Annotated in this window: 103 protein-coding genes, 5 tRNA genes, 3 rRNA genes and 13 pseudogenes (1 of these 124 running past the window's edge); 47 read left to right on the top strand and 77 right to left on the bottom strand. The window is 61.7% G+C overall.

Features of this window, described 5'->3' with window-relative positions:
- Positions 1 to 96, bottom strand: a pseudogene (locus V5B44_RS08950) (IS1634 family transposase); it reaches 1520 nt to the left of the window's first position.
- Between the two features lie 163 nt (positions 97 to 259).
- On the opposite strand from V5B44_RS08950, the gene V5B44_RS08945 reads away from it, so the two are divergent.
- Positions 260 to 1297, top strand: coding sequence for an IS701 family transposase (locus tag V5B44_RS08945; protein ID WP_332358720.1), 1038 nt, complete (start codon positions 260 to 262; stop codon positions 1295 to 1297).
- A gap of 100 nt (positions 1298 to 1397) precedes the next feature.
- On the opposite strand, the pseudogene V5B44_RS08940 reads toward V5B44_RS08945, so the two are convergent.
- Positions 1398 to 1619, bottom strand: a pseudogene (locus V5B44_RS08940) (transposase); the annotation flags it as partial.
- 95 nt (positions 1620 to 1714) lie between these two features.
- On the opposite strand from V5B44_RS08940, the pseudogene V5B44_RS26615 reads away from it, so the two are divergent.
- A pseudogene (locus tag V5B44_RS26615) lies at positions 1715 to 1945 on the top strand (hypothetical protein); the annotation flags it as partial.
- Between the two features lie 43 nt (positions 1946 to 1988).
- Here the strand turns inward: V5B44_RS26615 and V5B44_RS08935 are convergent.
- The gene (locus V5B44_RS08935; protein ID WP_332358719.1) at positions 1989 to 2138 is read right to left on the bottom strand and encodes a hypothetical protein; all 150 of its coding nucleotides are present in this window, start codon (positions 2136 to 2138) and stop codon (positions 1989 to 1991) included.
- A gap of 5 nt (positions 2139 to 2143) precedes the next feature.
- On the opposite strand from V5B44_RS08935, the gene tnpB reads away from it, so the two are divergent.
- From tnpB to V5B44_RS08920, 3 genes and pseudogenes are all read left to right on the top strand, one after another.
- Complete coding sequence (gene tnpB, locus V5B44_RS08930) at positions 2144 to 2557, top strand: IS66 family insertion sequence element accessory protein TnpB (protein ID WP_332358718.1); 414 nt, start codon at positions 2144 to 2146, stop codon at positions 2555 to 2557.
- A pseudogene (tnpC, locus tag V5B44_RS08925) lies at positions 2554 to 4036 on the top strand (IS66 family transposase); the annotation flags it as partial. The gene tnpB and the pseudogene tnpC, both read left to right, overlap by 4 nt.
- Before the next feature lie 122 nt (positions 4037 to 4158).
- Positions 4159 to 5612, top strand: a pseudogene (locus V5B44_RS08920) (IS5 family transposase).
- 5 nt (positions 5613 to 5617) lie between these two features.
- On the opposite strand, the gene V5B44_RS08915 reads toward V5B44_RS08920, so the two are convergent.
- From V5B44_RS08915 to V5B44_RS08880, 8 genes and pseudogenes are all read right to left on the bottom strand, one after another.
- A complete protein-coding gene (locus V5B44_RS08915) occupies positions 5618 to 6703 on the bottom strand; it encodes an IS630 family transposase (protein ID WP_332358717.1) in 1086 nt (361 codons plus the stop codon).
- A 268-nt stretch (positions 6704 to 6971) separates the two neighbouring features.
- A pseudogene (locus tag V5B44_RS08910) lies at positions 6972 to 7222 on the bottom strand (IS1634 family transposase); the annotation flags it as partial.
- Between the two features lie 60 nt (positions 7223 to 7282).
- Positions 7283 to 7396, bottom strand: a 5S ribosomal RNA gene (rrf, locus tag V5B44_RS08905).
- Positions 7397 to 7485: 89 nt separating this feature from the next.
- Positions 7486 to 10372 (bottom strand): 23S ribosomal RNA (locus tag V5B44_RS08900).
- Positions 10373 to 10594: 222 nt separating this feature from the next.
- A tRNA-Ala gene (locus V5B44_RS08895) sits at positions 10595 to 10670 on the bottom strand.
- A gap of 83 nt (positions 10671 to 10753) precedes the next feature.
- Positions 10754 to 10830, bottom strand: a tRNA-Ile gene (locus V5B44_RS08890).
- A gap of 61 nt (positions 10831 to 10891) precedes the next feature.
- Positions 10892 to 12429: ribosomal RNA gene (locus V5B44_RS08885) — 16S ribosomal RNA — on the bottom strand.
- The 16S, 23S and 5S rRNA genes sit together here with 3 tRNA genes alongside, the layout of an rRNA operon.
- 162 nt (positions 12430 to 12591) lie before the next feature.
- Positions 12592 to 12668 (bottom strand) — tRNA-Met (locus V5B44_RS08880).
- Between the two features lie 597 nt (positions 12669 to 13265).
- On the opposite strand from V5B44_RS08880, the gene V5B44_RS08875 reads away from it, so the two are divergent.
- From V5B44_RS08875 to groL, 5 genes and pseudogenes are all read left to right on the top strand, one after another.
- Entirely contained in the window at positions 13266 to 14480 is a 1215-nt protein-coding gene (locus V5B44_RS08875) for an IS4 family transposase (RefSeq protein ID WP_332357585.1), read from the top strand.
- Between the two features lie 55 nt (positions 14481 to 14535).
- The gene (locus tag V5B44_RS08870; protein WP_332358716.1) at positions 14536 to 15516 is read left to right on the top strand and encodes an IS5 family transposase; all 981 of its coding nucleotides are present in this window, start codon (positions 14536 to 14538) and stop codon (positions 15514 to 15516) included.
- 292 nt (positions 15517 to 15808) lie between these two features.
- A pseudogene (locus V5B44_RS08865) lies at positions 15809 to 16030 on the top strand (transposase); the annotation flags it as partial.
- Positions 16031 to 16422: 392 nt separating this feature from the next.
- Positions 16423 to 16713, top strand: coding sequence for a co-chaperone GroES (gene groES / locus V5B44_RS08860; protein WP_034910163.1), 291 nt, complete (start codon positions 16423 to 16425; stop codon positions 16711 to 16713).
- 93 nt (positions 16714 to 16806) lie between these two features.
- Positions 16807 to 18459: a chaperonin GroEL gene (groL, locus tag V5B44_RS08855; protein ID WP_332358715.1), complete on the top strand. Its 1653-nt coding sequence runs from the start codon at positions 16807 to 16809 to the stop codon at positions 18457 to 18459.
- 77 nt (positions 18460 to 18536) lie between these two features.
- Here the strand turns inward: groL and V5B44_RS08850 are convergent, their stop codons facing one another.
- The 7 genes from V5B44_RS08850 to tig form a co-directional block, all read right to left on the bottom strand.
- The gene (locus V5B44_RS08850; protein ID WP_332358714.1) at positions 18537 to 20444 is read right to left on the bottom strand and encodes a SurA N-terminal domain-containing protein; all 1908 of its coding nucleotides are present in this window, start codon (positions 20442 to 20444) and stop codon (positions 18537 to 18539) included.
- A 70-nt stretch (positions 20445 to 20514) separates the two neighbouring features.
- A tRNA-Asp gene (locus V5B44_RS08845) sits at positions 20515 to 20591 on the bottom strand.
- Between the two features lie 32 nt (positions 20592 to 20623).
- Positions 20624 to 20699: transfer RNA gene (locus V5B44_RS08840), tRNA-Val, on the bottom strand.
- A gap of 140 nt (positions 20700 to 20839) precedes the next feature.
- Entirely contained in the window at positions 20840 to 23254 is a 2415-nt protein-coding gene (gene lon, locus V5B44_RS08835; protein ID WP_332358713.1) for an endopeptidase La, read from the bottom strand.
- Positions 23255 to 23339: 85 nt separating this feature from the next.
- The gene (clpX, locus tag V5B44_RS08830; RefSeq protein ID WP_332358712.1) at positions 23340 to 24611 is read right to left on the bottom strand and encodes an ATP-dependent Clp protease ATP-binding subunit ClpX; all 1272 of its coding nucleotides are present in this window, start codon (positions 24609 to 24611) and stop codon (positions 23340 to 23342) included.
- Positions 24612 to 24660: 49 nt separating this feature from the next.
- Positions 24661 to 25290 carry an ATP-dependent Clp endopeptidase proteolytic subunit ClpP gene (gene clpP / locus V5B44_RS08825; protein WP_332358711.1) on the bottom strand — a complete coding sequence of 210 codons (630 nt, stop codon included), beginning with the start codon at positions 25288 to 25290 and terminating at the stop codon, positions 24661 to 24663.
- 32 nt (positions 25291 to 25322) lie between these two features.
- Positions 25323 to 26642 carry a trigger factor gene (gene tig / locus V5B44_RS08820; protein WP_434735429.1) on the bottom strand — a complete coding sequence of 440 codons (1320 nt, stop codon included), beginning with the start codon at positions 26640 to 26642 and terminating at the stop codon, positions 25323 to 25325.
- Positions 26643 to 27306: 664 nt separating this feature from the next.
- On the opposite strand from tig, the gene arsS reads away from it, so the two are divergent.
- Both arsS and V5B44_RS08810 read left to right on the top strand, forming a co-directional pair.
- On the top strand, positions 27307 to 28317 hold the full coding sequence (gene arsS / locus V5B44_RS08815; RefSeq protein WP_332358709.1) for an arsenosugar biosynthesis radical SAM (seleno)protein ArsS: 1011 nt from the start codon (positions 27307 to 27309) through the stop codon (positions 28315 to 28317).
- Between the two features lie 72 nt (positions 28318 to 28389).
- Entirely contained in the window at positions 28390 to 29088 is a 699-nt protein-coding gene (locus V5B44_RS08810; protein WP_332358708.1) for a haloacid dehalogenase type II, read from the top strand.
- Between the two features lie 190 nt (positions 29089 to 29278).
- Here V5B44_RS08810 and V5B44_RS08805 read toward each other — a convergent pair whose 3' ends face one another.
- The 4 genes from V5B44_RS08805 to V5B44_RS08790 form a co-directional block, all read right to left on the bottom strand.
- Positions 29279 to 30607, bottom strand: a complete 1329-nt coding sequence (locus V5B44_RS08805; RefSeq protein ID WP_332358707.1) for a TolC family outer membrane protein — start codon at positions 30605 to 30607, stop codon at positions 29279 to 29281.
- Positions 30608 to 30609: 2 nt separating this feature from the next.
- Positions 30610 to 31995: an HlyD family type I secretion periplasmic adaptor subunit gene (locus tag V5B44_RS08800; RefSeq protein WP_332358706.1), complete on the bottom strand. Its 1386-nt coding sequence runs from the start codon at positions 31993 to 31995 to the stop codon at positions 30610 to 30612.
- A gap of 16 nt (positions 31996 to 32011) precedes the next feature.
- Complete coding sequence (locus V5B44_RS08795) at positions 32012 to 33793, bottom strand: type I secretion system permease/ATPase (RefSeq protein WP_332358705.1); 1782 nt, start codon at positions 33791 to 33793, stop codon at positions 32012 to 32014.
- Positions 33794 to 34313: 520 nt separating this feature from the next.
- Positions 34314 to 34541 (bottom strand): hypothetical protein, encoded by a 228-nt coding sequence (locus V5B44_RS08790; protein ID WP_332358704.1) that lies wholly within the window; start codon positions 34539 to 34541, stop codon positions 34314 to 34316.
- A 367-nt stretch (positions 34542 to 34908) separates the two neighbouring features.
- Here V5B44_RS08790 and V5B44_RS08785 point away from each other — a divergent pair, with 367 nt between their 5' ends.
- A complete protein-coding gene (locus tag V5B44_RS08785) occupies positions 34909 to 35718 on the top strand; it encodes a DUF2189 domain-containing protein (RefSeq protein WP_332358703.1) in 810 nt (269 codons plus the stop codon).
- A 14-nt stretch (positions 35719 to 35732) separates the two neighbouring features.
- Here the strand turns inward: V5B44_RS08785 and V5B44_RS08780 are convergent, their stop codons facing one another.
- Positions 35733 to 36593, bottom strand: a complete 861-nt coding sequence (locus V5B44_RS08780) for an amino acid ABC transporter substrate-binding protein (protein ID WP_332358701.1) — start codon at positions 36591 to 36593, stop codon at positions 35733 to 35735.
- A 236-nt stretch (positions 36594 to 36829) separates the two neighbouring features.
- Between V5B44_RS08780 and V5B44_RS08775 the strand changes: the two genes are divergently transcribed.
- Positions 36830 to 37837 carry a DUF3616 domain-containing protein gene (locus tag V5B44_RS08775; RefSeq protein ID WP_332358700.1) on the top strand — a complete coding sequence of 336 codons (1008 nt, stop codon included), beginning with the start codon at positions 36830 to 36832 and terminating at the stop codon, positions 37835 to 37837.
- 43 nt (positions 37838 to 37880) lie between these two features.
- Here the strand turns inward: V5B44_RS08775 and V5B44_RS08770 are convergent, their stop codons facing one another.
- The 17 genes from V5B44_RS08770 to V5B44_RS08690 form a co-directional block, all read right to left on the bottom strand.
- The gene (locus V5B44_RS08770) at positions 37881 to 38675 is read right to left on the bottom strand and encodes a 3'-5' exonuclease (RefSeq protein WP_332358699.1); all 795 of its coding nucleotides are present in this window, start codon (positions 38673 to 38675) and stop codon (positions 37881 to 37883) included.
- A gap of 9 nt (positions 38676 to 38684) precedes the next feature.
- Complete coding sequence (cysM, locus tag V5B44_RS08765) at positions 38685 to 39584, bottom strand: cysteine synthase CysM (RefSeq protein WP_332358698.1); 900 nt, start codon at positions 39582 to 39584, stop codon at positions 38685 to 38687.
- The gene (gene rfaD / locus V5B44_RS08760; protein WP_332358697.1) at positions 39577 to 40587 is read right to left on the bottom strand and encodes an ADP-glyceromanno-heptose 6-epimerase; all 1011 of its coding nucleotides are present in this window, start codon (positions 40585 to 40587) and stop codon (positions 39577 to 39579) included. The genes cysM and rfaD overlap by 8 nt, the downstream gene beginning before the upstream one ends.
- 9 nt (positions 40588 to 40596) lie before the next feature.
- On the bottom strand, positions 40597 to 41529 hold the full coding sequence (rfaE1, locus tag V5B44_RS08755) for a D-glycero-beta-D-manno-heptose-7-phosphate kinase (protein ID WP_332358696.1): 933 nt from the start codon (positions 41527 to 41529) through the stop codon (positions 40597 to 40599).
- 83 nt (positions 41530 to 41612) lie between these two features.
- Positions 41613 to 42782, bottom strand: a complete 1170-nt coding sequence (lapB, locus tag V5B44_RS08750) for a lipopolysaccharide assembly protein LapB (RefSeq protein WP_332358695.1) — start codon at positions 42780 to 42782, stop codon at positions 41613 to 41615.
- 104 nt (positions 42783 to 42886) lie between these two features.
- The gene (locus V5B44_RS08745; protein WP_332358694.1) at positions 42887 to 43177 is read right to left on the bottom strand and encodes a LapA family protein; all 291 of its coding nucleotides are present in this window, start codon (positions 43175 to 43177) and stop codon (positions 42887 to 42889) included.
- Positions 43178 to 43236: 59 nt separating this feature from the next.
- On the bottom strand, positions 43237 to 43530 hold the full coding sequence (locus V5B44_RS08740; RefSeq protein WP_332358693.1) for an integration host factor subunit beta: 294 nt from the start codon (positions 43528 to 43530) through the stop codon (positions 43237 to 43239).
- Between the two features lie 9 nt (positions 43531 to 43539).
- A complete protein-coding gene (rpsA, locus tag V5B44_RS08735; protein ID WP_332358692.1) occupies positions 43540 to 45237 on the bottom strand; it encodes a 30S ribosomal protein S1 in 1698 nt (565 codons plus the stop codon).
- A 190-nt stretch (positions 45238 to 45427) separates the two neighbouring features.
- A complete protein-coding gene (locus tag V5B44_RS08730) occupies positions 45428 to 47398 on the bottom strand; it encodes a bifunctional 3-phosphoshikimate 1-carboxyvinyltransferase/cytidylate kinase (RefSeq protein ID WP_332358691.1) in 1971 nt (656 codons plus the stop codon).
- Positions 47395 to 48282 (bottom strand): prephenate dehydrogenase, encoded by an 888-nt coding sequence (locus tag V5B44_RS08725; RefSeq protein ID WP_332358690.1) that lies wholly within the window; start codon positions 48280 to 48282, stop codon positions 47395 to 47397. The genes V5B44_RS08730 and V5B44_RS08725 overlap by 4 nt, the downstream gene beginning before the upstream one ends.
- Before the next feature lie 25 nt (positions 48283 to 48307).
- The gene (gene hisC / locus V5B44_RS08720) at positions 48308 to 49396 is read right to left on the bottom strand and encodes a histidinol-phosphate transaminase (protein WP_332358689.1); all 1089 of its coding nucleotides are present in this window, start codon (positions 49394 to 49396) and stop codon (positions 48308 to 48310) included.
- Between the two features lie 50 nt (positions 49397 to 49446).
- Positions 49447 to 50538 (bottom strand): prephenate dehydratase, encoded by a 1092-nt coding sequence (gene pheA / locus V5B44_RS08715; protein WP_332358688.1) that lies wholly within the window; start codon positions 50536 to 50538, stop codon positions 49447 to 49449.
- Positions 50539 to 50665: 127 nt separating this feature from the next.
- Complete coding sequence (gyrA, locus tag V5B44_RS08710) at positions 50666 to 53290, bottom strand: DNA gyrase subunit A (RefSeq protein ID WP_332358687.1); 2625 nt, start codon at positions 53288 to 53290, stop codon at positions 50666 to 50668.
- A 176-nt stretch (positions 53291 to 53466) separates the two neighbouring features.
- Complete coding sequence (locus V5B44_RS08705) at positions 53467 to 54135, bottom strand: hypothetical protein (protein WP_332358686.1); 669 nt, start codon at positions 54133 to 54135, stop codon at positions 53467 to 53469.
- Positions 54132 to 55157 (bottom strand): MlaD family protein, encoded by a 1026-nt coding sequence (locus tag V5B44_RS08700; RefSeq protein WP_332358685.1) that lies wholly within the window; start codon positions 55155 to 55157, stop codon positions 54132 to 54134. The genes V5B44_RS08705 and V5B44_RS08700 overlap by 4 nt, the downstream gene beginning before the upstream one ends.
- 10 nt (positions 55158 to 55167) lie before the next feature.
- Entirely contained in the window at positions 55168 to 55980 is an 813-nt protein-coding gene (locus V5B44_RS08695) for an MlaE family ABC transporter permease (protein WP_332358684.1), read from the bottom strand.
- Positions 55981 to 56049: 69 nt separating this feature from the next.
- Positions 56050 to 56325, bottom strand: a complete 276-nt coding sequence (locus tag V5B44_RS08690; protein WP_332358683.1) for a hypothetical protein — start codon at positions 56323 to 56325, stop codon at positions 56050 to 56052.
- Positions 56326 to 56521: 196 nt separating this feature from the next.
- Here V5B44_RS08690 and V5B44_RS08685 point away from each other — a divergent pair, with 196 nt between their 5' ends.
- Entirely contained in the window at positions 56522 to 57649 is a 1128-nt protein-coding gene (locus V5B44_RS08685; protein ID WP_332358682.1) for a VanZ family protein, read from the top strand.
- Positions 57650 to 57656: 7 nt separating this feature from the next.
- Here V5B44_RS08685 and V5B44_RS08680 read toward each other — a convergent pair whose 3' ends face one another.
- Positions 57657 to 58691 (bottom strand): J domain-containing protein, encoded by a 1035-nt coding sequence (locus tag V5B44_RS08680; RefSeq protein WP_332358681.1) that lies wholly within the window; start codon positions 58689 to 58691, stop codon positions 57657 to 57659.
- Positions 58692 to 58832: 141 nt separating this feature from the next.
- Between V5B44_RS08680 and V5B44_RS08675 the strand changes: the two genes are divergently transcribed.
- The 3 genes from V5B44_RS08675 (at position 58833) to V5B44_RS08665 (ending at position 60673) form a co-directional block, all read left to right on the top strand.
- A complete protein-coding gene (locus tag V5B44_RS08675; protein WP_332358680.1) occupies positions 58833 to 58967 on the top strand; it encodes a hypothetical protein in 135 nt (44 codons plus the stop codon).
- An 8-nt stretch (positions 58968 to 58975) separates the two neighbouring features.
- A complete protein-coding gene (locus V5B44_RS08670) occupies positions 58976 to 59560 on the top strand; it encodes a hypothetical protein (protein ID WP_332358679.1) in 585 nt (194 codons plus the stop codon).
- A gap of 171 nt (positions 59561 to 59731) precedes the next feature.
- On the top strand, positions 59732 to 60673 hold the full coding sequence (locus V5B44_RS08665) for a cation diffusion facilitator family transporter (protein WP_332358678.1): 942 nt from the start codon (positions 59732 to 59734) through the stop codon (positions 60671 to 60673).
- A 193-nt stretch (positions 60674 to 60866) separates the two neighbouring features.
- Here V5B44_RS08665 and V5B44_RS08660 read toward each other — a convergent pair whose 3' ends face one another.
- On the bottom strand, positions 60867 to 61598 hold the full coding sequence (locus tag V5B44_RS08660; protein WP_332359098.1) for an SAM hydrolase/SAM-dependent halogenase family protein: 732 nt from the start codon (positions 61596 to 61598) through the stop codon (positions 60867 to 60869).
- A gap of 148 nt (positions 61599 to 61746) precedes the next feature.
- Here V5B44_RS08660 and V5B44_RS08655 point away from each other — a divergent pair, with 148 nt between their 5' ends.
- From V5B44_RS08655 to V5B44_RS08640, 4 genes are read left to right on the top strand one after another with little or no spacing between them, the layout of a single operon-like run.
- Positions 61747 to 62055, top strand: a complete 309-nt coding sequence (locus tag V5B44_RS08655) for a (2Fe-2S) ferredoxin domain-containing protein (RefSeq protein ID WP_332358677.1) — start codon at positions 61747 to 61749, stop codon at positions 62053 to 62055.
- Between the two features lie 22 nt (positions 62056 to 62077).
- On the top strand, positions 62078 to 62716 hold the full coding sequence (locus V5B44_RS08650) for an alpha/beta hydrolase (protein WP_332358676.1): 639 nt from the start codon (positions 62078 to 62080) through the stop codon (positions 62714 to 62716).
- On the top strand, positions 62704 to 63669 hold the full coding sequence (locus tag V5B44_RS08645) for an ATP-binding cassette domain-containing protein (protein WP_332358675.1): 966 nt from the start codon (positions 62704 to 62706) through the stop codon (positions 63667 to 63669). Before V5B44_RS08650 ends, V5B44_RS08645 begins: the two co-directional genes overlap by 13 nt.
- Positions 63670 to 63673: 4 nt before the next feature.
- Positions 63674 to 64459 carry an ABC transporter permease gene (locus tag V5B44_RS08640; protein ID WP_332358674.1) on the top strand — a complete coding sequence of 262 codons (786 nt, stop codon included), beginning with the start codon at positions 63674 to 63676 and terminating at the stop codon, positions 64457 to 64459.
- Positions 64460 to 64532: 73 nt separating this feature from the next.
- Here V5B44_RS08640 and V5B44_RS08635 read toward each other — a convergent pair whose 3' ends face one another.
- The 11 genes from V5B44_RS08635 to V5B44_RS08585 all read right to left on the bottom strand — a co-directional run bounded on the left by V5B44_RS08635 (position 64533) and on the right by V5B44_RS08585 (position 76340).
- Positions 64533 to 65285 (bottom strand): hypothetical protein, encoded by a 753-nt coding sequence (locus V5B44_RS08635; RefSeq protein WP_332358673.1) that lies wholly within the window; start codon positions 65283 to 65285, stop codon positions 64533 to 64535.
- 168 nt (positions 65286 to 65453) lie between these two features.
- On the bottom strand, positions 65454 to 66278 hold the full coding sequence (locus tag V5B44_RS08630) for a lipopolysaccharide kinase InaA family protein (protein ID WP_332358672.1): 825 nt from the start codon (positions 66276 to 66278) through the stop codon (positions 65454 to 65456).
- Positions 66279 to 66288: 10 nt separating this feature from the next.
- Positions 66289 to 66987, bottom strand: a complete 699-nt coding sequence (locus V5B44_RS08625; RefSeq protein ID WP_332358671.1) for a class I SAM-dependent methyltransferase — start codon at positions 66985 to 66987, stop codon at positions 66289 to 66291.
- Positions 66988 to 67210: 223 nt separating this feature from the next.
- On the bottom strand, positions 67211 to 67648 hold the full coding sequence (locus tag V5B44_RS08620; protein WP_332358670.1) for a hypothetical protein: 438 nt from the start codon (positions 67646 to 67648) through the stop codon (positions 67211 to 67213).
- 6 nt (positions 67649 to 67654) lie between these two features.
- Complete coding sequence (locus V5B44_RS08615; protein ID WP_332358669.1) at positions 67655 to 68050, bottom strand: CBS domain-containing protein; 396 nt, start codon at positions 68048 to 68050, stop codon at positions 67655 to 67657.
- A 71-nt stretch (positions 68051 to 68121) separates the two neighbouring features.
- Positions 68122 to 68358 carry a hypothetical protein gene (locus V5B44_RS08610; protein WP_332358668.1) on the bottom strand — a complete coding sequence of 79 codons (237 nt, stop codon included), beginning with the start codon at positions 68356 to 68358 and terminating at the stop codon, positions 68122 to 68124.
- 108 nt (positions 68359 to 68466) lie between these two features.
- Positions 68467 to 69969, bottom strand: a complete 1503-nt coding sequence (locus V5B44_RS08605) for a DUF1538 domain-containing protein (protein ID WP_332358667.1) — start codon at positions 69967 to 69969, stop codon at positions 68467 to 68469.
- 431 nt (positions 69970 to 70400) lie between these two features.
- A complete protein-coding gene (locus V5B44_RS08600) occupies positions 70401 to 71648 on the bottom strand; it encodes a hemolysin family protein (RefSeq protein ID WP_332358666.1) in 1248 nt (415 codons plus the stop codon).
- Complete coding sequence (locus tag V5B44_RS08595; RefSeq protein ID WP_332358665.1) at positions 71649 to 73076, bottom strand: hemolysin family protein; 1428 nt, start codon at positions 73074 to 73076, stop codon at positions 71649 to 71651.
- 601 nt (positions 73077 to 73677) lie between these two features.
- Positions 73678 to 75171: an aminoacyl-histidine dipeptidase gene (locus V5B44_RS08590; protein WP_332358664.1), complete on the bottom strand. Its 1494-nt coding sequence runs from the start codon at positions 75169 to 75171 to the stop codon at positions 73678 to 73680.
- Between the two features lie 131 nt (positions 75172 to 75302).
- A complete protein-coding gene (locus tag V5B44_RS08585) occupies positions 75303 to 76340 on the bottom strand; it encodes a metal-dependent hydrolase (protein ID WP_332358663.1) in 1038 nt (345 codons plus the stop codon).
- A 376-nt stretch (positions 76341 to 76716) separates the two neighbouring features.
- On the opposite strand from V5B44_RS08585, the gene V5B44_RS08580 reads away from it, so the two are divergent.
- Positions 76717 to 77685, top strand: a complete 969-nt coding sequence (locus tag V5B44_RS08580; RefSeq protein ID WP_332358662.1) for an N-acetylmuramoyl-L-alanine amidase — start codon at positions 76717 to 76719, stop codon at positions 77683 to 77685.
- 230 nt (positions 77686 to 77915) lie between these two features.
- Positions 77916 to 78953, top strand: a complete 1038-nt coding sequence (locus V5B44_RS08575; protein ID WP_332358661.1) for a TIR domain-containing protein — start codon at positions 77916 to 77918, stop codon at positions 78951 to 78953.
- 12 nt (positions 78954 to 78965) lie between these two features.
- Here V5B44_RS08575 and ispF read toward each other — a convergent pair.
- Positions 78966 to 79446: pseudogene (ispF, locus tag V5B44_RS08570) on the bottom strand (2-C-methyl-D-erythritol 2,4-cyclodiphosphate synthase).
- Positions 79443 to 80140: pseudogene (gene ispD / locus V5B44_RS08565) on the bottom strand (2-C-methyl-D-erythritol 4-phosphate cytidylyltransferase). Before ispD ends, ispF begins: the two co-directional pseudogenes overlap by 4 nt.
- A 36-nt stretch (positions 80141 to 80176) precedes the next feature.
- Here ispD and amrB point away from each other — a divergent pair.
- The 4 genes and pseudogenes from amrB (at position 80177) to amrS (ending at position 82627) form a co-directional block, all read left to right on the top strand.
- Positions 80177 to 80998, top strand: coding sequence for an AmmeMemoRadiSam system protein B (gene amrB, locus V5B44_RS08560; RefSeq protein WP_332358660.1), 822 nt, complete (start codon positions 80177 to 80179; stop codon positions 80996 to 80998).
- Positions 80988 to 81224, top strand: coding sequence for an AMMECR1 domain-containing protein (locus V5B44_RS08555; protein WP_332358659.1), 237 nt, complete (start codon positions 80988 to 80990; stop codon positions 81222 to 81224). Before amrB ends, V5B44_RS08555 begins: the two co-directional genes overlap by 11 nt.
- The gene (gene amrA, locus V5B44_RS08550; protein WP_332358658.1) at positions 81160 to 81630 is read left to right on the top strand and encodes an AmmeMemoRadiSam system protein A; all 471 of its coding nucleotides are present in this window, start codon (positions 81160 to 81162) and stop codon (positions 81628 to 81630) included. The genes V5B44_RS08555 and amrA overlap by 65 nt, the downstream gene beginning before the upstream one ends.
- Positions 81521 to 82627 (top strand): annotated as a pseudogene (amrS, locus tag V5B44_RS08545) (AmmeMemoRadiSam system radical SAM enzyme). Before amrA ends, amrS begins: the two are co-directional and overlap by 110 nt.
- On the opposite strand, the gene V5B44_RS08540 reads toward amrS, so the two are convergent.
- Positions 82608 to 82919, bottom strand: coding sequence for a hypothetical protein (locus tag V5B44_RS08540; protein WP_332358657.1), 312 nt, complete (start codon positions 82917 to 82919; stop codon positions 82608 to 82610). The pseudogene amrS and the gene V5B44_RS08540 sit on opposite strands and share 20 nt — an antisense overlap.
- A 3-nt stretch (positions 82920 to 82922) precedes the next feature.
- On the opposite strand from V5B44_RS08540, the gene V5B44_RS08535 reads away from it, so the two are divergent.
- Entirely contained in the window at positions 82923 to 83288 is a 366-nt protein-coding gene (locus V5B44_RS08535; protein WP_332358656.1) for a hypothetical protein, read from the top strand.
- Here the strand turns inward: V5B44_RS08535 and V5B44_RS08530 are convergent.
- Positions 83285 to 83617, bottom strand: coding sequence for a hypothetical protein (locus V5B44_RS08530; protein WP_332358655.1), 333 nt, complete (start codon positions 83615 to 83617; stop codon positions 83285 to 83287). The two genes, V5B44_RS08535 and V5B44_RS08530, sit on opposite strands and share 4 nt — an antisense overlap.
- A gap of 143 nt (positions 83618 to 83760) precedes the next feature.
- Between V5B44_RS08530 and V5B44_RS08525 the strand changes: the two genes are divergently transcribed.
- From V5B44_RS08525 to V5B44_RS08490, 8 genes and pseudogenes are all read left to right on the top strand, one after another.
- Positions 83761 to 84006 carry a hypothetical protein gene (locus V5B44_RS08525; RefSeq protein WP_332358654.1) on the top strand — a complete coding sequence of 82 codons (246 nt, stop codon included), beginning with the start codon at positions 83761 to 83763 and terminating at the stop codon, positions 84004 to 84006.
- Entirely contained in the window at positions 84003 to 84644 is a 642-nt protein-coding gene (locus V5B44_RS08520) for a DUF2760 domain-containing protein (RefSeq protein WP_332358653.1), read from the top strand. Before V5B44_RS08525 ends, V5B44_RS08520 begins: the two co-directional genes overlap by 4 nt.
- Positions 84562 to 86408: pseudogene (locus V5B44_RS08515) on the top strand (Hsp70 family protein). Before V5B44_RS08520 ends, V5B44_RS08515 begins: the two are co-directional and overlap by 83 nt.
- Positions 86409 to 87196: 788 nt before the next feature.
- Complete coding sequence (locus V5B44_RS08510; protein ID WP_332358652.1) at positions 87197 to 88045, top strand: tyrosine-type recombinase/integrase; 849 nt, start codon at positions 87197 to 87199, stop codon at positions 88043 to 88045.
- Between the two features lie 10 nt (positions 88046 to 88055).
- Positions 88056 to 88253 (top strand): annotated as a pseudogene (locus V5B44_RS08505) (transposase zinc-binding domain-containing protein); the annotation flags it as partial.
- Positions 88254 to 88632: 379 nt separating this feature from the next.
- On the top strand, positions 88633 to 88833 hold the full coding sequence (locus V5B44_RS08500) for a hypothetical protein (RefSeq protein WP_332358650.1): 201 nt from the start codon (positions 88633 to 88635) through the stop codon (positions 88831 to 88833).
- Complete coding sequence (locus V5B44_RS08495) at positions 88826 to 89032, top strand: hypothetical protein (RefSeq protein WP_332358649.1); 207 nt, start codon at positions 88826 to 88828, stop codon at positions 89030 to 89032. The genes V5B44_RS08500 and V5B44_RS08495 overlap by 8 nt, the downstream gene beginning before the upstream one ends.
- Before the next feature lie 343 nt (positions 89033 to 89375).
- Complete coding sequence (locus V5B44_RS08490) at positions 89376 to 89735, top strand: type II toxin-antitoxin system HicB family antitoxin (protein WP_332358648.1); 360 nt, start codon at positions 89376 to 89378, stop codon at positions 89733 to 89735.
- Positions 89736 to 89820: 85 nt separating this feature from the next.
- Here V5B44_RS08490 and V5B44_RS08485 read toward each other — a convergent pair whose 3' ends face one another.
- Positions 89821 to 90198 carry a group II intron maturase-specific domain-containing protein gene (locus V5B44_RS08485; RefSeq protein WP_434735428.1) on the bottom strand — a complete coding sequence of 126 codons (378 nt, stop codon included), beginning with the start codon at positions 90196 to 90198 and terminating at the stop codon, positions 89821 to 89823.
- Between the two features lie 238 nt (positions 90199 to 90436).
- On the opposite strand from V5B44_RS08485, the gene V5B44_RS08480 reads away from it, so the two are divergent.
- Both V5B44_RS08480 and V5B44_RS08475 read left to right on the top strand, forming a co-directional pair.
- Positions 90437 to 90712, top strand: a complete 276-nt coding sequence (locus V5B44_RS08480; RefSeq protein ID WP_332358646.1) for a BrnT family toxin — start codon at positions 90437 to 90439, stop codon at positions 90710 to 90712.
- Positions 90678 to 90953, top strand: a complete 276-nt coding sequence (locus V5B44_RS08475) for a BrnA antitoxin family protein (protein ID WP_332358645.1) — start codon at positions 90678 to 90680, stop codon at positions 90951 to 90953. Before V5B44_RS08480 ends, V5B44_RS08475 begins: the two co-directional genes overlap by 35 nt.
- A gap of 86 nt (positions 90954 to 91039) precedes the next feature.
- Here the strand turns inward: V5B44_RS08475 and V5B44_RS08470 are convergent, their stop codons facing one another.
- On the bottom strand, positions 91040 to 91300 hold the full coding sequence (locus V5B44_RS08470) for a hypothetical protein (protein ID WP_332358644.1): 261 nt from the start codon (positions 91298 to 91300) through the stop codon (positions 91040 to 91042).
- 283 nt (positions 91301 to 91583) lie between these two features.
- On the opposite strand from V5B44_RS08470, the pseudogene V5B44_RS08465 reads away from it, so the two are divergent.
- Positions 91584 to 91706 (top strand): annotated as a pseudogene (locus tag V5B44_RS08465) (integrase); the annotation flags it as partial.
- A 51-nt stretch (positions 91707 to 91757) separates the two neighbouring features.
- On the opposite strand, the gene V5B44_RS08460 reads toward V5B44_RS08465, so the two are convergent.
- The gene (locus V5B44_RS08460; RefSeq protein ID WP_332358643.1) at positions 91758 to 92654 is read right to left on the bottom strand and encodes a LysR family transcriptional regulator; all 897 of its coding nucleotides are present in this window, start codon (positions 92652 to 92654) and stop codon (positions 91758 to 91760) included.
- Positions 92655 to 92791: 137 nt separating this feature from the next.
- Here V5B44_RS08460 and V5B44_RS08455 point away from each other — a divergent pair, with 137 nt between their 5' ends.
- The gene (locus V5B44_RS08455; RefSeq protein WP_332358642.1) at positions 92792 to 94315 is read left to right on the top strand and encodes an MFS transporter; all 1524 of its coding nucleotides are present in this window, start codon (positions 92792 to 92794) and stop codon (positions 94313 to 94315) included.
- Here V5B44_RS08455 and V5B44_RS08450 read toward each other — a convergent pair.
- On the bottom strand, positions 94252 to 95244 hold the full coding sequence (locus V5B44_RS08450) for a 1-phosphofructokinase family hexose kinase (RefSeq protein WP_332358641.1): 993 nt from the start codon (positions 95242 to 95244) through the stop codon (positions 94252 to 94254). The genes V5B44_RS08455 and V5B44_RS08450 overlap by 64 nt on opposite strands.
- Positions 95245 to 95376: 132 nt before the next feature.
- Between V5B44_RS08450 and V5B44_RS08445 the strand changes: the two genes are divergently transcribed.
- The 5 genes from V5B44_RS08445 to V5B44_RS08425 all read left to right on the top strand — a co-directional run bounded on the left by V5B44_RS08445 (position 95377) and on the right by V5B44_RS08425 (position 99150).
- Positions 95377 to 96231: an ABC transporter substrate-binding protein gene (locus V5B44_RS08445; protein ID WP_332359097.1), complete on the top strand. Its 855-nt coding sequence runs from the start codon at positions 95377 to 95379 to the stop codon at positions 96229 to 96231.
- Positions 96232 to 96317: 86 nt separating this feature from the next.
- Positions 96318 to 96521 carry a hypothetical protein gene (locus V5B44_RS08440; protein ID WP_332358640.1) on the top strand — a complete coding sequence of 68 codons (204 nt, stop codon included), beginning with the start codon at positions 96318 to 96320 and terminating at the stop codon, positions 96519 to 96521.
- Positions 96522 to 96561: 40 nt separating this feature from the next.
- Positions 96562 to 97980 (top strand): alpha/beta hydrolase, encoded by a 1419-nt coding sequence (locus tag V5B44_RS08435; RefSeq protein WP_332358639.1) that lies wholly within the window; start codon positions 96562 to 96564, stop codon positions 97978 to 97980.
- A 22-nt stretch (positions 97981 to 98002) separates the two neighbouring features.
- Positions 98003 to 98188, top strand: coding sequence for a hypothetical protein (locus V5B44_RS08430; protein ID WP_332358638.1), 186 nt, complete (start codon positions 98003 to 98005; stop codon positions 98186 to 98188).
- Positions 98185 to 99150: a phosphatidate cytidylyltransferase gene (locus V5B44_RS08425; RefSeq protein ID WP_332358637.1), complete on the top strand. Its 966-nt coding sequence runs from the start codon at positions 98185 to 98187 to the stop codon at positions 99148 to 99150. Before V5B44_RS08430 ends, V5B44_RS08425 begins: the two co-directional genes overlap by 4 nt.
- 10 nt (positions 99151 to 99160) lie before the next feature.
- On the opposite strand, the gene V5B44_RS08420 is transcribed toward V5B44_RS08425, so the two are convergent.
- The 6 genes from V5B44_RS08420 to fabZ form a co-directional block, all read right to left on the bottom strand.
- Entirely contained in the window at positions 99161 to 99757 is a 597-nt protein-coding gene (locus V5B44_RS08420; protein WP_332358636.1) for a nuclear transport factor 2 family protein, read from the bottom strand.
- A 190-nt stretch (positions 99758 to 99947) separates the two neighbouring features.
- Positions 99948 to 100760: a TrmH family RNA methyltransferase gene (locus tag V5B44_RS08415; RefSeq protein ID WP_332358635.1), complete on the bottom strand. Its 813-nt coding sequence runs from the start codon at positions 100758 to 100760 to the stop codon at positions 99948 to 99950.
- Positions 100757 to 101356 carry a ribonuclease HII gene (rnhB, locus tag V5B44_RS08410; RefSeq protein ID WP_332358634.1) on the bottom strand — a complete coding sequence of 200 codons (600 nt, stop codon included), beginning with the start codon at positions 101354 to 101356 and terminating at the stop codon, positions 100757 to 100759. The genes V5B44_RS08415 and rnhB overlap by 4 nt, the downstream gene beginning before the upstream one ends.
- Complete coding sequence (gene lpxB / locus V5B44_RS08405) at positions 101334 to 102521, bottom strand: lipid-A-disaccharide synthase (RefSeq protein ID WP_332358633.1); 1188 nt, start codon at positions 102519 to 102521, stop codon at positions 101334 to 101336. Before lpxB ends, rnhB begins: the two co-directional genes overlap by 23 nt.
- On the bottom strand, positions 102518 to 103288 hold the full coding sequence (gene lpxA, locus V5B44_RS08400) for an acyl-ACP--UDP-N-acetylglucosamine O-acyltransferase (protein ID WP_332358632.1): 771 nt from the start codon (positions 103286 to 103288) through the stop codon (positions 102518 to 102520). The genes lpxB and lpxA overlap by 4 nt, the downstream gene beginning before the upstream one ends.
- Before the next feature lie 19 nt (positions 103289 to 103307).
- Entirely contained in the window at positions 103308 to 103745 is a 438-nt protein-coding gene (fabZ, locus tag V5B44_RS08395) for a 3-hydroxyacyl-ACP dehydratase FabZ (RefSeq protein ID WP_332359096.1), read from the bottom strand.
- Positions 103746 to 103912: 167 nt separating this feature from the next.
- Between fabZ and V5B44_RS08390 the strand changes: the two genes are divergently transcribed.
- Positions 103913 to 104128, top strand: a complete 216-nt coding sequence (locus tag V5B44_RS08390; RefSeq protein WP_332358631.1) for a hypothetical protein — start codon at positions 103913 to 103915, stop codon at positions 104126 to 104128.
- A 42-nt stretch (positions 104129 to 104170) separates the two neighbouring features.
- Here V5B44_RS08390 and V5B44_RS08385 read toward each other — a convergent pair whose 3' ends face one another.
- The 10 genes from V5B44_RS08385 to rpsB form a co-directional block, all read right to left on the bottom strand.
- On the bottom strand, positions 104171 to 104689 hold the full coding sequence (locus V5B44_RS08385; protein ID WP_434735427.1) for an OmpH family outer membrane protein: 519 nt from the start codon (positions 104687 to 104689) through the stop codon (positions 104171 to 104173).
- Positions 104690 to 104704: 15 nt separating this feature from the next.
- Positions 104705 to 106990 (bottom strand): outer membrane protein assembly factor BamA, encoded by a 2286-nt coding sequence (gene bamA / locus V5B44_RS08380; RefSeq protein ID WP_332358630.1) that lies wholly within the window; start codon positions 106988 to 106990, stop codon positions 104705 to 104707.
- A 4-nt stretch (positions 106991 to 106994) separates the two neighbouring features.
- Positions 106995 to 108362, bottom strand: a complete 1368-nt coding sequence (rseP, locus tag V5B44_RS08375; RefSeq protein ID WP_332358629.1) for an RIP metalloprotease RseP — start codon at positions 108360 to 108362, stop codon at positions 106995 to 106997.
- Positions 108359 to 109564 carry a 1-deoxy-D-xylulose-5-phosphate reductoisomerase gene (gene ispC / locus V5B44_RS08370; protein WP_332358628.1) on the bottom strand — a complete coding sequence of 402 codons (1206 nt, stop codon included), beginning with the start codon at positions 109562 to 109564 and terminating at the stop codon, positions 108359 to 108361. Before ispC ends, rseP begins: the two co-directional genes overlap by 4 nt.
- Complete coding sequence (locus tag V5B44_RS08365; RefSeq protein WP_332358627.1) at positions 109564 to 110400, bottom strand: phosphatidate cytidylyltransferase; 837 nt, start codon at positions 110398 to 110400, stop codon at positions 109564 to 109566. The genes ispC and V5B44_RS08365 overlap by 1 nt, the downstream gene beginning before the upstream one ends.
- Positions 110393 to 111187, bottom strand: coding sequence for a polyprenyl diphosphate synthase (gene uppS / locus V5B44_RS08360; protein WP_332358626.1), 795 nt, complete (start codon positions 111185 to 111187; stop codon positions 110393 to 110395). The genes V5B44_RS08365 and uppS overlap by 8 nt, the downstream gene beginning before the upstream one ends.
- A gap of 24 nt (positions 111188 to 111211) precedes the next feature.
- Positions 111212 to 111772, bottom strand: a complete 561-nt coding sequence (gene frr / locus V5B44_RS08355) for a ribosome recycling factor (RefSeq protein WP_332358625.1) — start codon at positions 111770 to 111772, stop codon at positions 111212 to 111214.
- A gap of 12 nt (positions 111773 to 111784) precedes the next feature.
- Complete coding sequence (gene pyrH / locus V5B44_RS08350; RefSeq protein WP_332358624.1) at positions 111785 to 112507, bottom strand: UMP kinase; 723 nt, start codon at positions 112505 to 112507, stop codon at positions 111785 to 111787.
- Positions 112508 to 112554: 47 nt separating this feature from the next.
- Positions 112555 to 113448, bottom strand: a complete 894-nt coding sequence (tsf, locus tag V5B44_RS08345; protein WP_332358623.1) for a translation elongation factor Ts — start codon at positions 113446 to 113448, stop codon at positions 112555 to 112557.
- 137 nt (positions 113449 to 113585) lie between these two features.
- Entirely contained in the window at positions 113586 to 114329 is a 744-nt protein-coding gene (rpsB, locus tag V5B44_RS08340) for a 30S ribosomal protein S2 (protein ID WP_332358622.1), read from the bottom strand.
- Between the last annotated feature and the right edge of the window lie 18 nt (positions 114330 to 114347).

Below are 114347 nucleotides of genomic sequence, written 5' to 3'. Positions count from 1 at the left end.
AATCGTCCGCGTGCAGACTTTGCCGCCCTCACGATAGGACTCGCGGAGCAGGATGGCGGGCCTGGATTTTCGGTTGGGGACGCGGGCGATGTACATGCCGACAATAAAAGCACATATCGCATTGTTTGTGAAGACACTATTATCCATGTACATGCCTACATATTTGCCGACTTTCTGATTTCTTACAAGTAACCATCCCCCGGCAAAGCCGGGGGCTTTCATTATGTGAGCCGCTCAAAGCGGCTAAAAGAAGGGAAACATGTCCGCGGGCGTGGCGCGGCAGTGGAACGGTCGCTTGGGGAAGGTCGATAACTGTCAGGTGGGCGTCTTCGCGGCGGTGACGCGCGATGGCGTAGCAAGCGTGGTGGATGCCGACTTGTATCTGCCGGAGAAGTGGGCCAAAGATACGACACGTTGCGAGGCGGTGGGGGTGCCTGAGGAGGCGCAGACGTTCCGCACCAAGGGCGAGATCGCTCTGGACATGGTAATTCGCCTGAGGCGGGAAGGCTTGCACTTCTCTTTCGTCGCCTTTGATGGCGGCTACGGGCACTTGCCCTGGCTGCTCGGGGAACTGGATGTCGAGGGAGAGATCTTCTTCGCTGAGGTGCATTCGGATCAGGCGATCTATCTCCAGGATCCCGCACCCGCGGTGGCGGCTCGTCGTTCGTCGAAGGGTCGAGCGCCCCGTCGGCTGCGGACCACGGCGGTGCCCATGACGGTGGCCGCGTGGGCAGCCACGCAGTCGGCATCCGCCTGGGGGCGTCTGTCGATCCGTGACGGCGAGAAGGGCGAGGTGATGGCCGACTATCTCACCCAGCGGGTGTGGGTCTGGGACGGCGAGGCGCCGTTGGCGAGCCGTTGGCATCTCCTGGTACGACGGGAACTCGATGGGACGAAACTCAAATTCGGCCTGTCCAATGCCAAGCCCAGGGCGTCTTTGCGCCGCTTGGCGGAAATGCAGGGAGCGCGCCATTTCGTCGAGCAGTCCTTCCGAGAGGCCAAGAGCGCCTGCGGCATGGCCGAGTATCAGGTCCGCCGCTGGCAGGCGTGGCACCATCACATGGCCCTGGTCATGATCGCCACCATGTTCCTGGCCAAGGAGCGCCTGGCCCATCGCGAGACGGCTGAACTGCTCTCCTGCCGTGACTTGATAGAGATCATGCGCCATCGGCTGCCTACCAAGATCGTCACCGACGAAGACCTCGCGGCATCCATCATCGATAGGCATCGACGGCGGCACAAAGCCATGGAATCCGCCTACAGAAAGCAAGCCGCCATGCTCTCAGCATTAGATTGAAAGACAATCTGACAAAGTAGAATTATGTGAGCCGCTCAAAGCGGCTAAACAGAGTCGCTAACGCGACCCTGACCATTTTGCGCCACCTAAAGGTGGCAAATCAGCGCCACAGGCTCAGTTGATCCAGTCGCTTGTCCTCCTGCTCCTGGTCTCGGATGTACTCCCGGATCAACGCCTCGTCTCCATCAACGGTCGAGACGAAGTGCCGCCTTGCCCAGAAGCTCGGGCCGACGAAGTTCCTCTTGTGCTCACCGTACACTCGGGCCAAGTGAATCGCGCTCTTGCCCTTGATGCACCACACCACATGCAACACCGCATACTTCGAATGGCGTAGGCTTTCCGACTTGTCCATCGGGATTCGCCATAGTCGTGTGCTTGGCGGCTCACGGCTTGAAGCTTCCTGATGGACTCCCTGAAATGTCAAACTTTTCCAGTCCCCCGGCAGAGCCGGGGGATTTCCCATTCTTGGTTAATCAACGACTTGCCTTAAGGGCTCCGGGAAGGTCCGTCGGGACACGAGATGAGAGGGCCGGGATGGCGACGAATAGCGAAAGGCGGAGGGCACGGCGTAGCGCCGACGAGTGGCGGCGGGTACTGTCCGGATTTGCGGGCAGCGGTTTAGCGGTGGAGGCTTTCTGTGCGCGGGCAGGGATCAGCGATAGCAGCTTCTACCGGTGGCGCAGCCGACTGGCTACGTCGGTGGAGAGGCCGGACGCGATGGATCATCCACCGTCGGGGAAGCTTCATCGATGCGGGTCCCCTGCGAAGCGACGACGCGCAGCCAGCACGCCGCGAACTGACGTTCGACCTCGGTGGCGGTCTGCAGGTGCACCTGGTGCACGGCTGATGTTCTTCCCCGAAGGACAGATTCGGGTGCAGGTCTATGGTCGGCCGGTCGACCTGCGCAATTCCTTCGATGGCCTGTATGCGCTGACGCGCCAGGCGTTGGCTCAGGACCCCTTGAGCGGGCAACTGTTCGTCTTCTTCAACCGGCGAGCCAACCAGGTGAAGGTCCTCTACTGGGATCGCACGGGTTTCTGCCTGTGGGCCAAGCGTCTCGAAGCCGGCCTTTTCGTCTCCGACTGGTCGAAAGCGAGCACGCGGGAAACCGACTGGACCGGCCTGAAGCTGCTGCTCGAGGGCATTGAACCGGGACTCGTCAGGAAGCGCTACCGGCTCCCGGAGATTCCTGAACTTACACACAAACCGGCCTGTAAACAATGGCTTGAGACCTCTTCGCGGGGTATAATCGTGACATGAATGCAGCGCCGATCCTGACCGTTTCCAGTCTCAAAGTGGCGGCGACCTTGAGCCTGCAACAGATCGCCGAACTGATCGGATCACTGCGCAACAGGGAGAAAACCGAGGCGCTCCTGCGTCAGGAAATCACTGCCCTCAAACAGCAACTCGACTGGTTCAAGCGCCAGCTCTTCGGTCAGAAGAGCGAACGACGCATCGAGGTCGGCGCCAACGGCCAGATGAGTCTCGGCGAGTTGCTCACCCAGCCAACGCTGCCGGAGCCCAACGGCCGCGTCATTGCCGCCCATATCCGCAAGCCGGCGACCCGGCGCAACGACGATGAAGCCGTGCCCTTCTTCGACGAGACGCGCGTCCCGGTCGAAGTCATCGAACTTCCCGCACCGGCAACCGACGGCCTCTCTCGCGAAGACTAAGAGGGCATCAGCCACAAGGAAAGCTATCGCCTAGCCCAACGGCCGGGGAGTTACGTGGTGATCAAGTATCGCCGGCCGGTGGTCAAGCTGAAGAAGACTGCAGAACTCGTCTGTGCCAGTGCACCCGCCGGCATCATCGACGGCAGCCGGGCCGACGTGAGCTTCATCGCCGGGCTGTTGATCGACAAGTTCGCCTACCACCTGCCGCTCTATCGCCAGCACCAGCGCCTGACCGATGCAGGGATCACCGTCAGTCGTCCGTGGCTCACGCAGATCGCCCAGCAGGGGATCGGACTCCTCGAACCGATCTACGACGCCCAGTTCGCCTCAATTCGCGCCTCGCGCGTCAAGGCCATGGACGAGACGCCGATCAAGGCAGGTCAAGGGGTTCCGGGCAAGCTCAAGGCCGCCTACTTCTGGCCGGTGTATGGCGAACTCGACGAGATCTGCTTCCCGTTCTTCGAAAGTCGCGAGGCCAAACACGTTGAAACGGCTCTTGGCCTGTCGGCGATCGGGCAGTGTCCTGCTCTCGGACGGCTACCGAGCCTATGCCTGTTACGTCGCCAGGACCGGGATCATGCACGCCCAGTGCTGGGCGCATACCCGCCGCAGCTTCTTCGAAGCGCAGACCGTCGAACCCGAAGCCGCCGCGCAGGCACTGAATTTCATCGGTCAGCTGTACGAGATCGAAGAACAAATCCGTCAGAAGAAGCTCGCCGGCGTCCAAAAGCGTGATGAGCGTCAGACGCAGGCCAAACCGATCGCCGAGCGCTTCTTCGCCTGGATCGATGAGCGCTTCGAAGCCCAGGGCTTGCTACCGAGCAACCCGCTGACCAAAGCACTCGCGTATGCCCGCGAGCGACGAGGCGGGCTGGAAGTCTATCTCTCCGATCCGGAGGTGCCGATCGACACCAACCACCTTGAACGCGCTCTGCGGGCGATTCCGATGGGGCGTCGCAATTGGCTGTTCTGCTGGACCGAAGTCGGCGCCAGGCACGTCGGCATCCTACAGAGTCTGATCGTGACCTGTCGGTTGCACCAGATCGACCCCTACGACTACCTGGTCGGCCCTGCAAATTGCCTGGAACCTGCATAGACACTAGGCTTTGACTCGAAATTGGCCGCTGAGATCCCCGGCAATTTAGAATACAGGGCGGTGAAACCTGAGAGAAATCGAGCAAATCGCAGATGGCTAGCGATGACTTTTTGCGCTCCCGGCTGGATCAGATGATCGACCTTCGGCACCCTTGGCGGCACTGACGGAGCGAATCCCGTGGTCACAACTTGAAGCGAGCCTGGCCCCCAGCTTCGCCTGCCGGAGCCGCGAAGGAAAGGTGATCGAAGGCGACGACCTGTTTGGGTCGGCACGGCAAGCGGCCGGCGGTGGTACCAGTTCAGCCGGGCGTCCCCGCCTGCCGATTCGGCTCATGGCCGCACTGCTCTACCTCAAGCACGCCTTCAACCGCAGCGACGAAGAACTGGTTGCACGCTGGTCCGAAAATGTCGTCTGGCAATATTTCAGTGGTCTGGAGTACTACACCCCGAAGCTCCCGTGCGACGCCACCTAGCTCGGCCGCTTTCGCACTGCCATCGGCGAAGCCGGCGTCGAAGAACTGCTCAAGGCGACCATCGACACCGCCGTCCAGACCAAGGCCGTGCGCCCAGCCGAGTTCGAGCGGGTGATCGTTGATACGACCGTGCAAGAAAAGGCCATCGCCCATCCGGTCGACAGCCGCTTGCTGGAGATCGCCCGGGCCAAGGTCGTGCAAGCCGCCAAGCAGGTGGGCCTCACCGTGAAACAGACCTTCGTCAAGGAAGGCCAGGCACTGCGCCGCAAGGCCAGCGGCTATGCGCACGCCAAGCAGGTCCTTCGCCTGCGGCGTACCGTCAAACGGCAGCGCACCATCCTCGGCATCGTCCTGCGCGAAGTCCGGCGCAAGCTGACGACCATCAGCAGCGACTGCGCTACGGCCATCGCCCGTCTGAACACACTGCTCGAACGCGCCGAACGCATCCGCACGCAACAAACCCACGACAAGAACAAGCTCTACGCCCTGCATGCCCCCGAAGTCGAGTGCATCAGCAAAGGCAAAGCCCGCAAGCGCTACGAGTTTGGCGTCAAGGCCAGCATCGTCGTCACCCACCAGAGTGGGCTGGTGGTCGGCGCCTGCAGCTTCCCCGGCAATCCTTACGACGGACACATTCTCTCGGCCCAACTGGAGCAGACCCACATCCTGCTCGAAGACACCGGCAAATCACCCAGGCAGGTCTTCGTCGATCTGGGATACCGCGGGGGGGATCGCGACAATCCGAGCGTTGAAATCATTCACCGCGGCAAGTACAAGTCCCTGACCAGGCAGCAGCGCCGCTACCTCAGGCGCCGACCAGCCGTGAAGCCGACCATTGGCCATCTGAAGTCGGACCACCGAATGGATCGCTGTTGGTTGCCAGGCCAACTCGGCGATGCCCTGCATACGGTGCTGTGTGCCACCGGCTACAACCTGCGCTGGCTGCTGCGAGCGATGGTTCGCCTGGGACTGAAGGCGGCTTTTTTGCGCTCGCTGTGGCTGGTGCTGTGGGCGGCGATTTCAGCGAGAGAATCTCGTCCGGCTGTTCGTAACGCGCCGGACCTCGCGTTCTAGGGCTGCTAGTGTAGTGTTGCATTCTGTTTAGCGCTTAAGCGGCTGTTGGCGCGAATGACCTTCTGGAGGATGTCGCGAGCGCTCTTGGTCCAGATAAAGGGCTTGGGCTGGGTGTTGTGATGGGCGATGTAGTCGTCGATGGCAGAGACCAACGCGGGGACGCTGGTGAACACGCCACGGCGCAGTCGTTCGGTCGTGATATCGCGGAAGAAGCGCTCAACCATGTTCAGCCAGGAGGCCGAGGTGGGGGTGAAATGCATCTGAATCCGCGGATGCTTGGCCAACCATTCCTGTACAACGGGATGCTTGTGTGTGGCGTAGTTGTCGGCGATCAGGTGCAGCGCCTTGTCCTTCGGCGTTTCCCGGTCGATCTTGCGCAGAAACTTGAGCCACTCTGTGTGACGGTGCTGCTGTTCGCACTGTGCGATCACGCTGCCGTCCAGCACGTTGAGCGCGGCGAACAGCGTGGTCGTGCCGTTGCGCTTGTAATCGTGGGTCATGGTGGCTGCACGCCCTTTTTTCAGCGGCAGCCCGGGCTGCGTACGGTCGAGTGCCTGCACCTGGCTTTTCTCATCGCAGCACAACACCAGCGCATGCTCGGGTGGCGACATGTACAGACCGACGATGTCTTCGAGTTTCTCGACGAACCTGGGGTCACGAGAGACCTTGAAGCCACGTACCAGGTGAGGCTTCAAGCCGTTGGCGCGCCAGTGGCGCGAGATGCTGGCCGCACTGACGCCCAGTTCGGCGGCCATCTTGCGGGTACTCCAGTGCGTCGCTGCTTCGGGTGTGCTTTGCGTGGTCAGTTCCACCAGTCGCGCCACATCCACCTTCACCGGAGGGGCGCCGCGCGGCAAGTCGCGCTCGATTCCCGCCAGCCGCGACTTCGCATAACGCCCTCGCCAACGCGACACCTGTACGCGGCCAATCCCCAACTGATCCGCGATCTCATCGTTTCGCATCCCATCAGCGGCCAGCAACACAATCCGCGCACGCTGTGCCAGCCGCACGCTGGCGCGCCTGGAACGAGAAAGCTTGGTCAACTCGCCACGCTCCTCTTCGGACAAGACAATCTTCGGGGCAACTCGCATCTGCATCTCCACTCCGCACACAACGTGCATTGGAGACGTGGTATCCAGACAAGTTCCCTCAAGAATGCAACACTACACTAGACTAATTTTGCAGGGCCAACTCCCTGGTCGATGGCCTGCAGCGCGTTGGCCAGCATCCAGCCAATCGTCTCCACGAGCTCACGCCCCGGATGTGGAAGAAGAACTTCGCTGCCAACCCGCTACGCTCTCCGATCCACCGTCTCGGCAACTAGCGGCTCACGCCGCGTGGTTACCGGTTACGTTGGTGCAGCGTGACCTGGTGGTACTGGATCTCCGGTGGGCGATCTCCAGGGCGCGCTCCGGGGAGAGGGGACTGGCCTTCGCCTTCAGGCGCAGGCGCAGCGCCCGATAGAGAAGCAGTGGCAGGAAGCAGATCAAGGCGTGGGCCCGGATGGGATCCGACAGGCGGTGAAAGACCGGCGCGATCTCGATCTCGGACTTCAGGACACGGAATCCCCGTTCGATGTCGGCCAGCGCCTTGTAGCGCGGCGCGATCTCGGTTTGAAAGGCACAAAGCCCTCGGCGCTGTTGAGCGGGGAGGGCTTTGTATTTTGGGGAGCCTGGCGGTGACCTACTTTCACACATGAAGTATGCACTATCATCGGCGTACCTTCGTTTCACGGTCCTGTTCGGGATGGGAAGGGGTGGGTCCAAAGGGCTATGGCCGCCAAGCATAACGGTTTCGCACGACGCGGGTAGCGTGGTGCGCAAAATGGGAAGAAGGGGTTGTGATGTTGTTTTGAGTTGCTGCTTAAGGTTATAGGATCAAGCCTCACGGGCAATTAGTACTGGTTAGCTTAACGCATTGCTGCGCTTCCACACCCAGCCTATCAACGTGGTGGTCTACCACGACCCTTCAGGGGGATCAAGTCCCCAGGGAAATCTCATCTTAAGGCGAGTTTCACGCTTAGATGCTTTCAGCGTTTATCTCTTCCGAACTTAGCTACCCGGCAATACGACTGGCGTCATAACCGGTACACCAGAGGTTCGTCCACTCCGGTCCTCTCGTACTAGGAGCAGCCCCCTTCAAATTTCCAGCGCCCACGGCAGATAGGGACCAAACTGTCTCACGACGTTTTAAACCCAGCTCACGTACCACTTTAAATGGCGAACAGCCATACCCTTGGGACCGACTACAGCCCCAGGATGTGATGAGCCGACATCGAGGTGCCAAACACCGCCGTCGATATGAACTCTTGGGCGGTATTAGCCTGTTATCCCCAGAGTACCTTTTATCCGTTGAGCGATGGCCCTTCCATACAGAACCACCGGATCACTATGACCTACTTTCGTACCTGCTCGACGTGTGGGTCTCGCAGTCAAGCACGCTTTTGCCATTGCACTATTAGCACGATGTCCGACCGTACCTAGCGTACCTTCGTACTCCTCCGTTACACTTTAGGAGGAGACCGCCCCAGTCAAACTGCCTACCATGCACGGTCCCAGACCCGGATTCACGGGCCGTGGTTAGAACCTCAAACAAACCAGGGTGGTATTTCAAGGTTGGCTCCACCAGAACTAGCGTCCCGGCTTCACAGCCTCCCACCTATCCTACACAAGTCGGTTCAAAGTCCAATGCAAAGCTACAGTAAAGGTTCATGGGGTCTTTCCGTCTAACCGCGGGGAGATTGCATCTTCACAACCACTTCAACTTCGCTGAGTCTCAGGAGGAGACAGTGTGGCCATCGTTACGCCATTCGTGCAGGTCGGAACTTACCCGACAAGGAATTTCGCTACCTTAGGACCGTTATAGTTACGGCCGCCGTTTACCGGGGCTTCGATCAAGAGCTTGCACCCCATCACTTAACCTTCCGGCACCGGGCAGGCGTCACACCCTATACGTCCACTTTCGTGTTTGCAGAGTGCTGTGTTTTTATTAAACAGTCGCAGCCACCATTTCACTGCAACCCTTTCAGCCTTCACCCGCGAGGGGCTACAACCTATCAGGGCGCACCTTTTCCCGAAGTTACGGTGCAAATTTGCCGAGTTCCTTCTCCTGAGTTCTCTCAAGCGCCTTAGAATTTTCATCCTGCCCACCTGTGTCGGTTTGCGGTACGGTCTCCTTGTAACTGAAGCTTAGAGGCTTTTCTTGGAAGCATGGTATCAATCACTTCGCGGTACAAGACCACTCGTTATCACGCCTCAGCATTGACCCCCCGGATTTGCCTAAGAGGTCTGCCTACACGCTTGAACCGGGACGTCCAACACCCGGCTGACCTAACCTTCTCCGTCCCCCCATCGCATTACAAAGAGGTACAGGAATATTGACCTGTTTCCCATCGACTACGCTTTTCAGCCTCGCCTTAGGGGCCGACTCACCCTGCGCCGATGAACGTTGCGCAGGAAACCTTGGGCTTTCGGCGAGGGAGCTTTTCACTCCCTTTATCGCTACTCATGTCAGCATTCGCACTTCTGATACCTCCAGCATCCTTCTCAAGACACCTTCATCGGCTTACAGAACGCTCTCCTACCATATCCTTACGGATATCCGCGATTTCGGTGCATAGTTTGAGCCCCGTTACATCTTCCGCGCAGGACGACTCGACCAGTGAGCTATTACGCTTTCTTTAAAGGATGGCTGCTTCTAAGCCAACCTCCTGGCTGTCTAAGCCTTCCCACCTCGTTTCCCACTTAACTATGGCTTGGGGACCTTAATCGGCGGTCTGGGTTGTTTCCCTTTCGACACCGGACGTTAGCACCCGATGTCTGTCTCCCAAGCTCGCACTCAACGGTATTCTGAGTTTGCAATGGTTTGGTAAGTCGCGATGACCCCCTAGCCATAACAGTGCTTTACCCCCGTTGGTGATACTTGAGGCACTACCTAAATAGTTTTCGGAGAGAACCAGCTATTTCCAAGTTTGTTTAGCCTTTCACCCCTATCCACAGCTCATCCCCTAATTTTTCAACATTAGTGGGTTCGGACCTCCAGTGCGTGTTACCGCACCTTCATCCTGGCCATGGATAGATCACTTGGTTTCGGGTCTACGTCCAGCAACTAGGCGCCCTTATCAGACTCGGTTTCCCTACGCCTCCCCTATTCGGTTAAGCTCGCTACTGAACGTAAGTCGCTGACCCATTATACAAAAGGTACGCAGTCACCCCACGAAGGGGCTCCCACTGTTTGTATGCATGCGGTTTCAGGATCTATTTCACTCCCCTCCCGGGGTTCTTTTCGCCTTTCCCTCACGGTACTGGTTCACTATCGGTCGATTACGAGTATTTAGCCTTGGAGGATGGGCCCCCCATGTTCAGACAGGATTTCTCGTGCCCCGCCCTACTTGTCGCAAGCTTGGTACCACGATCGGGTTTTCGCGTACGGGGCTGTCACCCACTACGGCACCACTTTCCAGAGGCTTCCGCTAACGCAATCGCTATCACTTGCAGGCTGATCCCATTTCGCTCGCCACTACTTTGGGAATCTCGGTTGATTTCTTTTCCTCCGGCTACTTAGATGTTTCAGTTCGCCGGGTTCGCTTCCTCACGCCTATGTATTCAGCGTGGGATACTCCTTGCGGAGTGGGTTTCCCCATTCGGACATCTCTGGATCAAAGCTTCATTGCCAGCTCCCCAGAGCTTTTCGCAGGCTTGTACGTCCTTCTTCGCCTGTAATCGCCAAGGCATCCACCACATGCACTTATTCGCTTGATCCTATAACCTTAAGCTCTCTTGCGAGACCGGCTACAGGCAACTCATTTCGTGCCCCCCTGCATAAGGGGGTTCGATGCAATCACAACCGTATCGCCAATACCCAATTCTCCGGGATATCGGCAATACAACCTTCTTCCATTTTGTTAAAGAGCACAGACCCGGTAAGGAGTCAGGCCTGCAGGGTCATCGACCCAGCAGGCCTGACAGCTCACGATTGACGGTTGGTGGAGGATGACGGGATCGAACCGACGACCCCCTGCTTGCAAAGCAGGTGCTCTCCCAGCTGAGCTAATCCCCCGCTGTTCGGCGACGACCCTCCCGACTCTTTGCCGAAAAGATCCAATCGTTGCCTCCGCGCACAGTGGCCCGCCGTCGATACACTGGTGGGTCTGGTTGGAATCGAACCAACGACCCTCGCCTTATCAAGACGATGCTCTAACCGACTGAGCTACAGACCCTCCGCATGTGCAGCCTGTGACAACCGATAGGTTGTGAGTTCTCAATCCAGATTTTCTCTAGAAAGGAGGTGATCCAGCCGCAGGTTCCCCTACGGCTACCTTGTTACGACTTCACCCCAGTCACGAACCCTGCCGTGGTAATCGCCCTCCTTGCGGTTAGGCTAACTACTTCTGGCAGAACCCGCTCCCATGGTGTGACGGGCGGTGTGTACAAGACCCGGGAACGTATTCACCGCGACATGCTGATCCGCGATTACTAGCGATTCCGACTTCACGCAGTCGAGTTGCAGACTGCGATCCGGACTACGATCGGCTTTCTGAGATTGGCTCCCCCTCGCGGGTTGGCAACCCTCTGAACCGACCATTGTATGACGTGTGAAGCCCTACCCATAAGGGCCATGAGGACTTGACGTCATCCCCACCTTCCTCCGGTTTGTCACCGGCAGTCTCATTAAAGTGCCCAACTGAATGATGGCAATTAATGACAAGGGTTGCGCTCGTTGCGGGACTTAACCCAACATCTCACGACACGAGCTGACGACAGCCATGCAGCACCTGTGTTCAGGCTCTCTTTCGAGCACTCCCAAATCTCTCCGGGATTCCTGACATGTCAAGGGTAGGTAAGGTTTTTCGCGTTGCATCGAATTAATCCACATCATCCACCGCTTGTGCGGGTCCCCGTCAATTCCTTTGAGTTTTAGCCTTGCGGCCGTACTCCCCAGGCGGTCAACTTCACGCGTTAGCTACGGCACTAAAAGGTTTAACCCTCCCAACACCTAGTTGACATCGTTTAGGGCGTGGACTACCAGGGTATCTAATCCTGTTTGCTCCCCACGCTTTCGTGCATGAGCGTCAGTATTGGCCCAGGGGGCTGCCTTCGCCATCGGTGTTCCTCCACATCTCTACGCATTTCACTGCTACACGTGGAATTCCACCCCCCTCTGCCAAACTCCAGCTTGGCAGTCTCAAATGCAGTTCCCAGGTTGAGCCCGGGGATTTCACATCTGACTTACCAAACCGCCTGCGCACGCTTTACGCCCAGTAATTCCGATTAACGCTCGCACCCTACGTATTACCGCGGCTGCTGGCACGTAGTTAGCCGGTGCTTCTTCTCCAGGTACCGTCATCTACACAGGGTATTAGCCCATGCAATTTCTTCCCCACCGAAAGAGCTTTACAACCCGAAGGCCTTCTTCACTCACGCGGCATGGCTGGATCAGGCTTTCGCCCATTGTCCAAAATTCCCCACTGCTGCCTCCCGTAGGAGTCTGGGCCGTGTCTCAGTCCCAGTGTGGCGGATCATCCTCTCAGACCCGCTACGGATCGTCGCCTTGGTAGGCCTTTACCCCACCAACTAGCTAATCCGACATCGGCCGCTCCCAGAGCGCAAGGTCTTGCGATCCCCTGCTTTCCTGCTCACAGAATATGCGGTATTAGCGTAACTTTCGCTACGTTATCCCCCACTCCAGGGCACGTTCCGATGCTTTACTCACCCGTTCGCCACTCGCCACCAGGGTTGCCCCCGTGCTGCCGTTCGACTTGCATGTGTAAGGCATGCCGCCAGCGTTTAATCTGAGCCAGGATCAAACTCTTCAGTTCAATTCCTAAAACTCTCGCTCGACGTACTATCAACCCGGATTCCTCCAGATCAACAGCTTGTTTCATCAGTGCGAGTCCTACCTCTATCCGTCAACAATCCGCTCGCGCAGATCGCCCCAGATCAAGAACCCACACCTATCGGTTGTCTAGTTTTTAAAGAGCTGGTTGCGGGAACAGGATTTGAACCTGTGACCTTCGGGTTATGAGCCCGACGAGCTGCCAGACTGCTCCACCCCGCGACTGTAAAGACAAATTGCCAAAAGAGCAAAACACGCTTCTTTTATCTTGCGCACATCGTTTTCCACAAGTAGATTAATTCCTGCTCTCTATCAAGTGCAAACTGGCGGTGCTGCGAAGAGGAAGCATTCTAGCAGCCCTCGAATTGTCCGTCAACACTCAAGCACGAAATTTGGAGATCGAAAAGCCGGCGCCCCTCTTCTTCTACACAGTTCGTCAGTCCATTACGAACTTCCTTTCTGTTTGCCTGCGGCACACTTCCCATGGTCCAGTGGCCGCGGTTGATTTCGATAGGACGTCTTGGTGAGTACGGTCAACAATCGCGATGGTATTTGCCGCGTATTTGATCACGCCGCATGATGGAAGAGGGGTGATCCCCACCGGGGAACTTGAACAAACGGACCTTTGGAACCGCTGATTTAACCTCCACATATCCACATGGTATAATCTGGGCATTCCAACGCCAATCCTCGCAAGTTAGCACCAAAGCATAACTATTGTGCGCGGTTGCGCCGATCGCACCTGTCTTGCATAATGGCGGTATAAAGCGTTGTTTATAAAGGAGAACCACATGACAGCCTGAATATTCGAATATGCTTATGAAGCTCTCTAACTATCTGTTGTCAAGAGAGTTCATGGAAGTAGCTCGGCTCGACCCCAAACACTTTACCCGCCAACGCACCCTGACGCTGCCGACCGTCCTGAGCTTTCTGCTCTCCGGAGTCCAGGCCGCGGTACAGTCCGAACTTGATCAGTTCTTCGCCAATCTGCGCAATCGCGCCGACTCGGTGCGCGAAGTAACGGCACAAGCTTTTTCGCAGGCGCGCTACAAGATCAATGCGCTGGTGTTTGGCGAAGTCAATCAGGAGCTGATCCGCTTGGCGGAGGAGCACCTGCCCTTCCCGAGATGGAAAGGGCTCCGCGTGGTCGCCGCGGATGGGAGCGACGTTCGCCTGACCATGATGAAGGACGGGGTCCGGTCGATCGTTAAAGGCATGGCGTTTGGCCTGTACTTGCCAGGGATCGAACTGTTTCTGGACTTCCGGCTGCATGAGCCTTTGTCCAATGAGCGCCAGATGTTCTTCGAGGCGATCGACTGTCTGCGCCCCGACGATCTGCTGCTGATGGATCGAGGCTTTCCGTGTCGTTGGCTGGTGTCGGTACTGACCGCGCGCCAGCTCCATTTTTGTATTCGTTGCGATTTGTCGCGAGGATTCAAGGTGGTACGTGAGTTCCTGCGGTCCGGCCAAAGCGAGCAGGTGGTCGTCTTGCGCGCCCCGAATGCCCGCGATGCCAAAGACTATGAATGTCCGGCGACGCCGACCACTGTTCGCCTGGTGCGGGTAGTGACACCGAATGGACGGATCCATGTGGTGATGACCTCGCTCCTCGATCCGGTGGCGTTTCCCGCCGCCGAGTTCGCCGATCTGTACCACGGTCGGTGGCGGATCGAGGAGGCATACAAGCGGGTCAAGCATCGCCTCCAACTGGAGCATACCTCCGGCCTGTCTTGGCACGCGGCGCGCCAGGACTTTGGTGCCAAGGCGGTCTTCGACAACCTCAACGCCCTGGCGGCCTATGTCGCCACGGCGGCTCATCTGGACCCGGAATCCTTGTACAAAATCAACCGCACCCTCGCGATCGACAAGATCAAGCGGCAACTCGGTCGCTGGCTTTTGGCCGCTCAGGCTACCACTCGCCGCCTCAAACCGCTCCTCGCAGAAATCGCTCTGAACCTCCAGAAGTTTGTTCCCGACCGTTCGCAACCTCGCAAACCTCAGCCGAAACCCCACCTGTCTCACGCCTATAAGTGATTATGCTTATATGCTAACTTGGGAGGATTGATTCCAACGCACGCCGACTAGCGAGATGAAGCAGATCAGGTTTTCCCAAGTGGAGTTTGAGGGCAAGAAGCGGACGACGCGACGGGAGTTGTTCCTTGCTGAGATGGAGCAGGTGATGCCGTGGGCCGAGTTGCTGGGGGTAATCGAACCGTACTACCCGAAAGGCAAGCGGGGTCGTCCGCCGGTGGGTCTGAAGCGGATGTTGAGGGTGTATCTGGTGCAGCAGTGGTACAGCCTGTCGGATGAGGGTGTGGAAGATGCGATTACCGACAGCCAGGCGTTGCGGAGGTTTGTCGGGATTGACCTGTCGCGGGAATCGGCACCGGATGCGACGACGCTGTTGCAGTTCCGGCACCTTCTGGAGAAGCATGATCTGACGAAGCAGCTGTTCGAGGCGATCAACGGCCGCTTGTCTGCCGCGGGCCTGATGATGCGTGAAGGGACGATCGCGGACGCGACGATCATCGCTGCGCCGCCGTCGGTCAAGAATGAGGCCAAGGCTCGCGACCCGGAGATGCACCAGACGAAGAAGGGGAACCAGTGGTACTTCGGCATGAAGGCGCACATTGGCGTCGATGCCGAGAGCGGACTGGTGCACACCGTGGTGGGGACGGCGGCGAACGTTGCGGACGTGACCGGGACCGCGCAGGTATTGCACGGCGACGAGAAGATCGTGTTTCTCGACGCGGGCTATACCGGTGTCGAGAAGCGGGAAGAACTGAAGGAGCGGGAGGTTGACTGGCAGGTCGCGATGAAGCGCGGCAAGCTCAAGGCTGTGCCGCAAGACCGCGTGCTGGGTCAGCTCCTGCGCAAGCTGGAATCCGTAAAGGCCAGCATTCGGTCCAAGGTGGAACATCCCTTCCACATCGTCAAGAACCTGTTCCACTTCAGGAAGGTGCTTTACAAGGGCTTGGCCAAGAACACGGCGCAGCTTCATACCCTCTTGGACAACCTGGTCATTGCCAAGCGGCGACTGTTGGCGCTCAACAGCCAAGTTGCGTCTTGAGAAACGAAGAAGGCCTTGAAACAGGCCGGCAAAGGTGAAAACTCACGTCAATTCGATGAGATTGCATTCATAGGTCATACGCAGAGACCTCTGGCACTGCTGCGCACTGCTTCCGGTCATCCGCTCGGTGCCAAACCTGCGTCAACCAAGAATGGGAAATCCCCCGGCTCTGCCGGGGGACTGGAAAAGTTTGACATTTCAGGGAGTCCATCAGGAAGCTTCAAGCCGTGAGCCGCCAAGCACACGACTATGGCGAATCCCGATGGACAAGTCGGAAAGCCTACGCCATTCGAAGTATGCGGTGTTGCATGTGGTGTGGTGCATCAAGGGCAAGAGCGCGATTCACTTGGCCCGAGTGTACGGTGAGCACAAGAGGAACTTCGTCGGCCCGAGCTTCTGGCCAAGGCGGCACTTCGTCTCGACCGTTGATGGAGACGAGGCGTTGATCCGGGAGTACATCCGAGACCAGGAGCAGGAGGACAAGCGACTGGATCAACTGAGCCTGTGGCGCTGATTTGCCACCTTTAGGTGGCGCAAAATGGTCAGGGTCGCGTTAGCGACTCTGTTTAGCCGCTTTGAGCGGCTCACATAATGAAAGCCCCCGGCTTTGCCGGGGGATGGTTACTCAGCGGTTGCCTAGTTCCGCTTCCATCCGCCCTTTATACAGATACCTTTACCCGATGTCCGTAGCCGGCACCTAACCCACGGATTCTTTAGCCATTGACCAGAAGGACAAATCCACCCTGCCCCATCGGCATCCAGGTCTTGAAATTTCCCCTCCTCAGCCCTATTATTAGCAGTCGTTAGCAATGAGTGCTAGCCCCCTTCCTCCTGGATCGAGTGTCCATGATCGGGGAACCTAGTAGTTGGTGTCCGTTTTTTGTGCTTAAACCAAGGAGAAACTGCATGAAGATTCGTCCGTTGCATGATCGCGTGATCGTCAAACGTCTTGAAGAGGAGCGCAGGACCGCCTCCGGTATCGTCATCCCGGACACAGCCGCCGAAAAGCCTGACCAGGGCGAAATTCGCGCCGTTGGCAATGGCAAAGTGCTTGAGGATGGAAGTGTCCGTGCTCTGGCAGTGAAGGTGGGTGACCGCGTCCTGTTTGGCAAGTACGCTGGTCAGACCGTCAAGGTTGAGGGAGATGAGCTGCTCGTTATGCGTGAAGAAGACATTATGGGCGTCATCGAGTCATAGGCTCGCTGCCCCCCGGGGTTCAGCCTACCGAGCCATACCACTCAGTTTTTCGTTTTCGATTCAAATTACTAAAGAATTCTAGGAGTTATCTCTATGGCAGCTAAAGACGTCAAGTTTGGCGATAGCGCGCGCGCTCGCATGGTTGAAGGCGTAAATATCCTTGCTGATGCGGTCAAGATCACCCTCGGTCCGAAGGGGCGTAATGTTGTTCTCGAGCGCTCTTATGGTGCGCCGACAGTGACCAAGGATGGTGTTTCAGTCGCCAAGGAAATCGAACTGAAGGACAAGTTCGCCAACATGGGCGCTCAGATGCTCAAGGAAGTTGCTTCCAAGACCTCCGACATTGCCGGTGATGGTACGACTACCGCTACCGTTCTGGCTCAGTCGATTGTTCGTGAAGGCATGAAATACGTTGCTGCCGGCATGAACCCGATGGATCTCAAGCGAGGTATCGACAAGGCTGTGGTCGCCACCGTCGCAGAACTGAAAAAGCTTTCGAAGCCGTGCTCCACCAACAAGGAGATTGCCCAGGTGGGCTCGATCTCTGCCAACGCCGATGCTGATATCGGCGACATAATTGCCAAGGCGATGGACAAGGTCGGCAAGGAAGGTGTGATCACGGTCGAGGACGGAAAGTCGCTCAACAACGAACTTGATGTCGTCGAGGGCATGCAGTTTGACCGCGGCTACCTCAGCCCCTATTTCATCAACAACAACGAGAAGCAGAACGCGATCCTCGAGAACCCGTATGTATTGATCTTCGACAAGAAGATCTCCAACATCCGCGATCTGCTACCCGTTCTCGAGCAGGTAGCCAAGTCGGGCCGGCCCTTGCTGATCGTCGCCGAAGATGTCGATGGTGAGGCGCTTGCCACCCTGGTGGTCAACAACATCCGCGGCATCCTCAAGACCTGTGCCGTCAAGGCTCCTGGCTTTGGCGACCGCCGCAAAGCGATGCTTGAAGACATTGCCATCCTGACCGGCGGACAGGTAATCGCCGAAGAAGTCGGCCTGACGCTGGAAAAGGCAACACTGACCGAACTCGGCCAAGCCAAGCGCATCGAAATCGGCAAGGAAAATACGACGATCATCGACGGCGCAGGCGTCAGCAGCAACATTGAGGCCCGCGTCAAGCAGATCCGCGCGCAGATTGAGACCGCCACCAGCGACTACGATAAGGAGAAGCTGCAGGAACGGGTTGCAAAACTTGCTGGAGGAGTTGCCCTGATCAAGGTTGGCGCCGCCACTGAAGTCGAGATGAAAGAGAAGAAGGCACGCGTTGAGGACGCACTTCATGCGACCCGCGCTGCCGTTGAGGAAGGCATAGTGCCCGGCGGTGGAGTCGCCTTGCTGCGTGCCCGACTGACCCTCTCCTCGCTGAAGGGGGATAACCCAGACCAGGAAGCAGGCATCAAGATCGTGCTGCGGGCGATGGAGCAACCGCTACGCGAAATCGTCGCGAACGCCGGCGAAGAACCTTCGGTAGTCGTCAACGCCGTTCTGCAGGGCTCCGGTAATTTTGGCTACAACGCCGCCACTGGCGAATATGGTGATCTGGTGGACATGGGGGTCCTTGACCCGACCAAGGTCACACGCACCGCACTGCAAAATGCGGCGTCGATAGCCGGCTTGATGCTGACCACCGACTGCATGGTCGCTGAACTGGCCGAAGAAAAGCCCCCCATGGGCGGCGGCATGGGTGGTGGCATGGGCGGCATGGGTGGCATGGGTGGCATGGACATGTAAGTTTCCACCGAAAGCTCTTGTCCAAGAAAAACCCCGCTACGGCGGGGTTTTCTTTAGCCGGAAAACGACTACCCGACTTACCGCTCGCCGCCTTCCAACGCCGACTTGTTGATGTCGATGTTGTATTGCTGGCGAAGCCCTGTCACGTAGGCGGCAAAATCCTCCTGACCAACGATGGTGCCATACTCTCGCTGCAGTGCCTGGCGCCGGTTGTCATCGATCTTTTCCGGATGGCTGATGGCGATGATCTTGTAGAGCATGTAGTTGCCGCCGCCCACCTCTGCGCCAACGTAAACCGGCAGCTTCTTCACGTCGGCTTGGAAGATCGCTTTCATCGCCACGGCCGGTAGCTGCCGAACTGCCTGCCGCGAAACCTTCCCGACCGGAGACCAGGCTATCTTGTCCTCGGCACCCTGCTGCAACGCACTGACTCTGTCCTCCCCTGCAGCACGCGCCAACGCGGACGCCTCCTTTGCCTTCAGCGCGACCTCGATCTCTGCCTTGACCGTCTCGAATGGCTTGGTGACGGCTGGACGGTGCTCATTGACCCGTGCCGCCAGCAGTGTGTTCGGCGCAACCTCTACCACTTCGGTATTGCGCCTGTTTTTCAACGAGTCATCCGAAAATATCGCCGCCAGAACCTTCTGGTTGCCAAGCTGGCCCAATGCCGCGAGCAATTCCGGGGCAGGACTGCGCGGCAACCAGTCCGATTGCCGGACCTTCAGCCCGAACTTCTCGGCGGCCGGCAGCAAGCTGTCGGACTGCTCGTAGACCATGTTGGTGAAGGCCTCCGCGGCTTCTGCAAACCGCCGCGAAGCGGCCTGGCGTCTCAGTTCATCTTCGATTTCCGAACGGACCTCAGCAAGCGAACGCTGCTTTCCTGGCTTTACGCCCGTCAGCCTGATAATGTGATAACCGAACTCCGACTGGACCAACGTGGACAGTTCGTTCTCGCGCAGCTTGAAGACCGCATCCTCAAACGGCTTGACCATCATTCCCCGACCAAAAAACCCCAGATCCCCCCCCTTCTCGGCCGAACCTGGGTCCTCGGAGTACTGCCTGGCCAGTTCGGCAAACCGGGTCACCGACTTCTGAACTTCCTGCAGCACACCTTCGGCCTTTGCTCTTGCCTTTTCCTTGTCCGTATCGCCACTCGCCAGGATCAGAATGTGGCTCGCGCGCCTCTCCTCCGCCTGCTGATAGCGCTCCCTGTGGCTCTCATACCAGGCGGTCACTTCGGCAGCGCTGGGCGTAAGCTGCGCGGAGAGACTGTCAAGAGACAGCACAAGGTAGTCGACCCTCACCTGTTCCGCCACTTCAAAGCGATTCGCGTTCTCTTCGTAATACTTCTGGAGCGCCGGCACCTCAACCTTGACCTGACTGGCAAACTGTTCCGGACCGATCCGCCACTCGGCAACTTGCCGCTCCTCAGCTTGTATGCGCAGCATCGTATCGGTCACCGTGCTGCCTGCGATGCCCGTATCAGCAATCGCACCGACTACCTGCTGAAGCGTCAGATCCTGCCGTAACTGAGCCTCGAACTGAGCTTGCGACATGCCTTGCGACGCCAGGGCAGCCTGATAACGGGCCATTGAGAACTGTCCGTTTTCCTGCAATGCGGGAATCTTGCTGATGACACCTCGCAGCAGATCATCGCTGGCGCCAAGCCGCTGCTTGTTCGCCTCGAGAAGTAGCAGGCGCTGATCTATCAGGGAATTGAGAACTGCAAGCTTGGCGGCCGGAGTGTTCATCGACTCGGGTGAAAAACTCGCTCCCAGTACTTGCCGCAAGCGATCCTGCTGGGCACGCCATGCCTGATCGAACTGCTGCTTGGTGATCTTCGAGTCTCCAACACTTGCCAGATCAGCGCCTGCCCCGGCATTGCGCACATACGAGTCAACACCCCAAAAGGCGAAGGGCAAGGTAATCAAGGCAAGAAATACCTGGACAACCCTCTTGTTATTGCGAACGGCGTCAAAGAACATGGTAATAGCCCACTAACGGTGCGTTGAAGCGAAAACAAAAAAAGGCGAACTTGCGTTCGCCTTTCGGCACTGGCGGAGTGGACGGGACTCGAACCCGCGACCCCCGGCGTGACAGGCCGGTATTCTAACCAACTGAACTACCACTCCCGAATGTACTGCAGAACTCCTCTTGCTCTTCTTGGTGGGTGCTGACGGGCTCGAACCGCCGACATCCAGCTTGTAAGGCTAGCGCTCTACCAACTGAGCTAAGCACCCCTAGTGTCACCAAAGCATAGGGCGCAGAGTCTACCTTATCCGGTGCGTCTTGGCCAGACCGACTCTCCGTTCGTGGACCTTCAGCCATCACGGCCAGGAGCAGATCCGGCGACACCGCCGCCTGACATGTGTCACCGTCTTCAATGAGTAAGGACGACGGGCATGATCTCCGCCGCGCTTGCCGGTACGGGGGGCGTTGCAGTCTCCGCAACGGAAGTCGCTTCGGGCTTGCGCTCCAGCGCATGCTCAAGCACCTGGTCAATCCACCTGACCGGAATGATTTCGAGCTTGTTCTTGATATTGTCCGGTATTTCCGCCAGGTCCCTGACGTTCTCTTCCGGAATCAACACCCTGGCCAGACCACCACGGACAGCCGCCAAGAGTTTCTCCTTCAGTCCCCCGATTGGCAAGACCTCGCCACGCAGGGTGATCTCTCCGGTCATTGCCACATCACAGCATACGGGGATACCGGTAAGCACAGAAACCAGTGCCGTGCAAATCCCCACACCCGCTGACGGTCCATCCTTGGGAATCGCCCCCTCCGGAAGGTGGATGTGGATATCACTCTTCTGATAGAAGTCGTGGTCAATCCCGAGCGACTGGGCACGCTTCCGCACCACCGAAAGCGCTGCCTGAACGGACTCCTGCATCACCTCTCCAAGCTTGCCAGTCGTCGTTGTCTTGCCCTTGCCCGGCAATACCACCGACTCAATGGTCAGCAATTCACCGCCGACTTCCGTCCATGCCAGACCGGTCACTTGACCAACCTGATTCTCGCGCTCGGCAACGCCAAAGTTGAAACGACGAACACCAAGGAACTTGTCGAGATTGCGCGCACTGACTGCAACCTTCACCTGACTTTTTCTTAGCAGCAGCGTCTTCACCACCTTGCGGCAAATCTTCGAAATGTCCCGCTCAAGCGATCTCACGCCCGCCTCACGGGTGTAGTAGCGTACGATGTCGCGTAACGCGCTTTCGGCCACCGTCAATTCGGTAATCTTCAGACCATTGCTTTTCATCTGTTTTGGCAGCAGATAGCGCTGAGCGATGTTGACCTTTTCGTCCTCCGTATAGCCCGAGAGTCGAATCACCTCCATACGATCGAGCAAAGGCGCCGGGATATTCAACGTGTTGGCCGTAGCCACGAACATGACTTCGGACAGATCGTATTCGACTTCAACGTAGTGATCAACGAAGGTCGAATTCTGCTCCGGGTCGAGCACTTCAAGCAGCGCCGAACTGGGATCGCCACGGAAGTCCTGGCCCATCTTGTCGACTTCGTCAAGCAGAAACAGGGGGTTCCTGACTCCGATCTTGCTCATGTTTTGGAGAATCTTGCCCGGCATCGAGCCGATATAGGTGCGACGATGACCGCGTATCTCAGCCTCATCACGGACGCCGCCCAAACTCATGCGGACGAACTTCCGACCAGTGGCGCGCGCTATCGACTGTCCCAGCGATGTCTTTCCGACACCGGGAGGGCCAACCAGACACAGAATCGGCGCCTTCAGCCGGTCCACGCGCTGCTGCACGGCAAGATACTCGATGATACGTTCCTTGACCTTTTCCAGACCCCAGTGATCGGTGTCGAGGATCTTTCCAGCCGCCGCAAGATCCTTGCTGATTCGCGTCCGTTTGCGCCACGGAAGACCAATAAGCGTCTCAATGAAATTGCGCACCACTGTCGCTTCGGCCGACATCGGGGACATCAACCGCAGCTTTCTGAATTCCGCCTGCGCCTTGGCAAGCCCTTCTTTGCTCATCCCTGCCGTTTTGACCTTTTTGTCGAGCTCCTCAAGGTCGGCCCCTTCTTCACCTTCGCCGAGTTCCTTTTGGATAGCCTTGACCTGCTCGTTAAGGTAATATTCCCGCTGACTCTTCTCCATCTGGCGCTTGACGCGGCCACGAATACGCTTCTCGACCTGCAGGATGTCGATTTCGGCTTCGAGTTGAGCGAGCAGGCGCTCGATGCGCGCTCGGACGTCAAACATCTCGAGGATTTCCTGCTTCTGCTCGATCTTAAGCGGCAGATGCGCGGCAATCGTGTCGGCCAATCGCCCGGCCTCTTCAATTCCGGCAATCGAGGTCAGAATCTCCGGCGGGATCTTCTTGTTGAGCTTCACGTACTGATCAAATTGCGCGATCACTGCACGGCGAAGGGCCTCGATCTCATGATTAATCCCGTCGTCAACCATCACCGAACGCGAAGCAGCGAAAAACATCTCCTGGCGAGCATCAATTGCCTCCAGACGAGCGCGCTGCGCGCCTTCGACCAGCACCTTGACAGTCCCGTCTGGAAGTTTGAGCATTTGCAGGATATTGGCGACACAGCCGACGCCATACAAATCCTCTGCCTCCGGCTCGTCCTTGACAGCAGACTTCTGGGCCACCAGCAAAATACTCTTGCCCGCCTCCATGGCCACTTCCAGCGCCCTGATCGATTTTGGGCGACCAACAAATAGTGGAATTACCATGTGCGGAAAAACCACTACATCGCGAAGAGGCAGGAGTGGCAGTTCGACTGGCTCGGCAGACAGCTTGGAGGTTGCAGACATCGATTGTGCCCTTTAGGTAGAAGTTCAGGCCATCAAATGGTGGCAAGAACCCGTATTTCAAGCCGCGCTGGTGGCGGCCAGCACATCAGTTGCCGCCAGAAACCTTTGGTTGATCCGCGTATATCAGGAGCGGCTGCGCATCGCCAGTGATCACGCCCTCATCAATGACGACCTCTGAGACATTCTCCATCCCGGGAAGTTCGTACATGGTGTCGAGCAGCACCGCCTCGAGAATCGAACGTAGGCCGCGCGCACCGGTTTTCCGGTCAAGCGCCTTTCTGGCAATGGCCATCATCGCTGCGGGGCGAATCTCCAAAGCCACACCTTCCATCGCGAACAGCTTTTGGTACTGCTTGACAAGCGCGTTCTTGGGTTCGACGAGGATTTCAACCAGCGCCGTAGCCGAGAGTTCCTCCAGCGTCGCAATCACCGGCAAGCGTCCGATCAACTCGGGAATCAGACCGAACTTGATCAGATCCTCAGGTTCGACACTGCGCAACACCTCGCCGATCGCCCTCTTGTTATCCTTGCTTTTCACCTCGGCACCAAAACCTATGCCGCCACGCTCCGAGCGGTTGCGAATGACTTTGTCCAGACCATCGAAAGCACCGCCGCAAACGAACAGAATGTTGGTGGTATCAACCTGCACGAAGTCCTGATTCGGGTGCTTTCGGCCGCCCTGCGGCGGCACCGAAGCAACCGTGCCTTCAATCAGCTTGAGCAGCGCCTGTTGCACACCCTCGCCCGAGACGTCTCGGGTAATCGATGGATTGTCTGACTTGCGTGAAATCTTGTCGATTTCGTCAATGTAAACAATACCTCGCTGTGCCTTGTCGGTATCGTAATCTGCTTTCTGCAACAACTTCTGGATGATGTTCTCGACGTCTTCACCGACATAGCCGGCTTCGGTCAGCGTCGTCGCATCGGCCATCACGAAAGGAACGTCGAGCATGCGGGCCAGGGTCTGCGCCAGCAGGGTCTTGCCCGAACCGGTAGGACCGATGAGCAGGATGTTACTCTTGGCAAGCTCTATCTCACCGCTGGTCTTCCCGAAATGGCGCAACCGCTTGTAGTGATTGTAAACCGCAACCGACAGGATTCGCTTGGCTTGGTCCTGGCCGATTACATACTGATCCAGCAGGCCAGCGATTTCCTTGGGTGTTGGTAACTCGCCCTTGACCCCCTTGCCTCCCTGATCGCTGGAAATTTCGTCGCGAACGATATCGTTGCAGAGCTCGATGCATTCATCGCAGATGAATACGGACGGCCCGGCGATGAGTTTTTTCACTTCATGCTGGCTCTTGCCGCAGAAGGAGCAGTAGAGGAGTTTTTCCGTACCACTTTTCTTTTCCGACATCTCTTCCTACCTCACTCTCTAGTCCGATGGAGACAGCCTGAAAGCGCAATCAAACCGCTTCCCGCTTCGCCAGCACCTTGTCTATCAGACCATATTCTGCAGCTTCCTGCGCCGAAAGGAAATTGTCGCGATCGGTGTCGCGTTCAATTCGCTCGATCGCCTGGCCTGTGTGGTGAGCCATCAACTCGTTCAGTTTGGCACGCAAAGAAAGAATTTCCTTGGCGTGTATCGCGATGTCCGACGCCTGCCCCTGGAAGCCACCCATCGGCTGGTGGATCATCACGCGTGAATTGGGAAGCGCAAACCGCTTGCCAGGGGCACCCGCAGCCAACAGGAAAGCCCCCATCGAGCAGGCCTGGCCCATACACAAGGTAGACACGTCGGGTTTGATGAACTGCATGGTATCGTAAACCGAAAGGCCCGCCGATACCGCGCCACCCGGCGAATTGATGTAGAAATGGACGTCCTTGTCAGGATTCTCTGCTTCGAGAAAGAGCAACTGCGCCACCACCAGATTCGCGGTCACGTCGTTTACCGGACCTACCAGGAAAATGACGCGTTCCTTCAGCAATCGCGAGTAGATATCGTAGGCTCGCTCGCCACGACCGCTCTGCTCGATCACCATCGGGACCAGGCCCAGGGCCTGGGGAACCCAGATGCTTTCGTGGTCAATGCCCATTTAGCTTCCTTTGCTGCGAGAGTCTTGCATGTTCAGGACTGCTGCCCCATCAATTCAGCAAAGGCAACCGGCTTGTCCAGCACCTTCACCCTGGCCAGTACCCAGTCAACTACGTTCGCCTCAATCGCGGTACCCTCGAAATCGCTCAGGCGCTCCGGCTGCGCATAGTACCAGCGCACGACCTCTTCCGGATGGTCATAACTTTGCGACGCTTCCTCGACCAGCGCTTTCACCTGCGCCGGCTTCGCCTGCAGTTCGTTGAGCTTGACAATTTCCGAAAGAATCAGGCCCAGGCTGACCCGTCGTCTGGCCTGATCGGCAAACCATTCGGGCTGCATCGGCAAGTCCTTCACCTTCATCCCGCGCTGCTCCATATCCTGGCGAGCTACCTGCATCAGCCGCTCAATTTCCTTGTGGATCAGTGCGCCAGGCACCTCGATCGGGTTGGCCGCGAGGAGCGCATCCATCACGTTACCCGTAACTCGCACCTGCAAGCGCTTCTTCACCTCGCGCTTGAGGTTCTCCTCAATCTCAGCCCGCATCTTGACAAGGTCGCCATCCTCAATACCGAGCGCCTTTGCGAAATCTGCGTCAAGGGCGGGCAGCACTGGTTCGCCCACTTCCTTGACCGTGATGTCGAAAGTCACAGACTGACCCGCCAAGTCCTTGGAAAAATACTCAGCCGGAAAGGTCATCTCGAACGACTTGTCCTCTCCCGGACGGGTACCGATCACCGCGTTCTCGAAATCAGAAAGCATCTTGCCTTCACCAAGAACGAAACGGTAATCCTTGCCCTGGCCACCAGGAAATGGCTCGCCATCCTTCTTGCCGACGAAATCGATACTCACCCGGTCAGCCGAGGCAGCCGGACGATCGACGAGTTCGTAGCGGACGCGCTGCTTACGCAGAATTTCCAGCGTACCGTCAATTTCGGTCGCACCAACTTCAAGTACCGGCCTTTCGACTTCCACGCCGACCAGATCGCTGAGCGTAATCTCAGGGTAGACCTCGAATACTGCCGAGAACTCGATATGCGTCGTACTGTCGCTGCTCTTCGGCTCGATTCTCGGACTACCGGCGACGCGCAACTGCTGAGACGCCACCTCCGCGCTCAACATGTTCCCTAGCGCTTCGCTGAGTGCGTCATTGCGGGCCTGCTCGCCGTATTGCTGCCGGACGATCTGGGCCGGCACCTTGCCCGGGCGAAAGCCTGGCATCTTCATGTTCTTCCCGAGACGCTTCAGACGCTGATCAATGTCCTTGTCGAGCTCGGCAATGGTTAGCGACAGGTCCACGCGGCGCTCAAGGGCGCTTGGAGCCGGTGCCTCAGTGTTAGCAGCGTTCATTTCCATTAAGAATCCTTGTGATACGGGCTGATAGGTTGCTGGAAGCGGGCTCGGTCGAGAAGCCCTCCTGGCGGCCGGACGATGCTTCGCCGGCAGCCGGACAGACGATGCGGAGACCATCGCGTACTGCCCAAGCAATCGGCCGAGACCGGGACAACTGACAATGCAACTGGTCCTCAAGAGCACTCGTGAAACGCCCGCAGGCCGGGCAGAAAGGCATCGAACATTTCCACTGACTTCCACAGCGCGGCTGCGTCCGCCGTGTAATGCCGCCGCGTCACGCACGGAAAGCGCACGATTCTACAGCAATATTTGACGAGTCGAAACCCGTCGTCCCGCCGGCACCGCAGCCGCCAGGTGTTCGCTGCAACAGGGCATCATCCGCATCGAGAACACGGCGTGTTGCTCGACTGCCGATCAAAGCACTCCCGGGGGGTCCTCAAATCCGGGACCGTCGCTTGACATACCAGCAGGCGAAGCGGGAAGCATTTGGGCCCCGACGCCTTCCGACAGATCTTGCGAACTCCTCCAAAGGACCGAAATGTCGTATCGCGGGCACCGCGCTGGGGCACCAACGTCCCTCTGCACCCGGATGTGGGACAATCGCATGTAAGGAAGCACACTTCCTTTTCGACCAAGGCAGAAGAACCAACCAGAGGAAGAATGAAAAATGCATGCCACCCTGCCCCTTCTCGCCTGCACGACGTTCCCGGCTTTGACCCGCCGTTCGGTCGAGACCGTCCAGGTGAATCTCGGCTATCGCTGCAACCAGAGCTGCCTGCATTGCCACGTCAATGCAGGTCCGCAGCGCAAGGAAGAAATGACCAGCGAAACAGTTGATGCGTTGCTCGCCTTCATTGCCGCCAGTCCAGAAGTCAAGGTTCTCGACCTGACCGGCGGTGCGCCGGAGCTGAACCCCCACTTCCGGCGACTGGTTGTCGCCGGCCGAGAACGCGGACTGCGGGTGATCGACCGGTGCAACCTGACTATCCTCGAAGAAGGCGGCCAAGAGGACTTGGCTGAATTCCTCGCCGCACATCGCGTTGAGGTAGTCGCATCGCTGCCCTGTTACCTCGAAGAAAACGTCGACCGACAGCGCGGCAAGGGCAGCTTCGATGGCAGCATCAGAGGTCTGCAAAGATTGAATGCGCTAGGTTACGGAAAACCCGACACGGGCCTGGTGCTGAACCTGGTCTTCAACCCCCAGGGTCCGGTTCTGCCGCCGCCCCAGGAACCGCTGGCAGCAGCCTATCGGGAGCACCTCGGGCGAGCCTTCGGAGTGGTCTTCAACCAGTTGTTTACGCTAACCAATATGCCTATCCAACGGTTCGGGTCGATGCTCGTCTCAAAGGGTCAGTTCAACAGCTATATGCAGCTGCTGCGCGACGCGCACCGCGCCGGGAACGTCGAGCAGGTGATGTGCCGTAACCTGCTTTCGCTTGATTGGCAGGGTTACCTCTACGACTGTGACTTCAATCAGCAACTCGGCTTGCCGCTCGGACAGGGCCGGCGCTCCCGCCTGCACATCACCGAAGTCAATGCTTCGACACTCGAGGGATACCCGATTCGGGTGGCTGAACACTGCTACGGCTGTACGGCCGGTCAGGGGTCGAGCTGTGGCGGCGCACTCGGTGAAGCGATTGCTCCCGCACCGAGCTGTAGTGCCCTGATGCCGCAATAGCGAATCAAACTCCAACCACCCGGCCAGGCGCCTGTCTGGCCGGCACCAGCAAGGCGAAAGGGTCGGCGGCGCATGGAGATCAAGCACCTGGAAGGCATCAGGGCGTGCGTTTTCGACGCCTACGGCACACTTTTCGACTTCAATGGCGCGGCCCTGGCGGCCAGCGACCAACTTGGTGAGAACGCGCCGCGCCTCTCCGAGATCTGGCGCCAGAAGCAACTGCAGTACACCTGGCTACGCGGACTCGCAGGACGGCATACGGATTTCTGGCAGGTAACCGGCGACGCTCTCGATTACGCACTCGCCGCCCTTGGAATCGATCGGCCCGGCCTGCGCACACAGCTACTGGACCTCTATTTGCATCTTGATTGCTATCCCGAGGTGCCGGAGACTTTGTCCCGGCTTCGGGCAGCCGGACTGAAACTGGCGATTCTCTCCAACGGCACACCGGCGATGCTCGCTGCGGTCGTTCGCCACAACGGCCTGGAGAGCTTCTTCGACGCCGTCCTTTCGGTCGAGGAAGTCGGCGTCTTCAAACCGCACCCAGCCGTCTATGGCCTGGCGTCCGATCGTCTGCAAATCGCCCCAACGGCTATTTGCTTCCTCTCGTCGAACGCCTGGGATGCCTACTCGGCCAAGGCATCGGGCTTGCGCGTCCTGTGGTGCAACCGCTTTTCTCAGGCGCCAGAGCGGATTCCCGCAACACCGGATGGAGAAATCCAGGATCTGTCGGCAGTGCCGTCGATGCTCCTGCCTGCCAGCGCCCGCTAGCGCCGCCAGCGACAGCCTGTCAGACCGCGAAGCTGTTGCACCAGATCACGCTGTCGAAATGTCCAGCCGGTAAACCGACGATCAATGCTAGACGATCGCCGCAACACTCAGAACCTAAGGCACGCTGATCGAAGAGCACAAGCTGGTCGGGCGGTATGAGTCTCGGTTGCGCTTGGTACCATCACCCAATTCACTTTGGAGGCAGGAGCAAGGTCGCAATCTCGGCCACATCCTTTTCCGACAGCACTCCGGCGGCCGCCTTGAGCTGTAGTACGTTGGCCAGATACTCGTAACGCGCCTGCGCCAGGTCACGCCTGGCAACGAACATCACCCGTTCGGCGTCGAGCACGTCGGTGTTGGTCCGGATCCCCGCCTTCATGCCACGCATCGTGCCTTCAACCGCCACTGCGCTGGCATCGACCGCCTTCTCGTAGGCGGCAATCTTGCTACCACCTGTTTCGACCGCCATGAACTGCCGCCTGACCTCAATCAGCACCTCATTCACCGCAGCATCCAGTTCAGCCTGAGCGCGCTCGCGGTTAGCCACCGCCTGGCCGGTCAGCGCGTTGACCCGGCCGCCGGCAAACAGCGGAATGTTGAGCTGCACACCGACGGCATTGATCGAGTCTTTCTGGTTGAGCTGCGAAATCGTTTCGTTCTCTGCCCTCGAAGACCGGGCGACCAGGTCGAGCTGCGGATAATGGCCGGCGCGGTTGCGGTCGACCTCCAGGCTGGCAAACTCGTACGCCTTGCGCCGGGAACGAATCTCTGCACTGTTGCCCTGCGCCAGCGTCGACCATTCGTCCAGGTTCCCGGGCTGCACGCCGTTGGGCGAGAACTCCGGGCGGAGGAGCCAGAGTGGAGCCATCGGCTGGCCGGTCATGCTTTCCAGCCGCAGCATTGCGACCGACAAGCGGTCGAGCGCATCGGCGCGTCCGGCACGGGCGAGCTGCAGCCTGGACTCTGCTTCGGCAACCTCGGTCACCGTACCCTCACCACCTTTGCGACGCCGCTCGGCCAGTTCGCGCTGCGCCTGATAGGCCGAGATTTCAGCATCGGTCAGGGCCAGTCTCTCCATCGAGAACAGCGCGTCAAAGTAAGCACCCGAGAGCTTGACTGCCAGTTCCGCCTCCTTGCGGTCGAAGACGGCATCGCTGAAAGCGGCCTGGATGCCTCCTTGCTGGTAACGCACAAAACTGTCGTAGTTGAACAGTGGTTGCCGCAGGACGATCGCGGCCGCCTGTTCCCGATAGTCGAGATCCTGACTAAGGTCAGCCCGCGTCGATTCGCGCTCGCCCTTGTTCTTCGAAAAGGAGCCGGTAATCGCTACGTTAGGCAACAATCCCGCGCGACCGATAGCGATTGCGTACTGACCGGCGTCCCGCTCGTAGCGCGCCGCGCGGAAGGCTGGATCGTTCTGGCGAGCCGCCTGGTACGCGTCCATCAGACCCGCAGCCAGCCCCTGCGAAGACAACAGCACCAGCGTGCAGCCGGCCAGCCTGGCAGCCCAGCTACTCATGCTCACTCCTCAGTCAGGGCCGACTTCATCCGATCGAGCATCGGCTTGAACAGGTAGTTCAGCATCGTCCGCTCGCCGGTCTTGATGAACACCTCGGCGGGCATTCCGGCCTTGATCTCATGCAACTTCAGCTTTTTCATGCCGGCCTCGGTCACCACCACCTGACCACGGTAGAACGGCGGGACCTTCCCCTGTGGATCCGTCGTCGCGTCGGCAGCCACCTGAACAAACTCGCCAGGAATCTGTGGCGTGGTTTTCTGGTTGAAAGCCGGAAAAGTGATGTCGACCGGCAGGCCCAGACGCACCTTGTCGATCAGCGTCGTCGGAATCTGCACATCGATGCGCAATGGCTCGTTCTTCGGCACCACGTCCATCAGCGGTGTACCCTGCGCCAACACGCCGCCGACGGTATGAATGCTCAAGCCGACGATGATTCCTTCTGACGGGGCGCGCACCTCGGTGTTTGCTAGCTCGAAAGCCAGTCCCGTGAGACGACTATCGAGCGAACTGGCTTCCTTCTGCACCTCGGCCAACCCGTTTTCCACCTCTTTCTCATACTCCTGCTGGCGCGCCACCATTCGCATCCTGACCTCGCCGATGCTTTGCTGGGTGCGACCCAGATTCCCCAGATCCTCGGAAATGGCGCCGCTGAGTTGCGCCAGCAGGCGCTCCTGCTCCGATAGACGGTTGCGTGGCAGATAGCCATCGGCCGCCAGCTCCCGCAGGCCCTTCAATTCCTCGAGCAGGAGCTTTGTCTGCTCTTCCTTGGCCCGCCGGGTGGCCTCGAGCCCCTTGGCAGACGACTGGAGGCCGGCCAGCATGTTCTTCATCGCCCCCAGTTCGGCCGCCAAGGCCGCCTGCCGGGAACGCAGCAACTGTGTCTGGACGGCCATCGCGCTGGCTGCCCGCGGATCGTCCTTCTCCTTCAGCAGCTCTTCGGGAAAGACGATTTCCGGACTCCCCTGGGCGTCGGCCAACAGCCGCGCCTCGGCTGCCTTGACCACGAACCACTGACTGCGGGCCACTTCGAACTGCGAACGGGCCTGGGTTGGGTCCAGTCGCACGAGCACATCGCCGCCCTTGACCTCATCGCCGTCCTTGACCAGGATGGCCTGGACCATTCCGGGCCCGAGATTCTGCACCGTCTTGCGGTTACCCGTCACCACCACCTGACCACCGGCCGGTACGCCTTGATCGAGCGGCGCCAGCGCAGCCCACAACAGAAAGCCGCCGAAGCCAATGGCCAGCACAAGCCAACCAAGTCGGGAAGCACGTCCATGATTGATATCGACGCCCGCTATCTCCGCTGTCTTCTTGTCGCTGACATCACTGACCTCGCTGATGTCGCTGTCGGTTGCTTGCTTCCGCTCAAAAATGTTGATCGCCATGCTCCTAGCTCGCAAATCAGGCGCCGACAATCGGCGCCACTGGAAGGCTGATGGCAGCCGCCACCGGCGGCGGCGGACGAGCCGCTTTCTCTTTACCGCCACCCGCAGTCGGCCCATTCCCCGATCGGATGGCCGCCAACACCTGGTCGCGCGGACCATGCGCCTTCACCGTTCCTTCGTGCATGACCAGAATGCTGTCGGCCACCGCCAGCGTGGTCAAACGATGGGTAATGATGACCACCGTACGCTTCTTCGCCTTGAGGCGCCGGATCGTCTCGGCCAGAGCTGCCTCGCCCTGATCGTCCAGGTTGGAATTCGGCTCATCGAGGACGATCAATGCGGGGTCGCCGTACATGGCCCGTGCTAGGCCAATCCGTTGCTTCTGGCCCCCCGAGAGAGCGCTACCCGCGTCGCCAAGCGGTGTGTCATAGCCCTTGGGAAGCAGCAGGATCAGTTCGTGGACACCCGCGGCCTGCGCTGCCGCGAGAACGTGGTCCGAATCGACCTCGCCGAAACGAGCGATGTTCTCGGCCACCGTCCCGTCAAATAACTCGATGTCCTGCGGCAAATAACCCAGGTAGGGGCCGAGTTCGTCCTTGCTCCACGTGAATATGTCCGCGCCATCAAGGCGGACGGCCCCGGCAAGCGCGGGCCAGATGCCAACCAGCATGCGCGCCAGGGTGGACTTGCCGGACGCACTTGGACCGATAACTGCCACCACCTCTCCTGCCTTGAGGCTGAAATTCACGTTCCTGAGAATCAGCACCTTGCTTCCGGGCGCGGCGGTCGCAGCGCCGTCTACCAGCACATCACCCAAAGGCCTCGGCAAGGGCATCCCGGCGATACGAGCAGGGTAGATGCGCAGCAGTTCGGTCAAGCGCTGGTAGGCAGCGCGTGCTGAAACCAGTTGCTTCCAGTTGGCAATCAACACTTCGACCGGCGCCAGCGCACGCCCAACCAGGATCGAGCCGGCAATCATCATGCCCGGAGTGATCTCGCCATTGATCGCCAGCAGCGCGCCATAACCCAGCGCCAGCGACTGCATCGAGATGCGCGCAAACCGGGTCAAGGCGTTCAGTACGCCAGCGCGATCACTCGCCACGGCTTGTTGTATCAGGAACTTCTGGTGCAACTGAAACCAGCGCCGACGGATCGCCGGTAGCATGCCCATGGCCTCAATCACTTCGGCATTGCGCAGATGATTGTTGGCCTGCGCGTTGGCCGCCATCGCAAGCTTCTGCGCTTCCGCCAAGGGTGTTGCCGAAACGCGCTCGTTGACCACCGCCAGAGCCACCAGCAACAACACTCCGATCAGCGCGAAGACTCCCAGTTGCACATGCAGCAGGAAGATCACGATCAGGTAGATCGGCATCCAAGGCGCATCCGTCAGAGCGATCAGGCCGGCACCGGTCAGCGTCTGCCGCATCGACGAAAGATCGTTCAGCGCTTGCGCCGGATTCTGGCCAGCTTGCCGGAGGTTGCGCTCGAAGGTGGCATTGAAGACCCGGGTATTGACGTCTAGATCGAGGCGTGCCCCGACGCGCACGAGAACCATCGACCTGATCCACTCGAGCAAGGACATCAACGCAAACAAGCCGAGTGTAATCAGGGTGAGCATCAGCAGCGTCGTCGAGTTGCGACTATTCAACGCGCGATCGTAGACCTGGAGCATGTATATTGACGGTGTCAGCATCAACAGATTGATGAAAAAGCTGAAGGCGCCGACGGTCAGGAAAGCCCGGCGAAAGGACAGCAGAGCCTCTTCGAGTTCGGGGCGCTGTTGGGAGTTCTTAGTCATCGACACGCTTCCTTGGAAACCACATTACTCCCGCCGCATGGCACGCCGTGGCTTGCCCCCAGCCGTCATGCCAACCGGCGCCGGCCGGCAACCGCCCGACGCAACCGCCAGGTCAGTCGAAGAGGGTTGAGCTGTCAGGAGCCACCCAGCACTGGCCCGGTCGCAGAAACCTGCATGGCAAGCAGCCGATACCTGCCTCGTTGCTCGCAGCACGAATGATGCCTGACGACTATCAGCGAGAATGTGCACTTGTTCATGCTTCCTGCAACTCCTTCAAGTGCGCAGACGATCAGGCATCGCACCAGCACATGTGGAGACCGCAAGCGCCAGCGGCTTCAGCCCCTCCCGAAAGAGCCGCATGGCCCGCAAAGCACGAGGCGAGCAGGTGCGGGGTCTCTCGGCGACGAGAGGGCACACCAGCCTTGTCTGCGCAGGCGATCGCGGGATTTGGCGACGCCGGGAAGCAGGCGGCCCTGGCCGCTCGCTGGCCGGCCTGGCCTCCTTGCCTGTCGCGACTGGATCAGTCCTGCGATCGAACCGCGCTGCCCGTCTTGCCTGACGCAGTCAGCGCCCACAACAGGAAAAAACAGCCAACGACGGTTGCCGCAATACCTGCCTGAAGGAGAGTCGTCAACTGAAAGCCGCCCATATAGTATTTCCCCTGCAGGCGTACCACGGCAGCAGCAACGCACAGAAGCAGGCCGCCGATGCCGGCGATGCGTCCCAAGAGCAGCAAAAGACCATTCATTTCCAAACCCCCTTTCAGCGAGGAAAACTGCCGCTTCCTGCCGCCAGCAGAACCGCTACAGCCTGTCCGCGGCATCGAATGGTACACTGCGGAAAGCGTCAACGCGGAGACTTTCGCCTGGATTGTAAGCGAGCGCGCTTCCGAGTCAAGCACTGCTTGCGGCTGTCAGCGGTGGCAGCGAGTCTGGACCTCACTAGCTGCGCGGGTCGTCGCAAGCCATTAGGCTCGTCCTGTCGCCGCACGAAGCCACACTGGCAGGAGTGCCTGAGGCGCCAAGCTCGCAAACAGACTATTGCTGCCAATGCTCCACCTGTTACGATGCTCCCCTCAACTGCCACACCATGACGACAGCCACCGAGAGCAGCCGATGAACCAGGACAATTTGCCAGACACCCGGCGCCCCGCGAGTCGCTTCCCGATCATTCGCCAAGTTCAGGCCAGAGCCATCCTCGGCTGGCTGCGGGCCGGATGGCGTGACTGCCGCGAAGGAGGCGTGGCCAGCCTCTTCTATGGCGCCTGCTTTGCCGCCGCTGGCTGGCTGATGCAGGCGGTTTTTGCCCAAGCCTATGCGCTCTTCGCGGGACTCACGACAGGCTTTCTGCTCTTGGGCCCTTTCCTCGCACTGGGGCTCTACGACCTTAGTCGACGAACGGAACTCGGAGAACCGCCACAACTCCTCCCTACCCTTGCTGCCTGGCGCCCCAACCTGGCCAATGTCGGCCTCTTTGCCGCCCTGCTGGCGGTTGTCCTGCTCGTCTGGGCGCGCGCATCAATCGTTGTTTTTGCACTCTTTTTTGCTGGCGGACTGCCCAGCTTTGCCGACGTGGTGCGCACGGTCCTGACCTTCGAGCAAGCCGATTTCGCGCTCGTCTATTTCGCTGTCGGTGGCTTTTTTGCGACCTTCGTCTTTGCCATCAGTGTCATCGCCCTGCCGCTGATGCTCGACCGCAAGACCGATGCGATCACCGCAGCGATCGCCAGCCTCGTCGCCTGTGGTCGCAACCCCGGCCCGATGCTGCTCTGGGCCGCCTGCATCGTGCTCCTCGTCGCTATCGGATTTGCGACCTTCTTCTTCGGTCTGATTCTGACTATGCCTCTGGTCGGGCACGCAACCTGGCACGCCTACCGGGACCTCGTTCAGGTGGACGACCACCGGCACGACCTAGCCACCCGCTGAGCGCCAGCCAGATCCTACTCTGGCAGGCCATTCAGAAAATACAGACTCTCCAGCCGTGCTCCTGGCTTAGCAAGAAAGCCAAACCAGCGGTCATGGATGCCGTAGATCTCGCGGCTCCGGCAGAGGCGGGCCAACTCACGATTCACCGCCAGGCGAAAGTCCGCGTCGTTGCGGCGCATCATCAAGGCGTAGGGCTCATAGGAAAAAGTCTCGTGCCCGATCGCCCAGTCTGTCTGAGTGCCGGAGTCCAGGGCAAGGCCAATCAGTAGCGCACGATCCGAGGCGTAGGCATCGACCTTCCCTTTCACCATCTCCGCAATCCCCTGCTGGTGGTCGCTGACCCTGACCAGCTCGGCGGCCACCTTATGCTGCGTCAGGGCATCGGCGATCGTCCGTTCGGTTGTTGTCCCGGCGGCAACGGCAATCCGCTTGCCGGCCAGATCCTCGAAACGCTTGATGCCCGCAGCCCGGCGTGAGAGGTAGGCAGCCCCATCGATGAAGGTCGGCAGACTGAAATCGACTTCCTGCATGCGCGAAAGCGAACTGGTGGTAGAACCACATTCGAGGTCGATCTCACCCGACTTCAGCTTGGCAATGCGGGTTTCAGGAGTCACTGGCACCCAAAGCAACTGCAATTCGTCAATACCGAGCTGTCGGACGATCGCAGCCACCACCCTGGTGCACAGATCGACCGAATAGCCCCAGGGCTGGTTATCATTGCCGGTATACGAGAATGGAATCGACGCCTCCCGGTAACCCAGCGAAATCGTCTTGGATGCCTTGATCTTGTCAAGCGTCCCGGCCGCCTGTGCTGGCATGACAAGAGATAGGCCCAGAGTCGTCAGGATAAACGGAACCCAGCGATGGAGCCGCATGTACTTTCTCCCTAACCGTGTTTTCTGCAGAGGGGCCGATTCTGACATGTCTTCGGCATTCTGCAAATCGCTTTGTTGGTCCGCTTCCGCCGCGATCCAGGCAATCGTGATCGCCACGATGGTCGCATCATCGTTGCAGACTGGGGCATGAATACCGCCGAAAACCCGCAAACGGCTTGCCCGGGCAACACCCGACGCTATACCTCACCCTCCGCAACGCCACGAGATCGCCATTCATGAGCCGCCTGATTCCTTTCACCGCCATACTGCTGGCATCTGTCCTGACCGCTGCGCCCGCCGAGGCAGAAACAACGTGGTACCGTGGCCTCTGTGATGCCTCCGCTGGCGTCGCGCTCAGCCCGTCACACTTCGTCGTCGCTGATGACGATCACGACATCCTGACCATCTATCGCTTTGGCGAGCCTGACCCCGCCGCCAGCGTCGACCTCACCGACTACCTTGGCAATCGCCAGCCAGACGGCAAAAGCAGGAAAGGAGACATCGAGGGTGCCGCCCGGATCAAAGACCGGATCTACTGGATATCCTCGCACGGACGCAACGGCGAGGGGAAGATCCAGGAAGCGAGGCAGCAGCTTTTTGCCACCGAGGTGATCGAGACTGCTTTCGGACCCAGGGTAAAGGCGCTGACCGCACCGCCCTACAAGCGGCTCATCCCCGATCTGATTGGCGATCCACGCTTCGCGCCACTGGCTACGGCGAGCGCTCTGCAGAAGCCGCCCGAAGACCCGGGCGGCTTCAATATCGAAGGCCTTGCCGCGACCCTCGACGGGCATCTGCTGATTGGCTTCCGCAATCCGCTGCCCGAGGGCAAGGCCTGGCTGGTACCCTTGAAGAATCCAGCTGAGGTGATCGGCAAGGCGGCCGCACCCGTTTTCGGGGATCCTGTTGCGCTTGATCTCGGCGGAAGGGGAATTCGCAGCATCGAGTTCGTAGAATCGCGCTACGTGATCGTCGCCGGACCATTTGACAACGGCAAGCGCAGCGGCAAAGGCTTTGCCCTCTACACCTGGTCCGGTAAGGGCACTGACTCGGTCAAACGAGTCAAGAAAGTGGACTTTGGCACAATGCACCCGGAGGCGATCTTCGCGGCAGACGGCAAGAACGCGATCTATCTGCTCAGCGATGACGGTAATGACCTCTGCAAGAACGCAAACGTGCCGCTACGCAAGAAGTCATTTCGTGGCGTCGCCATGGCCCTCACCGGCCCCGACAAAAAACACTGATCACGGAGACTTCCGCCAGCGCGGGGCAACACAAGACGAAGAACTACCGCCCCTGTTGCCAGGCAACCAGGAACTCCTGCCAGTGCGGCTTGCTGAGCCTCTCCAGTTCACTGCGCAGGAAGGACATCTCCCGGTCGTATTCGGCCCGTGAAAGCTCGCCGCGCATCAGGCGAAAGCGGACCGAGACGAGATAGGTATTGAGGGCATCGGTTTCGCAGTAGTCGCGGACTTCGGAGATCCGGCCCGCCTGCCAGGCCTGCCACACCTTGCTGCCGTCCATGCCTAGTTTTCCGGGGAAACCTATCAGCTTGGCAAGCTCGTCAAGCGGCGCGCTGGCACGCGGCTGATACATCGCCAGCAGGTCCATCAGATCAAGGTGCCGCGTGTGATAGCGGCTGATGTAGTTGTTCCACTTGAAGTCGCGGCTGTCAGCGTAGTCACCGTCACCGAGGTCCCAGTAGCGCGGCGCGGCAACCCCGTGAATCAGCCCGCGATAGTGCAATACCGGCAGATCAAATCCGCCACCGTTCCAGGACACCATCTGCGGCGTAAACTTGTCGACGCCATCGAAGAAGCGTTGAATGATCTCGCCTTCGCCCTGCTCTGGCTCGGCCAGCGACCAGACCCGAAAATCCTTGCCTACCCTGAGTACGCAGGAAATCACCGCCACCCGTTGCAGGTGCAGCGGCAGGAAATCGTGCCCGCTCGCTGCCCGCCGATGCTGAAAGGCGAGTTCGGCGACCTCGTCGTCAGAAAGCGCCGGGTCGAGAGCATGCAACCGGCGCAAACCCTCTACATCAGGAATGGTCTCGATGTCAAAGACGAGAACCGGCTTCATCCAACACTCTCAAGCCGGAAACACCCCGGTCGACAAGTAGCGGTCACCGCGATCACAAACGATGCTGACGATGGTCGCGTTCTCGAGTTCATTGGCGAGCCGCAGGGCAACGACCAGCGAGCCACCGGACGAGATGCCGGCAAAGATACCCTCTTCACGCGCCAGGCGGCGGGTCATCTCCTCCGCCTCCCCCTGGGCAACCGGCTCAACGCGATCAACCCGCGTACGATCAAATATCTTTGGCAGGTAGGCTTCCGGCCATTTGCGGATGCCCGGAATCTGTGAACCCTCTTCCGGCTGACAACCGATGATGCAGATGGCAGGATTCTGCTCCTTCAGGTAGCGTGAGACCCCCATGATCGTCCCGGTGGTTCCCATACTGCTGACGAAATGCGTGATCGCCCCGCCGGTCTGCCGCCACAGCTCGGGACCAGTACCTTCATAGTGCGCCAGCGGATTGTCCGGATTCGCGAACTGATCGAGGATGATACCCCGACCTTCATTGCGCATGCTCTCGGCCACGTCGCGCGCCAGCTCCATGCCGCCATCCCGGGACACCAGCACCAGTTCTGCGCCAAAAGCCTGCATCGTCTGCCGACGTTCTAGGCTCTGGTTCTCCGGCATGACCAGAATCATCCGGTAACCGCGTGCAGCAGCGACCATCGCCAGCGCAATGCCGGTATTCCCGGACGTGGCCTCGATCAGGGTATCACCCGGCTTGATATCGCCCCGCTTTTCGGCGCGCGAAATCATCGACAGCGCGGGGCGATCCTTGACCGACCCGGCCGGGTTGTTTCCCTCCAGTTTGGCCAGAATGCGGTTCCCGCGAGCCTCGCCAGCGGTCCCCGGCAAACGCTGCAGACGAACCAGCGGCGTATCCCCGACGTAATCCTCGAGCATTTTATCCATGACTGGACAGCCATCGCACGTACTGCGAAACGCCTTCCTCGACGCTCGCGAACGGCAGCTCGTAGCCCGCCTTGCGCAGCTTCGACAGGTCAGCCTCGGTGAAACTCTGATATTTGCCAACGAGGTCCGGCGGAAACGGTACGTACTCGATCAACCCCCGCTCAATCAGTTGTGCCAAGGGCAGCGGCTGGTCACCGGACAGCGCCCGGCACGCATTGACGCTGGCTGCCGCCAACTCATTGAAGGTCTGGGCCCGACCGCTACCGACGTTGTAGATACCGGATTTTTCGAGATGCGGATGATCAAAAAAATGCAGATTGACGCGCGTGACATCACCCACATGAACAAAATCACGCCGCTGCTCGCCATCGGCATAGCCGGCGCAGCCTTCGAACAATCTGACCTTGCCCTCGTTGCGAAACTGCTGGTAATGATGAAAGGCGACCGAAGCCATTCGCGCCTTGTGCGATTCCCGCGGACCATAGACATTGAAATAGCGGAAACCAACGACCTGCGAGTTGAACGAACCGGCGACCGCCAGGCGCTGACGAACAATCTGGTCGAAAAGGAACTTCGAATAGCCGTACACGTTGAGCGGCGCTTCATGAGCGCGCTCCTCCCGAAAAACGCTGCCACCGCCATAGGTCGCCGCGCTTGATGCATAGAGCAACTGCACCTCCTGGTCGAGGCACCAGTCGAGGATCGCCAGCGAGTAACGGTAGTTGTTCTCCATCATGTAGCGGCCGTCGCTCTCCATGGTATTGGAACACGCACCCTGGTGGAGAATCGCATCGACGTCACCGTCAAAGTCGCCGGCAAGCAGGCGGTCGAGGAATTCATGCTTGTCGATGTAATCAGCAAGGTCGCAATCGACGAGGTTGCGGAACTTGTCGGCCCGGCTCAGATTGTCAACAGCGATGATCTTTCGCACTCCCCGGTCATTGAGCGCCTTGACAAGATTGGAGCCAATGAAGCCGGCCGCACCGGTCACTATTGTGTACATGCACTTACCTCATTTCAGTGCGGCAGCCAGTTCGTCGCGACTGACGACCGCCGTACCGAGCTTGCCAACCACCACGCCGGCAGCGACGTTCGCCGCATGCACCGCCTCCGGCCAGCTGGCACCACCCGCGAGCATCACTGCCAGGGTGGCAATCACCGTGTCGCCAGCCCCCGAAACGTCAAACACCTCTCGGGCCACCGCCTTCTCGTGGAGCGCACCGCCGGCGTGGAAGAGCGACATCCCCTCCTCACTGCGGGTGACCAGCAAGGCCTCCAGTCGCAACCTGGAGCGCAGTGCTTCGGCTTTGCGCGCCAGTTCCTCATCATCGTGCCAGCGGCCCACCACTTCACGCAACTCGGCGCGGTTGGGTGTCACCACGGTCGCGCCCGCATACTTCGAAAAGTCGTCACCCTTGGGATCGACCAGGACCTGCTTGCCGGCAGCGCCTGCCAGACGGATCATCTCACCGATGTGCGCCAGGCCACCCTTGCCGTAATCAGAGAGGATCACCGCATCACATTCCCGCAAACGCGACTTGAACTCGACGAGTTTGGCGCGCAGCACCTCATGCGATGGAGTGGTTTCAAAATCAATCCGCAACAGCTGCTGCTGCCGGCCGATCACACGCAGCTTGACTGTCGTGCTGATCGCGGGATCGACATGCAGGCTGACATCGATCCCGCTGGCCACCAGCAGCCGCTGCAGGCTCTGGCCAGCCTCATCGTCGCCAACGACGGAGAGAAGGGCAACCCGCGCGCCCAGAGCAGCGACATTGCGTGCGACGTTGGCGGCGCCTCCAGGTCGCTCTTCACTGCGGCCCACCTTCACAACCGGCACCGGCGCTTCGGGTGAGATACGTGCAACGTCGCCAAACCAGTACCGATCAAGCATCACGTCGCCGACGATGAGCAGCCGTGCAGCCGACAAGTCACCAACGTGCACGGCAACCCATCTCGGCAGGAAAAATTTTGCTCACGAGGCTGACCCGCCTCATGCCAGGCACGGTGAATGGCAAGACGAAACTCCTAAGGTGTCAGATCGAACTCTTCGGTCCGCTTCGGCGAATAGGTTTCCCAGCCGCCACAGGCCGGACAGCGCCAATAGAACTGGCGCGCCTTGAAACCGCAATTATCGCACCGATAGCGAGCCAGGCGACGGGTGTAGGTCTGAACGATCCCCTTTGCCAACTCGAGGTCCGGACGACTGTCCGGCGAGGCAAACAGCAGTCTCGCCGCCAGCAACTTGTCGAATCCAAGCAGAGTCGGGTTACGCTTCAACTCGTCGCGAACCAACTTGTACGCAGCTTCCGCTCCATCGCCTTCGAGCACCAGTTGAAAAACCACGTCCAGCAGGTCAAGCGACGGATAGTGTTCAAGATAACCACGCAACAACTGCAGTCCCTCTTCGCGTCGATCCAGCTTGCGAAAAGCGTCAAGCAGACGCTGCGCGACCAATGCCAGGTAAGTTGGATCCTGCTGCTCGATCCGCTGCCATGATTCGATAGCGGCGAGCGGCTGATCCTGCTGCAACTGAATATCCCCCTGGAGAAGACTGGCTCGAACGCACTTCCGATTGCGCTCCAGCGCGGTATCCAGGTACGCCGCCGCCAGATCCCGCCGCGAGCGCATCATTTCGGCCGCGGCCAGCTCGCAGTAGTACTCGGCAACCTCCTTGTGGGAAGCGAAGTCCGGCAGTTCAGAGGCGATCGCTATCGCCTTCTCCCAGTCCTTTTCAAGTTGATAGATCTCGAGCAGGTTGCGCTTGGCGCTTTCGGCCAGTTCTGAGTCGCGCAACTTGTCAAAAACCTCTTCAGCGCGGTCGAGCAGGCCGGCCTTGAGATAGTCCTGTCCGAGTTCAGCCAGTGCCTGCAGCTTCAGGTCCTGCTTCAGATCCTCACGTTCGATGAGATTCTGGTGCATCCGGATGGCACGGTCGGTCTCCCCCCGACGACGAAACAGGCTACCGAGCGCAAAATGCAACTCGACCGTCTGCGGATCGACCTTGACGGCTTCCACAAAAGCCTCGATAGCGCGGTCTGGCTGCTCGTTTAGCAAGAAGTTGAGACCTTGAAAATACGAACGCGGCAGGGCGCGCGACTCCTTCACCAGATGCCGGATATCGATGCGCGCTGCGGCCCAGCCGAGACCAAAAAACAGCGGAAAAAGCAATAGCTGCCAATACTCGAACTCGATCATCAATGATGCCTGCGAGGATAATATGACCGGCCAACTGCAGTTGCCGGGATGGGGCAGGAGCGGAGACCATCAGACGAACGGTCAGCGCGGCCTCCCCGACAGATTCAGACCTGACGATCCTGATATGTGACCAGGCTGCCGGCCTTCTCCTTCAGTTCGCGCTTGAGCTTTGCGACCTCCCGACGCAGACCAAATACGCTACCAAGCAACGACAAGACCGCAAGCGCGGCACCCGCGACAAAAAAACCAGCAAGACGATCACCAGAGGTGCCTGCCAGACAGTGTCCAGCACGAAGCGGACGCCCACCGGCTCGGTATTCTTGATGGCGAACGCGAAAAGGAAAAGAAAAAGAACAATTCTCGACGCCCACAGCAACGCACGCATCAATCACCATCCCACAGAAAACGGGCGGCAACTGTCGTTACCGCCCGCAATACGCCACGCCCTGACCACTCAGATCGATTCCAGCGAGCCGTCGACGCGCTCCCGCAGTTCCTTGCCGGCCTTGAAATGCGGCACCCATTTTTCGGGAACCTCAACCTTGTCACCAGACTTTGGATTGCGACCGACACGCGGCGGGCGGTAGTTCAGCGCAAAACTGCCGAAACCACGAATCTCGATACGATCCCCCCTGGCCAGCGCTTCTGCCATCGCATCAAGAATCATTTTCACCGACATATCTGCATCCTTGGCGACCAGTTGCGGGAAGCGCCCAGCCAGTTCGGCGATAAGATCCGACTTGGTCATTCCGTAACCCTATTGGGGGTTATTCAGCTTGGCCTTGAGCAAGGCACCCAGATTGGTCGTACCGGAACTGGCGCTGCTGTCAGCAGAAAACTTCTGCATCGCCTCTTGCTGCTCGGCCTGCTCCCGGGCTTTGATCGACAGGCTGATCGAACGTGTCTTGCGATCCACGTTGATGATCATCGCTTCAACCTTGTCTCCTTCTTTGTACACCTTGGTCAGATCGTCGATCCGGTCGCGCGACACCTCCGAAGCGCGCAGGTAAGCCTCGATGTCACCTTCCAGCATCACCACCGCGCCACGCGCATCCACCGACTTGACCACCCCGCGCGCGATACTGTTCTTGTCGTGGGTCGCGATGTAGCTGGTGTAGGGATCCCCGTCAAGCTGCTTGATCCCCAGAGAGATCCGCTCCTTGTCAGTGTCGATCGCCAGTACCACCGCATCAACCTCGTCACCCTTCTTGAAATTGCGGATGGCTTCCTCGCCAGGCAGAGACCACGACAGGTCGGACAGATGGACGAGGCCGTCAATGCCGCCGGGCAGCCCGATGAACACGCCAAAATCGGTGATCGACTTGATGCCGCCGTGCACCCGATCGCCTTTCTTGTAGTTCATTGAAAACTCATCCCACGGGTTTGCCGCGCACTGCTTCATGCCCAGGGAAATACGGCGGCGATCTTCATCGATTTCGAGGATCATCACTTCGACTTCGTCACCCAGCTGCACGACCTTCGACGGGTGGACGTTCTTGTTGGTCCAGTCCATCTCGGAAACGTGCACCAGGCCTTCGATACCCTGCTCGATTTCGACAAAAGCGCCGTAGTCGGTCAGATTGGTCACCTTGCCGAAAAGGCGTGTGGTCGGCGGGTAACGGCGGGAGATGCCAACCCACGGGTCTTCACCCAGTTGCTTGAGACCCAGCGAAACGCGGTTCTTTTCCTGATCGAACTTCAGGATCTTGGCCTGGACTTCGTCGCCAACAGCAAGCACCTCGGAGGGGTGACGAACGCGACGCCATGCCAGATCCGTGATGTGCAGCAAACCGTCGATACCACCGAGATCAACGAAGGCACCGTAATCGGTGATGTTCTTGACCACGCCCTTGACAACGCTGCCCTCCTTGAGGGCTGCCAGCAGTGCATCGCGCTCTTCACCAACGCTGGCTTCGAGAACGGCGCGACGGGAAACAACCACGTTGTTACGCTTGCGGTCGAGCTTGATGACCTTGAATTCGTAGGTCTTGCCCTCATAGGGCGTGGTGTCCTTGACCGGACGCATGTCAACCAGGGAACCTGGCAGGAAGGCGCGGACGCTGTTGGTCATTACCGTCAGCCCCCCCTTGACCTTGCCGGTGATCGTGCCGGTGACCAGCGTACCATCGTTCAGCGCCTGCTCGAGCGCATTCCACGCGGCGACCCGTTTCGCCCGGTCACGCGACAGGCGGGTTTCACCAAAGCCGTTCTCGAGTTGCTCAATGGCGACCTGGACGAAATCACCGACGGTGACTTCGAGTTCGCCCTTGTCACTGAGGAATTCCGCGATTTCAATGTAGCTCTCCGACTTGAGACCGGCATTGACAACCACGAAGTTGTGGTCGATGCGCACAACCTCCGCGGTAATCACCTCTCCAGGACGCATTTCCTGACGTCCGAGGCTCTCTTCGAAAAGTTCGGCAAAGCTTTCTTGCATGGTGGGATTGGCTGACATATGAGTTGAATTACCTATCCGCAGAACTGCGGGGTGAGTTAAAAACGATCACCAGTTCCGGGAACTCCGGAAACCTCACCCTAGCGGGGAAGCAAGGACACTGCACCGACAGACCCCGGGCGGCAGAGCCGCGGGCCAACGGAACGACGCGTCGAGCTGGTGACACCTTGGGCAAACGGCAGCAGCCGCTTCACCCACTTTTCGGAACCTTGTTGACCCAGTCCAGCACCCGTGCCACCGCTGTTTCGATGGTCAGGTTCGTCGTGTCGAGCAATTCAGCATCCGTACTCTGCTGCATCGGAGCGACGCTACGCTGGCTATCCCGTTCGTCGCGCTCGCGCAGATCCAGCGAGAGGGCTGCAATACTAGCAGCCATTCCTTTTTCGATCAACTGCTTATGCCGCCTCCTGGCGCGCATCTCGACGCTCGCGGTGAGGAAGACCTTGGTCGCCGAATCAGGGAAGACCACCGAACCCATGTCGCGCCCGTCGGCCACCAGCCCGGGTGGGCGACGGAAAGCGCGCTGCCGGAACAACAGGGCAGCACGCACGGCGGGAAGCGCCGCCACCCGCGAAGCCGCCGCAGAGATTTCTTCGCTACGGATGACGTCCGCAACCTCATCGCCAGACAGCGTGATCCTGGTCCCGGCAAACTCGACATCCAGCCCGGCAGCAATGGCCGCCACGCCGGCTTCATCGTCCCAGGAAACTCCGCCCCGCCGGGCAGCCAATGCGGTCAGGCGATACAAGGCGCCAGAGTCGAGGTAGTGCCAACCAAGCGTCTGGGCAACGCGCGCGGCGACCGTCCCCTTGCCCGAGGCAGAGGTTCCGTCGATGGCGATCACCGGTACCGCCCGGGTAAGCTTCGCGAAGCACTTGAAATAGTCGGGGAAGGTCTTCGCCACCGTCCGCGGGTCGTTGATCCGCAGTGGTGTGCCGAGGGCCGCCAGCGAGAAACACATCGCGATCCGGTGGTCATCGTAGGTGTCGATCGCGGCCGGCTGCAGACCCTGAACCCCGACCGGCGGAAAGACGCGGATGAAATCCGAGCCTTGCTCGACCACCGCACCCAGCTTTCGCAACTCGGTCGCCATCGCGGCGATGCGGTCGGTTTCCTTGACCCGCCAACTGGCAATGTTTCTCAGAGTGGTTGGTCCTTCGGCAAACAGAGCGGTGGTGGCCAGCGTCATGGCCGCATCAGGGATGTGGTTGCAATCCAGTTCGATACCTTGCAGCCTCCCGCGAGCAACATCGGGCAGCGGCGAGGATGCCTCGATCCAGTTGGCTCCAGAAGTGATTCGAGCCCCCATGCTGGCCAGGGCATCGGCAAAACGTACATCGCCCTGGATCGAGTCAAGACCGACGCCCTCGACGCGCAGCGGCCCACCGCCAATCGCGCCGAGGGCCAGAAAGTACGAAGCTGACGAGGCGTCGCCTTCAACATGGACCACCCCTGGCGAGCGATATGAACTGCCCGCCGGCACTGTAAAGCATCGCCAGCCGTCGCGCAGCACGTGCACGCCGAAACTCGCCATACTGGCCAGCGTGATATCCACGTAGGGTTTGGAGATCAGCTCGCCGACCACTTCCACCTTGGTTTCGACGCCGCGCAAGGGCAGCGCCATCAGCAAACCGGTCAGGAACTGGCTGGACACATCGCCACGCACTCTGACCGTACTCAGCGCGCAGCTTGCGGGGGGACGAATGGCCAGCGGCGGAAAGCCCTCGACACCAAGGTAGCTGATGTCTGCGCCCAACTGTCGCAAACCATCGACCAGATCGGCGATCGGTCGTTCGTGCATGCGCGGCACGCCGGTCAGCCGGTAGTAACCACCAGAGAAAGCCAGCACCGCAGTCAGCGGCCGGAAGGCAGTCCCGGCGTTACCGAGAAAGAGATCGGCCTGACGAACGGGCAACATGCCACCGCAACCGGTAATGGCAACAGCGTTATCTGCCAGCAACTCGACAGCTACGCCGAGCGTCCGAAGTGCATCGAACATGCGCGCCGTGTCGTCGGACACCAGCACCTCGCGCAGTTCCGTCCTCCCCACGGCCAGAGCGGCCAATAGCAGAACCCGATTGGAGATGCTTTTCGAGCCCGGCAGACGTACCCTGCCCTGCGCCGTCAGCACCTGCGGCAGATCGATGAAGTCCCCGCTCACTCCTGCCCCTTACGTTCGGCCCACTCGCGCCGAGCCGCCCTGGCAAGGTCGAAGGTCGTCTCCAGGGCGGCACCGTCACCCCGTTGCAGCGCATCACGCAGCTGGTCGAGTTGCGCGCGGTAGCGGTCAAGTTCCTCTAGCAAAGCCGCCCGATTGGCCAAGCAAATGTCGCGCCACATCTCCGGGTGACTGGCAGCGATGCGCGTGAAGTCCCGGAAACCGCTCGCCGCAAAGCCGAACAACAGATCGCGATTTTCGCGCCTCGCCAGTTCATGCACCAGGGCAAACGAAAGGAGGTGTGGCAAATGACTTACCGCGGCGAAAATCCGGTCATGCTCGGCTGCGGTCAACTCCCTGACCAGGCCACCACAACACTCCCAGGCCGAGCGGACGCGGGCCACGCGCTGCGGACCGTTTTCCGGCAATGGCGTCAGCACCACTTGCTTGTCGCGATAGAGATCCGCCCGCGCGGCCAACGCACCACTGTTTTCCGCGCCGGCGATCGGATGGGCGGGAACGAACTGCCCGATCCTGTCGCCAAAGTGCGCGCGAGCTGCCGCGACCACGTCCTCCTTTGTGCTGCCACCGTCGGTAACCACCGTCTGCGGTCCGAGGCAAGGGGCTATGCGGCCCATGATTTCCGCAGTCTTGCCAACTGGCGTGGCTATCAGCACGAGGTCAGCATTCGACACCTCCTGCCCGACGTTGAAGCCGACGCGATCCAGGATCCCCAGTTGCAGCGCCTGGTTCAGCGAACCGAGGGTGCGCCCGAAACCGACGATCTCTCCTGCCTGTCCGGCGGCCTTCAGCGCCAGCGCGAAGGATCCCCCGATCAGCCCGACGCCGAAGACGACAACCTTCCCGAACAACGGCGCGCCGCTCACGGCCGCCCCCAGGCGCGCTGGTGGTTCATAGCGATGCCTCGAGGGCGGCAAGAAAGCGCTGGTTTTCAGTTTCGGTGCCGATCGTGACGCGCAGCCAGTCCGGCATGCCGTAGGCAGCGATCGGTCGAACGATGACGCCTTGCTTGAGCAAGCTCTGGTTCACCAGGGAGGCATCGATCACCCGGAAGGTCACGAAATTGCCGTGCGAAGGAATGTGCGTGCACCCCAGACGCTTCAGTCCACCGACGATCTGCTCCATGCCCGCACGGTTCAGCGCGTAGCTGGCGGCGACGAACTGGTGGTCGTCGAGCGCCGCGGCGGCAGCAGCCAGGGCGAGATTGTTGCAGTTGAATGGCTGGCGGACGCGATTCATGAGGTCCGCGATGTCGGCCGACGCCAGCGCGTAACCGATGCGCAGGCCGGCCAGACCGTAGATCTTGGAAAACGTACGGGTGATCACCAGATTCGGCATTTCAGCCAGCCAGGCCGTCGTCTCGAATCGCTCGGCAGGCGGCAGGTACTCGTTATACGCTTCGTCGAGAACGACCACGACATCCGCCGGCACGGACTTGACGAACAGCTTGAGCTGCGGATAGGGCAGAAAGGTTCCGGTCGGATTATTGGGGTTGGCGATCCAGATCAACCGCGTATCGGCTCTGATCGCCGCTCTCATGGCCTGCAGATCATGACCGAAATCCCTGGCCGCAACCGCAATCCCCTCGGCCCCGGTGGTCAACGTCGCCAACGGGTAGACGGCAAAGGCATACTGGGCAAAAATCGCCGAACGACCCGGCGCAAGGAACACCCTTGCGATCAGATCAAGGACGTCATTGGATCCGTTGCCGAGAACGATACGTTCCATACCCAGACCGGTCCGCTCGGACAACGCCTGCTTGAGAGCGAAATCATCCGGGTAACGCGCCAGGCTGGCCATCGCCTCGACCACTGCCGCTCGTGCTTTCGGACTCATGCCCAGAGGATTCTCGTTCGAAGCCAGCTTGACGATCTGGTCGACGGCAAGACCCATCTCGCGCGCCAGCTGGGTGATCGGCTTGCCTGGCTGGTAAGGTGAAACGGCCCGAATGTATGGTAATGATTGCTCGTGGAGTGACATCTGCGGTCCTCGAAAAAAAGCAGTATCTTTTCGCCAAGTCCGACAGGCTGCTAGTAAGCCGCCACCGGGTAGGAACCAAGAAGCTTGAGATATGGGGCGCGACGGGCAAGCTCCGTGAGCGCTGTCCGCACGGGCACATCATTGCGGTGACCGTCAAGGTCGACGAAGAAGACATACTCCCACAGCGTATGACGCGCCGGGCGGGATTCCAGCCGTGTCATCGAAACGCCGGCATCGGAAAACGGCGCCAGCAGCTGGCTCAGCGCACCGGTCTGGTTGTGCGCCGACATGATCAGGGATGTCTTGTCACGTCCCGAAGGCCCGGCATCGTGACGACCGAGGACGACGAAGCGCGTCGTATTGTTGGGCTCATCCTCAATGTTGCTGGCCAACTCCGGCAGATGATAGCGCTCCGCCGCAGCCTGGCCGGCGATCGCCGCCGCGCCCGCTTCTGCTGCCGCCAGTTGCGCCGCCTGCGCGTTGCTCGCCACCGGTACGCGCTGCGCCAGCGGTAACGAGCGGTTCAACCACTCATGGCATTGCGCCAGTGACTGTGCGTGCGAGTAGACCTTGCTCACCCGGCCCAGCACCGTCTCGTTTGACAGCAGATGCTGATGGATGCGCAGCACCACCTCGCCGCAAATCTTGAGCGGCGTCGTCAGCAGCAGATCGAGCGTACGACCAATGGCCCCCTCGGTCGAGTTCTCGATCGGTACCACGGCGTAATCGGCATGACAGGCCTCGACTTCGCGGAAAACATCATCGATCGAAATCTGGGGCATCAAACGGGCGGCGTGGCCAAAGTGCTTGGTTACGGCGCTCTCCGAGAAGGTTCCCAGCGGTCCAAGGAAAGCGATACCGAGCGGCTGTTCAAGCGACAGACAGGCCGACATCACTTCGCGGAAGAACCAGGTCACACTCTCGCTCGACAGCGGCCCCGGGTTGCTCTCCTGGATGCGTTGCAGGACCTGCGCCTCACGCTCGGGACGGTAAATGAAGCCCGCCTCGCCATGACGCGCCTTGATCTCGCCCACCTGCTGAGCATACCGCGCACGCTGGTTCAGCAACTCAAGCAGTTGCCCGTCGAGTTGGTCGATCTGCTGGCGAACGACCGTCAGTTCGTCCTGAAGATTGTCACCCATCACTCGCTGCCAGCATGACGCTGAGTCGCATGCGCAAGCCGACCAACGGGCACGCAAACCCCGGCGCGCAACGGCGACCGTACCTTCAGCGAGCTGACACCGAGACCAAGGCAGTCAGACATGCGCCCTATTCCTGTTCGCGATCGGCGCCCGGATTCACCGCCGGTGCCTCTCCCGGCTGTGAATCCTCACTCTCGGCCGACCCCAGATCGCCGTCGTCTTCGCTCTCGACGACTTTTTCCAGACCGGCGAGCTTCTCACCGGCGTCAAGAGCGATCAGCGTCACACCCTGGGTCGCGCGACCCAGCTCGCGAATCTCCCGGACACGCGTGCGGATCAGCACCCCACCGGTGGTGATCAGCATGATTTCGTCTTCATCGCGCACCAGGCGGGCGGCGACGACCTTGCCGTTGCGCTCACTGGCGGCGATCGCAATAACGCCCTGCGTACCGCGACCCGAATGCCGGAAATCGGCCAGCGCGGTGCGCTTGCCAAAACCGTTCTCGGTCGCCACCAGGACAGTCTGCTGGTCGTTGTCGGCGACCAGAAGCGACAGCACGTGCTGCTGGTCGCCCAGCCGCATCCCCCGCACGCCGCGCGCCGTCCGTCCCATCGGCCGCACGTCTTCCTCATCGAACCATACCGCCTTGCCGGCATCGGAAACGAGGACCACGTCCTGTGTCCCGTTGGTGATCTCGACCCCGATCAGGACATCATCCTCATCGAGCGCGACGGCGATGATGCCGTTCTTGCGCGGATTGGAAAAATCCGACAGCGGTGTCTTTTTCACCGTCCCGCTTGCCGTGCACATGAAGATGTAGCGGTCGTCGGTAAACTCCTTGACGGCCAGGATCGCGCTGATCTTTTCGCCTTCCTCGAACGGGAAGAGGTTGACAATCGGTTTGCCGCGGCTGGTCCGCGTCCCCTGCGGCACTTCGTAGACCTTGAGCCAATAAACACGGCCGCGATTGGTGAAGCAGAGGATGAAATCGTGCGTATTGGCGACAAACAGGTGATCGACGAAATCATCCGCCTTCATGGCTGCCGCCTGCTTGCCACGCCCGCCGCGCTTCTGCGCCCGATAGTCGGCGAGCGGCTGCGACTTGATGTAGCCGGTGTGCGAGAGCGTCACCACCATGTCGACCGGGGTGATGAAATCCTCGATCCCGAGATCCTGGGTATGAATGACGATTTCGGAGCGGCGCTTGTCGCCAAACTGCGCCCGAATGCCGGTCAATTCCTCGACGATCATCTCGGTGATGCGCTCGGGCCGCGCCAGGATATCCATCAGGTCGGCGATCCGTTCGAGCAGTTCCGCGAAATCACCGATGATCTTGTCGCGTTCCAGTCCGGTCAACCTCTGCAGGCGCAACTCCAGGATCGCCTGCGCCTGCGCCTCCGAGAGCAGATAACCGTTCTTGGACAGCCCGTATTCCAGGCCAAGGCCTTCCGGACGGGTCGCGTCGAGCGCCGCGCGAGCCAGCATCTCGGCCACCGTCGGTGAAGTCCATAGTCTGGCCATCAAGCCCCGGCGGGCGTCGGCGGGCGTCGGCGAAGCCTTGATCAGCGCGATGATCTCGTCGACATTGTCCAGCGCCACCGCCAGGCCTTCCTGGATATGCGCGCGCTCGCGCGCCTTGCGCAACTCGAAAACGGTCCGCCGGGTAAGAACCTCTCGCCGATGCCAGAGAAAACACTCCAGCATCTGCTTGAGGTTGAGCAGCCGAGGCTGGCCGTCGACCAGTGCGACCATGTTCATGCCGAAGGTGTCCTGGAGCTGCGTCTGCTTGTACAGACAATTGAGCACCACTTCAGCCACTTCGCCACGCTTCAGCTCGATCACCACGCGCATGCCCGACTTGTCCGACTCGTCGCGCAGATCGGAGATACCCTCGATCCTCTTCTCGTTGACCAGTTCGCCAATCTTTTCGAGCAGCGTCCGCTTATTGACCTGGTACGGCAGCTCGTCAATGATGATCGCCTGGCGGTTGCCCTTGTCAATGTCCTCGAAGTGAATCTTGCCCCGCATGACCACACGGCCACGCCCGGTGCGATAACCCTCGCGCACACCCGAGACGCCGTAGATGATGCCGGCCGTCGGAAAATCGGGAGCCGGCAGCAGATCGATCAGTTCGTCGATCGTTACGTCGGAGTTGTTGAGCAGCGCAAGGCAGGCATCGACCACCTCGCTGAGGTTGTGCGGCGGGATGTTGGTCGCCATGCCGACCGCGATACCCGAAGAGCCGTTGATCAGCAAGTTTGGAATTCGTGCCGGCAAGACCAACGGCTCCTCCTCCGAACCGTCGTAATTGGGCCCGAAGTCAACCGTTTCCTTGTCGATATCGGCCAGCAACTCGTGGCCGATGCGCGCCATGCGTACTTCCGTGTAACGCATCGCTGCCGGGTTGTCGCCGTCCACCGAACCAAAGTTGCCCTGTCCATCGACCAGCATGTAGCGCAGGGAGAAATCCTGCGCCATGCGCACGATGGTGTCGTAAACCGGCGTGTCGCCATGCGGATGGTACTTACCGATGACATCACCGACGATACGTGCCGATTTCTTGTACGGCTTGTTCCAGTCGTTCGACAACTCGTGCATCGCGAACAGAACGCGTCGATGCACCGGCTTGAGACCATCGCGCGCGTCGGGCAAGGCACGCCCCACAATCACGCTCATCGCGTAATCGAGATACGATCGACGCATCTCGTCTTCGAGGCTAATCGGGAGTGTTTCTTTGGCGAAAGCTTCCATCTTCCATCCGCTGGCGACGTGACTTCGGCGGGAATGTCGTCGTCTTGATCAAGCCCGTCATTCTATCACGCTACGAGTAGCCTCGGGCCCCGGGAGATGTCCATTGGAGCGAAGTGATGGAAGCCCAATGCGTCAGCGCTGGACTCCCGGGCAAGGCGGTCGGGATCCGTGGAAAGCTATGGCTTTGCACCCAGCACCAGGTCAATGCGTCGCTGCAGGCGCGCCACCTCGTCAACCTCAGCAGCCGCTTGAGCGAGCTGCTGCTGCACCTTCAGCCAGGCCAGAAGCGGACGACGCCAGCCCTGCGCCGAGGCGGTGTCCACTGCCTGCGCGACGACGCCAGGCGTCGCTGCTCCGCAGCGCAACAGGACGCCGGCGGCGACCAGTCGCGAGAGCGGATCGCTGATCGCGGCGAGCGCGGCATCGGGCGCTGCCGGGTTGGCGGCAAGACCCTGCTGCGCCTTCGGCAGCAAAGCCACATCAGCGGGTTCTACCTGGCCAGAGAGGTAGCGCGCATAGGCCTGCTCGGGTGGTGCAGCATCCGCCGCCAACGCTTCGTAGGCGGAACAGGCGCCCATTTCAAGGCTGGCGACGCGCGTGGCGCAGCGCAACAGTTCGCTGCGAGCCAGCAGATCGGCGCGGCCGGTGCGCGCCAGTTCGGCGCGGGCACGGGCAAACTCCAGCGCCTCGCGCCGGCCGTTGCCACTGAGATAAGCCTCGGTTGCACGCTCCAGGCTACCCTTGGCGTTCATCTGCCAGTCGGGCGGCGGCGGGGCTCCTGCGCAGGCGGTGAGCACCAGCGTGGTGGCCAGCGCCGGCAAGAGCCGGCTTCCACCTCTTCTCATGGCAGCCTGATCTCCGTCTCGCGGGCAAAGGGCCATTTGCGGTTGACCTCGTTGACCAGATGCTCGACCTTGCGCAAAGTGGCTTCGACCTCGCTGCGCAGCGCGTCGAGATCGGTCGTTGCCACACGCGTGTTGCCAGCGATGGCCTGCGCATCGACCAGCACGGCATCCACTTTCTGCAGGCTGCCGCGTACTTCGGCCAGCAGCCCGTTGAGCTGCTTGACGGTGGTGCGTGTTTCGCTGACCAGGCCGCCCTGCTCCGCGACTCCGTGCGGTCTGGCGGCCTGGCCAAAGACCTGGCGGTCGGCGTTGGCCACCAGGCTGTCGAGGCGGCCGGTGAGCACATCGGCATGCGCCAGCAGCGCGCTTGTCCGCTCGACCAGCTTGCGCGCCTCGGCCTCGTTGCCCAGCAGCACGCCCAGCGCGCCCTGCGGCCCCTTGAGCTTTTCGGTGACGGTCTGCAAATTGGTCAGGCTTGCCAACAGCGCCGCATCCGCTGCCGTCAGCGCAGTGAGATTTTCCAGCAGCTCACTGACGGAAGCGGCCAGGCGGGGGAGCTCGGCCAGCGCATCGCCACGCAGGATCTGGCGGACGGCACCGTCCTCGAGCGGCGGGTCGTCGAGGACGCCACTAAAGGCGCGGATGCGCGTGCCGCCAACCAGGCCACGTTCCATGGTAAAGACGCTGGAACTGCGCAGCCAGCGGGCATCCCTGCTCTTCACGTCAATCAGGATGCGGGCATTGCCGTCATCAGCAAGCTCAATGCGCGCCACGCGACCGATCGGAAAGCCGGCGAAGGTCATGTCCATGCCTACCAGCACGCCTTCCGAGTCGTCGGCAAGCAGCACCAGTTGCTGGGTGCGCTCAAAGACACCACGCGCGTAGAGCACATAGGCTCCCGACGCAAGCACCAGCACCATCATGAGCAGCAGCAACAGCGCGGCCTTGAGCTCCAGGTTCTTCACTACCTGGGGCGACTGATCGGCGGGACGAACCGTCGTGAGAGGCGGGGACTCGTTCATGCGAAGTCAATCAATAATAGTTGCCGAGCAGGGACACGACTTCGACCAGCAGAACCACCGAAAACAGCCGGGCAAGTTCCGTGATGTCGCTGCCGCGGCTGTAGCGTCCATCGGCATCGCGCTGAGCGGTCGCGGCCATCGGAACGATGGCCACGGCGAGGCTGAAAAACAGGGTTTTGAGGGAGAAAATCAGCGTCACGGGCGCCGAGAACACCTTTCCCACGCTGTGCGTGTAGGCGGACAGGCCCCAAGGCGAAAAACCATAGACCGTCAGGTAACTCAGCCCCAGTGCCACGACACAGCTGAGCGCCGCCAGCAACAGCACTGAAAATGCCGCCGCCAGCGCGCACGGCAGCAATACGGCCTGGAGCAGTTCCTGCTCGGAGCGGCGAATACCGCCGTCCTCCAGCCCAGCGAGACGCTCGCGAATCCCGTGCGCATTGGGCATACTGTAGCGCACTGCGACGAACATCGCCGCGTAGAGCGGGATGAGTTCCAGCACCAGCGTGCGCACCACGACTTCCAGTGCGTACTGCGAGAGGCCGTAGCTCACCGCAGTGGCGACCACGATGCGTATCAGAACCAGACTGATAAGCGCCGAGAGAACCAGGAACCAGGTCAGCAACGGAGCTGTGGCCAGATAGATGTGGCGCAGGATGGTCTGACGCTGCCGGCCACTTCGGTAGCTCGAGGACGCCAGGGCGAGAACGATGATCTGCGCCGCAAGCAAAAGCACACGTAGCCAGGAAGCCCAGCGAGCACGCGCCCGCCGCCCCAGATGGAGCAGGCTTGCTTGCGCCAAGGAGAGGAAGTGCAAGGCCATCCGTGCGAGTATCGCTGGCCTTGAAAAGCCAAGTCAATACGCGATCACCTTCGCACCGATTTTCATTGCCTACTCGGCAGCGCTGATCAACCCCGAGCAATTCAGCGGCCTGATCGAAACCGATTCCCAACGGGTATTGCCGACGCGGCTCCTCGAACACACCCCCGACGTCGCGCAGGCGATCATGAGCTGCTCGTCGGCGACGCTGCGGGCGCCGTCGGTCGCCTTCTTGGAAAACACGGTGCGCAACTTTTCCCCGAGATTGGCGACCACGCCTTTCTGCGCCTGATGCACGCAGCCGACGCGGAGCCGCTCGACGATTCCCGTGATGCGCCAGGACTGCACCAACACTTTGTGGTAACGTCAGGTTGTCCTTCGGTGTTCAAGACGCAAGACGTTGGCACATCCGTTCAGCCTCGATTTCCGACTGCCCCGGGCTATTCCGGCCAAGTCAAGGCAATACAGCTGGCGCCGGGACTTACCGCAACCCGCCACGTCAGCCGTCGGTTGGCGGCGAAGCCTCGTTGCAATTGCGCTTTTCTTGTTGCCTGCCTTCGACCTTATGGAGCGAGCCCTGCAAAACACGCCACTGGCTGACGAAATCCGGAGACCAGCACCGCCGCCACGGCCGACACGGCTGCCGCTCTATCTGTCGCTGGCTTACCTGGTGCTGATCAGCTATGCCAGCCTCTATCCTTTTGCCAACTGGCGTGACCTCGGCGTCCCACCGCTGGCGTTTGTCGACGCCGCCTGGCCTCGCTACTGGACGGTTTTCGACCTCGCGGTAAACATCCTTGCCTATCTGCCGCTGGGCTTCCTCCTGGCGCTCGCGCTGCGCCGACTGCCGGGCGGCCGCTGGTCTGGCGCCATCATCGCCGTGTTGTTAGGCAGCCTGCTCAGCCTCGCCCTGGAATGCCTGCAGAACTGGTTGCCGGCGCGCGTGCCATCGAATCTTGACCTGGCGTGCAACGCCGCCGGAACAGCCATCGGGGCCGTGCTCGCGTTCTGCAACGGCAAGCGCATCTTCAGGCGCATCGGCCAGCTCCAGCAGGAACTACTGGCCCCGATCGCGCACGTCGAACTGGGCCTGGTTCTGCTGGGCATGTGGCTGCTGACCCAGTCATCACCGGAAACACTGCTCTTCGGCACAGGCGACCTGCGCAGCGTGATCGAGCTGACGCCGGCCGTGCCCTACGCGGCGCACTCCTTTTTCGTCATCGAGGCCGCGGTCATCGCCTGCAACACCGTGGTCATCGGTCTTTTCGCACGAACCCTGCTGGCCGACCGGGCGGCTCCGCATCTCGCCCTCGTGGCCTTCTTCGTCCTCGCCCTGGCGATCAGGACGTTCGCCGCGGCCATCCTCGTCGCCCCACAGGACGCCCTCGCCTGGCTGACGCCGGGCGCCCGGCTGGGCCTGCTGGTTGGTGGTGTGCTGCTATCGCTGATGTTGCTGCTGCCAGGGCCAATACGCGTCGCCCTGGCAGGCGTTGCCCTGATGGCCGGCACGACGCTGGTAAACCTGACGCCGGCAAACCCTTACTCGGAAGCGGCACTGGCCGCCTGGCGTCAGGGACACTTCCTCAACTTCAATGGTCTGACCCGCTGGGTGGCTGGTCTCTGGCCCTTCGTTGCCCTGCCCTATCTGACGGCCGTCGGACGACGCCTGTAAACTGCCCTCAGCCGCTCGCCCCCTGCCTGCGCGCACGCATCTGCAACTCCCAGGCCGCCAGTTCGGGCGCACGGCGATCGAGATCCGCGGCCAGCCGGTCTTCGAGACCTTCGAGAAGTTCGATATCCTCGGGACCGACGTGCGGGTCGATGCTCGCCAGATGCACCACCAGGTCGCCGGCAGCACGCGCGCGCTTGCCGGGGTAGCCGTAGCCCGGCAGCCGATGTTCGCCAGGCTGTTGCGCCCAGGGCGACAGTTCGAGGCTGGCACTGCCAGTCAGCGTCGGCACCTCGACGCGCCCGCCGGCAAGCCGCCGGAAGACGCTTACGGGCACCTGGCAATGGAGGTCACGACCCTGCAGGACGAACAGCGCATGCGCAGCGAAGCGGATCTCGAGATACAGGTCGCCGGCAACGGCCTTCTCGCCACCGACTGGCCGGGGTGCCTGCCGGGTCAGCCGCAGGCGCTCGCCGTCGAGCAGCCCGGGCGGCACGGTGACCGCCAGCGTGCGCAGCGCCTGCTGCCAGCCGCTGCCCGTGCAGTCCGAACAGGCGGTCTCGCGCAGGTATCCGCGCCCGGCACAGATATCGCAGCGATTGGTCCGGCCGCCCGGGCGCGACACCCGACCACAACCGCTACAGGTTGGGCAGGGCACCAGATGATCGTGCTGCACCCGTCCGCTGCCAGCGCAGTTGTCGCAGGGAACGCAGTCGATCAGTTCAACGTTCCTGCGACAACCCGATGCCGCCTCTTCGAGCGTCAGTATGAGGGCTTGTACCAGATCAGCGCCAACGTTCTCGGCCACAGGGTCGCCGGGGGTCGCCTCGGCCGCCGACGTTTGCCGCCACACGGCCAGGCGCTGTGGATCGCACAGCAGCTCATAGGCCGCGTGCACCCGCTTGAATTCGCTGCCGGCGATCGGCGAAGGGTTGCGATCCGGGTGCCAGAACATGGCCATCCGCCGGTAGGCGCGCTTGACTTCCTCGCGCGACGCCTCCTCCTTTACGCCAAGGATCGTGAAAGGATCGTCTCTGAGGGTCATTGGACAGTCACGGGTCGTCGCACGGCAGCTCTGCTCCGGATTTCAAGGATCCTGCCAATCCTGCAGTGCTATCCTTACACACAACTTGCGACCAAGAGTTCTCGCCAATCTTCCGATCCACACGCCAGCACTTGCAAGACCATGACCATCCTGACCTTCGTGATGCCAGTTGTTCAGCCAGCTGCCATCCTGCCCCTGCGCCAGCCTGTCGTGCTGAGCAACGTTTTCACGGCGTTCTCCGCTGTTGCTGGCAGCCCCCAGCTGCCGGCGCGCTAGCTCGAACCTTGGACCTCATCTCTCGCACCCTTGCCGCGCGCGCCTTGTCGCTGATCGGCCATCCCGCGTTGCTGGTGCCAGCCGCTGTCGTCCAAGGAGCGTCGATCAGGCAGGCTCCGGTGCAGGTCCTGCTTGTCGCGACCGCCGTTTCGCTTCTGGTCGCGTTGATTATCCTTGTCTACAGCCTGGCGCAAGTACGGACAGGCTGCTGGACGCACGTTGATGCATCGCTCCCGCGGGAACGGATGCAACTCAATCTGTTCGCGGCACCACTGCTTTTCGCAGCAGCCGCTGTGCTGTGGTGGCTCGGCCAACCGCCGGCAATAGCCCTCGGACTGGCGCTGGGCGGTGCGCTGGTGGTGTTCGCGCATCTGCTGCGTCGCTGGCTGAAACTGTCGCTGCATGCGGGGTTTGCCGCCTTTTCCGCGCTGCTGCTGTGGCCGAGCTACCTGGGCATGTTGTCGCTGCTCTTGCTGGCCGTCGGGGTAGCCTGGTCACGCTTGGTGTTGTCCCGCCACACGCCGCAGGACGTGGCGCTCGGGTTGCTCGCCGGCGCCACGGCGGGGCTGGCATTCAACTTTCTCGCTGGCTGAAATGGGCTTCTGCCTGGTCCATGCCAACAGCGGGCGAGGTGTCGAGGGCGTGCCAACGCAGTCGCCGCCTGATCGATGCCGGGGAACGGCCTGCTGCCACCATGGCGCCCGACCGCAGCGCGCGAAAGGCGGCATCGAGCGTATCACGAGCACGCCGCGGGAGGTGGCGTAATGGCGGCAGAACCCATCCCACGGTCGGCGCTGACACGCTACGCCTGGCTATCCATCGCGGCCGCTGCTGCCACCATCCTGCTCAAGGGCGTGGCGTGGTGGCTGACCGGCTCGGTCGGCCTATTGTCCGACGCCATCGAATCGTTCGTGAACCTGGCTGGCGCATTGATGGCGTTGTGGATGCTGACGCTGGCTGCTCTCCCAGCGGACGACGATCACGCTTACGGCTATAGCAAGGCCGAGTATTTCTCCAGTGCCTTCGAGGGCTTCCTGATCCTCCTCGCGGCGGTCAGCATTGGCTATGCGGCGATTGCCCGGCTGCTGCAGCCGCAGCCGCTGGAGGCGGTGGGCGTCGGGCTGATGGTTTCCGTGCTCGCATCAGTGGTCAACCTCGCCACCGCCCGCACCTTGATGAAAGTCGGCAAGGAGAACAATTCGATCACCCTGGAGGCCGACGCACAGCATCTGATGACCGATGTGTGGACTTCGGCAGGGGTCATTGTCGGCGTCGGCCTGGTCTGGCTGAGTGGCTGGCTGTGGCTTGATCCGGCGATCGCGCTGCTGGTTGCCGGAAACATCGTCTGGACCGCCTGGCATCTCATGCGGCGTTCCCTTGCCGGTCTGCTGGACGCCTCCCTGCCACCGGACAGGCTGGCGCAGATCGAATCCCTATTGGCAGTGTATCGTCAGCAGGGTCTTGATTTTCATGCCCTGCGCACGCGCCAGTCGGGCAGCCGCAGCTTCGTCAGCCTGCACGTTCTGGTACCAGGCAACTGGACCGTGCAGCAGGGTCACGACTGCGTCGAGCGGATCGAGGACGAGATTCGCCAGTGCCTGCTGCACGCGCACGTCACGACCCACCTGGAACCATTGGAAGATCCCGTATCAATGAGCGACCAGGGGCTTGAGCGAGCGAGCGGACCCGACAAAAATCCGCCCTGAATGAAAGCTTGTGCCGCCGCTCCGTGGTGCCCGCCAAGCGACTGCGGTTATTTCAGGGATTGTGCTGACGGAGTCGGTGCAGCAGCGGGGCATGAACCGGCCAGCCAACGCCGTTCTGTCCCTTTCACCGCCGGCAGATGTCGCGCTGCGGCGTGTTCAGAGCGGCAAGCAGATCGACTCGCGCACGACGCCTTCAGGTCGCGCGTTTGACCAGCGAGCCGACGGCAAGACCCAACACTGACGCAGCGTTGCCGCGATTGACGGCGATCTCGACCAGGCCAACGCTGTTCTCGTACCAGAACGCCTGCCCCGTTGGCACTTCGGCGAACACCCGCGCCGGCGGGATGCGTACGGCACCGACCGCCAGCGGCGTGTCCTGCGGCACATTGACCGCCCGCATCCCGGTCAGCGCGTTGCCGTAGTGGTCGATGTAGATCACTTCCGCCAGATCATCCGCCGACATCGCCTGATCGAGGCCAGCGCATTCGGCGAGTGCTGCCGCCGGCCAGTCACCGGCGGCAATGCGCGCGGCGATCGGAGCGAACAGGTCGCGGCCGTGAAACGACACCGACAGTCCCTCGGGCCGCCAGTTGATGCGCCAGCTCCACGACGTTTGCGCGCGCGCCGCAACCACCGCCAGAAGGCCGTTGTCCGGACCGACGTAGAACTTGCCGTCGGCCTCCAGCACCACGGCCTGACGATCACCGCCGACACCGGGATCGACCACGGCGAGAAACACGCTGCCGGGGCCGAACTGGGTCTGCAAGGCTGCCAGCAGATGCGCCCCGGCCCGCGGATCGAAATCGGGAACACGATGCAACAGGTCAACAATCGGCACGTCCTGCCGTCCGTGCTGCAGCAAGGCGGCCTTCATCTGGCCGACGTAGGGGTCGTCGATGCCGAAATCAGTGTAAAGGACGATCATGGCGGGCCAAGGGCAATGGTGTCGATCGTCAGCATAGCGCGTGGCGGGCGGCGAGGACATCCTCGATTCATGCAGAATGAGTTGCGCCGGACGATCTGGGTTAGAATCGAGCGCCGCAGCACGCAACCCAACCGGAGGAACCGCTTCCATGAGCTACTTCAAGCATCACGTGTTTTTCTGCTGCAACCAGCGGGGCGAGGGGGAAACCTGCTGCAACAACGCCGGCGCGATGGCCGCCCAGACCTATGCCAAGGACCGCATCGGCGAACTGCGTCTCAAGGGCGTTGGCAAGGTGCGCATCAACAAGGCCGGCTGCCTGGACCGTTGCGACAGCGGACCGGTGCTGGTGGTCTATCCGGAAGACGTCTGGTACAGCTATGTCGACAACGAAGACATCGAGGAAATCATCCAGGAGCACCTGGTCCACGGGCGCGTCGTCGACCGCCTGCGCATCTGACTTGCGATGAGCATCTGAAGCGATGAAACTGCACCCGGAACAACTGCTGCTCGACGGACCGGTCGGCAAGATCGACCTGATCGTCGAGAATCCCGGCGCGCCGCGCGGGATCGCGCTGATCGCGCACCCGCACCCGCTGTTTGGCGGCGGCAACACCAACAAGGTGGTGCAGACTCTGGCGCGTACTTTCAACCATCTGGATTATGTTGCGCTGCGCCCGAACTTTCGCGGCGTCGGTCAGAGCGAAGGAACGCACGACGATGGTCAGGGTGAGACCGACGACCTGCTGGCCGTGCTGGCGGAAGCGAAGTGCCGTTACGGCAACCTGCCGGTGGCGCTGGCCGGCTTCTCCTTCGGCGCCTACGTCCAGACGCGGGTGGCCGAAGCCCTGCTCGCGTCCGGCCATCCCGCCCAACGGTTGGTGCTCGTCGGTACTGCCTCGGGGTTCGTGGAGGGTGCGCGCCGTTACCATACCAAGGCCGTACCAGGTGACACGATCGTCATCCACGGCTCCGAGGACGCCACCGTGCCCCTGGCGAACGTGATCGAATGGGCCAAGCCACTGGAGTTGCCGGTGATCGTTGTCCCCGGTGCCGACCACTTCTTCCACCGTCGCCTGCACGTGATCCGCGAAATCGTCAGCCGCGCATGGCGTCACTGACGGGCCTGAACGCGGCCGCAGCCTCGGTCCGCGGCGCGGCGCTGCACGTCAATGGCTTGTGGAAGTCCTATGCCGGCGAAACAGTCGTCGCCGGCATCGACTTCGTGGTGCCCCCCGCCACCTGTTTCGGGCTGCTTGGCCCGAACGGCGCCGGCAAGACGACCACCTTGCGCTGCTGTCTCGGTCTGACGACGCCTGACAGGGGCCACATCCACCTCGCCGGGCGGCCGGTTCCGGCCGAAGCGGAAGCGGCGCGCACCCGGGTGGGCGTCGTCCCCCAGTTCGACAACCTTGACCCCGACTTCACCAGCAGCGAGAACCTGCTGGTCTACGGTCGCTACTTCGGCATCAAGGACGCCGTGATGCGCGCTCGTATCCCTGGTCTGCTCGATTTCGCCGGCCTCACCGGCAAGGCGAACGCGCGCATTCAGTCGCTGTCCGGCGGCATGAAGAGAAGACTCACGCTGGCCCGCGCGCTGGTCAACGACCCCGATATCATCTTTCTTGACGAACCGACGACTGGCCTCGACCCGCAGGCACGCCACCTGATCTGGGAACGTCTCAAGCGCCTGATGGTGGGAGGCAAGACGCTGATCCTGACGACACATTTCATGGACGAGGCTGAACGCCTCTGCGACCGCCTGGCAGTTCTCGACCACGGCGGGCTGATTGCCGAAGGCGCGCCACGGGAACTGATCACCAGCCACATCGAGCCGCAGGTGGTGGAGATTTTCGGTGAAGGCGCCGCGGCCTGGGCCTCCACCCGCCAGGGCCTTGGCGAGCGCCTGGAAATGGCCGGCGATACCGCCTTCTTCTACTGCCACGACGCCGCGCCGCTGCTTGCCGCGCTTACCGGCGAAACCGGTTCCGCTTCGGGCTTGCGTTACGTCCATCGCGCGGCCAGCCTCGAGGATGTCTTCCTCAAGCTGACCGGGCGCGATCTCCGGGACTAGGATCGTGCGCCACGAGTGGTTTGCCCTGCCCCGCCCCGGCCTGCGCTGGCTGCCGGTATGGCAGCGCAACTTCCTGGTCTGGCGCAAGCTGGCCATCCCCTCGATCATGGGCAATCTCGCCGACCCGCTGATCTACATGCTCGGCCTCGGGTACGGACTCGGCGGCCTGCTGCCGCAGGTGCAAGGGGTAGACTACGTGCGCTTTCTCGCTGCCGGCACGATCGTCGCCAGCACGATGAATGCGGCGACTTTCGAGGCGCTGTACTCGGCCTTCTCGCGCATGCATGTCCAGAAAACCTGGGACGCGATCCTCAACACGCCGCTCTCGCTCGACCACGTGCTGACCGGCGAACTGGTCTGGGCTGCGAGCAAGAGCCTGCTCGCCGGGCTGGCGATCCTGCTCGTCATCGGCGCACTCGGCCTGGTTTCCTGGCCGCTGGCGCTGTGGGTGCTGCCGGTCATCTTCCTCACGGGTCTCGCCTTTGCCGCCATGGGCCTGATCGTCTGCGCCCTGGCACCGTCGTATGACTTCTTCATGTACTACTTCACGCTGTTCATCACCCCGATGCTGCTGGTTTCCGGCGTGTTTTTCCCGACCGAGCAGTTGCCCGCAATGGTCCAGACGGTTGCCGCCTGGCTGCCCCTGGCGCACGCGGTACAGCTCGCGCGCCCGTTGCTGCTGGGCCGGATTCCCGACGATATCGGCCTTCATCTGACGGCGCTGGTAGTGGTCGCTGGCGTCAGCTTCTGCATCGCCACCGGGCTAACGCGGCGGCGCTTGCTCAAGTAGCGTTGTGCGAAGCGCGCAGCCAACGGCCCCGGGCCGGCCACTCTCGACCGCCGCAGGCGTTTGCCGGATGACCTCACTGCTGGCGGGCTGAATCCGTGGCTTGATCCGTCACCATGAGCTTCTCGAACACGGCGCGATAAGGCTCGGCAGAGACGCTGATGCCGCCCTGGAACGGGTGATCGCTCACCGCGATAAAGTACAGGACCAGCGAAATCGGCGCCGCAACGAGCATCGTGATCGTTGCATGCAGCGCGAAAGTGTCGACGCGCAGCAGAAAGCATGACGCGATGGCCAGCGCGCCGAGCAGGATCACGACGACCCACAGTTCAACCGGCAAGGCGGTGTCGGTAAACGCCTGCAAGCGCCGCCAGTGGGTTTCGAGCAGCCGGTTATAGGACCGCACGACCTGCGCATGCATGATCTTCTGACCTTCGGTCGTGGGCTCGAATGCCAGGACTGCCTGCCGCGCCTCTTCGATACCCTGGTACGTGCTCTTGGGCAGCTCACCCTTCTGGTGCAGCGGCCATTCCTGGTTGATGACGTACTCGGTGTAGGCCGTCAGCGCTTGCCTGGTCTTATTCTGCAGCGGCTGCGGGTAGCCGCCGAGATCACGGTACAGCACGGCAATGGCGGCAGCCTCCGCCCCCACGTCGGCGGCCGCCTCGCCCATGTTTTCCCACACCGCCACTGCCGTGAGGCCAGCCGCAACCGCATAGACCCCGATCAGCGCCGACAGCAGGCCGGTGATCGTAGCGTTGTCGAAGCGCGCGTGCAGACCCGACACCCGCACACGCGGTGCGACCAGTGCGAGGCCGGCGATCGCCACGGCAATCGTCACACCGACAACAAAGAAGGCAAGCTCGAGCGACGAAAGTTCGTGGAACCAGTTCATGCGACAACCTCCCGTTTGGAGAAAGCGGCCGGTCCTCCTGGCGCTGATCGGCAGGCCAGAGAACGGCTTGACGGCTGGCGTGATACCCGTCTGATCGTCAAATCAGGTTTGGCCGCCCCTGACCGACAGAACGGACGCCGGGGCGTGGATGCGGTTCTTGCTGAGCGCGTGGGCAGCGATCCGTCGCCACAGCGATTTCGCATAGGGTGTCAGGCGTGCTATGCCGAGGTAGGACTTGAGGAAACGCATGCGATCAGTACGGCTCCAGCAAAGCGAGTCCAGCGTCAGAGAATAGAGATCGCGCAGCGCACAGGCTGTTTTCGACGGATGCCAGCGCGACTTTTCAAGGTCAATGACGCGAGCCTCGACGCTACCGTCGCCGTTGATCCGGGTGAACACGTGCTTCGGGAAGAAGCAGTTGTGCTGCATCCGATGCTCATGCATCTGCCGCAGCAAGCCGGCGACGGCGTCGAGAACAGGCATCCGGACAACTCGCGGGGGTACCCCTCCCCTGAGCCAGCCCTGCACTTGCTCCTCCAGCGAGACGAAACCTGTCAGCGCCTCGGTAGCGAGAATTGCACGGTGTCCTTGGCCAAGCCGGCGTACGGCAAAATAGACCGGCTCCAAGGTAGGGATGCCACAGGCCCGATAGTGCATGATGCGCTGGAATTCGCGCTCGAAAGTTGGAATGCCATCGACCGGGTGAATCCAGGAGAAGGTCTTGTGATTCTCCTGACGCTTCAGAAAGATCATCCGCGCACCGCCATCCGGCAGCGTGAGTTCGCAGCACGACACGCCACTCCAACCTCCTCGCCGCCGGTTGGGCTCCTCAAACCAGCCGGCCTCAAGCTGCCACAGGGCATCGAAGTCCATCAGCTTGCCCGCGGCCAGTACCGTACGCCAGCGTTCGGCGACGTAATCCTTCATCACTCAGCGCTCAGGCTTGCCGCACCCGCAGCACGTAAGCCCGCCACTTGTCCCAGTACTTGATGAAGTCGACATGGCCCACGACATCGAGCCCTGCGGCGGCGAATTCGCTCTCGACCAGGCTCTGTGACAGGAGAATCCGGTCGCGCGGCGCCTCGCTGACGCCCTGGCGCGCACGCCTCTCGTGCTTCCGACGGAGCCGCCAGGCACGGTAGTTACCGTCGACCCACAGTGAGACAATGACGGTGTCTGAGCTGATGCGGGCAAACTCCTTCAGCATCAGCACGCGGTCCTCGCTCTTCTGGATGTGGTGAAGCAGACGGATGCTGAAGACACAGTCGACGAAATTGTCCGGCAAGCCGCTGGCAAAGGCCGAGCACTGAAAAGCCTTCTCGATGCGTGCAGTCACCGCTGGCGGACGCAGGTCCATGCCGACGTCAACCATGTCGCGGCTGTTGTCCGCAGCGTAGATCCTTCGCTCGGGCTCCTCGGCCAGCAACGACCAGAACCGCCCAGTGCCGCAGGGCAGGTCGAGCACGGAGCGGGGGCGGCCGGCGATCACCAGCGCCTTGCGCGCCATGTCGATCTCGCGCCAGTTCGAGAGCCGCCGCCAGAAACCTGAGTTGTGCTTCTCGAAGTACCTTCGAGCATGTTCGGAATCGTACTTTTCCGAGAATTCGTAGTGGGGCCGGCTATCTTCAGTCGTCATCGGGTAGATCTTGTGTGGTGGGTTTGGCGATCACATGACCGACAAGCCGCAGCGCCATGTCAGATGTGCCGGTTCTGCACGTGTCACACAGGCTGTGCTGCCGGATCCTACATCAGTCCGGACCCCGCACATTGGACCAGGTGCATTAAAGCTGCCTGAACCACACCGCAACCGTCGCGAACAAGCCCTGCGGTCGGCTCCTGTCAGCATGCTGACCCTGACCTCAATCCCTGACACTGATAGGCAGCGGCGCCATCTCCTTGTAGAGCAGCGGCAACGGTGGCTTGCGCGAGACGGTGATGATCCGGGTTCCCGGAGGATAAATCAGGTGGTAGGTCAGGAACATATGCGCTTCGTCTACGCCGAACAGCAGTTCGCGCAAGGCGGCATAGCCGGGATGGCCAAGAACGGTTACTTCCTTGTAGTCCCGCTGATTGAGCCGCAGCGAGCGTGCGCCGAACTCCAGTTCGGGCGTCTTCGACCCCAACAGTTCATGCGTCAACCGGTGGCGAATCTCGGGCAGGACGATCACACCAACGCAGTCAGCGCCCACCAGCCACTCCACCGCCCGCGCTTCGCCGCCGGGATCGGGAACGTGGTCACCGAAGGCCTGACACCAGCGCGGGAAGTGCGCTGCATAACGGTGAACGATCTTTTCCATGCGCGGCTAGCGTTCGTCGGCAGCCCGGTGGATGAGACTGCTCACCACATCGGTGTCCGAGACGAAGCCCTGCAACTCGTTATTGTCGATGACCAGAACACTCTTCACCGAATACTGGATCATCAGGCGTGCCAGGTAACGGATTTCGAGGTGCTGCGACACCTGCAGCGCCGGCTTCTGGGCGATGTCATAGACATTGAGCAGATCGATGTCGCCGTCCTCGGCGATCACCGCCCTGGCGACGTCACGATAGGCGATCAGGCCGTAAGCGTCGCCGGAGTGGCGCTTTTCCACTACCAGCGATTTGACGCCGCGATCCTTCATCATCATCAGCGCCTCGCGTACGGTGGCCAGCGGACTGATGGTGACGACCTTCTTCTTCATGATTCCGGCAACCAACATGGCAAGCACTCCTTCAGTCAATGATCGTGGTCAGAAATCGGCAAGCTGCCGGGTGAATCGCCGCGGGCCGCTCACAGATCCTCCTCGACTTCGCGCCGGAAGGCCTGCATCTGCGCCAGCCCGATGCCGACGACGCTGCCAAGCGGCAACGAAAACGCCAGACCACCGCCCGGCAGGTCCATTTTCATCTGCATCTTGACCGAGCGCAGGATGCGCATCGCCAGCTGCTTTTCCACGACGCACAGCAGCAACGACTCCTTGCGCTCCAGGCCCAGACCGAGAAAGGTCTTGCGCTCGTTGTGCCGCAAGCCCCTTGCCCTTGAGAATGGTTATCCCGGTCGCGCCGGCCTCCTTGAGAATCTCGACCGCCCGGTTCTCGTCTTCTTCCGGAACGATCAGCACCACAGCAGAGAACTTCATCGGCTTTTCTCCTTGACAGATTTCCGCGCGCGCTGCAACCAGCTGGCCAGCATGCCGTAGGACATGACGATGATCATCGGCACCAGCGAGGCGAAAGCAATCAGGCCAAAACCGTCGATCATCGGGTCACGACCCGGCGTCCGTTCGGCCAGACCGACGCCAAGCGCCGTCACCAGCGGGACGGTCACCGTCGAGGTCGTCACGCCACCACAGTCGTAGGCAATCGGCACGATGAAGTTCGGTGCGAACTTGGTCATGGCAAGCACCAGCAGGTAGCCCGGGATCAGCCAGTAGGCGATGTTGGTACCGTCGATGATGCGGGCGCAGCCGATGACGATACCGACGCCGACACCGACGGAGACCAGCGAACGCAGCCAGAAACCCTTGAGCTGCCCGAGACTGACCTCGTCGGCCTTGATCGATAAGGCGATCAGCGCGGGCTCCGCCATCGTGGTGGCAAAACCGATCAAAAAACCGTACAGATAGACCACCCACATGGCAACACCGTCACGCATCAGGCCGCTGGTCATCTCGTCGCCGAGCGGAAAGAGCCCCACCTGCAGCCCTTCGTCGAACATGAAGAGTCCCACCGCGACCAGCACCATGCCCACGGCCAGGCCCTTGGGGTCGGCGAGAGGCCGCCGCAGGATGACGAAACTGGAGAAGAGTACAACGGCAATGATTGGCAGCAGGTTCCTGACCATGATCAGGAAGTCGATCAGCATCTCGAGTGCCGCATACTTGTGCTGGTCGTCACTCGGCATCATCACCACTGACGTGCCGGCGGCCGCGGGAACAAAGAACAGGATGCCGTAGAGCTGGATGATGATCATTGGCGCCAGCGCACCAAAGGCAATCAGACCAAAGCCGTCAAGCATCGGGTTGCGGCCGCGGATACTGGTCGCCAGCCCGACCCCAAGGGCGGTCAGCAGCGGTGCGGTAACCGTCGACGCGACGACACCACCTGAGTCGAACGCCAGGCCAACCAGTTGCGGCGGCGAAAACGCCGTCAGAACGATGACCACCAGATAGCCCGGAATCAGATAGTTGCCGATCGAATGCCCGAGGACGATTCGCCAGACACCGACCACCACCGCCAGACCGACACCGAGCGCCGCCACCATGCGCAGAGTCAGTGCACCCATGCTGCCACCTGAAACCGCCTCGGCCTTGTAAGCCACCGCCATCAGCGCCGGTTCCGCGGCGACCGAGGCGAAGCTGATGCAGAAGGCGAACAGCATCAGCCAGACGAACGAGCCGCGGCGGGCAAAGTCGAACGCCATGGTTTCGCCGGCCGGAAAGATCGCGGCGTCGAGGCCCTTGACGAACAGCGCCAGACCGAGGAGAACGACGGCAAAGCCGCCGATCAGCGCCGCCGGACTTTCCGGCATGCGCTGGATGAAAAATACCTGGAAAATGACGACGACGATCAGCGTCGGCGCCAAGTCCCGTGCCGCCTCATGCAGGAGCTGGCGGACTATGCGTAGCAGCGATCCCATGCCCGCCCTAATTGCAGACGGCCGCGCCAAGGCGTCGAGCCGGCAATCGGGATGGGGTGTGGCGGTCGTGGTTCATCGGCTCGGCAGCAGGAAAGTGAGAAGTCTTGATCGCCATACGCCCAATCATGCCGGAGATTCGACCCTGGGGCAAGACTTGAACAATCAAACTTCATAGGCATACCCGGAGTCGATGCCCATGACGCCAACTGACGGGAGTCAGGATACCGGCGTCGGTCTGTCCGGTGTCTATCTCTCAGGTGTCTATCGGTGGCCTCACGATCGACAGCAAGATCCCCGCTCTACACGTCCGGCAGCCAAAGCTCGGGAATGCCCAGGCGCGTAGAGCGGGACTTTAACCTCATGGTCATACTCCAGCGTCGTCTCGGACACCTCACCCATCAACCGCACGTCGGCGGCAAGAGGCGGCACCGCTACCAGCGGATCTGCACTTCCTGGATCACCTGCGGTGTCGCGCGCTGAATCGTGAACTTGATGCCTTCGACCTCGATCATCGTCCCGGGCTTGGGAATCTCTCGCGCGTACTCGAGGAGAAAGCCGGAAAGGGTTTCGTGGCTGCCGTCGCCGGGCAGCTTCAACCCCAGCTTCTCGATCAGCATCGTCGGATCGGCACGGGCACTGACCAGGTAGTCGTGGTGGCCGAGCTTCTTCAGCCACTCGGCCGGCTTTTCCTGCCGGTCGTACTCGTCCTGCATGTCCTCGACCACCTCTTCGATGATGTCCTCGATGGTAATGATTCCCTCGGCACCGCCGAACTGATCCATCACCACGGCCATCGCGTCGCCATCCTTGCGCAGTTCGACGAGCATCGACTCGGCGCTCTTGCTGGCTGGCACGTAGCGCGTCGGGCTGACAAAGCCCTCGATCGACAGCGACTGGTCGACGCCGAGCAGGTCCATGGTGTTGAGCACGCCGATGACACGGTCGATCCGCCCGTCGTAAACCGGCAGGCGGACGTGCGAGCTTTCAACCGCCAACCGCACCGCCTCACCGACCGTGCAGCGCTTTTCCACCGCGTTTACGTCGATCAGCGGCACCATCACCTTGTAGACCGAGGTCTCGGAGAAGTTGAACATGCGCCGGATCATCGTCTTTTCGATCGCCTGGATGTCGCCGCCTTCCTGTGGCGGCATCTGCACCATGCTCTGGATCTGCTCGCGCAGGGTGAAGGGGTTGTGCTCGTCGCGGCTGCCGGCAAGCCGGGAGAGAAACTTCGACAGGGTCACGAAGATGATGAGGATCGGCGAAAAGAGAATCGAGAAAAAGCGCAGGATATAGATGACGTAGGGCGTGATCGTATCGGCGCGCTGCTGGAAGACGCTCTTCGGGACGATCTCGCCGAAGACCCAGATCAGCGGCGCGACCAGCACCACGGCCAGCCAGCTTCCCGCCTCACCGAACAGCGAGATCATCAACGAGGTGGCGATCGTCGAGTTGGCTACGACCGCGATATTGGTCCCGACCAGGGTCGTCGACAGCAACCATTCTGGCCGCTTCTCGAGCATCTCGAGCGCCAAGCGCGCGCCGCGTGAGCCCTTGGCTGCGTCGTGGCGCAGTTTCATGCGATCGGCACTGACGACGCCGAGCTCGGAACCCGAGAAAAAGCCTTCGGCGATCAGGCAAACGATCATCAGCAGCGCAGTGAGCCAGAGGTCATCCATTTACAACCCCTCCCGCTTTTTCTGCGCATCTGCCGCCGGTCGCTCCGGCTCGACAGCCACACTACCATCAACCGCCAGGGGCAAGGGCGCCGCGCCGGCGCCTTCACCGTTTGCCCGTGCCTCGCCGGGTTCGCTCTCGGACAGCGGCTGCTCGATCACCTCCGGCAGTCGTTCGACCAGCACGCGCGTAATGCGGTTGTGCTCGATACCCTCGACCGTGAACTTCAGCCGGCAGAAATCGATCGACGCCCCGCTGGTCGGCAGTTCGCCAAAGGCCTCGAGCAGTGCGCCAGCCAGTGTCTCGACCTCCTCACTCTCGATTTTCACCCCGAATTCTTGATTGAAGTCATCGAGAGACATGCTCGTATCGATCACACGCCGGCCATCGGAGAGCTCGCTCACCAGGTGCCGCGGCACCACCTCGCTATCAGATGGGCTGGTAATCTCACCGAAGACACACTCCAGCAGATCTTCCATCGTCACCAGGCCGGTGACGCCACCGTACTCGTCGACGATCAGCGCGAACGACAACTTGCGCTGACGGAAGGTGTGAAAGAGCTCGACCGCCGGCTTTGATTCGGGGAAGAAATGCGGCTGCCGCAGCAGCTTGCGAAAGCCCTGGGAATCACGTTCCAGCCGGGCAAGATCAACGCCGAGCAGGTCGCGCGTGTAGAGAATCCCGAGGATGGTATCGCGGCGGCCCTTATACACCGGATAACGCGACTGGCGGGTGGCCTTGATCTGTGCCAACAGTTCCGGCACCGGCAAGTCCGCCGACAGGAACTGGATGTCGGAGCGCGGCCGCATGATGTCGCTCAACGACTTGCTGCCGAACTCGAAGATCTTCTCGATGTACGCCGCCTCCTGGGTGTCGAGCGCACCCTCACCGACCGCATCATGCACCAGCGTGCGGATCATGTCCTCGGTGACCAGATTGCCCGCCGAGCGCTGTTTGCCGACGATCAGGGTGATGAAGAACTCGGCAACGTGGCGGATCACTTCGCGCAAGGGCGTGATCAGGCGCGCGAACAGCGCGATGGGCCGGCACTCGACGCTGGCAAAGGCGACGTTGTTGCGGATCGCCAGCACTTTCGGCGTGATCTCGCCAAACAGCAACAGGATCGGCACCATCACCAGCAGGTTGATCATCTCGTTCTCGCCACCGAAGAGGTGGATGATCATCGCCGCCGAAATCACCGAAGCGGAGACATTGACGAACTCGTTGCCGATCAGGATGGTGACGATCAGCCTCCGCGGCTCGCTGCGCAGCCGCTCGATCAACTCGATGCGCGGATGCTTGCTGGCGCGCATCTGGTCAAGCTGGTAAGAACTCAGCGAGAACAAAGACGTTTCGGTACTTGAGAAAAACCCGGAAAAGCCCAGCAGAACGACAAAAACAATCAGTTCGATCCAGAGTGCGGGATCCATACTTACCTCCCAAGTCAAAGTCGCCGCCACCGCGCGATCGAGATCACGCCGGATGCGTGATGAACCAAAGCAGCCTGAGGACACTTCTCGCCGCCCCGGAGGCAGGTTGACAACAACCCCTGCGCCACCGGCGGACCGACGCAACAAGGCGCTGTCCGCTCCTCCCGGCGCTCGGCCGCGATTATCAGCGAGCTTGATGCCAAGGTCAAATACCAGTCCACGGCGCTTCCCATCGATTCCGGGCGATGTGTCAGGCGGTAAGAGAGGCATTGCTGAACAATGCACCTCCATCCCGGCTGGGTAGCTTGACCAAGCCGGGCAACGGTGGAGGGATTCGACCCAATCGATGACAAAGAGCTTCTTGTCGACGGGACGACGGATACATGAAGTACGTATCAGGCGCCCGCGCGCCACCGACCTCCAACCCGATGCCGAGCCTGCCGCTGATGCGCAGGGCATTGCCGACGCCGCACAGAAGGCTTCCTCGCGCGAGTAGCGCCGCCTTCCGGCGCAGCCCCCAGCCATGGCACACGTCGATCGGTCCTGATACGGATCTTGTACGCTGCCCCAACGGTCGGCTTGCTGCTCCGGAAGGATTGGTTCAACCTTCGGCGCCTGGCGAGCTGACAGCGGCAAGGATGGCAGTCAGCAACTGCCAGGCATGCCCGACTGAAGCAATCTCGACCCGCTCACCGGGGGCGTGCGCGCCGCAGATCGTCGGCCCGAATGACACCATGTCCAGATCCGGATAGCTCGCGGCAATGAGGCCGCATTCGAGGCCGGCGTGGATGATCTGCACCCGCGATTCGTCGCCGAACTCCTGCCGGAAAACCGACCGACAGAGAACGAGCAACGGCGAAGCAGGATTCGGCGCCCAGCCGGGATAGTGGCCGGCCGTCTCGGCTGGCGTACCGGACAGGGCGAAGAGGCTGACAATCTCGTCGGCGAGCGCCCTGCTGCCACTATCGATCAGCGAGCGGACCATGAAGTTGCACGAGCCGTTGGCCGGGTCGACCGCGACCACGCCCAGATTGCTCGACGTCTCGACCACCCCGGCGACTCGCCGGCTCCAGCGCCGGACGCCATGCGGTGCCGCATGCAGGGACGCCAGCCAGAGCGCCTGATCCTGAGCGGACATGACGCGTCCGACGGAGGCCGGAGCGCAGGCAATGCGCAGCTCCTCATCGACGCCCAGCAGTTCCTGGCGCAATAGCGACTGCCACGAGGCCAGGCTCGCGGCCAGCGTCGCGACCTGCCGACCCGGCAAGGCCACCGTTGCCGACGCCTCCCTGGGCAGGGCATTGCGCGCCGAACCGCCATTCAGATCCACCAAACGCAGCGGCCAGCGGCGCTCCAGGTCACGCAGCACACGCACCAGGAGCTTGATCGCGTTGCCCCGTTCCTCGTGAATATCGACGCCGGAATGCCCCCCGCGCAGGCCGCCGAGGTCGATCCGCCAGGCCTCGAAGCCGGGCGGTAGCGGTTCTGCCGTCCCCTCCCTGCGCACGTTGACGTCCAGTCCCCCGGCGCAGCCCATAAAGAACTCGCCCCACTGCTCGGTGTCGAGGTTGAGCAGAAGGCGGCCCTTCAGCACGCCAGCCTCGAGGCCCCTGGCCCCACCCATCCCGGCCTCCTCGTCGACCGTCAGCAGGGCCTCGATCGGCCCGTGGACCAGTGACGCATCCTCAAGTACCGCGAGGATCAGTGCGACCCCGATGCCGTTGTCGGCGCCGAGCGTGGTGTCCTCGGCCACCAGCCAGCCATCCTGGTAAACGGGCCGGATCGGATCACGGGAAAAGTCGTGTGCCACCCCGGGGTTCTTCTGGCACACCATGTCCAGGTGAGCCTGCACGACGAGCACCGGCGCGTCTTCCCTGCCGACACTGGCCGGCTTGCGGATGAGGAGATTGCCGGCGCCATCCACCCTGACGACCAGCCCCTTGGCCAGCGCCCACTGCCGAATCTCATCGCGTAGCGGCCCCTCCGCCTTCGACTGGCGCGGAATGCGGCAGAGCCTGGCGAAGTGCGCCCAGACGGCAACCGGCTCAAGGCCGGAAAAGACCGATTCAGCAATCGCTTGTGGCATGTCGTTCATTTGACTTGACCAGTCTGTTTCATGGTCGATAAGCAATCCCGAGCAGATACGTCAGCCGGCTTCAGCGCGCCCTGTGGCGCGGGCGACAAACGACTGCATGCGCCGAGGCCATCGAACGGCCTGACATCTAACTACCTGGCGTTGCCAGGCGAAGGCAGGCTGCGGTAACCCACAGCCGTACCGCTGATCTCGCGCCACAGTTCGCTGATCGGCACGCGGTTGCTCGCCGTGAAGTCGACCCACTCGGTGGGCACTGCCGCGCCGGGGTGGAAGCGAACGCCCCAGATCGGCTCGAAGGCATCGGTGCGCAGCGAATAGCGGGCGTCACCGATGACCGTCGGGTCGCTGCCGGCAAGCGCTGTCCAGCCGGCAGAAAAATAGCTGAAGCGGGCAAAGTCGCGGCGGACGCGGTGATCGGCTCTGGCCTCCGGCGAGAGGTCCTTCTCGAGCAGCAGATCGACGTGGCTGCCCGCCTTCCAGAGGGTCGTTTCGGCGCCGAGCATACGCAGACGGTCCGTATACAGCGTCTCTCCCGACTGGTAAACCGATCGCCAGAGCACCGGATTACCGACTGTCGGAAACATCTCGGCGCGCGCTACCGGATGCCCGCGGGCGGCGGCGATCCGCGCCTGCACGTCGAGCGCGCGCTCACGCTGCCAGGCCGCCAGGCCGACGTAGCCAAGACCGAGCAGCAGGGCCAGCAGCGCCGGACCCCGGGAGCGCCGACGCACGGCAAACACCAGCCCGACGAGGAGGATCAGCGTCAGCCAGGGGCCAATGGTGGTGATCCAGTGCCAGGCCACGCGCACCGGCGAGAACGGCCACAGCAGATGCGTCCCGTAGTTGGTACAGGCGTCGAGCACCCCATGCGTTGCATAGCCGAGGGTGCCAGCCACGAGGAGCGGCCGCCAGTCGGGGCGATGGCGCTGCTGCAGCAGCCACGGCGAGGCAGCGAGGACGCCGCCAAGCGGAATGAAGGCCAGCGCGTGCGTGAAGTGGCGGTGGTACTCGATCGCCAGCAAGGGATCAGTCGAGCTCCTGATCAGGATGTCGATATCAGGCAACACACCGCCGAGGCCGCCGACCAACCACGCCTGGCGCCCCAGACGCGGGCCAAGGGCAGCCTGCGCAGCCGTTGCACCGAGCAGTGCATGAGTCAGTGGATCCATTCGAACTCCAGCCACCGGTTGGGTGCTCATCGCGGCTGGCGGGATCGCCCGGCAGCCGGAAACCTTCTCGCCTGCTACAGCTTGACCTGCGGCAGTCAGATCACGGCCGCCAGACAGCCACCGCCGCGCCGGCATTATCGCCTGAAGCTGCCCCGCCCGGCCGCTTGATCGAAGAAGTGGTTGCCGGCGTTGCCGCTCGCGGACCTTCGATGCGCTCGACTTGTCAACACGAGACCGGCCTGCCGGCGTGCGCAACCATGAAATGGACGCCCCCGGTAGAGATGATGCTACGATTCAGCGCTGCATAGACACCCGTTCCCAGGCGCGTCACCGATGCGTCGCTTTCAACCTCACTCAAACCCGGCGAGGACAGCCCATGACTCTGAGAATCGAAAACCACAAACTGGTCGGCGACCAGGTCAGCCATCGCGACACCCCCAACCGCGGCGGTGCCATGAACCCCAGCTATCTCGTGCTGCACTACACGGCCGGGCGCTCGCTCGAAAGTTCGGTCGAGTCGCTGTGCACCCGCAAGCCGCAAGGCAATGCGTCGGCGCACATCGTGCTCGGCCGCGACGGGCGAATCGTCCAGCTGGCGCCGTTCAACATCGTCACCTGGCACGCCGGCGTCAGCCAGTGGGCAGGGCTGGTCGGCCTCAACTCGCACTCGATCGGGATCGAGATGGACAACGCCGGGCTGCTGAAGCGGGTAGGCAGCCAGTACCAGGCATGGTTCGGCAAGGTCTATCCGGAAGACGAAGTGATGCTGGCCGCGCATCGCAATGGCGGGCCGGTGTCGCCATGGCATGCCTATACCGAGGTGCAGATCGAACGCGCAATCGAACTCGCCGATCTCCTCGTCGAGCACTACGGTTTGCAGGACGTGCTTGGCCACGAAGACATCGCGCCAGGCCGCAAGACCGACCCCGGCCCGGCTTTCCCGCTAGGGGCGCTGAAGAGCCGTGTCCTCGGGCGCGAGAACGATTCCCCGGCACGCTACCGGGTGACCGCCAACAGCCTGAACATCCGCAAGGGACCCGACGCCAGCTTCGAACCGGTCGCCCCCGCACTCAAGAAGGGCACCGAAGTGTTCCTCCTCGAGGCGCGTGACCGCTGGAGCCTGGTCGAGGTGGTCGCCAACGCCGAAGTCGAGGGCTGGGTCAGCAACGCGTTCATCGCGCCGGCCAGCGCCGGACGCAGCGCGGTGGCGCCAGCGGCCGGCAGTGTCGAGCCGGTGTCCGCAGAAGCGGTCCCTGCCGGCAAGGCCAGAAAAGCCGCCGTAAAGGGAGACGCCAAAAAGAAACTGCACGGCGCGAAGAAACACCACCCGGTCGCCGATGACTAGTAGTTCGTTCCGCCAAACCAATTACATGAAATCGCGCCTTCTCGCGCCATGCGGCGTTGCAAATCCTCGCCATAGCTACGGCTATGGCTATGGTTTGCGCCTTGCCTTGCACGAGAATGCATCAATTTCATTTGTAATCTTATTGACGGCACGAACTACCAGTCAGCCCAAACCCGGCACGGCCAGCGCAAGGTCCTGGTCGCTGACCAGCGGCGAGGCATAGCATCGCCGTGCCAAAGCTGTTCATCAGTTACCGGACTGCCGACGGCAAGGACAAGGCGACGGCTCTGGCGCGCGATCTCGGCGCCTTGTTCGGCGATGCGCAGGTGTTTCTCGACAAGGACGACCTGCGCGGCGGCGTCCACTGGAGCGATGAGATCGCCCGCACCATCGAGACCCGGCCCGTCCTCCTGCTGTTGCTGACACCGCAACTGCTGGCCGCGACCGACGATCGTGGACGCCTGCGCATCGCCAATCCCGATGACCCGGTCCGGCGGGAAGTCACCGCCGCCATGGCAGCCGGGGCGCATCTCGTGCCACTGCTGTGCGACGGGCTCGAGACACCACCGCCAGCCGCCGAATTGCCGGCACCGTTCGACCGCCTCGGCGACTTCAGCTGGCTGCCGCTGCGGGCCTACGACTGGGACAACGACGTCGAGCGTCTGGTGAGCGACCTGCGTGCGCTCGGCGTCGTCCCGGCAGCGCCGCCTGCCCCGCCGATCGCCGCACCGACGCCCGGCGGCGGTCGCGGCCGCCGGGCGTGGCTGGCACCGCTGCTGGCGGCGGCAGTGCTGCTCGCGCTGGCGGGCGGCTGGTACGCCTGGCGCCCGGCAAAGCCGCCGGCCACGGCCACCGCGTCTGCCACGGACGTTACAGCGGCCTGGCTGGCAGCGCTGGCGCCCGACGAGCAGGTCACCCTCTGGCTACGGCAAACAGGCAGCGAGTTGGCACTCAGCAGTCGGCCGGTAGACATCAGCGCCCGCGCCGACTGGGCCGACTATCGTCGGTCCTGGCGCGAAAGCTCGGCCAGCGAACTCAATGCCATTGCCTACCGTGGCCAGGGGACGACCCGCATCGTCCCGGACGGGAGCACGGTCATCGACATTGCCCTTGAAATCATCAGCAGCCCCGGCGGGGTAAGCATCGATAGCGGCAACCTGCAGGCGACAGTCAGTGTGGACGGCGCGACCATGGACGGGCGAATCTGGTCGAACAGCGCGCAGGCCGAACGGCCGGTGCGTCTGACGCGCGTGCTGCCGGCGAAGTGACTCGGCGCTCGCTCAGCCCTCGCGGCTGATCAGCACCACCGCCTCGGTCGCAATGCCCTCGCCACGGCCGACAAAACCCAGTCGTTCGGCCGTCTTGGCCTTGACGTTGACGCAGTTCACGGGCACCTGCAGGTCGGCGGCGATATTGGCCACCATCTGCGGCAGGTACGGCGCCATCTTCGGCGCCTGGGCGATGATCGTCGCGTCGACGTTGCCGACCTGCCAGCCGTCCTGCAGCAGCAGGGCGACGGTCGCGCGCAGCAGCTGCCGGCTGTCGGCACCGCGATACGCGCTCGTCGGTATCGGGAAAATGGCGACCGATGTCGCCCAGCGCTGCCGCGCCGAGCAGCGCGTCGGTGATCGCATGCAGCAGCGCATCCGCATCCGAGTGACCGAGCAGGCCGGCAGGATGCGGGATGTCGACGCCGCCAAGCACCAGCTTGCGGCCGGGAACCAGCGCGTGAATGTCGCAACCCTGGCCAACGCGGATCATTCGCCGCCCCTTGCCGTCGCCTGCAGGATCATCTCGGCCAGACGCAGGTCGGCCGGAAAGGTCACCTTGAGGTTGCTGGCATCGGCGCGCACCAGTCGGGGCTTCAGGCCGGCGGCCTCGATCGCCGACGCTTCGTCGGTGCCGCCGGCGTGCTCGGCCAGGAGCCGCGTCAGCAGGCCGTAGCGAAACATCTGCGGCGTCTGCGCCTGCCACAGGCCATCGCGCGACTCGGTGCGCGCCACCCGCTGTTCATCGTCGACACGCTTCAGCGTATCGGCCACCGGCGTCGCCAGCAGGCCGCCGACCGGATCGTCGGCCAGTTCGTCACACAGCGCAGCGAGCATGGCCTGCGACAGGCAGGGGCGAGCGGCGTCATGTACCAGCACCCAGTCGTCGTCGTGCGCGCCGTCGCCGCCGCACGCAGGCCATTGGCGACGCTTTCGGATCGCGTCGCACCGCCACAGAAAACCGTCTCCAGCTTGTGGCCAAGGCTTGTCCAGTCGTACTGTCGCCACCATCTATCGTCGGGAGAGAGCACGACCCAGACGCGGTCGATGCGCGGGCAGCGGCACAAGGCCGCCAGGCTGTAGTGGATCAGCGGTCGCCCGGCGAGCGACTGGTACTGTTTGGGGGTGTCGCCGCCGAAGCGTGAGCCGGTACCGGCAGCGGGAACGATTGCGTAGTAGCGTGGCATGGTCTAATTTTAAGCTATTCGTTAAGGAGCACGAACATGAGCTACTCGACACCCCACATCCGTCCAGCCGCGGTCGCCGGCATGTTCTACCCGGCGTCGCCAGGCGGCCTGATCCGTGACCTCCAGCAAATGCTCGACCGGGCGCCGTCGCTGCAGCGCGGGGCGACCGAAGGCGATCATTGCCCCCCATGCCGGCTACGTCTATTCGGGACCGATCGCCGCCAGCGTCTATGCACCGCTCGCTTCCCTGCGCGCCAGAGCATCCGGCGCGTCGTCCTGCTCGGCCCGACGCACCGCGTCGCGGTCGATGGCCTGGCGGTGCCCTCCGCCGCCGCCTTCGCCACGCCGCTCGGCGACATCCCGATCGACCAGGAGGCGATCGCCGCCATCGACCATCTGCCGCAGGTGGTCGTCAGCGACGCCGCGCATGCCCTTGAGCACTCGCTCGAAGTGCAGTTGCCGTTCCTGCAGACGGTGCTCGCCGAGTTCACGCTGGTGCCGCTCGCCGTCGGCCGCGCCTCGGCGGCACAGGTGGCCGAGGTGCTCGAATGCCTGTGGGGTGGCGACGAGACGCTGATCGTGATCAGCTCCGATCTCTCCCACTACCTGCCCTACGCGCTCGCGCGCGAGACCGACAGCAACACCGCGCGGCATATCGTCGCCCTCGAACCGCACATCGATCATCAACAGGCCTGCGGCGCGACACCGGTCAATGGCCTGCTGCTCGCCGCACGTCGGCATGGCCTGAAGGCCGAGCTGGTCGACCTGCGCAATTCGGGCGACACCGCCGGCGATCGCTCGCGGGTCGTCGGCTACGGCGCCTTCACCTTCAGCGCGGAGCCCGAACATGTCCACTGAGGGCCTCGGCAGCGCCCTGCTGGTGACGGCGCGCAACGCCATCGCCAAACGCTTCGGCCTCACCGGGTTCCCCGTCGAGCCTGTGGCGGAACTCGCCGAGCCCGGCGCGACCTTCGTCACGCTGACGCAGAACGGCCAGTTGCGGGGCTGCATCGGCAGCCTTGAAGCGCACCGGCCGCTGGCCATCGACGTCGCCGAGAACGCGCTCGCCGCGGCCTTTCCGTGACCACCGCTTTGCGCCCCTGAGCGAGGAGGAGTTTCCTCGTACCCGCGTCGAGGTTTCGCTGCTGACGCCGGCCGAACCCTTCCCGGTGACCGACGAGGCCGACGCCCTGGCGCGCCTGCGGCCCGGCATCGATGGCCTGGTGCTGTCCTACGGCAGACGGCGCGCGACCTTCCTGCCGCAGGTCTGGGAATCGCTCCCGGATGCGCGCCAGTTCATGGCGCAACTGAAACTCAAGGCCGGCCTGCCGGCCGATTTCTGGCACGCGGACCGACCCTCGCGCGCTATGGAGTACGCAAATGGAAAGAGAAGTGAACCACCAGCCGAAAGTACCGGAGTCCGCCCACCCCGGCCGCTGGTGGCATGCGATCGAGGACGAACGCATCCAGTGCGACCTCTGCCCGCGTGACTGCAAGCTGCATGAGGGCCAGCGCGGCGCCTGTTTCGTTCGCCAGAACCTCGGCGGCCAGATGGTGCTGACGACCTACGGCCGTTCGTCCGGCTTCTGCATCGACCCGATCGAAAAGAAGCCGCTCAACCATTTCTTTCCCGGCTCGGCCATCCTGTCCTTCGGCACCGCCGGCTGCAATCTGGCCTGCAAATTCTGCCAGAACTGGGACATCTCGAAGTCGAAGGACATGGACCGCCTGCTCGACGCGCGAGCCCGGACGGCATCGCCGCGGCGGCGGTCGCCTACGGCGCCCAGTCGGTGGCCTTCACCTACAACGATCCGGTGATCTTCGCCGAGTACGCGATCGACACCGCCCTCGCCTGCCACGAGCGCGGCATCCGACGGTTGCGGTCACTGCCGGCTACATCCATGCCGACCGGCACGCGAGTTTTTCGCCGTCATGGACGGTGCCAACGTCGACCTCAAGGCGTTCACCGACGATTTCTACTTCAAGCTGTGCGGCGGCCACCTGCAACCGGTGCTCGACATCCTCGCCTACATCCATCACGAAACGAAGTGCTGGCTCGAGATCACCACCCTGCTGATTCCGGGCAAGAATGATTCGGCGAGCGAGATCAAGGCGCTCGCCGACTGGGTGGCGCGCGAACTCGGGCCGGATGTGCCGGTGCACTTCACCGCCTTCCACCCCGACTGGAAGATGGACGATCTGCCGGCGACCCCGCCGTCGACGCTGACCCAGGCACGGCGCATCGCGCTCGACGCCGGCCTGCACTATGTCTACACGGGCAACGTTCATGACACCGAGGGCGGCACCACCTTCTGCCCCGGCTGCCAGGCGGCGCTGATCGAGCGTGACTGGTACAACATCCGCCATTACGACCTGCCCAGCGACGGCCGCTGTCCGCACTGCGGGACGATGATTGCCGGCCACTTTGCCCGCTTCGGCAAGCCTTTCGGGCCGCGCCGCGTCCCGGTCAGGCTGCTGCGTCGTTGACCGAAGCGATCTCCTTTCCCGGCGACACGGCGATCTCGATCAACGCCGGGCACGGCTCGCTGCACGGCCGGCTGAGCCTGCCGGCGAAGATCTCGGCGGTGGTCGTCCTGACCCACGCCGGCCCGGCCCCCGAGGCGCGCGATGACGCGCTGGCCGTGATCCTCCAGCACGCCGGCATCGGCACGCTGACGCTCGACCTGCTGACCGACGCCGAGGAGCGCTTCGCCGATCGCCACGCAATGTCTCGCTGCTCGCCAGGCGCCTGCTCGATGCCCTGGCGCTGCTCAAGCAACGCATGCTGCTCGGCGAACTGCCGACGCTGCCGATCGGCCTCTGCGCCGCCGGCGACTGCTCGCCGGTCGTGCTGCGGGTTGCCGCGCTGCGCGACCACGACGTCTACGCCGTCGTGTGCCGAGGTGGCCTGATCGATCTCGCCGGGATGCTTTACCTGCGGTCGCTCACCGCGCCGTTGCTGCTTCTCGTCGCCGAGGACGACGAGCGCGTCGCCGCCAGCAACCGGCGAGCCCTGAGCGAAATCAGCTGCCGCAAGGAATTGAGGCTGCTGCCGGCGAATACGCACTCGCCGGATTCCGCGGCGGCGTTCGAGCTGGTCGCCCGCGAGACGGCGCGCTGGTTTGTCCAGCGCCTGCCAGGGGACTAATCCGGCGGCAGCGCCGGATCGGGGCGGACAGCGCCGGGCGAGAGGACCGGCGGCGGGTTGGTCTCCTCCGGCGACAGCGCCCGGTCACGCGGTACGGCATTCGGCGACAGCACCGGCCCGGGATCGGTCTCTTCCGGCGACAGCGCACGGTCGGGACGCACCGCACCGGGCGACAGCACCGGTCCCGGGTTGGTCTCCTCCGGCGACAGCGCGCGGTCTGGACGCACCGCGCCATCACTGGTGTATTGCTGCGCCCGCGCCGGCAGGCCGGCAAACGTGATCGCACTGCAAAGCAGCGCGACCGACAGGCATCGACGGTTCGACTTCATGCGGCATCCTCCCTGTACGCAAACCCGGAATCCCTGGCAAGAAAGCGCCCTTGCCCAAGCCACTGTAACGGGTCGGCAATGCCCGGTCAATCGCACATCCGGCAATCCAGCGAGAGCGAGGCGCGCTACCCGAAATCGGCAAAATGGTTTATATTGCGCTGCAGCAGACGCCCCTGAGGTACCCGCCAGAGACTCATCAGCGCCCTGGCGACGATCACCGACCGGCGTTGCGTCTGACCCCGGCGATCGCTACCATGCGCCAGCCCGAGCAACCCCGGATCGCGGAAGAACCGGCGTTCGACTCGCCTGGCCGCACGGCGCAGCCGCTGCCGAGCCTGACAACACCCGACATGGCCGCCTGTGCGGCAAACACCAGGAACATTCCATGAAACAAGCCAACCCATCCCTGTTGAGCAGAATCTCCCTTGCCTTTGGCAGCTTTTTCTCGATCATTGCCGATGGCCAGTTCGCCGCCCGCGTCCAGGCCTTGCGTGCCGGCGAGCAGCGCGCCGAGCCCTCGGCCCCCGCTCCGGCCGCTGCAAAGCCGAGCGCACCGCCGCTGGTCGAAGCCGCGCCGGACGGCGCGCTGCAACTCCTCGGTCTGCTGCAGCGCGAAGCACGCCTGATCGATTTCATCCAGGAAGACATTGCCGCCTACGCCGACGCCGACGTTGGCGCCGCTGCCCGCGTCGTGCATGAAGGCTGCCGCAAGGTGCTGCAAGACAACTTCACCATCGGCCCGGTGCGCAGCGAAGCCGAGGGCAGCCGCGTCACGCTGCCGGCAGGCTTTGATGCGGCGGCGATCCGCGTCACCGGCAACGTCGTCGGCCAGCCGCCGTTCAACGGCAGCATCACCCACCGTGGCTGGCGCGTGAGCGAAACCCGCCTGCCCAGGCTCGCCGGCAGCCACGACCTGCGCATCGTCGCCCCGCGGAGGTGGAACTATGAGCGAGCCCAGGTTCTCCATCGGCATCGACCTCGGCACCACCCATTGCGCCCTCTCCTACGTCGATATCGGCGCCTGTGATGGCGAACAGGTCACGCAGCATGTCTTGCCGATCCCGCAATTGACTGCCCCCGGTTCGGTCGAGTCGATCGGCCTGCTGCCGTCGTTCATCTACCTGCCGCACGCCAGCGAACTCGCCGCCGGCGACCTCAGCCTGCCGTGGACCGCCGAGCAGGACTACGCGGTCGGCGAAATGGCCCGCAGCCGCGGTGCGGCGACGCCGATCCGCCTGGTTTCGAGCGCCAAGAGCTGGCTCTGCCACGCCGGCGTCGACCGGCGTGCGGCGATCCTGCCCAACGACGCGCCGCCGGAAGTGGCCCGCCTGTCGCCGCTCGAGGCTTCGCTGCGCTATCTCGCCCATCTGCGCGCCGCCTGGGACCAGGCGCAACCGACCGCGCCCTTCGCCGAGCAGGAGATCGTCGTCACCATCCCCGCCTCCTTCGACCCGGCCGCGCGCGAACTGACCGCCGAAGCAGCCCGCGCCGCCGGCTGCGAGCGCATGATCCTGCTCGAGGAGCCGCAGGCGGCGCTCTACAGCTGGATTCAGAAGAGCGCCGGCGGCTGGCGCAAGCAGGTACGGCCGGGCGACATCATCCTGGTCGTCGATGTCGGCGGCGGCACCAGCGACTTCTCGCTGATCGCCGTGCTCGAACGCGAAGGCACGCTCGAACTGCACCGCGTCGCCGTCGGCGAGCACATCCTGCTCGGCGGTGACAACATGGACCTGGCGCTGGCCTATGCCGTCGCCGGCAAGCTGTCGGCGCAAGGCAGCAAGCTCGACGCCTGGCAACTGCGGGCGCTGACCCACGCCTGCCGATCGGCCAAGGAGACGCTGCTCAGCGATCCCGAAGTCAAGCAGGTGCCGCTGGTCATCGCCAGCCGCGGCGCCAAGCTGATCGGCGGCTCGATCCGCAGCGAGCTGACGCGCGACGAACTGGCCACCACCCTGCTCGAAGGCTTCTTCCCGCCGGCCGCCATCGCCGATCGCCCGCAGGGTCGCGGCCGCGCCGGCCTGACCCAGCTCGGCCTGCCCTACGCGCAGGATGCCGCCGTCACCCGCCACCTCGCCGCCTTCCTCGCCCGCCAGGTGGCAGCGACGGCCGATCTCGAAGGCTTCAGCGGCGAGTTGCCGGCCGACGCCAGCTTCCTGCATCCGACCGCCGTGCTGTTCAACGGCGGCGTCTTCAAGTCCGATCTGCTCGCCGAGCGCACGCTGTCGACAGTCAATTCCTGGCTCGCCGCCGAGAGGCGCCGGCTGCCCGCCTGCTCGAAGGCGCCGACCTCGACCTCGCCGTCGCCCGCGGCGCCGCCTACTACGGCTACGTCCGCCGCGGCCAGGGCGTGCGCATCCGCGGCGGCACGGCGCGCGCCTACTACGTCGCCGTCGAATCGGTGATGCCCGCCGTACCCGGCATGCAGCCGCCGGTGCAGGCGCTGTGCCTGGCGCCTTTCGGCATGGAGGAAGGCACCGAAGCCGCCCTGTCGGCGCTCGAATTCGGCCTGGTCGTCGGGGAGCAGGTCCGCTTCCGCTTCTTCGGCTCGTCGGTTCGCCGCCAGGACCAGGTCGGCACCCTGCTCGAAGACTGGGAACCCGACGAACTGCAGGAACTCGACGAGATCCAGACGACGCTGCCAAGCGACGGCCGCGCCGCCGGCGAAGTGGTGCGCGTGCGGCTGCATGCCCGCGTCACCGAGGCCGGAACACTCGAACTCGAGGCGCTACCGCACGATGGACCGCAGCGCTGGAAAGTGGAATTCGACGTGCGCGCCGGCGCGAGCGACTGATTGCTGGCTCGTGGTGCCGCGGCCCCGGTGGGCCGTGGCACCACGAGCATCTAGCGGGTGTACGACGTCCGGAGTGCTCGCCCGCCCGGCTTGCGGGTTGGAGAAGCCAGAAGCCGGTCGTCCGGGCAGCGCCGACGATCCCGGACGCCACCGTTCCGGCGCGCGAAACCGGGCTCATGAAGCTTGTCGTCAGGCGCCTTGGCAGCAGCAGGCGCTGGCGTCTTTCTCCCGGCGCAGGCGGTCTTCAGCTCGCCTCACAGGCGCAACGGCAGAAGACGAACCGGGTGATCGCTGACCGCGAACAGGCCTGTCCCCTCTTCCTCGGCTCGTTGAAACCCATGCGCGGCGAGCCCAGCGAACTGACCCCGGCGGGTTCCCCGGGGCATGGTATAGTTCCCATAGACCTCTGCCATATTGGGTATCCGCAACGGGCACCCAGCCCATGAATGCGCCTTTGAAAAAGACGCAATTGCCGAATCTTTTAGTTGACGCCGGGAATTTTTATCATATTGTTCCAAATGGATTTTTATCTGAATTGGATCAATGCCAAACGACTAGCGACGCAAAGCAAACCGTCAATTGGGACGGCTACATCACGTTGAACTAAAGCGCTCTGCGCTGGCGTAGGCACCCCAGCGCCCTTGCGCTCTCCTTCCGCTGCTGCCTGCGTTCGTCCTCGCCCTTACCCTGACCGCTTGAGGTCTCGACGCCTCGCTTCCCGACTCGCTGGCAAATCCTCGATCCTCCTGGCTGCGGGGGACGTCCCCGCAGCAACCGAGGAGAGAGTCATGAGTGAGCTGCGTGAAAGAATGAGCAACGCCATGTGCCTGCGGGGAATGGCGGCACGGACCCAGGAAGCCTACATCGGTGCGCTGGTCGAACTGGCGAAGTACTACCAGCGATCGCCGGCGGACTTGCGTGTCGAGGAAGTCCAGGCCTACCTGCTGCACCTGATTCGCGACAAGAAGCTCGCTTACGCGAGCGTCAATCAAGCCTCGTGTGCCTTCCGCTTCCTCTATCGGCGGGTGCTCGGGCGCCCGGAAGCCGGCTTCGACATCCCGATGGCCAAAGTGCCCCAGCGCCTGCCGCAGATCCTCTCGCGCGAGGAAGTCGCGCGCCTGATCGACTCGGCGAGAACCCTGCGCGGGCGAACGCTATTGATGACCACCTACGCCGCCGGCTTGCGGGTCTCGGAAGTCTGCGCCCTGCAGGTGGGGGACATCGAGAGCGCCGCCGATCGCATGTGCCTCAAGGTGCGCCAGGGCAAAGGCGGCAAGGATCGTTACACGCTGCTGTCGCCGCACCTGCTCGCCGCCTTGCGCACCTACTGGCGCGACACCCGGCCGCGGCTCTGGTTGTTCGCCAACCGGGCCGGCACCGGCCCGATGGAAATCCAGACCGCCCAGCGGATTTACTATGCGGCACGCAACGCCGCGTGCATCGCCCCCGAAGGCGGCATCCACGGTCTTCGCCATGCCTTCGCCACGCACCTGCTCGAAGCCGGCGTCGATCTCTACAGCATCGGCCGGCTCCTCGGCCATGGTCATCTGTCGACCACCTCGCGCTATCTGCATCTGGCACGCTCAAAGCTGACCGGCAACCCCTCGCCCCTGGACCTGCTCGACCCGCCCAGTTGAGCCACCGCCAGTGACCCTGGCCGAGGTCTTCCGCTGGCACGGGCCGGCGTACCTCGCCAAGCACGCTTTGTCGTCGGCTAAGGCCAAGGTCTGGCGGGCGATCGTCGCCTGTCGCACGGCCATCCTCGGCGGCCACGTCGAGACCTGTGACGGCTGCGGGGTGACGCGACACGTCTATCACTCGTGCCGCAACCGCCACTGCCCGAAAAGCTAAAAGGGGCCAGGGTCGATTAAAGGCCAAACTTTTCATCCGACTTGGGAAGACAATAGGGGACAGACCACGGTTTCTGAACCAAGACTGAGATTATGAGAAGACGCAAAATCTACGTTGAAACCTCCGTGATCAGCTACCTTACCGCTCGTCCCAGCAAGAACGTGATCGAAGCTGGTCATCAGCAGAGCACTTTTCTCTTCTGGGATCGACGTGGCGAATTCGACTTGGTGGCATCGGAACTTGTCGTCACTGAATGCAGCCTGGAACATGCTGTTGAAGCAAGCAGACGGCTCGACGCGCTATTGGCAAGACCGCTGCTCGACATCAACGCGCACAGCGTTGAAATCGCGAAAGGGCTGGTTCTTCAGGTATCGTGGCGATCAAGGCGAGCGAGGACGCCATGCATATTTCGATCGCCACAGTTCATTTCGTGGACTATCTGCTGACGTGGAACTGCCGGCATATTGCCAACCCGGCAATTCAAGCGCGAATCGCCGAGCATTTCCGACCGCTGGGTTTGTTCTTGCCTTTCATTTGTACACCTGACGAACTCTTGGGAGATGAATATGACTGATAGCATCATCCACGAAGTACGAGCGATTCGCGAACAACACGCCGCTGGTTTTGGCTTCGATCTCGATCGCATTTTTGCCGATCTACAGGCGCGCCAGAACAAACACGCAGCCGAAGGGTGGACGGTCATTCCTGCCCCCGCCAGCCCACCACCGGAGGCTAACTTGGCATTGCAGCGGACTCGCTTCGCTCACCGCTAAATTTCAACGTTCGGCCCCATAGGAAGGGTTCCAGTTCGTTGCTGCTCTTTGCACCGTTTCTTGCAGTTGCACTGCTTGCGCAGTGATGTTGCCCGCAGTATCATCATGCACCATGAATACTGCCGCAAAACTGCTTCAAGCCATGCGTAGCAATCCACTCGACTAGAAGCTTGCGCAGCTTCAAACAGTAGCGCGCCAGAACGGAATCGACTGGCGGCACGTTGGAACCAGCCACTGCGTCTTTGTGCGCGCTGATGGCAAGACGCTCCCCGTTCCGGCCCGGCGTCCTATCAAGCCGATCTATGTCAAGAAGTTCCTGGAACTCGTTGAAGGAGCATGAACCATGGGAAAGAGAATTGACTACCCGTTTGAGATCCGCCCGCTGTCGGCTGAGGAAGGCGGTGGCTTTCTCATCTCGTACCCTGATTTCTCGGAGTGCCTCTCCGATGGCGAGACAGTCGAGGAAGCACTCGCGAACGGGAAGGATGCCTTGAAGTCAACGATTGCCGCACTCAAGGCCAGGGATCTACCAATTCCAGCCCCGAACAGCGGGGGTGTCGCATCCGGAAAGTTTGTCGCCCGCGTTCCAAAGACGATCCACGCGCGGTTGGCTACACGCGCAAAGGCAGAGGGCGTGTCACTAAATACCCTTGTTGTCACGTTCATCGCGGAAGGTCTTGGGCGCAAGGAGCGGCACGCGTAGTAGCGAATGTGGCCGAATCGGGTAGCCAGAGGTTTCTCTCCCCCGGCCCCCACACCACCCACCGTGGGTGTCCGCAGTGGGCGGTTCAACGAGTTGGCGCGCTCGACGAAGTAACTTGAGCCGAGTAACCCTGGGCCTTGCACCACAGGGCCTTGACGCTGAGGAGGCCTTGCGCCTCCAGCCAGGCAATGGAAAGGGCCTTTTGTACCGCCGGGGTTCGCGCCATATGCCCGTAGCGCTGGCTGCTGACGCCATGCTGGATCGCCGTTTTCAGGCGAACGCCCAAAGCCAGCAGGTGGCTGGTCTTCGTCCGCGGCCAGCGCCACTGTTTCCAGTAACACATGCGCACGCGGCGGCGCAGCCACTCATCCAGCGCCGGGATCGGCCGGTAATACTGGCTGATGCCAAAGTACCCGAACCAACCCCGCAGGAAGTTCCCCAGTTTGTTCAGCCGAACGGTCATGGAAATCCCCCAACTGCGCCCCGTCAGTTCCCGACCCGGTGGAAGAATAGGGGACCACAGTTTCCCGCTTGCTTGCTCGTTATCGCGCAAACCGTGGTCTGTACATGGGCCACTCCAGCCAGCAATGGTCGTTCTGGCCGCTGCGGGCGCCTCACCTCGAACGTTCGACCCCTTCGGCCCACCTTTAATTGCACCTACAGTTTGCCTTGACTCTCGGACAGAATGTATCTACAATTTGATGATGGCTAGCTACGACGAAACCAAGCGCCAAGCGAACATTGCCAAACACGGCATTGATCTGGCGGCGCTGTCGAGTTTCTTCGATGGTGACTTGCTGACCCGCGAAGATGCGCGCCAAGCTTATGGCGAGTTGCGCTTTCAGAGTGTTGGCTGGCACGGGGAAGAAATGCTGTTCGTCGTCTGGACGCCGGGCGACGACGAATGGCCCCATATTATTTCAGCGCGAAAGGCGGAAAAACATGAACGTGAAGCGTGGGCCAGTTTCTGTAAGTGATTCTCCGGCTACTCAGCCGGACGATTGGAATAATGCTTTTGTCACCCATTCAGCGGATGAACTGCGCGAGGCAGTTGCCGCACGTCGCGCTCGTGGGCCAAACAAAAACCCAACCAAGGAGCAAGTCGCAGTGCGATACAGCCCCGAGGTTCTTGCTTATTTCCGTGCTACTGGCGCCGGTTGGCAAACTCGCATGGACGAAGCCTTACGCGAGTATGTGTCTCAACACAAGGCGGCTTAGTCGGTGGTCCGGGGCGAATCGGATAGCCGGAGGTTTCTCGCCCCCGGCCCCCACACCACCCACCGTGCGGGTCCGCAGTGGGCGGTTCAACGAGTTGGCGCGCTCGACGAAGTGACTTGAGCCGAGTAGCCCTGGGCCTTGCACCACAGGGCCTTGACGCTGAGGAGGCCTTGCGCCTCCAGCCAGGCAGTGGAAAGGGCCTGTTGTACCGCCGGGGTTCGCGCCATATGCCAGTAGCGCTGGCTGCTGACGACGCCATGCTGGATCGCCGTCTTCAGGCGGACGCCCAAAGCCACCAGGTGGCTGATCTTCGTCCACGGCCAGCGCCACTGTTTCCAGTAACACATGCGCACGCGGCGGCGCAGCCACTCATCCAGCTCCGGGATCGGCCGGTAATACGGCTGATGCCAAAGCAGAATTGACCTTGAGTTTGAGGCGGGTCTCCAGGTAACGCGTGAGCCCCACCCAAATAGCACCCCGAGGACTGCCTGCTGCCTGGAGAGTGGCAGTGAATTGAAGGCGGCAGTTGAGGCGGACTGGCGACGATGCAATGGGTGGCGGGTGATCAACTACACCCGAGTCTGGCATGACGCAGCGGCTTACGAAAGAGCCGATCACGGTCTCCCAATTATGGAATCCAATCACCGCCGGGAACCCTGGAACAAAGGCAAATCGGTTGGTCAGAAGCCGCCGCTGAAGCCGAAGGACATCTGGGCCATCCGAATCAACCTTCAGAACGCGCATCAGGTTCGACAAAGCGATTCAGAAACCGCCGCTCGCCTCCGTCGGTGTTGCTCCAATCATCTAGCGGAGTGCCGCGCAGACGTTCCTGACATGACCACGTAACCAGCGATGTGCTGGGTCGGCATCCAGCCTTGGGTGCCAAAGCAGTGAAATCGTGATCTCCGGCGTGCTGACCGGAAGGGGGAAACTGTACATGCCTTCGCGCAGATTCCCGGTGTGTCGTTCGGGAACGCTGGCGATCAGGTCTGATGCCCGGGCCAGGGCCAACGAGGTCGAAAAGCCACCGACGATGGTGACGATCTTGCGTTCCAGCCCGACTGCTCTCAGCGCCTCATCAATCGGCCCCTTGTCCACACCCTGACGCGAGACGTAGACATGCCGTCCGGCCGCATAACGGGAAGGTGTGACTTCACCCTGGCTCAGCGGGTGCCCCATGCGCACGACGCCGATGAAACGATCCCGGAGCAATGCCTGCGCCCGCAGTTCCGGCGCCGTCGACTGCCCCACAACACCGGTTTCCAGATCGACAAGCCCATCGCGTAGCGGCTTGCTGTCTTTGTCGGATTTTTGCACAAAGCATAGCCGTACGCCGGGTGCTTCGTCGCCAATGCGGGCAATCAAATCGGGTCCGAAATTTTCGACGAAACCTTCGCTGGTCCGTAGCGTGAAGGTCCGGACCAGTTGTTTGAGGTCAAGCCTTTCGGCCGGGCGTAAAACAGCCTCCCCGTCCCGCACCAGCTGGCCCACTTGCGCGCGCAGTTCGATCGCGCGCGGCGTCGGAACGAGACCGCGCCCGGCCCTGACCAACAAAGGATCGCCCGTCGTCTCGCGCAGCCGCGCCAGCGCCCGGCTCATGGCCGATGGACTGAGCCGCAAACGTCGGGCAGCGCCGGCAACGCTGCCTTCGGCGAGCAACACATCCAGGGTGAAAAGCAGGTTCAGATCGGGTCTCGACATGGGGTAACGATAGCAGTGTTTGTTCGATATAGGGCGCCAGACGCATTAATAACATGCAAATGCTGCGCCTTCCGCCATGTCGTGCGAAGACCTACGATTCAGATAGCCCCGTCCCGGGCTGTACATCAAAGGAGTTCATGGTGAAAACAATCATTGCAGGACAAGTTGAGGAGGTCTCACGAAAAGCGGAAGCGAGGCCTTCGGTGGGTTGGGCGCTGGCCAGCCTGGCGCTATCGGTATTGCTATCGTCCCTCGGCACGAGCATTGCCAATGTGGCCTTGCCGAACCTGGCGGAGGCGTTCACCGCTTCCTTCCAGGCGGTCCAGTGGATCGTCATCGCCTATCTGCTTGCGATCACAACCCTGATCGTCAGCGCCGGACGGCTCGGCGACCTCATTGGCCGCAAAAAGCTGCTGTTGTTCGGCATTTTCCTGTTCACGTTCGCCTCGCTCCTGTGCAGCATGGCACCCACGCTTTGGCTGCTGATTGCTGCCCGTGCGCTGCAAGGCCTTGGCGCAGCCATCATGATGGCCCTTGCCATGGCGTTCGTCAGCGAGACGGTAGCGAAAGGAAAAACGGGCAGTGCCATTGGCCTGCTGGGGACAATGTCGGCAATCGGCACTGCGCTGGGCCCATCGCTCGGTGGCGTCCTGATCGCAGAACTCGGTTGGCGGGCAATATTTCTCACCAACCTGCCGCTGGGTGCCCTGACACTTTTTCTCGCCCATCGCTACCTGCACGTTGATCAAAGCAGGCCGAAGAACGGGCGCGTCAGTTTCGACACGAGAGGCACGTTCCTCCTTGCTTTGACCCTCGCCGCCTATGCGCTGGCGATGACGACCGGGCGCGGCGGTTTCGGTCGGATCAACATGGCGCTGCTTTTGGCTGCCTTGATCGGCGCCGGTCTTTTCCTGTTGGCCGAAGCGAGAACGACATCACCCTTGATCCAGATGGCGATGTTTCGCAAGCTTGAGCTAAGTGCGAGCCTGGCCACTAGTGCCCTCGTCTCAACCGTGATGATGACGACCCTGGTTGTCGGTCCATTCTATCTCTCTCGTTCTCTCGGGCTGGACACGGCAATGGTTGGTCTCGTTCTGTCCGTCGGCCCGGCGGTGGCTGCGCTGACCGCGGTGCCGGCCGGCCGCCTGGCCGGCCGGCTTGGCACCCAATGTGTCACCACCCTTGGACTTCTCGGAATGGCAGCCGGTGCTATCGCGTTATCCCTTTTGCCGACGATACTCGCCATTCCGGGTTACATCGCACCCGTCGTCGTCATCACTGCCAGCTATGCGCTGTTCCAGACGGCCAACAATACTGCAGTCATGACCGATGTCAGCCCGAACCAACGAGGCGCTATCTCCGGCATGCTCAATCTGTCGCGCAATCTGGGCCTGATCACCGGCGCATCCGTCATGGGGGCCGTCTTCGCTTTCGGATCGGCGACGATCGACATTACCACAGCCTCTCCCGACGCCGTTGCCATCGGCATGCGGATCACCTTCCTGGTTGCCGCGGCTCTGATCGTCGTCGCACTCGCCATTAGTGCCGCTGCTTACCGTCGCACTTTCCGTAATCTGGAACCTGCATCGATCAACGACTACCGCGACGTTGCGAAAGAATCCTCGAGGAGTCCGGGGCGAACGGTTCGTGCATTTGACTGAGCGCAAGCCGTCGCCAGGCCGATGGCTTTTTCCAGAGCCTCCAGCGGTAAGTTGTCCCAGTCCGGGTTGCTGCAGGACGTCAACAGTTGCGCAAGCATCCCGGCAAGGAATGCGTCCCCGGAACCAATCGGGTTGATGACTTGCTCCGCAGGAAGCGCAGGTACCGGTCTTGATCGTACCTCTCCGTCACGGGCCAGTAGAATGCTTTGGGCGCCACGCGTAAGAACGAAGCTTGTGGCATGGTCCCGCGATACCTCGGAAACGGCATTCATGATGTCAGCAGAAACCAGCGCTTCAGCCAGGACGCCGCCATGCTCGCCGCCGCTGAAGCGTCCAGGGAGAAATGTTGCGGCGAACTCGGCGAGATTGATCTTGACCACGGCCGGTCGGGCAGCAAGGGTATCCAGGAGAACAGGGCCCTGCACATCAAGCAGTACAGGCACCCCTGACTTCCGGGCCATGCTGGCCAGATGGGCCGGATATCCAGCCGGATAGCCAGGCGCCATCGAGCCGGCAAACACCAGAGCTGTAGCAGACGGCAACAGCGCCTGCACCGTTTGGGTCATGGTGTTGACGCAGGATTCATCGACCGGGGACGAGGGTTCAACGAGCTCGGTTACCCGACTCCCCGTGACCATGGAGGTTTCCACAATCGAGGTGCAGGTACGCAATCGGCCGGATGAGGGGATGAGTCGAAGATCCAGCCCTTCCCGTCTGGCCAGCGCCATCAGCTCATCCGCGTTGCTACCGCCTTGAGCCAGGCAGAATGCCTCGATGCCCAGTCGCTGCAGCACCCGGCAGACATTCACCCCTTTGCCTGCGGCATCGACCATGACACTCTTGAGCCGGTTGACTTCGCCCGGAATCAGGGAATCGATGATTACCGAGCGCTGGAATCCCGGGCTCAGGCAAACGCAGATAACGGACATGACCGGGTCACCTCTAGCGAAAAATAGAGATCATGATAGACAATCCGGCGGTGCCCCACTGGATTTACGCCGCGAGCCCGGTAATGACGCCGAATCGTAGCGCCTTGAATAACTGACCAACGAAGGTGAACCCTGATGTCGAAACGTCTGCCGCAACGCATCGCCTGCCTGACCACCGAAACCATCGAGGTGCTCTACGCAATCGGCGAGCAGGAGCGCATCGTCGGCATCAGCGGCTACACCGTTCACCCGCCGCGTGCGCGCAAGGAGAAGCCCAAAGTCTTCGCCTTCACCAGTGGCGACATCGACAAAATCCTCGCTGTTCAGCCCGATCTGGTACTCGCCTTCTCGAATCTGCAGGCCGACATCGCCCGCGATCTGATCCAGGCCGGCGTGGCGGTGCACGCCTTCAACCAGCGCAGCGTCGAAGACATTCTGGCGATGATCGCGACCGTCGGCCGGCTGGTCGGCGCCGAGGGAAAAGCCATGGCGCTGGTTGCCGATCTGGAGAAGATCATCGAACACTCACGCGCCGCAGCCGCCAGGCTGCCGCGCCGGCCGAAAGTCTATTTCGAGGAATGGAACGACCCACCGATATCCGGCATCGGCTGGGTATCGGATCTGATCACCATCGGCGGCGGCAAAGACATCTTCCGCGAAAACGCTGCCAAACAATCAGCCAAGGACCGCATCATCGCCGACCCGCTGGAAATTGTTCGGCGCGCTCCGGAGATTATCATCGGCTCCTGGTGCGGCAGGAAATTCCGCCCCGAGAACGTTGCCGCCCGGCCCGGCTGGGCGGGAGTGCCGGCGGTTGTCTGCGGGCAAGTGCATGAAATCAAATCAGCGGTCATCCTCAATCCGGGGCCCGCGGCGATCCGTGAGGGATTACCGGCGCTGACACAACTTTTCGAGCAGTGGGCCGGTCGGGATGCGGATGACTTTTCAGGGGCTGCCGGCCTCAAATGCGCGATTGACGCTGCTTGATGAAGGCTCGTACACTCTCGTTGGTGCCGTTGGCTTTCCGATCCTTGTACGAGTTGTCGCATTCTCGTGTCTCGGGCTCGTGATGGGTGGACGTCGAAGCGCCTGCGGGCACGAACCGCGCGGGCGTAAGTGAAGCAGGTGCCCGTGAATTTCAGCTTCCGGGGCTGCATCGTTATCATCGTCGCTGTAAGGGGGCAAATGCAGAAAACTCGAAAGAAGTCGGCCTGTTGAAGATGCTGACGGATATCGTGCGTGAAGCCACGGCATGCCTTGTGAAGCATCCGCAGTGAAGTGCACCTGCCTCGACGTTTTGCCCGGCAGCGCCAGGGCATGAAGCCCGTCGAGCTTCGCGCCGCAGGCTCGTCCGCAGACCGTGCTACTCGCGGCACCACCGACCGAGGGCTAGCGCTCCTGGCGGCAGTGGTTATCACGACGCTGCTCGCGGCCTGCCAGTCGCCGGTGCGGCTGATGCCCACGCCGGTGAGCTTTCGCACCGGCGAGATCGATCCGTTCAAGACGGCCGGGCCGAAGTCGCACAGCACCGACGTCCCGGTGGTGTATGTCACCAACCGCGGCGCGATCGTCGAGACCCCCGAACCGATCCACACCATCCTGCCAAGCGAGCGGCTGCGCATGGGGGTGGCCCATGTGCGCATCGGCGACGACACGCTCGACTGGGAGACCCTGCACCGGCTCTCAACCAGCGATGACCGTGATGAACGCCCGATCGTCAAGCTCGACTGGCTGGAACCGCTCGTATCCCTGGGGCCGACCGACACCGTGGTGAACTCGCCCGGAGCGCAAGCTTTCTTTGCCCTGGTCAACAAGGCGCTGGCGGCCACCGACAACAACGAACTGGTCATCTATGTCCACGGTTCCAACAACACGATGCCGCGCGCGGCCGCCCAGGCGGCGCAGCTGCGCCACTTCACGGGCCGGCGCATCGTGGTCCTCGCATTCGTGTGGCCCTCTGCGGGGTCGTTGCTGAGGTATTTCACCGACGTCGGCAATGCCAAGGCCTCGGTGAAACCGTTCGCACGGTTGGTCGAACTGCTGGCCGAGCACACCGATGCTTCGGCTATCGATGTGCTCGCCTACAGCGCCGGCGCGCAAGTGGTGAGCCCGGCGCTGGCGCTGCTGGGCACTTCGCCGCGTCCGGGCGAAACGCGGCAGCAATTGCGTGAGCGTCTGCGGCTCAAGCACATCTACTTTGCCGCTGCCGATATCGACACCCGGCAGTTCATCAATGAATTGAGCAAGTACGTGGACATCGTCACCGGCGTGAGCAACGCGGCGAACCTGAACGATTCGGCGCTGCGAGTGGCGGCCATCGTGCACCGCGCCTCGCGCATCGGTCGACCCGACCCGACCGAGCTCGATCCCGAGCAGTCGGGCTTCCTGCTCGAGGCCTCGCGCAGCCTCGGCTTCGACCTGATCAAGGTGGACCCCAACGCCATTCCCAAGCTTCCCCCGAACTCCCATGCCTTCTGGTACGAGGACCCATGGGTCAGCAGCGACCTGCTCGGGCTGTTGCTGCTGAACGCCGAACCGCAGCGGCGCGGATTGACCGCCCAGGACGCGCCCCAGGGGACCCGCTACTGGGCGTTTCCACCGGACTTCGACGACCGGGTGATGAAGCTGTTTTCGCCGGCTCTCGTGCCGGCGCCCGCTCAAGCTCCGTCGGAGTCAGGCGCGCCTGCGGCCACCAGTGACCAGGGTAGGCGAGCGGTACCTGACTCCAGGATGTAACCTGCAAGGGCACGACAATTCCGTGCCCCCGGTCGCATGGGCGGCTGACGCGGGCGGTGCCAGGCTGTGGCTGCTCTGGCCGGCGGCCTCGCTGGCGCTGGTTGCCGTCCTTTGTCGGTATCCTGACGCCGAATCCTTCGCCGAACGTGCCGACGGTTCGATGCCATTCGCCGCGCGCTGCCTGTTGCGCACGGGCCTGTCCGGATGACCGCCTATCCGCTCCCGGCGCTGCAGGATGAGGCGTGGCGGCTGATTGCCGGCATTGCCACGCTTCTCGTGCTGGCCTCACTGGTTGGGCAGGTGCTGAGGATCGCCGTCGCCAGCCGTCAGCCGCACGCGGTCATCGACAACCTGAACCGCCGCATCGGGGCCTGGTGGGTGATCGCCATGCTGGTCGGCCTGGCGCTCCTCGCCGGACGCATCGGGGTAACGTTACTGTTTGCACTCGCCTCGCTGGCGGCGCTGCGGGAATTCGTGGCCGCGGAACCAGCCGGCAGGATCCCGCAGGGCTTCCTGCTCGGCAGCTATCTGCTCGTCCTGCCGCTGCAGTACCTGCTGGTCTGGAAGGGCAGCTATCTCCTCTACGGCCTGTTCATCCCGATCTGTGTCATGCTGGTGCTGCCGATGCTCGGCCTGCTGTCGGGCCAGTTGCGCGACTTCCTCGATCGAACCCGTTCGCTGCGGCTTGGCCTGCTCAGCTGCGCGTACGGCATCTCGTATGTCCCGGCGCTGCTGACGCTGCAGATCACCGGGCAGCCAGGCTACAACCCGGCCTACCTGCTGGTCTACCTGCTGCTCGTCGTACAGTTGAGCGACGTGCTGCAGTATCTGTGGGGCAGGCTTGCCGGTCGCCACGCCATCGCCCCGCAACTGTCACCTGCGAAAACCATCGAGGGGACCCTGGGCGGCATCCTGAGCGCCAGCGCGCTGGGTGCCGGGCTGGCGTCGATCACGCCGTTCACCATTCCTGAAGCGGCAATGATCTCCTTGCTGATCACGCTGCTTGGCTTCCTCGGGGGCCTCGCGATGTCTGCCGCCAAGCGCAGTCGGGGAATCAAGGACTGGAGCAACCTGATTCCCGGCCATGGCGGCATGCTTGACCGGCTCGACTCGATCTTTCTCTCGGCGCCGGTCTTCTTCCACCTGCTACTTTACGGCTGGTCCGCCTGAGCAGACGCCGCTAACGCCGCCGCCTGCCCAGCAGCCACCCCAGCAGCAGACCGCCGATCGCTGCGCCACCAGCGGCATACCAGATGGCCCGTGTCGCTTCGGCAAGCAACGAGTTGGTAAACACGTTCGACGACAGATGCATTGAGACCACCTGCCACTGGCCGTTGATCTTCGCCGAAGTCGACGTCCAGTTGGAGTTCAGGCTGAAAGGCCCGCGGGCAACCGGAAAGAACTCGTCCACCATGGTGCCGTCGGCGACGGCAATCTCGCCATTGCCAAAAAAGCGCGCCGGGGCCCCAAGCTTGGCGGTGGTGAGATAGCGATCGAGGTAGCGTTTCTCACCCTTGACCATCCGGTGATAGTAGGCCCGGATCTCGTCATGCCCGCGCGAGACTTCACCGTTGAGCCAGGTGACGGTTGCCTGCGGATGCATCTGCGCCACCATTCGCTCGACGTCCTGAGCGTTGATGCTGGCTTCCATTTCGCGGAAAAGCTTGATCAGCGCCTGCCGATCCAGCGCGTGTGGGTCGCTCTCGGCGGCAAGGATCCGGCCCGGCGTCAGCAGCACGAGGACCAGCACAAGGAGCCAGTTGAGTATCGGTCGCATATGAAATCCAGTCGGAAGGTGCTTGTGGAAGACGCGATGATAGCCTGCCGAGGTTTTGCTGAACACCTGTCCGCACCAGCCGCGGGGAAAGCGTTGGGGAAATGTCATCGGATACATTGTCTTGAGACATTGACGTACCTACAGACAATCAGGCACGCCATGACCGAAAATCTGTTCGAGCCACGGGGCGCTAGCGCCGATCCTCTACCAACGACCCGGCGACCTCCTGGCGACGCCTGACCGTCTCGAACAGGCAGATCGCAGCCGCTGCAGCGACATTCAGCGACTCGGTTGCGCCGGGCATTGGAATGCGCAGCTGTAGCCGGGTGACGGCCAGCGCTGGTGAGCGCACGCCCTGCCCTTCACTGCCGAAGACCCAGGCCAGAGATCCTTCCAGACTGGCCGCATAGAGAGTGGTGGATGCGGCCAGGGCGGTGGCCACAGCGCAGCCTCGATAGGCGCAGAGAAAACCGGCCAGGTCGCAGCCCTCGTGGATGTCGAGCTGAAAATGCGCACCCATCGCCGCCCGCAGCGTCTTCGGCGACCAGACCTGAGCACAATCAACAGACAGGAGGATCTGGCGAAAACCGGCGGCGGCCGCGCTGCGCAGGATCGAGCCGACGTTGCCAGGGTCCTGAATGCCATCGAGGACGACGCTGTCCGCCGCGTGATCGATGGGTCGTGCCGGCGTTGGCCAGGGAGCGACGGCCATGATTCCGCTTGGGGTATCGACCAGGGCCAGGTCCGCGAACAGCGCATCGGGAAGCAAGGTCACGCTGCTGCCAGCTGGCAGGCCTGCCAGGTAGTCAGCAATTTCCGGCCGGCCAGCGCCACTATCGCTGAGCAGTATTTCTTCGGGCGCCCCGCAGTGCCGGCCGTAGGCCTCGATCAGGTGCATGCCGTCGAGCAGCACGCGACCGCTCTTGCGTCGCTCGCGACCACTCTCGGAGAGTCTCTTCAATGCCTTGTAATGCGGATTCTCGCGCGAGTTGATCCGTCTCATGGCTTGCTGAGCCGAGCGACCGGGCCGAAGCTCCGACGATGGTGCGGACTGGCGCCGTGTTCAGCCAGCGCTCGCAGGTGTAGCGCGGTTGGATAGCCCATGTGGCGGTCAAAACCGTACTGCGGATAGGCGGCGTGCAGTTCGAGCATGCCGTCGTCGCGGACGGTCTTGGCGAGAATCGACGCCGCCGCGATAGCCGCGATCTTGCCATCGCCGCCGATGATGGCCGCCACCGGGTACGCCAGTTCCGGGCAGCGATTGCCATCGACCAGCACCTGGACGGGGAGCAGTCGATGTCTGTCAACGAGCGCGGTCACCGCCCGCTGCATCGCCAGCAGGCTGGCCTGCAGGATGTTGATCCGGTCGATTTCCTCGACGCTCGCTGCCGCCACCGCCCAGGCCAGCGCGCTCCGCCGGATCTGCTCGGCAAGGAAAACACGGCGCCTGGCCGACAGCTGCTTGGAATCGTTGAGGCCAGCGATCGGCCGGGCCGGATCGAGGATCACCGCCGCGGCGACAACCGGGCCGGCGAGCGGACCGCGCCCGGCCTCGTCAACACCGCAGACCACTCCTTCAGCCTGCAGCAGGGTCAGCATGGTCGCGCAGCGCCGCCGGCAGGCAGGTGAGAACGGCTGCCGCTGCCTTCTCGGCGGCATTCTGCCGCAGTTGCAGATGCATCAGCCGGAAACCCTCCTTGAGCCGGGCACACACTGTTTTGTCCGCGTAGAGATTGAGCATCGCCTGCGCGAGGTTCTCGGGCGTCGCATCGTCCTGCAGGAACTCCGGCACCACGAACCGGCCGGACAGCACATTCGGCAGACCCACGTACGGCAGATAGCCACCGATGCGCCGCCACAGACGGTAGGACAGGGGTGCCACCTTGTAGGCGATGACCATCGGTCGTTTCAGGAGAGCCGCCTCGAGTGTCGCCGTCCCGCTTGCCAGCAGAACGAGGTCGGCGGCCATCATCGCCTGATGCGCATGACCAAACAGCAGACGGATCGGCAATTGCTGCGCCGAGCACCGATGCAGCGCCCCTTCGAACAGCGCGCGCGTCTCACGAGTCGCCAGCGGAACGAGAAAAACCGCCGCCGGGATCTCGTCGTGTATCCTGCGAGCGACCTCAATGAAGGGCTCCGACATGTACTGCAGCTCGGATTGCCGACTACCCGGCAGGAGAGCGAATACCGGTTCCTGCGCTGAGAGGCCGAGCAGCGTCCGCGCCCCCTCGCGGCCATCCTCGAGTGGCAGCATGTCGGCCAGCGGATGGCCCACGTAGCTCACCGGGATTCCCTGCTTTTCGTAAAGCACTGGCTCGAAGGGAAAAAGCGCCAGGACGCGTGATACGGCGGCACCAATCTTGTGGATGCGCTCGCCGCGCCAGGCCCAGATCGATGGACTGACGTAGTGGACGGTCGGAATACCGTGCCGCTTGAGGACCTTTTCCAGCCCCAGGTTGAAGTCCGGCGCGTCAACGCCGATGAACACATCCGGTGGATCCGCCAGCAGGCGACGCTTGAGGTCTCTACGGATGCCAAGGATTTCGCGATAGTGCCTGAGCACTTCGACGTAACCGCGGACGGCCAGCTTCTCGAGCGGATGCCAGGCGTCGAAGCCCAGTCCGACCATCCTCGGTCCGCCCACACCGAAGAACACTGCGTTCGGCAGTCTGGCCCGAAGTGCCTGCATCAGCTGGCTGGCGAGCAGTTCACCCGATGCCTCGCCAGCCACCATGGCAATGCGGACCACCGCCGGGGTCATCGAATGATGCCGCGCTTCGACACCGTAATGAAGTCGATCAGCGGCTGGATCTCCGGATGTCCGACGACATCTTCCTTGAGTTTGCTTCGCGCCTCCTCGAGCATCAGCCCCGACTTGTAGATCGTGCGGTAGGCTCGCTTAAGAGCCAGCAAGGCCTCCGGAGAAAAGCCCCGCCGCTTCAGCCCCTCCGCGTTGATTCCGTAGGGGCCCGCAGTGTTTCCGGCGGCCATCACGTAGGGGGGCACGTCCTGCACGACCACTGATCCGGCGGCAATCATGGTGTGTGCCCCGACGCGGCAGAACTGGTGAACCCCGGTGAAGCCACCGAGGATCGCCCAGTCATCGACATGGACATGGCCAGCCAACTGGGCATTGTTGGCAAAGATGGTTCGGTTGCCGACCTGGCAATCATGCGCTATGTGGACATAGGCCATGATCCAGTTGTCGTCTCCGACGCGGGTAATCCCGACATCCTGGGCAGTGCCGACGTTGAAGGTGCAGAACTCGCGAATCGTGTTGCGGTCGCCGATCTCGAGTCTTGTCGGTTCGCCAGCGTACTTCTTGTCCTGCGGCACATCGCCCAGCGAAGAGAACTGATAAATGCGATTGTCGCGACCGATTCGCGTCCGGCCGGCAATCACGACATGCGGACCGATCACCGTGTTGTCGCCGATCTCGACATGCTCGCCGATGATCGAATAAGCACCGACTTCAACGTTCGCGCCGAGTCGCGCGCCCGCATGGATGATTGCACCTGGATGGATCATGGCCGCAGTAACCCGGCGCTCAGGCGAGGTTGCTCTTGGCGCACATCAGCTCGGCCTCGGCTACGGTCTCCCCATCAACAGAAGCCACCGCTTCGAACTTCCAGATATTGCGGAACTGGCGCTGGATCCGGACATGCAGGTGCAACTGGTCGCCCGCGGTCACCGTCTTCTTGAAGCGCGCCTTGTCGATTCCGACGAAGTAGAAAAGCGAAGTCAGGTCGGGCTTTTCCCCGAGGCTCCTGAACGAGAGGATACCGCAAGCCTGCGCCAGCGCCTCCATGATCAGGACTCCCGGCATCACCGGGTGATGCGGAAAGTGTCCAACAAAAAAGGGTTCGTTAATCGTCACGTTCTTGTAGGCATGGATGGACTTGCCTGGCTCGCAATCGACCACCCGATCCACCAGCAGGAAGGGATAGCGATGGGGGAGATGCTCGATGATCTCGTGTATATCCATAGCATTCAAGAGGTTTTCTCCATTAGTTCGAGTCTCTTCTCAAGATCGGCAAGACGCTTGATCTGCGGTGCATTTTGCAGCCACTCACTGTGCGCCTCAAGCAGGAGGATGCTGGCTTACTGGCCGATTCTGGGCAGGCTCCGGGTGACCACGGTGCCGGCGGAGATATGCACATCGTCGCCGAGTTCCAGGTCGCCGATGATGATGCCCGTAGCGCCGGCGACGCAGCGGCGGTCCATCCGGGTACTGCCGGCAACGCCAACACACCCAGCCACTGCAGCTTGCTCGCCAATGCTCACGTTGTGGCCGATCTGAACCCGATCGTCGCGCTCGGCGCCGTCACCCTGAAGTACTCCCCCGAGACGGGCGACGACCTCGTGTAGCCGCAGACCTCCTGACACATCAGCTGCGTCAACCGGCGTCGGTTACTTCGCGTCCTTGGAATCCGATAGTGCCTTGATGACCTTGTCGGTCATGTCAAGCCGCGGGCTGACCCAGACGACATCCTGAACGATCAGATCGTACTTCTCGCTGTCAGCGAGCTGCTTGATCGCCTTGTTCGCCTTCTCGATGATCGCTGCATTCTCTTCATTCTGGCGGAGGTTCAAGTCCTCGCGGAATTCGCGTTGCTTACGCTGGAATTCTCTCGACAATTCGGCGAGATCCTTCTCCTTGGCGCGGCGCTCCGGTTCAGCCATGGTCAGACCGCCCTTCTCGAGCGACTCCTGCAAGCCCTGAACCTGCTTGGCCAAACGTTGCAGGTCCTGATCACGCTTGGCGAATTCCTGCTCGATCTTCTTCGCAGCCCTCACCGCTGCGGGGGCATCCCGGAAAAGCCGCTGGGTATTGACGTAACCGATCTTCAGCTGTTCTACCGCCAAAGCACAAGACAGCGGCAACGAGGCCATCAGCGCCACAAGCAGCGTGGCAATCGTTCTCTTCAAGCTAATTCTCCTGGATTAAAAGGTCGTCCCCATCTGGAACTGAAACTTTTGCAGTTTATCATTACTTTGCTCATTGAGCGGCTGACCATAACTGAATTTCAATGGCCCCAGCGGCGAGATCCAGGCGGCCGTCAAGCCGACCGAATAGCGCAATCCTTCCTTCGAGAAGGTGTAAACATTCTCGTCAAACACGTTGCCAGCATCGAAAAAGGGGCCAAGACGTAGCGCCTTGTCGAAACCCGGGAACGGCATGAGCAGTTCGGCGTTGAACACGGCCTTCCGTGTCCCGCCGAGTCGCGTATCTGGATAAAACGGATCCACCGGACCCAGGCTGGCAGTGTCATAGCCGCGAACCGAGCCGACCCCGCCGGCGTAGAAGTTTTTGTAGAACGGGAGGGTCTGCCCCTGCAAACCGTCTGCGTAGCCCAGTTCGGCATTGACCATCAGGACCAGGTCCTTGGTCAGCGCGAAATAGTGTTGGTTCTGGTAGGTCAGCCGATAAAAGGTCAGGTCGGCACCGGGAACGGCCACCTCCACAGCCGCCTTCTGGACGCCGCCGCTGGTCGTGTAAATCGCACTGTTTCTGGTGTCCCGCGTCCACGACACGGTCGCCGGCAGCGTGATGTTCGAGTCGCCGTGCTCCGCCTGAAACCGGATGTACTGGGGCGGTGTCGCCAGGGTGATCGGCGTGATGTCGATCGTCGTCTGATCGATCGCCAGACCGAAATTGAGCGACTCCTTCTCGTCAATTGGAAAACCGAAACGGATGCCGCCACCGGTTGACGTTGACTCGAAGGCATAGCCGAGCGAGGTCGGGTTGAGCTTGCGGTGGTAAAGGTCGAAACCCTGGCTGATACCATCCACCGTGAAATACGGATTGGTGTAGTTGATGCCGAGCGTACGGTTCAACTTGCCGGTGTTGACCTGCAGGGAGAGGAACTTGCCGCTGCCGAAGATGTTGGATTGCGAAATCGAGCCGGAGAGGATCACTTTCTCGGCACTCGAGTAGCCCGCACCGATCGAGATGTTGCCGGTCGACTTCTCGGCCACATTGACGTTGACATCGACCTGATCGATGGTCCCCGGCACCGGCGGCGTCTCCACATTGACTTCGGCAAAATAGTTGGTTCGGTCGATCCGCTCACGTGACGCAGCGACCCGGTCGGCGTCGTACCAGGCGCCTTCCATCTGACGCATTTCCTGACGAATCACCTCGTCGCGCGTCTTCGAGTTGCCGGTGATGTTGACCCGGCGGACATAGGTCCGCTTGCCCGGATCGACGAAGATGGTGAACGCGACCTGACGCTTCTCCTTGTCGAGTTCCGGCGCCGCATTCACGTTGGCGAACGCATAGCCCTGAGCACCCAGCTTGTCGGCGATGGCCTTGGTACTTTCGTTGAGTTTCTCGCGCGAGAAAACTTCCCCCGGTTTGATCTTGACCGCCTTCCTGAACTCCTCCTCTGGCAGCGTGAGATCGCCAGCCAGCTTCACCGACGATACGAGATAACGCTCGCCTTCGTTGATGCTGATCGTGATGTAGATTTCCTTCTTGTCGGGCGTAATCGATACCTGCGTCGACTCGATGCTGAACTCCAGGTAGCCACGATCAAGGTAATAGGATCGCAGCGTCTCGAGGTCCGCCGAGAGTTTCTGCTTCGAATACTGGTCGCTCTTGGTATACCAGCTGATCCAGGTGGGCGTCTTCTGCTGCAACACGGCCAGCAGATCTTTCTCCCTGAAGGCCTGAACACCAACGATGTTGATCTGCTTGATCTTTGCCGTCTCACCTTCGTCGACACTGAAGTTGATCGCGACGCGGTTACGATCCAGCGGCGTGATCGTCGTCGTGATGGTCGCTGCGTACCTGCCACGCGACAGATACTGACGCTTCAACTCCTGTTCGGCCTTTTCGAGCGTAGCGCGGTCAAAGGTGCGCGAGACCGCGACGCCCACTTCCTTCAGACCCTTGATCAGCTGATCCTGGTCAAATTCCTTCAGGCCGACGAAATCGATCTGCGCAATGGCGGGGCGTTCAGCCAGGACGACGATAACCACCCCACGATCGATCTCGATCCTTACGTCCTTGAAGAAACCGGTCGCAAACAGGGCCTTGATCGCTTGCGCCGCCTTGTCGTCGGTCATCGTGTCACCTACCTTGACCGGCAGATAGCTGAACACCGTCCCGGCCTCAACACGTTGAATCCCCTCAAGGCGAATGTCCTTGACCGTGAACGGTTCCATGGCCGCCACGCCGGAAGCAAAAAAGGTCGCCATCAGACCTGCAAGCAGGTTTTTCTTCATAAGCTCAGCCGGAGAACAATCGATTGATGTCGTTGTAGAAGGCAAACGCCATAAGCATGAGCAGGAGAGTCAGGCCGATTTGCTGACCAATTTCCATGGCTCGCTCGGAGACTGGCCCACGCTTGATGATTTCGACGAGATAATACAACAAATGGCCGCCATCCAGAATCGGGATCGGCAACAGGTTCAGAACGCCCAGGCTGATGCTCACCAGCGCCAGGAACTTGAGGTAGTAGTCGGCTCCCAGTCTCGCCGACTGGCCAGCGTAATCAGCAATGGTTACTGGTCCGCTGATGTTTCTCCACGAAACCTCGCCGGTAATCATCTTGCCGATCATCAGCAGGGTAAACGCCGACTTGTCCCAGGTCTCGGCAACCGCCTTGCTCAGCGCCGACAGTGGGCCGTAGCTGACGGTGGTCATCAGCTGCGCCCGCACCTCACCGGTATTGCTGACCCCGGCACCAATGCGGCCGATTTCCCGCCCGTCCTCGTCGACGACAGCCGGCGTGACCGGGATACGAGTTCGCTCACCTTGCCGCAAGACCTCCAGAAGCAGCGGCTTACCTGGCGACCCGCGAACAGCGCTCACCACGTCAGCCCAACTGCTGATCTCCTGGTCATCAATGGTCACGATTTGGTCCCCCGGACGGAGCCCCGCCGCGTCGGCGGCACTGTTCGGGTTGACCTTGCCGATGACTGCCGGCAGACGGGGGCGGAACATGCTGAGGCCGAGGCGTTCAAGCGCGTCACCCTCCCAGCCCGACCGTCGGACGACCGAGACATCGACACGGCGGATGGAAATCTCGTTGCGCGGGTTGATCACCTCGAGGTCAATCTGATCGTGGTCAACGGCCTGCTGCAACAAGACCCAGCGCATTTCCTGCCAGGTCTGGACTTTTTCGCCACCGACCTGGCGGACCAGATCACCGTCTTCCAGCCCCGCCACGGCGGCAGGACTGGCGATGGCCGGCACACCGAGAACTGGCTTGAACTCTTCGGTGCCATACCAGAAGAGGCCCCAGTAGAGTACGATGGCCAGCAGAAAGTTGGCTGCCGGCCCCGCCGCAACGATCAGCATCCGCCATTGCACCGGCTGCCGGTTGAAGCTACGGTGCAATTCCTCGGCCGGTACGTCGCCCTCACGCTCGTCGAGCATTTTCACGTAGCCACCCAGAGGAAAGGCAGCAATCGCCCATTCGGTACCATCCTGGCCCAGGCGCCGCACCCAGAGAGACCGGCCAAAGCCGACCGAGAAGCGCAAGACCTTGACCCCGACCCAACGCGCCGCGAGATAGTGTCCAAACTCATGGACCACGACGAGGATCCCCAGGGCCACGGCGAAAGCCGCCAGGTAGTAGAGAAAGCCGCTCATCCGGGAAGCCTCGCCGCTATACAACGTTGGGCTGTTTCCCTCGCCCTTCGGTCCGCAGCCAGAACATCTGCAAGTGAATCGAGCGGACTGGCTAGCGGCAACTGATCCATGACTTCGGCGATGACTTCTGGAATGGCAGTGAAACCAATGCGCCCCTCAAGAAAGGCCTCCACCGCGACCTCGTTGGCGGCATTCAGCGTCGTCGGCGCACTGCCCCCTTCGCCGAGGGCGCGATAAGCCAGGGCCAGACACGGAAAACGCTCAAGGTCGGGCCGCGCGAAGTGCAGCGAGGCCACCTGGTACAAATCAAGTGGCTCGACGCCGGCCGCAATGCGCTGCGGATACGCGAGAGCATGGGCGATCGGCGTCCGCATGTCCGGATTGCCAAGTTCGGCGATCACCGAGCCATCGGTATACTGAACGAGCGAATGAATGACGCTTTGCGGATGAATGACCACCTGAATCCTGTCAGCAGGAACATTGAACAGCCAGTGTGCCTCGATCACCTCCAGGCCCTTGTTCATCATGGTCGCGCAATCAACCGATATTTTTCGGCCCATGACCCAGTTCGGATGGGCGCAGGCCTGCTCAGGGCTGACGGACTCCAGTTCTGTCACAGCCATTCCAAGGAAGGGTCCGCCTGACGCTGTCAGATACAGGCCAAGCACGCCGCTTTCAGCCAGATTACCCGAGTAATTGCTTGGCAGTGACTGGAAAATGGCATTATGTTCGCTATCAATCGGCAACAGGGTGGCGCCGCTCTCGCGCACCGCGCGCATGAAAACAGGGCCAGCCATGACCAGCGCTTCCTTGTTGGCAAGCAGGATTTTCTTGCCGGCTCTGGCCGCCGCGAGAGTGGGCGCCAAACCGGCTGCGCCCACGATAGCGGCCATCACCGCATCCACTTCCGGCAGCTCGGCCATGCGCAACAGCGCTTCGGGCCCGTGCGAGACTTCAGTCGGACAACCAGCGACGGCCAGACGCGCAGCCAACTCGGCCGCCAGCAAAGGATCGCCGACGACGGCATGACGCGGCTGAAACTCGAGGCATTGTTCGAACAGGCGATCCACCTGGCGGTGCGCGCAAAGCGCCACCACCCGATAACGTCGCGGGTGACGGCGCACGACATCGAGCGTGTTGACCCCGATGGAACCGGTCGACCCGAGGATCGTGAGTTGCTGCGTACAGACGCTGGAAAGCATCAAGGCCGCGTCACCAGCCAGACGAGGGCGACCAGCGGTAGCGTCGACGTGAGACTATCGATCCGGTCAAGCACGCCCCCGTGACCCGGCAGCACGTTGCTGCTGTCTTTCAGGCCCGCCTGGCGCTTCAACAGCGACTCAAACAGGTCGCCAAGGATGCTGATCGCTGTCAGCAGCACCAAACCCATCAGCAACAGAGGGAGATTTCCCGCCAGCGTGGACGGCAGCTTCGATGACAGCAGCAGGCCATACGCCAGAACCGCTACAGCACCACCAATCGCACCTTCCCAGGTCTTGCCCGGGCTGATGGCAGGCGCCAGCTTGTGTTTGCCAAAGCTTCGCCCGGCAAAATACGCTCCGATGTCCGCCAGCCAGACGACGCTCATGATCGCCAGCAAAGTCAGCGGACCCGCTTGCCGCAGTTGGACAAGTGCCAGCCACACCGGCAGCAGCAGCAGAGCGCCGGTTGCCAGAGCGAGCAATGGGTTGGAAAGAGGCCAGCGCCGTCGCAGCCATATCGGTACCAGCAGCAGCCAGAAGGCAGCGGCGGGCAGATAAAAATACGCACCCAGGCGCCAGGCCACCTCTGAAAATTCAGTTCCAAGGCCGACCGCCGCCGGTTCGACCACAGCCACCACAGCGCAGGCAATGCCCAGCAAGAGGCCCAGAGCAATCCGTGCTCCCCCACTCAGGCGCATCAGCCCTCCCCATTCCCAGGCAGCGACCGCAGCGACCGCGGTGACGAACAACAGCCAACCGAGCGGCGGAAAGTAGAAGAGAGCGACGAAGAAAGCGGCAAACAGGAAGACCGCGGTGATCACCCGCGTCCTAAGCATCTATTCGGGTATCCGTCAGTGACACGGCCGGGAGCGAACCGGCTGACAGCTGTTCGCTGGTTCGTCCGAAGCGACGTTCGCGCTGCCGGTACGAGGCGAGCGCGGCCTCAAAGGCAAGTGCATCAAATTCGGGCCACAGTACCTCGGTAAAATACAACTCGGAATACGCGAGCTGCCAGAGCAGAAAGTTGCTGATCCGCTGCTCACCACCGGTACGAATGAAAAGATCGGGCTCCGGTGCATAGCTCATGGCCAGATGAGGCGCAAGGTCGCTTTCATCCCATCCATCAGATTTTTCCGGGTTGCTGTTCAGCATACGCCTGACCGCCTGCAGGATATCCCAGCGTCCACCGTAATTTGCGGCAATCGTCAGCACCAGTCTGCTGTTGTGTACCGTTCGCTGCTCGGAAGCACGGATCAGTGCCTGCAGTTCCGGTTCAAAGCGTGACAGGTCTCCGACCACACGCAGGCATACACCGTTCCGATCAAGCTTTTTCACTTCGTGCTTCAGAGCACGCAAGAAGAGTTGCATCAGCAGCTTGACTTCCTCCTGTGGCCGACGCCAGTTCTCGGAACTGAAAGCGAACAGAGTCAGATATTCGATGCCGCACTCAAGGCACATCTTGACCGTCGCACGCACGGTTTCGACACCCCGGTGATGCCCCGCAAAACGAGGCAAGGAGCGGTTATTGGCCCAGCGTCCATTGCCGTCCATGATGATCGCGACATGTCGCGGGACCGCTGACGTCGTCGGCACACTCCGAGTCGAACTGGTGAAGGACATCATCCGGGTAATCTCCTCCAGTGGTCTCTAGATGGCCATCAACTCGGTTTCCTTATGGCTGAGTTGCTTGTCAATCTCCGCAACGTACCGGTCCGTCAACTTCTGGACTTCGTCCTGAGCACGGCGCTCCTCGTCCTCCGAACACTCCTTCTCCTTGAGCATCTCTTTCAGCGTTGCAATCGCGTCCCGTCGCAGGTTTCTCACCGCCACCTTGGCCCCTTCGCCCTCGCCCTTCACCACCTTGATCAGGTCACGGCGCCGCTCTTCGGTCAACGCTGGCATCGGCACCCGAATCAGGTCCCCCTGTGCAGCCGGATTAAGGCCCAGGTCAGAGTCACGGATAGCCTTCTCGACCTTTGCCGACATGCCTTTTTCCCAGGTCTGGACGCCGAGCGTACGGGCATCAATCAGGGTCACGTTGGCAACGGTATTGATCGGCACCGGCGAGCCGTAATACTCGACCTGCACGTGGTCAAGCAAGCCGGTATGCGCACGCCCGGTCCGCACCTTGGCAAGGTCAGCCTTGAGCGCCTCCAGGGACCTCTGCATCTTGTGTTCAGCGGTCTTCTTCACATCTGCTATGGACATCTCCATCTCCCGTCAGCAATAGACCAGTGTGCCTTCACTCTCACCCATCGCCACCCGCTGCAGCGCACCCGGCCTGAAAATCGAGAAGACGTTGATTGGCAGCTTCTGGTCACGACACAGCGCGAAAGCAGTGGCATCCATCACCGCCAGGTTCTGCGCGATCGCGTCGTCAAAACTGATGCGATCGTAGCGGCTAGCATGCGGATCCTTCTTCGGGTCAGCGGAGTAGATTCCATCGACCTTCGTTGCCTTGAGCACGATTTCAGCACCGATCTCGGCGCCGCGCAAGGCTGCCGCGGTGTCGGTGGTAAAGAACGGGTTACCCGTACCACCCGAAAAGATCACGGTCCGCCCCTGCTCCAGGTAACGGATCGCCTTGGCGCGAATGTAAGGTTCGACCACCTGTTCGATGTTCAGCGCCGACTGAACCCGCGAAACCATCCCGGCGGATCGCATGGCATCGTGCAGCGCCAGGCCATTCATCACGGTTGCGAGCATGCCCATGTAGTCCGCCTGGGCGCGATCCATGCCCCTGGCAGCGGGAGCAACCCCACGAAAGATGTTACCCCCGCCAATGACTACCCCGACCTGCACACCCATATCGACGACCGCCTTGATCTCCGAAACGATGCCGGTGATTGTCTGCCGGTTAATCCCGTACGCATCGGCGCCCATGAGTGCCTCGCCAGAGAGTTTGAGCAGGATACGTTTATACCTTGGTGAACTGTCGGACATCGGCGTCTGACTCCTTTGATCAGGTCTTGTCGATCAGGCTCTTTCCCTTACTTCTGGGCAGCCGCGGCCTGGGCAGCAACTTCGGCAGCGAAGTCATTCGATCGCTTGGCGAGGCCTTCGCCAACCACAAACAGCGTGAAACCGGCTACCGAAGCACCCTTCGCCTTGAGCAACTGAGCAATCGTTTGTTTGCCATCGTCAGCCTTGACAAACACCTGCCCGAGCAGCGTCACTTCGTTGAGGAACTTCTGCACCGAGCCTTCGGCAATCTTTTCGATCATCGCGTCGGGCTTGCCCGCTTCCCTGGCCTTCTCGATCGCGATCCGCCGTTCGCTGTCGATCAAATCCGCGGCAATGCCGGACGAATCGAGCGCTCTCGGCTTGGCGGCCGCGATATGCATTGCCAGGTCCTTGCCCAGTTGATCATCACCGCCAATGTAATCCACCACAACGCCGATCTTGGCCCCCCCGTGCACATAGGAGGCCAGCTTTCCCCGGGCTTCAACGCGCACAAAACGACGGATCGACATGTTCTCGCCAATCTTGCCGACCAGAGCGGTGCGAGTCGACTCCACACTGCCGTCGCCCATCGGCAGTGCCGACAAGGCCGCGACGTCGGCTGGGTCATGCGTTGCAACCAGCGCCGCACAATCACTGGCAAGCTTCAGAAACTCCGCATTTTTGCCGACGAAGTCCGTTTCGCAGTTGATTTCGACGATCGCACCGCGCTTGTCGTCGCTCTCCCTGTGAATCGCCACGACACCCTCGGCGGTAATGCGACTGGCCGCCTTGCTGGCCTTGGAACCCAGCTTGACGCGCAGGATCTCTTCCGCCTTGCCCAGATCTCCAGCGGACTCGGTCAGCGCTCGCTTGCACTCCATCATCGGCGCGTCGGTTCGTTCGCGCAGCTCTTTAACCATACTTGCGGTAATTTCCGCCATTTCATTCTCCACTTGCAGACCCGGGGGCTAGTCGCCGCCGCGCCTGGTTAAGCACGCTCAAGACAAAGTCAACATTCAGGCAACGAACTGGCCGCAGGCAAGTCCCGGCGCGCGACCAGCCGCCAAACAGTCGGCGATCAGTCGTCGCCCGCTTCCTCGATGAACTCGTCGCCAGAAACAGCCTCCAGAATCTCTTCGACAAACTGGCTGCGTCCCTCAAGTACCGCGTCGGCGACGCCGCGAGCATAGAGACGGATGGCACGCGAAGAGTCGTCGTTGCCCGGAATCACATAGTCGACACCGTCCGGCGAATGGTTGGTATCGACCACGGCGACCACCGGAATGCCCAGCTTGCTCGCCTCGGTGATGGCAATCTTGTGGTAACCAACGTCAATCACGAACAGCGCATCGGGCAGGGAGGCCATCTCCTTGATGCCACCGATCGACTTGTGCATCTTGTCGAGTTCTCGCGTGAGCATCAGTGCCTCTTTCTTGCCGAGGCGCTCGAGGGAGCCATCGTCACACATTGCCTCCATTTCCTTGAGACGCTTGAGCGACTGCTTGATCGTCTTGAAGTTCGTCAACATGCCGCCCAACCAACGCTGATCGACATACGGAGAAGCGCAGCGTGTCGCTTCTTCGGCCATGATCTCGCGCGCTTGCCGCTTGGTTCCAACAAACAGGATGGTGCCCTTGTTGGCAGACAGTCTGCGAACAAAGGTCATCGCTTCGTTATACTTGGCGAGTGTCTGTTCAAGGTTGACAATGTGAATCTTGTTGCGGGCGCCAAAGATGTACGGTGCCATCTTGGGGTTCCAGAATCGCGTCTGGTGGCCGAAATGAACACCGGCCTCAAGCATCTGTCGCATTGTTGTGGACATTTTTACTCTCAATATCAG

The organism is Candidatus Accumulibacter necessarius (genome assembly GCF_036625085.1).
This window is presented reverse-complemented; position numbering and strand designations above follow the sequence as displayed.

Coding starts and splice junctions, on each gene's coding strand:
- V5B44_RS08945 (WP_332358720.1), top strand. CDS start 260: ATGTCCGCGGGCGTGGCGCGGCAGTGGAACGGTCGCTTGGGGAAGGTC.
- tnpB (WP_332358718.1), top strand. CDS start 2,144: ATGTTCTTCCCCGAAGGACAGATTCGGGTGCAGGTCTATGGTCGGCCG.
- V5B44_RS08915 (WP_332358717.1), bottom strand. CDS start 6,703: ATGCGAGTTGCCCCGAAGATTGTCTTGTCCGAAGAGGAGCGTGGCGAG.
- V5B44_RS08875 (WP_332357585.1), top strand. CDS start 13,266: ATGAAGCTCTCTAACTATCTGTTGTCAAGAGAGTTCATGGAAGTAGCT.
- V5B44_RS08870 (WP_332358716.1), top strand. CDS start 14,536: ATGAAGCAGATCAGGTTTTCCCAAGTGGAGTTTGAGGGCAAGAAGCGG.
- groES (WP_034910163.1), top strand. CDS start 16,423: ATGAAGATTCGTCCGTTGCATGATCGCGTGATCGTCAAACGTCTTGAA.
- groL (WP_332358715.1), top strand. CDS start 16,807: ATGGCAGCTAAAGACGTCAAGTTTGGCGATAGCGCGCGCGCTCGCATG.
- V5B44_RS08850 (WP_332358714.1), bottom strand. CDS start 20,444: ATGTTCTTTGACGCCGTTCGCAATAACAAGAGGGTTGTCCAGGTATTT.
- lon (WP_332358713.1), bottom strand. CDS start 23,254: ATGTCTGCAACCTCCAAGCTGTCTGCCGAGCCAGTCGAACTGCCACTC.
- clpX (WP_332358712.1), bottom strand. CDS start 24,611: ATGTCGGAAAAGAAAAGTGGTACGGAAAAACTCCTCTACTGCTCCTTC.
- clpP (WP_332358711.1), bottom strand. CDS start 25,290: ATGGGCATTGACCACGAAAGCATCTGGGTTCCCCAGGCCCTGGGCCTG.
- tig (WP_434735429.1), bottom strand. CDS start 26,642: ATGGAAATGAACGCTGCTAACACTGAGGCACCGGCTCCAAGCGCCCTT.
- arsS (WP_332358709.1), top strand. CDS start 27,307: ATGCATGCCACCCTGCCCCTTCTCGCCTGCACGACGTTCCCGGCTTTG.
- V5B44_RS08810 (WP_332358708.1), top strand. CDS start 28,390: ATGGAGATCAAGCACCTGGAAGGCATCAGGGCGTGCGTTTTCGACGCC.
- V5B44_RS08805 (WP_332358707.1), bottom strand. CDS start 30,607: ATGAGTAGCTGGGCTGCCAGGCTGGCCGGCTGCACGCTGGTGCTGTTG.
- V5B44_RS08800 (WP_332358706.1), bottom strand. CDS start 31,995: ATGGCGATCAACATTTTTGAGCGGAAGCAAGCAACCGACAGCGACATC.
- V5B44_RS08795 (WP_332358705.1), bottom strand. CDS start 33,793: ATGACTAAGAACTCCCAACAGCGCCCCGAACTCGAAGAGGCTCTGCTG.
- V5B44_RS08790 (WP_332358704.1), bottom strand. CDS start 34,541: ATGAATGGTCTTTTGCTGCTCTTGGGACGCATCGCCGGCATCGGCGGC.
- V5B44_RS08785 (WP_332358703.1), top strand. CDS start 34,909: ATGAACCAGGACAATTTGCCAGACACCCGGCGCCCCGCGAGTCGCTTC.
- V5B44_RS08780 (WP_332358701.1), bottom strand. CDS start 36,593: ATGCGGCTCCATCGCTGGGTTCCGTTTATCCTGACGACTCTGGGCCTA.
- V5B44_RS08775 (WP_332358700.1), top strand. CDS start 36,830: ATGAGCCGCCTGATTCCTTTCACCGCCATACTGCTGGCATCTGTCCTG.
- V5B44_RS08770 (WP_332358699.1), bottom strand. CDS start 38,675: ATGAAGCCGGTTCTCGTCTTTGACATCGAGACCATTCCTGATGTAGAG.
- cysM (WP_332358698.1), bottom strand. CDS start 39,584: ATGGATAAAATGCTCGAGGATTACGTCGGGGATACGCCGCTGGTTCGT.
- rfaD (WP_332358697.1), bottom strand. CDS start 40,587: ATGTACACAATAGTGACCGGTGCGGCCGGCTTCATTGGCTCCAATCTT.
- lapB (WP_332358695.1), bottom strand. CDS start 42,782: ATGATCGAGTTCGAGTATTGGCAGCTATTGCTTTTTCCGCTGTTTTTT.
- V5B44_RS08745 (WP_332358694.1), bottom strand. CDS start 43,177: ATGGTGATTGATGCGTGCGTTGCTGTGGGCGTCGAGAATTGTTCTTTT.
- V5B44_RS08740 (WP_332358693.1), bottom strand. CDS start 43,530: ATGACCAAGTCGGATCTTATCGCCGAACTGGCTGGGCGCTTCCCGCAA.
- rpsA (WP_332358692.1), bottom strand. CDS start 45,237: ATGTCAGCCAATCCCACCATGCAAGAAAGCTTTGCCGAACTTTTCGAA.
- hisC (WP_332358689.1), bottom strand. CDS start 49,396: ATGTCACTCCACGAGCAATCATTACCATACATTCGGGCCGTTTCACCT.
- pheA (WP_332358688.1), bottom strand. CDS start 50,538: ATGGGTGACAATCTTCAGGACGAACTGACGGTCGTTCGCCAGCAGATC.
- gyrA (WP_332358687.1), bottom strand. CDS start 53,290: ATGGAAGCTTTCGCCAAAGAAACACTCCCGATTAGCCTCGAAGACGAG.
- V5B44_RS08705 (WP_332358686.1), bottom strand. CDS start 54,135: ATGAGAAGAGGTGGAAGCCGGCTCTTGCCGGCGCTGGCCACCACGCTG.
- V5B44_RS08700 (WP_332358685.1), bottom strand. CDS start 55,157: ATGAACGAGTCCCCGCCTCTCACGACGGTTCGTCCCGCCGATCAGTCG.
- V5B44_RS08695 (WP_332358684.1), bottom strand. CDS start 55,980: ATGGCCTTGCACTTCCTCTCCTTGGCGCAAGCAAGCCTGCTCCATCTG.
- V5B44_RS08680 (WP_332358681.1), bottom strand. CDS start 58,691: ATGACCCTCAGAGACGATCCTTTCACGATCCTTGGCGTAAAGGAGGAG.
- V5B44_RS08675 (WP_332358680.1), top strand. CDS start 58,833: ATGACCATCCTGACCTTCGTGATGCCAGTTGTTCAGCCAGCTGCCATC.
- V5B44_RS08665 (WP_332358678.1), top strand. CDS start 59,732: ATGGCGGCAGAACCCATCCCACGGTCGGCGCTGACACGCTACGCCTGG.
- V5B44_RS08660 (WP_332359098.1), bottom strand. CDS start 61,598: ATGATCGTCCTTTACACTGATTTCGGCATCGACGACCCCTACGTCGGC.
- V5B44_RS08655 (WP_332358677.1), top strand. CDS start 61,747: ATGAGCTACTTCAAGCATCACGTGTTTTTCTGCTGCAACCAGCGGGGC.
- V5B44_RS08650 (WP_332358676.1), top strand. CDS start 62,078: ATGAAACTGCACCCGGAACAACTGCTGCTCGACGGACCGGTCGGCAAG.
- V5B44_RS08645 (WP_332358675.1), top strand. CDS start 62,704: ATGGCGTCACTGACGGGCCTGAACGCGGCCGCAGCCTCGGTCCGCGGC.
- V5B44_RS08630 (WP_332358672.1), bottom strand. CDS start 66,278: ATGAAGGATTACGTCGCCGAACGCTGGCGTACGGTACTGGCCGCGGGC.
- V5B44_RS08625 (WP_332358671.1), bottom strand. CDS start 66,987: ATGACGACTGAAGATAGCCGGCCCCACTACGAATTCTCGGAAAAGTAC.
- V5B44_RS08620 (WP_332358670.1), bottom strand. CDS start 67,648: ATGGAAAAGATCGTTCACCGTTATGCAGCGCACTTCCCGCGCTGGTGT.
- V5B44_RS08615 (WP_332358669.1), bottom strand. CDS start 68,050: ATGTTGGTTGCCGGAATCATGAAGAAGAAGGTCGTCACCATCAGTCCG.
- V5B44_RS08605 (WP_332358667.1), bottom strand. CDS start 69,969: ATGGGATCGCTGCTACGCATAGTCCGCCAGCTCCTGCATGAGGCGGCA.
- V5B44_RS08600 (WP_332358666.1), bottom strand. CDS start 71,648: ATGGATGACCTCTGGCTCACTGCGCTGCTGATGATCGTTTGCCTGATC.
- V5B44_RS08595 (WP_332358665.1), bottom strand. CDS start 73,076: ATGGATCCCGCACTCTGGATCGAACTGATTGTTTTTGTCGTTCTGCTG.
- V5B44_RS08590 (WP_332358664.1), bottom strand. CDS start 75,171: ATGAACGACATGCCACAAGCGATTGCTGAATCGGTCTTTTCCGGCCTT.
- V5B44_RS08585 (WP_332358663.1), bottom strand. CDS start 76,340: ATGGATCCACTGACTCATGCACTGCTCGGTGCAACGGCTGCGCAGGCT.
- V5B44_RS08580 (WP_332358662.1), top strand. CDS start 76,717: ATGACTCTGAGAATCGAAAACCACAAACTGGTCGGCGACCAGGTCAGC.
- amrB (WP_332358660.1), top strand. CDS start 80,177: ATGAGCTACTCGACACCCCACATCCGTCCAGCCGCGGTCGCCGGCATG.
- V5B44_RS08555 (WP_332358659.1), top strand. CDS start 80,988: ATGTCCACTGAGGGCCTCGGCAGCGCCCTGCTGGTGACGGCGCGCAAC.
- V5B44_RS08535 (WP_332358656.1), top strand. CDS start 82,923: ATGCTGCTCGGCGAACTGCCGACGCTGCCGATCGGCCTCTGCGCCGCC.
- V5B44_RS08530 (WP_332358655.1), bottom strand. CDS start 83,617: ATGAAGTCGAACCGTCGATGCCTGTCGGTCGCGCTGCTTTGCAGTGCG.
- V5B44_RS08525 (WP_332358654.1), top strand. CDS start 83,761: ATGGTTTATATTGCGCTGCAGCAGACGCCCCTGAGGTACCCGCCAGAG.
- V5B44_RS08520 (WP_332358653.1), top strand. CDS start 84,003: ATGAAACAAGCCAACCCATCCCTGTTGAGCAGAATCTCCCTTGCCTTT.
- V5B44_RS08510 (WP_332358652.1), top strand. CDS start 87,197: ATGAGTGAGCTGCGTGAAAGAATGAGCAACGCCATGTGCCTGCGGGGA.
- V5B44_RS08495 (WP_332358649.1), top strand. CDS start 88,826: ATGACTGATAGCATCATCCACGAAGTACGAGCGATTCGCGAACAACAC.
- V5B44_RS08490 (WP_332358648.1), top strand. CDS start 89,376: ATGGGAAAGAGAATTGACTACCCGTTTGAGATCCGCCCGCTGTCGGCT.
- V5B44_RS08485 (WP_434735428.1), bottom strand. CDS start 90,198: ATGACCGTTCGGCTGAACAAACTGGGGAACTTCCTGCGGGGTTGGTTC.
- V5B44_RS08480 (WP_332358646.1), top strand. CDS start 90,437: ATGATGGCTAGCTACGACGAAACCAAGCGCCAAGCGAACATTGCCAAA.
- V5B44_RS08475 (WP_332358645.1), top strand. CDS start 90,678: ATGAACGTGAAGCGTGGGCCAGTTTCTGTAAGTGATTCTCCGGCTACT.
- V5B44_RS08470 (WP_332358644.1), bottom strand. CDS start 91,300: ATGTGTTACTGGAAACAGTGGCGCTGGCCGTGGACGAAGATCAGCCAC.
- V5B44_RS08460 (WP_332358643.1), bottom strand. CDS start 92,654: ATGTCGAGACCCGATCTGAACCTGCTTTTCACCCTGGATGTGTTGCTC.
- V5B44_RS08455 (WP_332358642.1), top strand. CDS start 92,792: ATGGTGAAAACAATCATTGCAGGACAAGTTGAGGAGGTCTCACGAAAA.
- V5B44_RS08450 (WP_332358641.1), bottom strand. CDS start 95,244: ATGTCCGTTATCTGCGTTTGCCTGAGCCCGGGATTCCAGCGCTCGGTA.
- V5B44_RS08435 (WP_332358639.1), top strand. CDS start 96,562: ATGAAGCCCGTCGAGCTTCGCGCCGCAGGCTCGTCCGCAGACCGTGCT.
- V5B44_RS08425 (WP_332358637.1), top strand. CDS start 98,185: ATGACCGCCTATCCGCTCCCGGCGCTGCAGGATGAGGCGTGGCGGCTG.
- V5B44_RS08420 (WP_332358636.1), bottom strand. CDS start 99,757: ATGCGACCGATACTCAACTGGCTCCTTGTGCTGGTCCTCGTGCTGCTG.
- V5B44_RS08415 (WP_332358635.1), bottom strand. CDS start 100,760: ATGAGACGGATCAACTCGCGCGAGAATCCGCATTACAAGGCATTGAAG.
- rnhB (WP_332358634.1), bottom strand. CDS start 101,356: ATGCTGACCCTGCTGCAGGCTGAAGGAGTGGTCTGCGGTGTTGACGAG.
- lpxB (WP_332358633.1), bottom strand. CDS start 102,521: ATGACCCCGGCGGTGGTCCGCATTGCCATGGTGGCTGGCGAGGCATCG.
- lpxA (WP_332358632.1), bottom strand. CDS start 103,288: ATGATCCATCCAGGTGCAATCATCCATGCGGGCGCGCGACTCGGCGCG.
- fabZ (WP_332359096.1), bottom strand. CDS start 103,745: ATGGATATACACGAGATCATCGAGCATCTCCCCCATCGCTATCCCTTC.
- V5B44_RS08390 (WP_332358631.1), top strand. CDS start 103,913: ATGCACATCGTCGCCGAGTTCCAGGTCGCCGATGATGATGCCCGTAGC.
- bamA (WP_332358630.1), bottom strand. CDS start 106,990: ATGAAGAAAAACCTGCTTGCAGGTCTGATGGCGACCTTTTTTGCTTCC.
- rseP (WP_332358629.1), bottom strand. CDS start 108,362: ATGAGCGGCTTTCTCTACTACCTGGCGGCTTTCGCCGTGGCCCTGGGG.
- ispC (WP_332358628.1), bottom strand. CDS start 109,564: ATGCTTTCCAGCGTCTGTACGCAGCAACTCACGATCCTCGGGTCGACC.
- V5B44_RS08365 (WP_332358627.1), bottom strand. CDS start 110,400: ATGCTTAGGACGCGGGTGATCACCGCGGTCTTCCTGTTTGCCGCTTTC.
- uppS (WP_332358626.1), bottom strand. CDS start 111,187: ATGATGTCCTTCACCAGTTCGACTCGGAGTGTGCCGACGACGTCAGCG.
- frr (WP_332358625.1), bottom strand. CDS start 111,772: ATGTCCATAGCAGATGTGAAGAAGACCGCTGAACACAAGATGCAGAGG.
- pyrH (WP_332358624.1), bottom strand. CDS start 112,507: ATGTCCGACAGTTCACCAAGGTATAAACGTATCCTGCTCAAACTCTCT.
- tsf (WP_332358623.1), bottom strand. CDS start 113,448: ATGGCGGAAATTACCGCAAGTATGGTTAAAGAGCTGCGCGAACGAACC.
- rpsB (WP_332358622.1), bottom strand. CDS start 114,329: ATGTCCACAACAATGCGACAGATGCTTGAGGCCGGTGTTCATTTCGGC.